Raw genomic sequence first — 113572 nt, 5'->3', positions numbered from 1 at the left:
GAGCCGGGCGGCCTGCTCGCTGTTGAGGGGATGGTCGGGTTCGTCGCCGCGGGCGAGGTGACACATCACCGCGCGGACGGTGACCGCTCCCTCGGCGTGCGCCTTCGCGAGCTTCTCGGCGAAGTCGTCCCATTCGTCGACGGCGACGCCGCTCCGGTTGAGGCCGGTGTCCACCTTGGCCGTCACGCTCGCCTCGACACCGGTGGCCCGGGCGGCGGCGACCACCGCGTCGAGCTGCGCGGCGGAAGACAGGGCGATCTCGATGCGATCGGTGACGGCACCCGAGAAGTCCGCCCCCGGTGTGTGCAGCCAGGCGGTGATCGGCGCGTCGATCCCGGCGGCGCGCAGTGCGCGCGCCTCGGTGATGTGCGCGACGCCCAGCTCGGCGGCACCCGCGGCGATCGCGGCCTTCGCGACCGGCACGGCGCCGTGGCCGTAGGCGTCGGCTTTCACGACCGCCATCACGGCAGCGTTCGAAGCAGTACGCAACACATCGAGGTTGTGCGCGATGGCGCCGAGGTCGACGGTCGCGGTCAGGGCAGCGGAAGTCATCGCCGACCATTCTCCCAGATCGTCACCACCGATTTGTGCGCGGCGACCCGCGGAACGCCATGACCAGCCATTTCACCCGGCCGTGTATGAGTAATCACACCGATGCGGCCGTCGCGGGGACGCGGTTGGCTGAACGACAGATGCAGCTCACCTCTTCAGAAAGCGGCCATGTACGCCACCATGAATCCCGTGTCCGGTCACCCCGACCCCGGTTTCCCCGATGACTTCGTCCCCGTGGACCCGCTCGTGTACGGCCCCGCCGATCCCGCTCTCCCCGCCGGCCGCACCCCCGGCATGCGCGAATCGGTGACGGCCTGGGTGTCGAACGGCCTCGCCTGGGTCTCCCTGTTCACCAGCGCGGTCCTGTTCTTCGTCGCGATCCTCGAGGCGCTGGGTGAGAACGACGCGGACGGCTGGGTGTTCGCGGCGATGGTCCTGTACGTGGTGGGCGTCGTCGCGACCGTCGGCGCGGTGGTCGGGCTGCTCGTCTCGTTTGTCAGACGTCTCGGCGCCGACGAGCTGCACCGGGCGGGGCCGATCGTCGATCTGGTGCTGCTCTCGATCGTCACGCTGATCAGCGTGGCGGGGTCGGCGTCTCCGCTGCTGTTCTTCCTGTAGCGAACTCGCGGATCGCCGGGCGCAGCGCGGCGAGCAGCGCGGACGCACCGATGGGGGCTCCCCGGCTCGCCAGCAGCGCGGCGTGGGCGTGGACGCGAGCCGCCCAGGCACCCGCCTCCTGAGGTGACCGGCCGGCGGCGAGCAGCGAGCCGGCGATCCCGGCGAGCACGTCGCCGGCGCCCGCGGTCGCGGCCCAGGACGATCCGGCGTCGTTGCCGGCGACCCTTCCCGACGGATCGGCGACCAGCGTGATCCGGCCCTTCAACAACACCGTGACACCCCACCGGGCGGCGAGGTCGGCGACCGCGGACACCCGATCGGCTCCCACCTCGGACCCGGTCAACCGCGCGAACTCACCCGCATGCGGGGTCAGGAGCGTCGGTGCCGCGCGACCGGCGACGAGTCCGGGTTCGTTCGAGACGATGGTGAGCGCATCGGCATCGACGAGGACCGGTAGATCGGAGTCGAGAACGGTACGCAGCAGCGCCGTCGCGGCGGCGTCGGTACCCATGCCCGGGCCCACCACCCACGCCTGGACCCGGCCGGCGTCGGCGAGGTCCGGCGCGGCGACCACCTCGGGGAAGTGCGACACCACCTCGGCGTGCGCCGAACCGACGTACCGGGTCATACCCGAGGTCGCGGTGACCGCGGCCCCGGAGGCCAGGATCGCCGCACCCGGGTAGCGGTGTGAGCCGGCGATGACCCCGACCACGCCCTGGGTGTACTTGTCGTCCGCGGGACCCGGTACGGGCCAGTCGATCTCGGCGTCGGAGTACGAGATGAGCTGTCGCACAGCTGGTTCGACGGGATCGCCGATGCCGATGTCGATGACGACCACCCGGCCGCACCGCGGTGCCGCGAGGAGGTGTGCGCGACGAGGGAAGCCGAAGGTGACGGTGACATCGGCACGGACCGACGGGGTGTGCACCTCGCCGGTGTCGGCGTCGACGCCGGACGGCAGATCGACTGCGACGACAATTGTCTCGGGATCGAGGCCGGCGAAGACCGCCGCGGCGGCGGGCCGCAACGGTCCCCGGCCACCGATGCCGACGACCCCGTCGATGACGGCGTCGAGCCCGGCGGGCAACGCGTCGTCGACACGACCGCCGGCCGCCCGGAACGCCCGCAGCCCGGCCGGGTGCGCCTTGTCGGCGGCGAGCAGCACAGCGTGAGCAGCCACTCCGCGACGGGCGAGTTCGGCGGCGGCGAAGAGGGCGTCACCACCGTTGTCGCCGGCGCCGACGACGACACCCACGGACCGGCCGTAACAACCGCCGGTCCGGTTCAGCTCGCCGACGACGGCCTGCGCGACCCCATGCGCGGCACGGCGCATCAGCGTCCCGTTGGCCAGCAGGTCTCCCGACGCCCGCTCGGCGTCGCGGACCTCGTCGGCGGTCAGGTACCGGGTCGGCATGGGTGCCGGTCTATTCGACGGTCACCGATTTGGCCAGGTTGCGCGGTTTGTCGACGTCGTAACCGCGGGCCTGGGCGACGCTCGCGGCGAACACCTGCAGCGGCACCGTGGAGACCAGCGGCTGCAGGAGCGTCGGCGTCTTCGGGATCGGGATGAATTCGTCGGCGACCGCGCGGGCGGCCGCGTCGTCGGCTTCGGCGATGACGATCGTGCGCGCACCGCGGGCCTGGATCTCGCGGATGTTGCTGACCATCTTCGAATGCAGCACCGCGCGACCCTCCGGGGACGGCATCACGGTGATGACCGGCAGGCCGTCCTCGATGAGAGCGATGGGGCCGTGCTTGAGTTCACCGGCGGCAAAGCCCTCGGCATGCATGTACGCGAGCTCCTTGAGCTTCAATGCACCTTCGAGTGCCACCGGGTAGCCGACGTGGCGACCGATGAACAGCACCGTGTTGTGGTGGGACAGCGACTGGGCGAGCTCGCGGACGGGCTCCATGGTCCCGAGAACCTCGGCGACCGAATCGGCCATGGCCTCGATGGCGGCGAACTCGCGGGCCACCTCGTCGGCGTACTTGGTGCCGCGCGCCTGTGCGAGAGCCAGACCGACCAGGTACGCCGCGACGATCTGCGCGAGGAAGCACTTGGTCGACGCGACGCCGATCTCCGGACCGGCGTGGGTGTAGAGCACCGCGTCGGATTCGCGCGGGATCTGCGCACCGTTGGTGTTGCAGATGGCCAGCACGCGGGCCTTCTGGTCCTTGGCGTGCCGGACGGCCTCGAGGGTGTCGGCGGTCTCGCCCGACTGGGAGATCGCCACGACCAGCGTCGACCGGTCGAGGACCGGGTCGCGGTAGCGGAACTCGCTGGCCAGCTCGATCTCGACCGGCAGCCGCGTCCAGTGCTCGATCGCGTACTTCGCCAGCAGACCGGCGTGGTACGCCGTGCCGCAGGCGACGACGAAGACCTTGTCGACGTCGCGCAGGTCGTCGTCGGTCAGCCGCTGCTCGTCGAGCACGATGCGCCCGTTCTGCAGGTGACCGAGCAGGGTGTCGGCGATCGCGCGCGGCTGCTCGGCGATCTCCTTCAGCATGAAGAAGTCGTAGCCGCCCTTCTCGGCCGCGGCGAGATCCCAGTCGATGTGGAACGGCTTGCCCGCGCGCTCGTTCCGGTCGAAGTCGGTGATCGTGTAGGTGTCGGCGGTGATGACGACGACCTCGTCCTGGCCCAGCTCGACGGCTTCGCGGGTGTGCTCGATGAACGCGGTCACGTCGGACCCGACGAACATCTCCCCCTGACCGACGCCCACCACGAGCGGGGTCGACCGGCGGGCGGCGACGATGGTGTCCGGATGGTCGGCGTGGGTGAACACGAGGGTGAACGCACCTTCGAGCCGCCGCAGCCCCGCGTAGGCACTCGCGACGAAGTCACCGGCGGTGGGACCGAAGGTGTAGTACTTCGAGACCAGGTGGACGGCGGTCTCGGTGTCGGTCTCCGACCCGAACTCGACGCCGTCCTGCTCCAGCTCGGCCCGCAGCTCAGCGTAGTTCTCGATGATGCCGTTGTGGACGACCGCGATCTTGCCGTCATCGCTGGCATGCGGATGCGCGTTGCGGTCGGTCGGCTTGCCGTGCGTGGCCCACCGCGTGTGGCCCATGCCCGTGGTCCCCGACAGCGACTCGCGGCCGACGGTCGCGATCTGCTTCTCCAGGTTCTCCATCCGGAGGGCCTTTTTCTGGATCGCGGTGTTACCGGCGCCGTCGAGGATGGCGACGCCGGCCGAGTCGTACCCGCGGTACTCCATCCGTCGCAAAGCCTCGACGACGATGTCCAGGGCATCGCGCCGCCCCACGTATCCGACGATTCCACACATAGCTAGTCAGCGTACCTGCGTGCTGACGGAACGACGCGCCCGCGCGGGGGAACGACGCGCCCGCGCGCTGACGAACGACGTGCCACCGTGCGGGGCGTCACTCCAGGGTCTTGGGGACCACGACATTCGGTGCCGCGGCGGGTACCGGAGACGCTGCTCGACGACGCTTGCGTTCCTTGGCGCCGAGCAGTTTGGCGATGCGGTCCTGCACCTCCGGCGGGTCGTCGAGGTCGACGGCCGGCACTTTGCCGAGAACGGTGTCGGGGTCGGAGAACGCCTGGTACTCGGCGTCCTGCGTGAGCGTGTGCAGCAGGAAACCGGTGGTCAGAGCACGCACGGCGGTGTGCGTCTTCTTGTCCGCGCCGTTGCTCCCCCACAGCGCACCGATCGTCCGGTGCTCGACGAGGCCGCGCGACGTCGCGCCGGGCGGCGTGCGCAGCACCACACGACGCTCGTCGTCCGAGGTGTGGTCGGCGCCGTACGCCTGGGCGAGCGGGAGTGCGTTGCCGTCGATCGTGTCGAGTTCGCCGATCGCGGAGACGATGAGACCGGGTGCGCTGACGCTACGTGCGGCGGGCAGGAGTCCGGCGGTGGTCGGCGCCGGGAACAGCGCGGCCACTCCTCGGACCTCCGGCTGCGGCTGACCGTGCAGGATGCCCTCCGACGCGGCGATGATCGCCGCCGACGCCCCGAACCCGTGACCGGCGAAACCCACCTTGGCCGGGTCGACGGTGATCTCACCGAAGCCCAGCCGGACCCGCGTCACGATCGACAGCGCCGAGCGCAGCTGAGCGGCCATCGCATCGTCGGAGACCAGTACGCCCCGCTGACCGGCCGGGATCGCCACCACGATGCCCCACGAGGCCAGGTGGTGGCACAGGTCGCGGTAGCGGCTCGGCGAGGACAGCCAGCCGTGGCCGAAGGCGATGGCGGGCAGTCGTTCCCCGCTCGCGGGGGTGAACACCTCACCGCGTGTACCGACGATCCCGAGATCGCCGCGCAGGACTCGGTGCGGCCCCCGACGGCCGAGCGCGGCCATCAGCTTCGCGGGCGGCTGCGATGGTTTCGAACGCTTCTTGCCTGGCACAGCAGACAGCCTATGCGTTCGGTGGCGGCAGATGCGGACTGGCGTCGGCCATGTCGGCGGGCAGCATGATGCCGGGCAGCGCATCGGCGGCGTCGGCCTCGTGCTCGAGTTGGGCACGCAGCCGGTCGGTCTCCGATTGCGCGGCGGTGCGCCGGTGTTCGGTCATCGCGAGGTCGAGATCTCGCTGAGCAGCGGAGAAACGGTGCGAGGCGTCGGCGACCTCGGCGGTGGCCGAGCGCGCGAGCGCCTCGATCTGGTCGGCGAGGCTCACTGGTCACCTGCCAGGGCCAGGTCACCCGCGGACCGCTCGGGCGTCGCGGCGGTGTCGGGATCGGTCGATGGGGTGCTGCCGCCGCGGGTGTCGGCGACGACGTGGGTCGGGGTCGGCGTTCCCCCGCCGGGACCGGCCGCCGGCCTCCCCTCGACGGCACCGGCTGCTTCCACTCCGGGGACGCTCTGCGCGACTTCGGTTTCCACGGCCGGCGAACCGCTCAGCTGGAACGGGATGTCTTGCTGCTCCTGTTCCTCCTGCTGCTCCCCGGATTCCGGCGCCGCCCGCACCGTCTCGGTCGGCACGGCAGGCGGCTCGGCCGGAACCGGTAGCGGACGGGCCGACTCGACCGGATAGGGGTCGTCGTCGATCCCGTCGAGGGACCGGTTGAGGATGTCGAGGATCCCGGCGATCCCGCGCAGCGTTGCGTCGACCGAGGTGGTGAACAGCTCGACACGCGACCGGATGTCCTCGACCGCGACGTCGAGCGGGACAAGCCCGGTCAACACGGCCTGAGGTAGCTCGGCCGGCGGTGTTCCCGCGGCGCTCGGCGCCGACAGCCGGGCGATCGCGAGGTAGAAGGTGCGGAGCAACCGGTCGATCCCCGATGCGGCCGCGGAGGTGGCGTCGGTGACGGTGTGCAGAAGGTAGAGGTCGGATTCCGCGCGCCGCTGATGGTCGACGACCGCGCCGATCGCGAGTGACGCGGACCTGCCGTGCCAGCCGTCGAGCCGAACCCGCTGTTCGGGCAGGTGATGCAGCTGTTCGGCGACGGCTCGGTGGGCTGAGACCAGAACCCGGCTGTCCGCCGACAGCGCGGTGATGTCGAAGTCGTCCACCGCTCGGAGGCCGGCACGGACCGAGGCGTCGTCGGGGACGGGTACGCCCATCAGCCGCCCGGCCGCGAGCAGCCCGGTCAGCGCCGCGGCGCCGTCCTGCGCGTCCGTCCGCAACGCGGTCAGGGAATCCTGGCCCCTCCTCATTGCGCGGCCACCCCGGAACCCGGTGTCGGACGCGCGATCTCGCTCGCGGCCCGCGCGTCACCGTCGGCCATGGCGATCGCGGAGTCGCGCAGGTTCTGCGCGAGCACGGCCGCGGCCTGCGACTGCGTCCGGAGGCGGGCGGACAGCGTGGCGCTCATCTCGGCGTAGGTCGCGGCGGACGGCCCCAGCGACGACGCCGCGCCGGGGCCGGCATCGGTGCGCGCCCACCGGCCGAAGTCGTGCGCGGCGAGGTCGTCGGCGACGGCGTTGAGGACCAACGACGAACGCCGGTAGTAGACCGAGACCGCGGACACCTGCTCGACGTCCATCGCGATCCGGTTCGGCTCGACGCCGCCCATCTGCTCACCCCCGTTCATCCCCTGCCCCCGATCCTCCCGGTCGCGGACGATGCCTGATCGTACCCATCCGGAGTGCCGTCGTCCCGGCCCGGCGACCTGCCAACTTGGACGCGCACGAGCCGATCTCGGTTCCATCCTTCCGGTAACCGGGATCGGCGTCCTTGGGATTTCCGACAACGACCCGGTCGGCGACACCTTCCCGTCGTCACATTCTTCACCGAGAGTGACACCGACCACACCGTCGGTGAAAGGACCATGCAATGAGTACGTCGGACGTCAACTTCGGACTCTGGTACGACTTCCGCAATCCGCCCGGGAACTCGCGCGGTTTCGGCGACTTCTACCGCGCAACACTCGACCAGATCACCTGGGCGGAGTCGATCGGGATCGACTCGGTCTGGCTGACCGAGCACCACTTCATGGAGGACGGTTACACGCCGTCGCCGTTCCTGCTCGCCTCCGCGATCGGCGATCGGACGACGACGATGAAGATCGGCACCAACCTCGTCGTGTCGCCGTTGCACAACCCCATCCGCCTCGCCGAGGACTCGGCCACGCTGTCCCTGCTGACCGGGGGACGATTCTCGCTCGGTGTCGGGCAGGGATACTGGGAACCGGAGTTCGAGGCTTTCGGACGGCGCCTGATCAACCGGCCGAGCCTGCTCGAGGAAGGCGTGGAGATCGTGCGTCGCTGCTGGTCCGGATCGGCCGAACCGTTCGACGGCAAACGCCTGCGCAAGCCCGCCCTGCCCGTCACTCCCACCCCGGAGACGACGCCCGACCTCCTGGTCGGTGCAATGGCCGACCCGGCCATCGAACGGGCCGCCCGCATCGGCGACGGCTTCCTCAGCACCCAGAACGCGCACCACGCTTCGTACCTGGACGCGCTCGAACGACTCGGCCGGTCCCGTGACGAGGGCCGGATCTTCGCCGGGCAGTGGACGATCATCGCCGACGATCCCGAACGGGAATGGTCGCGTATCGGCACCCACGCGCTCTACCAGATCAACAAGTACATCGAGATGGGCGCGTTCGGTCCCATCCCGCAGTTCACCGACCCCGGCCAGCTCGTCGACGCCGGCTCGTTCACCCTCTGGGAGCCGGCCACCGCCGTCGACGAGCTCACCGCGTTGCTGACCGCCACCCCGCAGATCGAGGACGTGCACTTCTGGGCGCAGCTGCCCGGTGAGTCCATCGACAGCGGCAGCGCTCGCATCGAGCTCCTCGCCGGCAAGGTCGTTCCGGAGGTCCGGGCCCGTCTGGCCGCGCGATCGTCCGTGGAGGTCCCTGCATGAACCACGGTCCGTCGGCCCACCCGCTGCTGATCACCGACTTCCTGTACCGGGCACGAGACATGTTCGCCGACAAGGAGATCGTCGATCACGTCGACGGCGCCGAGGTCCTCCGGTACACGTACCGGGACTATGCCGACCGGGTCCTGCGGCTCGCGTCGGCCCTCGTCGCGAGCGGCATCCGGCCGGGCGACCGGGTCGGCACGCTGGCCTGGAACCATCGGCGGCACCTGGAGCTGTACCTCGCGGTGCCGCTCGCCGGAGCGGTGCTGCACACGATCAACATCCGGCTCTCCCCCGACGAGATCGCCTACATCGTCGACCACGCCGACGATGCGATGATCTTCGCCGATCCCTCGCTGGATCACCTGCTGTCCACCGCCCGCGAACGCCGTCCGGGCATGCCGGTGATCCCGATCGACACCGACGACCAGGGCGCGCCGACGGGAACGACTCTCGACTCGATGGTCGCCTCGGCGGAAGCGATCGCGGCACCGGTCGCCCGCGCGGACGACGATCTGGCCGTCCTCTGCTACACGTCGGGTACGACGGGAGCGCCGAAGGGCGTTGGATATTCCCACAAGTCCCTGTACCTGCACACCATGGCGGCCTGCCTGGCCGACGGGCACGCGATCTCCGAACGCGACCGCGCCCTGCTGGTGGTCCCGATGTTCCACGCCAACGCGTGGGGAGTCCCGTTCGCGGCCTTGATGTCCGGGGCGTCGCAGATCCTGCCCGGACCACATCCCACACCCGCGCAGATCGCCGGCATCATCGCCGCCGAGCGGGTGACCTACACCGGGATGGTGCCGACGGTGGCGGTGGACCTGCTCGCCCACGCCCAGACCGCGGGTACCGACCTGAGCAGTCTCCGCGCGCTGGTCCTGGGCGGTTCGACGCCGACCCTCGGCCTGATCCGCGACCTCGAGGCACTCGGCATCCCGGTGTTCCAGGGCTGGGGCATGACCGAGATCTCGCCGATGGCGACGTTCTCCCGTCCCCCGGCATCCACCGACGACGACCCGGAACGCCGCTGGGCGTACATCCGGAAACAGGGGCGGCTCCTGCCGGGTCTGCAGTGGAAACTCGTCGACGAGGACGGCCGGGTCATGCCCCACGACGGGATCAGTCGCGGCGAGATCCTGATCCGTGGCCCGTGGGTCGCCACCGGCTACTACCGTGCCGATCATCCGGACAAGTTCGACGACGGCTGGTTGCGCACAGGCGACATCGGCGTCGTCGACGAACACGGTTACCTGACGATCGTCGACCGCACCAAGGACCTCATCAAGTCCGGTGGCGAGTGGATCAGCTCTGTCGCGCTGGAGGAGGCGCTGATCGAACACCCCGCCGTCCATCAGGCAGCGGTGGTCTCCGTTCCGCATCCGCGCTGGCAGGAGCGTCCTGTCGCGTACGTCGTCGGCGACGAGGGCCTCGACGTGGAGGCGGTGAAGGCCGAGCTCGCCGACCGCGTCCCGCGCTGGTGGGTGCCCGAATTGATCGTCGCCGTCGATGCCCTCCCGCGGACCAGCGTCGGAAAACTCGACAAACGGCGACTCCGCGAACAGGCGGCCGGTACACCCGACTTGTGGGAACCCACAACCGCCGCGGATTCTCCCGTTCCCGTGACGCACGCCGATTCCTAACGTCGACAGTGTGAAGTTCAGCCTGTTCTACGTGTTGGAGAGTCCGGACCGGGACTTTCGGCGGGCCTACGACGAGATGCTCTCGCAGGTCGAGATCGCCGAGCGTCTCGGCTTCGACGGGGTCTGGCTCGCCGAACACCACGGCAGCGCCTACGGTTCGATGCCGTCGCCGCAGGTCGCGGCGGCGGCCATCGCGGCCCGCACCTCCCGGATGCGCATCGGTATCGCGGTCAGCAATCTGACGCTCGCCTGGCCGGTCCGGATCGCCGAGGACTTCGCGATGGTCGACGTGATCTCCGGCGGCCGGCTCGACTTCGGTGTCGGACGCGGCTACCAGCCCCACGAGTTCCGTGCGATGGGTGTCGCCGACAAGCAGGACGTCAGCCGTGAGGTCTTCGACGAGGCGTTCCAGATCGTCACCGGACTGTGGACCAAAGCGGTCGGCGAGCCGTACACGTTCCACGGCAGGCACTTCCACATCGACAGCGTGGACTGCCGGCCGGCACCACTCCAGCAGCCGACGCCTCCGATCTATGTGGCGTCGATCAGCCCCGAGACGTTCGACCTGGTCGCCGACCACGGACACAACATGCTCGTGACGCCGACGCTGATGACCCTGCCCGAGCTGAACGGCTTCGTCGTCAACGCCAAGCGCACGCTGATGCACCGCGGCCGCGATCCCCTCTCCCTCGACTTCCCGATGAACTGGCAGATCCATCTCGCCGAGGACGACGAGCAGGCCGTCCGCCGGGCCCGGCCGAGTCTCGAGTGGTACTTCGACAACGTCATGTCCGCCGTGCCGCAGGGTGCCGCGACCCCGGCGGGCTACGAGCGCTACGCGGCCTTGGCGGAGGCCGCGGCCGAGGGCGCGATGTCGCTGACCGGCCTGCGCGAGGGCGGCATCTGTTACGTCGGCGACCCCGACGGACTCATCCGCGAGATCGAGATCCTGCGCGAGGAAACGGGTCTCGACCATCTCATCTGCTGGATGCGGTTCGGCGGGATGCCCCACGACGACGTCGTGCGGTCGATGGAGCTCCTCGCCGAGCACGTCATCCCGCGTTTCGCCGACGCCCCACCACTCGTCCCCCGTGCCCTTCGGCACGAGGAACCCACCCAGACCGACAAATATTTCGAAATCGAGTTCGACGATGAAGGAGAAGTCCATGAGCTATCTCGCGGTTGAGAACGATCGCCGGATCTACTTCGAGCACCACCGCGGGGACGCGCGTCCCATCGTGCTGATCCACGGCTGGGGCGCCAACACCCGCTGCTGGGACACCACCGCCCCCGCGCTCAAGGCCGCGGGTCACGAGGTCGTGCTCGTCGATCTGCGCGCATGTGGCCGCTCCGACAAGGACTTCGAAGACGTCTCGATCGCGGCCCTGGCCGAGGACATGGTCAAGGTGGTCGAGCATCTCGGCCTGACCTCTCCCGTCATCAACGGTTGGTCTCTCGGCGGAGCCGTCGCCACGGCCGCCGCGGCGTCCCTCGGCTCGCGTGCCGGCGGCCTGGTCCTGACCGGTGGTGCGTCGCCGCGCTACACCGCGACCGACGACTGGCCCTACGGCGGCTCCGCCGAAGACGTCGAGGGAGTCCTCGCCGGTGCCGCCGCCAACCGCGCCGACACCTTCCGCGGCGTGGCCGGCGCGGTGTGCGCGACTCCTCCGAGTTCCGATGTCCTGGATTGGATCTGGGGGATGTTCCTGGAGATGGGTCCGGCCGGGGACGACTCGCTGCGTGACCTCGCCCGTACCGACCTGCGCAAGGAGCTGGGCGGACTCGACATCCCGATCCTGCTCCTGCACGGCCGGGACGACGCCTTCGTCCCGTTCGCCGGGGCCGAGGCCGTCCTCGAACTCAACTCCCGTGCTCGTCTCGTCCCGTTCGACGCCTGCGGTCATGCCCCGTTCCTCGAGGACCGGGACCGCTACCTCGCCGAACTGACCGGTTTCCTGAAGTCATGAGCGCCCAACCCCGGGTCTGGATCGTCACCGGCGGGTCGCGCGGCATCGGCCGGGCCGTCGTCGAGACCCTCACGGCCCGAGGCGATTCCGTCGTTTCCCTGGCGCGCGGCGTGGCGACCACGCCGTTCACCAGGCCGACACAGGTCCTGGAGCTGAAGACCGACATCACCGACTCCTCGTCGGTGGCCCGCGCACTGGCCACCGTCAAGGAGGAGTACGGCGGCGCCCACGGCCTGATCAACGTCGCCGGCGTGCACCGCGGTGGACGGGTCGACGATCTGAGTCGCGAGGACTGGGATCTTGTGCTGACCACCAACCTCACCGGCGCCTTCGAGATGTGCAAGGCCACGGTCCCGATCCTCGAACCGGGTTCGTCGATCGTGAATGTCGGTGCGGTGGTCGGCTTTCGGGGATTCCCGGGCGACGTCGCCTACGGCTCGGCGAAGGCCGGTCTCAGCGGTCTGACGCAGGTCCTCGCCGCGGAACTCGCCCCGCGCGACATCCGGGTCAACCTGGTCATCCCCGGTTTTGTGGATACCGACATGACCTCCGGACTCAGCGACCGGGCTCGGGCACGCATCGTCTCGTCCATCCCCGCCGGGCGGACCGGCCGGCCGGAGGAGATCGCGCAGGTCATCGTCGATGTCGCACTGTCCACCTACATGTACGGCGCGATCGTGCCCGTCGACGGTGGACTGATGAACACCTTCAGCGGCGGCGGCCGGTGACGTGGGGCCGGGCCGCCTCGGCCCGGTTGTGACAACCCACAAGAGGCGCGAAACACGAGGGTGACTCACGCCACACCAACCCATAACGTCGTTGTTGCACACAGTTTCTCGCCTTCCTCGGAGGGTGACGGTCAGAAGGAGGCCAATCGGTGTCAACCAGTACAGCGAGCGTCAGCACGGAGCAGCAGAACAAGGCTCTGGTCGCGGAGTTCATGGAGGTGTTCTCCCGCGGCGACGTGGACGCCATCCTGTCCTTCCTGGCGCCGACGGCCACCTGGTGGGTGGGCGGAGAGATCGACGGTATCTCCGGAACCAAGAACAAAGAGGAATTCGGCGCAATGCTGGCCGGCCTCTCCGCCACCACCAAGACCGGCGCCATCGCGCTCACCCCGCTCGCCTTCACCGCCGAGGGAGAACGCGTGGCGGTCGAGACCGAGTCGTACTCGGAGATGAACAACGGCAAGGTCTACAACAACCTCTACCACTTCGTCTTCGTGGTCCGCGACGGAAAGATCCACGAGGTCAAGGAGTTCCTGGACACCGAGCACACCCGCGCGGTCTTCCTCGGCTGAGAACTCCTCCTCGGAGTTCCCAACACCCCCGTCCCCTGATTCTCCAATCCCCTCAATCTCCAACCCAACTGAACCAAGGAGTCAATGCAATGGATGTCGGCGTACTTCTCGTCTTCCAGAACTACCACGAGAACGTGAGCGACGAAGAGGTCTTCCTGCGCGACCTCGAGCTCGGCGTACTGGCCGAGAAGGCCGGTTTCGACTCGGTCTGGTCGGCGGAGCACCACTTCGACGACTACTCGATGTGCCCGGACAACTTCGCGATCCTGTCCTACCTCGCCGGCCGCACCTCGAAGGTCAAGCTCGGCATCGGCGCTACCATCCTGCCGTGGAACGATCCGCTGCGCGTCGTGGAGAAGGCCATCATGCTGGACCAGATGTCCGGTGGCCGTGTGCTTCTCGGCATGGGCCGCGGCCTGGCGAAGATGGAGTACGAGGCCTTCGGCATCCCGATGGACGAGGCCCGCCCGCGCTTCAACGAAGCCGCCGAGATGGTGCTGCGCGGCCTCCGCACGGGCGTCGTGTCCGGCGACGGCCCGATGTACCCGCAGAAGGAGATCGCGCTGCGACCGGCCCCGAACCCGAACACCTCATGGGACGGTCGGCTTTTCGCCGCGGCGATGTCGCCCGACTCGGTTCCGGTGGTCGCCGACCTCGGCGTCCAGATGATGACCTTCATGCAGTTCCCGTTCGAGCAGCACGCCGAGGCCATCAACGGCTGGAAGCAGATGTTCCGCGACGCCCAGGGCGTCGAGCCCGGCCCGCCGGTCATCCAGGACTTCGTCATCTGTCACGAGGACGAAGAGGAAGCCCGCCGACTGGCCTACGAGCACATCAACCGCTACTTCCTGTCGGTCATCAAGCACTACGACTTCGCCGGCAAGCACTGGCGTGAGACCAAGGGCTACGAGACCTACCAGGCGGGTGCGGACATGATCCGCGAGGCCGGCATGGAGGCCGCGGCCGATGCCTACGTCGAGGCGAACATCTACGGCACGCCCGAACAGTGTGTCGAGAAGTACGCCTACCGCCACGAGCTCATCGGCGACTTCCTCCCCAACGCGGCCTTCGCCTTCGGCGGTCTGCCCTTCGACGAGGCCGAGAAGAGCCTGAAGCTCTTCGGCGAGAAGGTCGTCCCCGAGGTCCACAAGATGAAGGCCAAGGCGCCCGCGGCGGTCTGATCCGCCGAACGACATCGCTGCGGCGCCGGCCCCTTCCCCGGCGCCGCAGCGACTCCAACCCCCAGATCATGCAGGAGGATCGGTGAACGAAACCGTTCTCGACCAGGTGGCCCTCGAGTTCCGTGAGGTCATGGCCAAGGTCTGCACGCCCGTCGCGGTCATCACGGCCTTCGACGACCAGCGACCGCACGGCACCACGGTCAGCGCGTTCACGTCGCTGTCGATGGGACCGCCGATGATCCTGGTCTCCCTCGACCGCGGCTCCGACCTCCTCGCGATCATCCGCCGCACCGGACGATTCGGTGTGAACGTGCTCGCCCACGATCAGGCCGACGTCGCGATGCGGTTCGCCCGCAAGGGCGCCGACAAGTTCGACGGGGTCGATTGGTCGGACTCCGCGCAGCTCCCCCGCCTCGACGGTGCCGCAGGCTGGCTGGGCTGCACCACCGCATCCCTGGTCGACGGCGGCGATCATGTTGTCGCACTGGGCAACATCGTCGAGACCGGCGTCACCTCCACCGCACCCCTCACCTACCACGACCGGGTGTTCGGCACCCACCGAGCATTCGAGGTCGCCCGATGAACACGACGCCCCTCCCCCAGGATCCCGACGCCCCGACGCCCATCGCGACGGAGGCGTCGACCCAGGCCGTCGCCCGCGCGGTCGCGGCCGTTGCCGCAGGCGGTTTCGTCGTCGTGGTCGACGACGACGACCGCGAGAACGAGGGCGACCTCATCTGCTCGGCGTCGTCGATCACCGACGAACAGATGGCGTTCCTGATCCGCCACACCACCGGCATCATCTGTGCCCCCATGACCGCCGACCGAGCCCGCCGGCTCGAGCTGCCGCAGATGGTCGAGGACAACCGGGACGCGCACGGCACCGCCTTCACCGTCACCGTGGACCACAAGGACGCCGGCACCGGGGTCTCCGCGCACGACCGAGCCCTGACCGTCCGGGCCCTCGCCTCCGACGGCACCGCGGCCGGCGAACTGCGTCGCCCCGGACACGTCTTCCCGCTGCAGGCGCGTGACGGCGGGGTCCTCACCCGCGCCGGTCACACCGAGGCCGCCGTCGACCTGGTCACCCTGGCCGGTGCCGGCGAGGTCGGGGTCATCGGTGAGATCATCGCCGACGACGGGTCGATGCGGCGTGGCGACGACCTCCTCGCGTTCGCCGAACATCACGGACTGCCCGTGCTGCGGATCGCCGACCTCGTGGCCCACCGGACCGCCGCCGGTTCGTTCGTCCACCAGATGGCCACCGCCGCGATGCCGACCCTGTTCGGCGACTTCCGCGCGGTCGCCTACCGCTCGGACATCGACGACACCGAACACCTCGCCCTCGTCATGGGCGACGTGGCCGCCGCCGGGGCCACCGCCGAGGGCGCGCTGGTCCGCGTGCACAGCGAATGCCTGACCGGCGACATCGTCGGGTCGCTGCGCTGCGACTGCGGAGCGCAACTCGAGCAGGCGCTGTCGGCCATCGCGGCGGAGGGCTGCGGAGCGGTCGTCTACCTGCGCGGACACGAGGGCCGCGGGATCGGACTCGGTCACAAGATCCGCGCCTATGCACTCCAGGAGCAGGGCCTCGACACCGTCGACGCCAACACCGCACTCGGACTCCCGGTGGATTCGCGCACCTACGGCACCGGCGCCGCGATCCTGAAAGACCTGGGCATCCGCCGCGTCCGCCTGATCACCAACAACCCCGCGAAGTACGGCGGACTCGGTGGCCACGACCTCGACATCGTCGGGCGCGTCGGCCTGCCGACCGTCTCCACCCCCCACAACGTCCGGTACCTCCGCACCAAGAAGGAGCGGATGGGCCACGTGCTGTCGGGCGACACCGTCGTGCGAGAGGCGCCGACCGGGACGACAGGTGCATGAATCACCTCACACGACATTGCTACTGTGAGGTTCATCATGATCTGTCGGTGAGGAGGCCGTGCCGATGACATCCATCGCGGAGCGAGGAGTCGATACCGGTCTCGACTCCGAGGGCGGGTCGGCACGTGCCACCGGCCGCGAACGCGATGTCATCGCGGCCTTCGCCGAGATCACCACCGAGGCCATCACCGACACCAAGCTCGAGGATCTCCTCAGCCTGGTGGGCCAGAAGCTCTGCGCACTCCTCGGCGTCACCCGCTGCTCGGTGTACCTGCGGCACGCCAACGGCAGCTATCGCGGTGCGGCGGGCTTCTGCGAGGACGCCGGCGACATCACCGAGGCCGTGAAGAGGCAGATCTCCGGCTTCGACGGCGACCTCTTCAGCCAGGAGGTCATCAACACCCGCGCGCCCGTCGTCATCGCCGACGCCCTCAACGACCCGCGTCCCCACCGCCGGACGATGACGCACTGGGACGTCCGCGCGATGCTCGGCGTCCCGCTCACCTTCGACGGCGCGGTGATCGGGCTGATCTTCGTCGACAGCCGCGGCCGCGAACACGAGTTCACCCCCGAGGACATCGAGGTGGCCGAACTGTTCGCCCGCCTCTCTGCCCTGTTCATCAGCCAGGCGATGCTCAACACCCGCCTGCGTGGTCAGGCCGCCGAGATCGCGCGCAACAACGCCACCCTGGCCTACCTCGCCGACGTCCACCACCGCCTGACCAGCGCGGTGCTCGAGGGCGCCAACATCCACCGCGTCGTCGAACTCCTGTCGGAGCTGTCGGCCAAGCCTGTGGTTCTCTACAACAACTCGTTCGACGTGCTCGCCTGGGCCGCGCCGGAGGCGCTCAAGCTGACCGCTCCCCCGGTGATGAGCGAGAAGGTGCGGGCCACCACCTCGGTGCGCCAGGCTCTCGCCGAACTGTCCGTCAGTACCCCGTCGGCGATCGTCCCCGCGCAGCTCGCGGTCGGGCTCGGTCGCCGGCATCTCATGTGCCGCCTGGTGATCGAGGGCAGGCAGACCGGTTTCCTCGGCATTGTCGAGGTGGGCCGCAGCCTCGAGGCCCTCGACGCGAACATCGCCGAACGCGGCGCGACCGTCCTGGCGCTGCAGATGCTCTCCGAGCGCCGGCAGATCGAGACCGAGGGTCAGGCGCGCGACGACTATCTGTCGGACCTGCTGCGCAACAGCCGCGACAAGGAACACCTGGTCCGGCGTGGCCCGCAGTTCGGCATCGACCTCACCAATCCCCATGTCCTGGTTCGGTTCACCGTGGACGACGCGACCGACCGGCTGACCGCGTCGGCGATCCAGTCGCTGGTCACCCGTACCTTCGCCTCGGTCATGTCCATCTCGCCGCCGCCGGCCGTCCGGCTGCCCGGGGCGGTCATCGTGATGGTCCGCCTGGAGTCCGACGACCTCGACGAGGTCGGGAGCGTCCGCGACCACGTGTCGACGATCCGCGAGCGGCTCTCCGGTGACCTCTCTCTCGGCGCGACCCTCATCTCCGGGATCTGCCGTACCCCCGCCGACTATCCGCACGCCCATCGCGACCTTCGCGAGATGGGTTCGGTGGCAAAGTCGTTCGGGTGGGACGAGCGGGTGATGACGCTCGACGAGCTCGGCCTGTTCCGGGTGATCGTGTCCAGCGGTCACGTCAAGGAGGCCCTGCACTTCGCGCACTCCTTCGTCGCACCCGTCCGACAACACGACGACGGCACGCTCCTCGCCACGTGGCGGGCCTTCGTGGCCGCCGACGGCAAGGTCCAGGCCACCGCGACGGCACTGGACGTCCACGAGAACACCATCCGGTACCGCCTCGGACGGATCAAGGAGATCGCACGACGCGATCCGACGTCGCTGGACTGCCTGCTGTCGGCGAAGATGGCCTTCCAGGTTCTCGACCTCGCAGGTCAGTGACCTGCGAGGACACCCATTGGAGATTCCTCCAACGGGCTCGCACGACGACGGTTCTCCCCGGGGCGGACACGCCATAGGTTCATCTCATGGCCCGCAGCACGATCCCCGACCGCCCCGCCCCCGATCAGATCCGGGTCGACACCGAGGAGATCCCGGTGGACACCGCGGCACTCGCGGTGTGGATGGACGACGAGGGCCTGCCCGGTGGGGACGGCATCGACCTCCGGCCGCTGCACGGCGGGACCCAGAACATCATGGTGATCGTCAGCCGCGGCGGACGGGACTACGTGCTCCGGCGCGGTCCCCGACACCTGCGCCCGCAATCGAACGCCGCGATCGCACGCGAGATGACGCTGCTGTCCGCGCTGAGCTCCACCGACGTCGCACACCCCCGGTTCGTCGCCGGCACCACCGACACCGACGTTCTGGGGGCCACCTTCTTCCTGATGGAGCCCGTGCAGGGGTTCAACGCGGCCGACAGCCTGCCGGCCGCCTACGCCGCGACCGCCGAGGGACGCGAGGCGATGGGTTACGCCCTCGTCGACGCGCTCGCCGGGCTGGCGGCCGTCGACCACTCCGCCATCGGCCTCGACGACTTCGGCAAACCGGACGGCTTCCTCGAACGGCAGGTGCCGCGGTGGCTCGCCGAACACGAACGGTACGCCGCCACACCGGGATACCCGGGCGGGACGTTCCCCGACCTCGACCGGATCGCCGGCTGGCTCGACGACCACCGCCCCGCTGATTTCCGGCCCGGTCTGCTGCACGGCGACTACCACGTGGCCAACGTCCTCTACGATCACCGCACCCCCGACGTCGCGGCCATCGTCGACTGGGAGATGGCGACGGTCGGCGACCCACTGCTCGATCTCGGTGTGTTGCTGGCCATCTGGCCCGATGACCCGCGGCAGCCGGACCTCTACGAGAGCGCGCTCGGCCAGGCCGGCGATCTACCGAACCGATCCGCGGTCATCGCCCGCTATGCCGAGCGCTCCGAGAGGAACCTCGACGCGCTCGACTGGTACACCGTTCTCGCGAGTTTCAAGCTCGGCATCATCCTCGAGGGCACCTATGCCCGCTCCTGCGACGGCAAGGCACCCCGCAAGGTCGGCGAGCGACTGCATCGCTACGCCGACGGCCTCTTCGTGCGCGCCCGCGAGATCATCGCCGGCTCCTGACACAGCCTCTCCCCCGGATCGAACCACGATCCCCTTCTCGTCAGACCCCCACAGAAACGGAGCACACCACCATGGCCTGGGATTTCTCCACGGAACCCGACTTCCAGAAGAAGCTCGACTGGATGAAGGACTTCGTCCGCACCGAGGTCTTCCCGCTCGAGACCCTCGACCTCGACTGGGACCAGCTGCGCAAGGCGATCGCCCCGCTGCAGGAAGAGGTCAAGGCCAACGACCTGTGGGCCGCCCACCTCGATCCCGAACTCGGCGGACAGGGATACGGCCAGGTGAAGCTCGGCCTGATGCAGGAGATCCTGGGTTCCACCCCGTACGGACCGCTTGTGTTCGGTTGCCAGGCACCGGATTCCGGGAACTGCGAGATCCTTGCCGCGGTCGGCACCGACGAGCAGCGGAAGCGGTGGCTCGAGCCGCTGCTCGCCGGCGAGTACTACTCGTCGTTCGCGCTGACCGAACCCGACAACGCCGGCGCCGATCCCACCAACCTCACGACCACCGCGGTCCGGGACGGGGACGAGTGGGTTCTCAACGGCCACAAGTGGTTCATCAGCAACGCGGCCACCGCCGACTTCATGATCGTCGTCGCTGTCACCGATCCCGACGCCGAACGCCACCGTCGCACATCGCAGTTCATCATCCCCATCGACGCCCCGGGTCTCGACGTGGTCCGCGACATCGGTTCGGTCGAGAACCCCCGCCCGCGCCCGTACACCTACGGCTCGCACTGCGAGGTCGTGTTGCGCGATGTCCGGGTCGACGACTCGGCACTGCTGGGCAACCGGGGCGACGGCTTCCTGATCGCGCAGAAGCGCCTGGGCCCCGGCCGAATTCACCACTGCATGCGCTGGATCGGCCAGGCGAGCCGCGCCTTCGACATGATGTGCGAACGCGCCACCTACCGGTACGCCCACGGATCGGTCCTCGCCGACAAGCAGACGGTCCGCAACTTCATCGCCGACTCCGCGGCCGAGATCCAGGCCCTGCGACTCATGACTCTGCACGCGGCCTGGCGCATCGACGAGGAGGGCACGGCGGCCGCCCGCAAGGACATCGCGCTCATCAAGTTCTTCGGCGCCAAGATCCTGCACGACGTCATCGACCGCGCGCTCCAGGTGCACGGCTCACTCGGGTACAGCGCGGACCTGCCGCTGGAGTCGATGTACCGGGCCGCCCGCGCCGCCCGCCTCTACGACGGCCCCGACGAGGTCCACCGCGACAGCGTCGCCCGCCAGTATCTGAAGGGGTACTCGCGGCCGGCCGACGACCGCCCCACCGAGCACATCCCCACCCGCCGCGCGGCCGCACAGCGTCGGTTCGCCGACCTCCTTGCCGAGCAGCCCTGACACCAGCCGCATTCACCCGTCCCGTCCCCTCACCAGAAAGCGAACACACATGTCTCTCAACGGAAAAACCGCGATCGTCACCGGCGCGGCACAGGGCATCGGTCAGGCCACCGCCATCCGCCTCGCAGCCGACGGCGCCCACGTCGTCGCCGCCGACATCCAGGACTGTGAGGTCACCCTCAAGGAGATCGCCGAAGCGGGCGGCTCCGCAGAAGCGATTCGTCTTGACGTCCGCGTAGCCGATGACTGGTCGGCCGCCGTGGAGCAGATCACCGCCTCCCGCGGGTCGATCGACTGCCTGGCCAACGTCGCCGGCGTCGTCAACATGATCAGCGAGGACACCGTCGTCGGCCTCACCGAGGAAGCGTGGGATCACGTCGTCGGCACCGACCTCAAGGGTGTGTGGCTCGGCATGCGGGCGGTCATCCCGGGCATGATCGCGGGCGGCGGCGGCCGCATCGTGAACATCTCGTCGATGGCCGCGCTGCGGGGTCTGCCGAACCTGGCGTCGTACTCGGCGGCCAAGGGCGGCGTCGTGGGTCTCACCAAGCAGGCGGCCTACGAGTACGGACCGCAGAACATCCTGATCAACGCCATTGCGCCGGGCACCATCGACACCCCGATCCTGGCCGACATCACCGAGGAGATGCGGCAGGCGAATGCCAACGCCCACATCGTGCGTCGGCTCGGCCGTCCGTCGGAGATCGCGTCGATGGTCGCCTACCTCATGCGTGAGGGCGACTTCCTGACCGGCGAGATCTACCCGGTCGACGGCGGCTGGGCCGCCAAGGGGAACTTCTGAGAGGAGATCTCAGGCGCGCAGTTCGATGCCGTGAGCCGTCACGGCATCGAGCAGCGCGGTCGGGCGATCGGCCGACGGCACGTCGTGCACCAACGCGAAGGAACATCCGAGCGTACGGGCACCGCCGTCGGCCTTGTCGCTGTCCCCGACCATCAGCACGTCGCCGGCCGGCACACCGATCGGGTCGAGTGCGGCGCGGAAGATGCGCGGGTCGGGTTTGATCGCGCCGACCTCATAGGAGAGCGCGTAGGCGTCGACGAGGTGGTCGATGCCGTGCAGCGCAAGGACTTTGCGCAGATCGAAGGCGATGTTGCTGACGATGCCGATCGGGATCCCGGCGCCGGCCAGGCGCGTCAGCACCTCGACGGTGTCGGCGAAGGGCACCCACGAGTCCGGGTCGAGGACCCGGTCGTAGAGCGCGTTGGCGTGACCGGCATTGCTCAAGCCGACCGTACGCAGCAGGGCAAGATACCCGACCCGATGCAGTTCCGGGTCGAGATCCCTTCGCTCCCAGGCAGTTCGGTCGTCGCCCTCGACACCTTCGGGCAGGCCGACCGGCGCAACCATCCGGCGGATGATGTCTGCCTGGCGTTCCGGGGTGAACGACTCACCGGCGTCGTCGAGGAGATCGACGAACCAGTCGTCGCGCGCCTCGAAGCGGAACAGGGTGCCGGAGAAGTCGAAGAGGACCGCCCGCGCCGTGTTCGTCTCACCCGGGGTCATGCGCCGGCAGCCGCGACGACGTCGGCGAGGCCACGGGCGACCGCGCCCGCCTGCTCCGCCGTGCCGGCCTCCACCATGACGCGAACAAGTTGCTCGGTTCCCGAGGGACGCAACAGAACCCGACCGGAGTCTCCCAGTTCGGCCTCGGCGTCGACCACCGCCTGCTTGACCGTCTGCGACTCCGCGACCGCATGCTTGTCGGCGACGCGGACGTTGATGAGCTCCTGCGGCAGCACCGTCACGATGCCGGCGAGGTCGGCCAGACGCGACGACGTGGCCGCCATGCGGGCCATGATCATCAGGCCGGTGAGGATGCCGTCACCGGTGGTTCCCGAACCCGGGACCACGATGTGGCCGGACTGCTCGCCACCGAGGGAATACCCGCCACGACGCAGTTCCTCGACCACATAGCGGTCGCCGACAGCGGTCGTGCGCACCGTGATCCCCGCCTCGCGCATCGCGATGTGCAGACCGAGGTTGCTCATCACGGTGGCGACGAGGACGTTCTCGTGCAGACGCCCCTTGTCGGCGAGCGACGTCGCCAGGATCGCCATGATGGCGTCGCCGTCGACGATCTGACCGGTGGAATCCACTGCCAGACAACGGTCGGCGTCGCCGTCGTGCGCGAGACCGAGATCGGCGCCGTGCTCGAGGACGGCCGCCTGCAGCTTGTCCATGTGGGTCGAACCGCAGTCGGCGTTGATGTTCAGACCGTCGGGATCGGCGTGGATCGTGATGACGTTGGCACCTGCGTCGGCGTAGGCCAGCGGCGCGAGTTGCGACGCGGCACCGTGTGCGCAGTCGACGACCACCGTCAGACCGTCGAGACGCTCGTCGATGGCCTGCGCCAGGTGACGGCGGTAGCGGTCCCCGGCGTCCGGTGCATCGAGGACGCGACCGACCGCGGCACCGATGGGCCGGACGAAATCGTCGTCCATCGCCGCTTCGATGCGGTCCTCGATCTCGTCGTCGAGCTTGTGCCCGCCGGCGGAGAAGAACTTGATGCCGTTGTCCGGCATGGGATTGTGCGACGCGGAGATCATCACGCCGAAGTCGGCGCGGTAGTCCGCGGTGAGGAACGCGACCGCCGGGGTGGGCACGGTGCCGACGCGGATGGCGTCGACGCCGGTCGCGGCGAGTCCCGCACACACGGCGGCTTCCAGCATCTCGCCGGAAGCACGCGGGTCACGACCCACCACCGCACGCGGACGGCGTGTGGCAACCGAATCATCCGGGCCGCTCGCTTCGCTCCCGGCGCCGGTGGAAATGTCTGAGAAAACGACCGCGGCGGCCGAGGCCAGGCGCAACGCGAGCTCGGGAGTGAGCTCGGCGTTGGCCAGGCCTCGGACGCCGTCGGTACCGAAAAGGCGTGCCAAGATCAGCGCTTGGAGTACTGCGACGCCTTGCGGGCCTTCTTCAGGCCGTACTTCTTGCGCTCGACCGCACGCGGGTCACGGGTGAGGAATCCGGCCTTCTTGAGGGCGGGACGATCATCCGGGGTGACCTCGATGAGGGCACGGGCGATGGCCAGACGCAGCGCGCCGGCCTGGCCCGAGGGGCCGCCACCGACGAGCTTGGCGAAGATGTCGAACGACTCGGTGCGCTCGACGAGAACCAGCGGAGCCTTGATCAGCTGCTGGTGCACCTTGTTGGGGAAGTACTCCTCCAAGGAGCGGCCGTTGAGCTTGAACTCACCGGTGCCCGGCATCAGGCGAACGCGGACGACGGCTTCCTTGCGGCGGCCGACGGTCTGGATCGGGCGGTCGATCACGATCGGCTCGCGGGCCTCTTCGACGGCCGGAGCGGCGTCGTAGTCATCGGCTGCAGCCTCGACGGCCTCCACTGCCTCCACGGCCTCGATGACCTCGACAGCTTCTTCGACGGCCTCGACGGCCTCGTTGATGTTCTCGTTGGTCACTGGGCCACCTGCTTGATCTCGAAGGGGACGGGGCGCTGGGCCGCGTGCGGATGATTCGGGCCTGCGTAGACCTTCAGCTTCGAGGCCATGGCGCGACCGAGCTTGTTCGAAGGCAGCATGCCCTTGATGGCCTTCTCGATGACGCGCTCGGGGAAGGTCTCGAGCAGCTCAGCGGTGGTGCGGGACTTCAGGCCACCGGGATGCCCCGAGTGGGTGTAGTTCAGCTTGCGCTCGGCCTTGTTGCTGGTCAGCGCAACCTTCTCCGCGTTGATGATGATGACGAAGTCACCACCGTCCATGTGCGGGGCGTAGGTCGGCTTGTGCTTGCCGCGGAGCAGGTTCGCGCTCTGCACGGCCAGCCGGCCGAGCACCACGTCGGTGGCGTCGATGACGTGCCACGTACGCGTGATGTCACCGGCCTTCGGGGTGTAGGTAGGCACAGTTGGTCCTCAACTCTTGTCTTTAGGGTGCTGGTCGGGCGCATGGCGGAGGTTGTTCCCGGCGACCAGTGGGGACCCGGGCCTCTTCTGCCCGTACACACGCGTGTGTGACAGGCGCCGAGCACCAGCGATCCAGGTTACGCGACCGTGCAGGTCAGGGTCAAAACGCCCACCCAGGTCACTCCACCCGTACCGAGCGAACGGCTCGCGCGCACTCGTCGTCGACCGACTCGGCGGTCGTCCCGGCCTGACATCCGATGGACACCTGCAGACCGTCGTCGACGATGACGTACCAGCGGATGGCGCTGCCCGAGGCAGGTGCCTCGCGATAGCTGATGACATCGCGTCCGGCGTACTGCGTGTCCGCGGAGAACTCCGTGACGACGTCGTCGCCCCGCTGCCCGATCCGGTTGCGGAGGCTGCTCGCGACCGATTGCGGGGTCGACCCGTCCCGCAGTTCGGTCAGCACCGCGATGATCCGCCCGCCGTCGGCCTCGGAGACGAAGACCGCGCGCCTCGTGGTCGGGTCGTCGGTGGCGTCGCTGGGCGTGTCCTGCCCGCTCTGCCGCCAGTCCCCGGGAACCGACAGCGTGGCGCGGCCGACGGCGACCTCGGAGTGCGCGGGTGCCGGGTCGTCCCGCTGCCACCAGCCGACCGCGAATGCGCCGGCCACGACCAGTACCGCCGCGGCCGCCGCACCGGCCAGCACCCGGCGACTGCGCCGCGTCGACACGCCCGCCGCCGGTTCCGCCGGATCGCCGGCCACCGGCACGGCGTCGTCCGCGGCACCGCCGGTCCGCCCGCCCAGACGGACGACGAGGTCGCGGTCCACCGGCACGACCCGGCCCGCGATCGCGTGCGCGGCGACCAGGTCGATCGCCGCCGACACCTCGACCGGGTCGTCGCCGTCGACGAAAACGGCCTCGACCGCGTCGTCGATGATCGCGAGTCCGTCGGCCTCCTGGTCCCCCTGCTCGATCAGCCCGGAGCGTTCGAGAAGCCAGCCCTCGGGGTGGCGTCGCACGATCTGTACGTCCCACGCCGCGGGCCGCGGACGGGCAGGATCGGCGGGCGGTTCCGGGATGTGGGTGGTCTCCACCACGGCACAGCGCTGCACGGTGATGTCGGCGTGGCTGCGCGCGATGAGGACCGCGCGCGGAAGAGACGTCAGCAGTGTCTCCCCCGCCCTCCCGCCGCCGACATCGGCCAGCGAGGACGCGCGTCGCGGTCCCCAGGTGCTCGGGTGCCCGACGATGAGCGGGCGATCGGGGTCGGCCGCGATCCCCAGGTCGGCGAAGGCCATCTGCCACGCCTGCCGCAGATGACGCCGACGGCCGTCGGCCACGACCGTCATCTGGTCGACGGCGTCCAGGAGCGGTCGCAGGTCGATCCCGGGATCCCGGATGCCGGTGGCGGGTTCGAAGATGCGGGGCCGGCCGTACGCGAGGTCGACGACCGTGCCACGACCCGGGTTCACCCCGCTCACGCCCGCACCTGTCTCACCCGACGCCGCTCAACGCTGGTCCTCGGCCGGTACGAGAGCGACCTGGATCATCTCCTGCGGACGCACGCGGGAGACCAGCTCACCGCGTCCGGGGACCAACCGCTGCATGCGGCTGCGACCGGCGATGAAGCCTTCGTCGCGATCCCCGCTCATGAGCAGGATGTCCGACGACAGGTCCTTCAGCCGGGCGATCACCGGGTCGAACATCGCCCGGCCGAGGCCACCGGAGCGGCGGGCCAGGATGATGTGGAATCCGATGTCCCGGGCGTGTGACGCGAACTCGATGACCGGCAACAGCGGATTTCCCGCCGAGGTGGACACCATGTCGTAGTCGTCGACGACGAGGTAGACCTCCGGCTTGCCCTCCAGCCACGAACGCTCCCGCAACTGCTGAACGGTCACGTCGTCCGGGGGCATGCAGCCCTTCAGGTACACCGCCAGCTGGTTCATCAGCGTCATCGCGTTGTCGTGCGAACTCGCATAGCCCGCGAGGTGATCACCGTCGACGATGCCGAGCATCGTGCGGCGGTAGTCGATGAACGCGATCTTCACCTGCTCCGGGGTGCCACCGGCGACGAGTCCGCGGACGATCGCTCGCAGCACGTTGGTCTTCCCGTGCTCGACGTCGGCGAAGACCATGAAGTGCGGCTGGGCGTTGAAGTCGAGGACCACCGGGGCCAGCTCCAGTTCGCCGACACCGATCGCGACCTGGTTGAGCGACAACGTGACCCCGGCCGCGGTGAGTCCGTTCTGCACCGCCGCCATCTCTATCTCGGTGCTCAGCTTGCGCACCGGCATCGCCGAACGGCCCGGATACGCGGCGGCGAGCTTCTCCGCCGAGGCCGCGACGCCGGCGGGCAGTGACTCGGCGCTGCTGACCGGGTCGAGACGCGGCAGCGCGATGAGCATGTGGAGTTCCTCGGCGGTGAGACCGCGGCCGGGACGGTTCTGCGGGACACCCGCGGCGGCGCGACGACCCATCTCGGAATCCGTCGGATCGCCGAGGCGCAGTTCGATGCGCGTGCCCAGGAGGTCGCGGACCGCCGGGCGGATCTCGGCCCACCGCGAGGCACTGACGATGACGTGGACGCCGAAAGACAGACCCTGGGAGACGATCGTGGTGATCTGCTCCTCCAGCGACTCGAGTTCGGAACGCAGGACGCTGATGCCGTCGAGCACGAAGAAGACGTCGCCGAAGCGGTCACCGGCCAGCGGATCGTCGGGGGCGAAGGTCCCGGTGGCGAACCAGTCCGCACGGCGGGCCCGGTAGTCGCGCATCGATTCGACGCCCAGGCGGGCGAACAGCATCTCACGGGCCCGGATGATCGCCCCGACCTCGGCCACCGTGCGGCGAACGGCATCCATGTCCCCACGGGACGCCACCGAACCCACATGTGGGAGTCCGGCGAGGCCGGCGAGGCTGCCGCCGCCGAAGTCCAGGCAGTAGAACTGCACCTGTTCCGGGGTGTGCGTGGCGGCCGCGGTCATGATGATCGTGCGCAGCGTCGTCGACTTTCCCGATTGCGGCCCGCCGACCACGGCGACGCTGCCGGCCGCGCCGGACAGGTCGACGACGAGCGGGTCGCGTCGCTGGTCGTAGGGGCGGTCGACCAGACCGATGGGCAGGGCCAGGTTGCCGGGGACCGCCGGTTTGGTCCAGTCCCGCGCACCCACGAGGTGTTCCACGGTCGGCGAGTTCTCGAGCGGGTCCAGCCACACGCGGTGTGCCGGCGGGCCGGCGCTCTCCATGCGGCCGATGATGGTCTGCATCAGCGTCGGCACCGACACCGAAGCGGATTCGAAGTCGGCGGGCCCGTCGGGCGCGGCGTCGAGGGCCGGGGGCTCCTCGTCGAGCAGGCTCGCCGCCTGGTCCAGCAGCGACCGCGACGAACCCTCGTCGAGCGGGACCGGCAACGCGGTGAAGACCTTGAGATTCCCCAGTCGCGGGGACCCCGGCGCCGCGGAGTCCACGGAGTCCTCGGCCACGGATGGCGAGTAGTACGGACCCGAGACGTACGAGGTGTTGAAGCGAACCGGGTCATCCGAGTCGCACTTCAGATACGCCGAGCCGGGAACGCTCGGCAGGTGGTAGGCGTCGGGGACACCGAGCACCGAACGGGACTCGTTGGCGGAGAAGGTCTTCAGACCGATGCGGTAGGACAAGTGTGAGTCGAGGCCGCGCAGCTTGCCCTCCTCGAGTCGCTGCGAGGCCAGCAGCAGGTGGATGTGCAGCGACCGGCCCAGACGGCCGATCGCGACGAACAGCTCGGCGAAATCCGGTTTCTGCGACAGCAGTTCGGAGAACTCGTCGACGACGATGAACAGCGCCGGCAGCGGATCGAGACGCACGCCCGAGGCGCGGGCGCGCTCGTAGTCGGCGACGTTGGCGTAGTTGCCCGCCGCACGCAGGACCTCTTGGCGGCGGTTCATCTCACCCGACAGCGCATCCTTCATGCGGTCGACCATCGACAGTTCCTGCTCGAGGTTGGTGATGATCGCCGCGACGTGTGGAGCGGACTCGAGTCCGAGGAACGTTGCGCCGCCCTTGAAGTCGACGAGGACGAGGTTCAGCTCGGTCGGCGAATGCGTCGCCAGCATGGCGAGGACAAGCGTTCGCAGGAACTCGGACTTGCCCGAGCCGGTCGCACCGATGCACAGGCCATGCGGTCCCATGCCGCCGTGGGCGCTCTCCTTGATGTCGAGTTCGACGGGCGCGCCGCTCGGTGTGTAGCCGATCGGCACCCGCAGACGTTCGCGGCCGGTGCGCCCGCGCCAGGCGGTGGCCGGGTCGAATCGGGCGGCGTCGTCGATGCCGAGAAGTGCGGGCAGGCCCGGATCGGTGGACGTCGCCTCGGATTCCAGGTTCGCCAGGGTCGCCGCGGTCGCCAGGCGGTACCGGGCCATGCGGCGGGCGATCGCCTCCGCCTCGGCGATGGTCAGCGAGTCCATGTCGGCGAATTCCTCGACGCCCGCGGCACTTCGGGCCGACACCTTGCCGCCGCGCACCACGAGCTGCAGGCCGCGCCGGACCGCGAGACCGTCCGGCGGTGCGGTCAGGTCGAGGACCGTGACACCCTCCATGCCGGCCGAGCTGAGGACGCGTTCGTCGCCGGCGACGTAGCCGTCGTCGATGATGACGACCAGGTGGGCACGATTCCCGCTCGGCGGGGCGGACCGGCTGAACCGGCCGCGTTCGAGAAGGTCCGCGGCCAGTGCGTTCTCGAGATCGGCGAGCGTCGGATAGATCATCCGCATCGGGCCGATCCCGTCGCGCAGCGTCGGATGACCTACGTGCGGAAGCCATTTCGCCCAGTCCCAGGCCTCGCCGGCCGGGTCGCCGGTGACGATGCCGATGTGCAGATGGTCGGGACCGTGGAAGGCGCACAGCTCGACGATCATCGAGCGGACGAGTTCGCGGGTCTCCTGCCGCGCGCCCTCGATGTTGATCGCCGGGAAGCCGCGCAGCGAGATCGACCGGGGCAGGCTGTAGACCGCCGAATGGGTGCGCACGAACCGTCGCAGAGCGACCATCGACACCGGTTCGATGTCCTCGAGCGGGCCGGTCTCCGGCGGCATCAGACGGGTGGCCAGGCGCTGGACGCCGACTCCCACACGCACATGGGCGAAATCGTTGTCGGCGGGACGCCGCTCCCACATGCGCCGGCTGCCGACGACGTCGAGCAGTGCGTGCGGGTCGGGATGACTCCACGTGCGTGCGGCGCGCTGGTTCTCGACGGTGTCGAAGACCTGGCCGCGCAACTGCCCGAGGTAGCGGAAGTAGTCCTTGCGTTCCTCGTTGAGTTCCGCGGCACGCTTGCCGCCGCTGCGCCCGCCGGCGGCGAACATGCCGAACATCGACATGAGCATCATCAGCGGGAACATCATGAACAGCGGGTTGGTCAGGATGTTGCGGCCACCGGTGACCATCATCAGCGCGATCATGCCGACGACGGCGACGATCATCACCACCGGCAGCAGCTTCATGAGCAGGTTGCCGGGTACCACGCGAGGGACGTCGGGCGGCGCCTGGATGTTGACCTCGCCCCCGGGCATGCGCGGCGGCGTGATGCGTGGCCGACGCACGAACCCCTCAGTGGTCGTGACCACTCGATCCCCCTGACACCCTCGAGCTGTGTATCCCCGGGCGGGCGAACCCGCTGAAGTTGGCTATGTTAGCTGCTGAACCCTGGGGGAGGATTGACCTGTATGTCACCTGTGGACGGATTCGCACCGGGATACCCGACGACCACCGCGGACGGCACCGCCGGTGACCGGTCACGCTCGGACACCGCGATCGAGCCGCAACTCGTACGCGTGTCGGTGCTGGGCGGCAACACCCAGCTCGACGTCGGCCTACCCGCCGGCATCCCGATCGCCGGTCTCATCGGTGACCTCGTCGCGCAGATCGAGTCGCGCAACCCAACCCGGCACGACCCGGACGACCCCGACGCCGATTCGCGCGGCCGCGGCCGTCCGCACGACCGGCAGAACCGCTGGACCCTGGCGCTCGTCGGGCAGGAACCGCTGCCCCTGCACCGCTCGCTGTCGGAATCGGGGATCCGCGACGGCGACCTGCTCCTGCTGACCTCGACCCGCACCGATGAGTCGCCGGTCCTCTTCGACGACGTGGTCGATGCCGTTGCGCGGCTGAACGAATCACAGTTCGTGGGTTGGACCGCGACGTCGGCGCGATACGTGGGACACGCGCTGGCCCTCGTCGCGGCGGTCGTTGCCGCGGCGGGGCTGGCCGCGAGCCGGATCGACAGCGGCGCGCTGTGGCTCTCGGGATTGTCCGGCCTCGCCGTGATCGGTCTCGTGACCGCGGCAACGATCGTCGCGCGCTACTACCGTGATCAGCTCAGCTCGACGATCCTGTCGGTCTGTGCGGCGCCGATGGCGTTCGTGACCGGCATGATCCTCACGCCCGGTTCCTACGGTGCCGCGCATCTGACACTCGGATTCGCCCTCACCCTGGTCACCGCCGTCATCACCTACCGGATGACCGCGGTCGGCGCGACCGCACACAGCGCGGTGACCGGCGCCGCTGTCCTCGGTGCACTCGGATGCGGTGCGCGTCTGCTCCTCGACGCCGACACCTCCGATGTCGCGGCCGTGATGGCGGCGGTGGGACTCCTGCTGATCGGACTGTCCCCCCGACTGACGATCCTGCTCGCCAAACTGCCGCTGCCGCCGGTGCCGACCGCGGGAGCTGCCATCGACATCAAGGACATCGAGCCGCAGCCGTCCATCGAAGGCATCGGCGCGATCGGGGCCACGGCACTGCCGAAGGCCGATGCGCTGGAACGACGCTCGTACATCGCCAACGCGTACCTGACGGGCATCGTCGGCGGCCTCACCGCCATCGTGGCGATCTCGGCGGTGCTCACCGCCGCTCCCCTCGCCGGCTTCGAGTGGAAGAGCGCCGCCTACGCCGCGATCATCGGCGTGGTCCTCTGTCTGCGCGGTCGCTCCCACAGCGACCTCTTCCAGGCGGCGATCCTCATCATCGGCGGCTCGCTCGTGGTGCTCACCCTGCTGGCGGGCCTGGCGTTCGGGGACGGCCGGTGGCCGATCATCTCCTTCGCGCTGGGCGGCGTCGTCCTCGTCGCCGCGCTCGTCTTCGGAGTCGTTGCGCCGCACCAGGATTTCTCCCCGGTAATGCGCCGCTGGGCGGAGATCGGCGAGTACATCCTCGTCGCGCTCATCGTCCCGCTGCTGCTGTGGTTGCTCGACCTGTACCGGATCGTCCGGGAGATCTGATGTCCCGGACGACGACCCGGGCTGCGGCGCCCGTCGCGCTGGCGCTGACCGCGACCCTGCTCGGGTTGACCTCCTCCCCCGCCGCCGCGGTGACCCCGCCGCGCGTCGACGCGTCGGCGCTGATCCGGTCGGCCCCGGTGGCACCGCCGGAACCGACCGAGCAGAGCCATCTCTGCAACACCGCGACCCTCACCCGCAGCACCGCGAATCCGACTGCTGCACAGTCGATGATGAACCTCGAGGAGGCCTGGCGCTTCAGTCGCGGCGCCGGGCAGCGGGTGGCCGTCATCGACACCGGCGTCACCCCGCACCCACGTCTGGGACGCGTCACCGCCGGCGGCGACTACGTCTCCGGCGGCAGCGGACTCGAGGACTGCGACGCCCACGGCACGCTGGTCGCCGGGATCATCGCCGCGCGGCCGAGCAGCTCCGACGCCTTCGCCGGGGTCGCGCCCGCGGCGTCGATCATCGCAATCCGCCAGTCCAGCAGTGCGTTCAAGGCCAAGAACAATCGTCGCGGCGACGATGCCGCACCGTCCGTCGGCTCCGGTTTCGGGTCCGTCCGCACGCTCGCCCACGCGATAGTCCGCGCCGTCGACCTGCGGGCCACGGTGATCAACATCTCCGAGGTGGCCTGCGCTTCGTCGGCGGCCAAGGTCGACGACCGCGCTCTCGGGGCGGCGATCCGGTACGCCTACGACCGTGACGTCGTCGTGGTGGCGGCGGCCGGCAACGTCACCCGGGACGGCGCCTGCCGTTCACAGAATCCGGCGCCCGCAGCCGGCAATCCTGACGACTGGAGTTCGGTCTCGACCGTCGCGAGTCCCGCGTGGTACTCACCCTACGTCCTGACCGTCGGCGCGGTCGACGCCGCCAGTGGCAGACCGAGCGAGTTCAGTCTGCACGGGCCGTGGGTCGGGGTGGCCGCGCCGGGCACCGACATCGTGAGCCTCGACAGCGCGAGGGGGTCGAACCGGCTGGTGTCGGCGCAGACAGCCGAGGAGGGTCCGCTGCCGCTGATCGGGACGAGCTTCGCCGCGCCCTACGTCGCCGGCACCGCGGCGCTCGTTCGGGCACGGTTCCCCGGACTGAGCGCTCGCGAGGTGATGGATCGCATCACCTCGACCGCCCACTCCCCGGGCACCGGGCACGACCAGCGGATCGGCCACGGCGTCGTCGACCCGGTCGCGGCCCTCACCGCGGAGCTGTCCGCCGAGGAACAGGCCAGGCAGCAATCGGCCCCGATCGCCGCGCCCGCACCGCCGACGCCGCCGGATCACACCGCCCGCAACATCGCCATCGCCGGAGCGGGGATCAGCGCCGCGGTCATCGCGGCTGTCCTGGCCGTCGCTCTTCCCCACCGTCGGGTGCGCAAGCTCGATCCCGACGAGTTCTGATCGGGGAGGTTCTCAGCCGGATGTCCGCGCGGGACGCAGCTCGCGCGGCAGCGCGAAGGTGAGGGTCTCGTTGGCCGTGTTGACGGTCTCCACCGTGTCGTAGCCGCGCTCGGCGAGGTAGTCGAGCACGCCGCGGACGAGGACCTCGGGCACCGATGCACCGGAGGTGACGCCGACGGTGTTCACACCCTCGAGCCAGGTGTCGTCGATCTCACGGGCATAGTCGACCAGATGACCTGCCTTGGCACCGGCCTGCAGGGCGACCTCGACCAGGCGAACCGAGTTCGACGAGTTCTGCGAACCGACCACGATGACGAGATCGCACTCGGGCGCCATCGCCTTCACGGCGACCTGACGGTTCTGGGTGGCGTAGCAGATGTCGTCGCTGGGCGGATCGTTGAGCAGCGGGAACTTCTCCCGCAGGCGACGCACCGTCTCCATGGTCTCGTCGACCGACAGCGTCGTCTGCGACAGCCAGACCAGCTTGGACTCGTCGCGCACGGTCACCGAGTCGACGCTGTCCGGGCCGTCGACGAGCTGGATGTGCTGGGGGGCCTCACCGGCCGTCCCCTCGACCTCTTCGTGGCCCTCGTGACCGATCAGCAGGATGTCGTAGTCGTCCCGCGCGAATCGCTTGGCCTCCTGGTGCACCTTCGTCACCAGCGGGCAGGTCGCGTCGATGGTCCTCAGATTCCGTTCCGCGGCGGACGCATGGACCTGCGGCGACACGCCATGGGCCGAGAACACGACGATCGCACCCTCGGGCACCTCGTCGGTCTCCCCCACGAAGATCGCCCCGCGGTCGGCAAGGGTCTCGACCACGTGCCGGTTGTGCACGATCTCCTTGCGGACGTAGACGGGAGCGCCGTGCTTGTCAAGGGCGCGCTCGACCGTCTCCACCGCGCGGTCGACACCCGCGCAGTAACCGCGGGGTTCGGCGAGCAGGACACGCTTCGTCTCAGACATGTCTCCAGGGTACGGGTTACAGACGAGTGCCCTTTGATGGCAGAGTGTTGGCATGGATCGCGCACCCTACCCGGCCCGTATCGCCGCAGGTCTGATCGTCACCGCCCTCGAGGAGACGCGCAAGCTTCCCGCGCTGCTCGTCACCCTCCCGATGACAGCGGTCAGCCAGACCCTGCAGGCAGGTATGCGGGCGCAGCAGAACATCGCCGAACTCGCCATCAAGGGCGACGCCGCCCTGGGGATGCTGTTCGACAAGCCCAGCGAGCAGCCCGCGTGGGCCCGCTTCGACGAGGACGACGAGACCCCGGAACCCGGCGCCGACGCCCACGCCGGTGACGTACCGATCGAGAAGCCCACCAGCATCGTCGACGAGGTCGAGGCCGCCGCCGACGGCAACGATCCGGGGGACCAGCCCGGCGAGGCCGTGACGTCCACCAAGCCCGCAAAAGTGACCAAAGCCACCAGGACCGGCGGTGCCACCAAGACCACCGAGGTCGACGCGGAGGCCTCCGACGCCGACCTGGCCGCGCCGCCGCGCGCCGACGCCGGTCGTTTCGCGCTGTACAGCTCGGCACCCGAGGACGTCGTGGACGCCGCCGAGAAGAAGCCGGCGACGCGTGCGGACAAGCCGAAGAACGGGGCGGCACCCGAGATCGTCGTCCTCATCGACTACGACACGCTGACCCTGGCACAGCTGCGTGCACGTCTGCGGACGGTCGACACCGACGACCTCGAGAGCCTCGTCGACTACGAGAAGGCCAACCGTGGCCGCGCGCCGTTCGTGACGATGCTGGAGAACCGGATCGCCTCGCAGAACAAGCGCTCCACCGAGGCGTGACCGGGACCTCGCCGAACTCGGCCGAGAATCCGTGGCCGGTACGCACGGTCAACACCAAGATCGCCGACTGGATTCACCGGTTGGGCCAGATCTGGGTGGAGGGTCAGGTCACCCAGATCAGCCGGCGCCCCGGTACCCGCACGGCGTTCCTCACTCTGCGGGACCCGGCTGCCGACATCTCCATCTCGGTGACATGCAGCCCGGACCTGTTGTCGCGCACCGAGGTTCCGCTGACCGACGGCAGTCACGTCGTCGTACTGGGCCGGCCGAGCTACTACACCGGCCGGGGCACGGTGTCGCTGCGGGTCAGCGACATCCGTGCGGTCGGCGTCGGTGAACTGCTCCTGCGGATCGAACGCCTCCGGCAGTTGCTGGCCGCCGAGGGCCTGTTCGACGCCCGGCTCAAACGTCCGCTGCCGTTCCTCCCGCGCTCGATCGGATTGATCAGCGGGCGGGCCAGCGCCGCGCAGCGTGACGTGGTCAGCGTCGCCACCGACCGGTGGTCGGCGGTCCGCTTCGACGTCCGTGAGGCACCCGTCCAGGGGCCCACGGCGGTGGCGCGCATCCTCACCCATCTCGCGGACCTCGACGCGCATCCCGACGTCGAGGTCATCATCATCGCGCGCGGCGGCGGCAGCGTCGAGGATCTGCTGCCGTTCTCCGACGAGGCATTGCTGCGCGCGGTGTCCCGGTGTCGCACACCGGTGGTCAGCGCGATCGGGCACGAGCCAGACAACCCGCTGCTCGATCTCGTCGCCGATCTGCGTGCGGCGACTCCGACCGACGCCGCCAAACGAGTGGTTCCCGACGTCGAGGCCGAACTCGCCGGGATCGACGAACTGCGCCGGCGCAGCGCACAGGCGTTACGCAACTGGGTGCGTCGCGAGACCGGGGTCATCGACGGACTCCGACGACGCCCGGTTCTGGCCCGGCCCGGTGTGATCGTCGACCAGGAGTCCGTGAACGTAGCCGAGCTGCTGCGCGCGCTGCGGCGCGACGTCCTGCGTCATGTCGACACCGAGGACCGCCGCCACGAGCATCTGGCCGCCCGGCTGTCGACGCTGGGCCCGGCGCAGACCCTCGCTCGCGGTTACGCCGTGGTGCAGCGCACCGACACCGACGTGACCCACGTGGTCAGCACGCTCGACGATCTGCCCGCGGGCGCCGAATTGCGTATCCGGGTCGCCGACGGCGCGGCGCGGGCCACCGTCACCGCGACCGAGGCACACACCTCCACTTCCCCTGACGACGAAGGAGATTCGTGAGCACCGACAGTGACGACACCGGCGAGGAGTACACGCCGGTTGCCGAACTCGGCTACGAGGAGGCGCGCGACGAGCTCGCCGACATCGTCGGCACGCTCGAGCACGGCGGCCTCGATCTCGACACCTCGCTGGCCCTGTGGGAGCGGGGCGAGGCGCTCGCGACGCGCTGCGAGGAACACCTCCGCGGGGCGCGTGAACGCATCGAAACCGTGATCGCGCAGAAGAATTCGGCCGATCCGGACGACAACGAGTAGGTCACCCGAATCCGAGTAGTGCCTGCCGGTCGATGGTGGTCGCGTGGAATCGACCCTCCGCGGCGCGATGACCGACGACCAGCAGCGATTCCCGCCGGTCGGCCGGCGAGTCGACGCGCGCACACGGCACGCTGATCACCCGACCGCCGGTCGTCGCAGCGGCCGCACCGGCCCCGTACGCCGGGACCACGATCACGAGCAGCGCGACGAGAACCGCGACGAGAACGAGCCGTGCCCACACGACCGACAGCCATGCGTCGGCGTGGGCAGACAGCGACGAGGCCGGTGTCCACATGTACCTGTGCCAGATTCTCGCGGACATGAGCGCCTCCCGAACCAGACGCTATGACCGGACGCAGGAGATCTCGCGAGTAGTCGGCTACTCGATCACGCGACTCTCGCCCTCGCAACTGCAAACCGCCCCTGGACAGCACCCTGTGCAGAAGCGCCGACGACATATCGTCGTCGGAGACTCTCTGGAGGGTGCTCTTGGGGGGCGGTTCTCAGCGGCGCTTTCCGCGGGCGGTTCTCCGCGCTCAGGCGTCGAGCGGCTGCTGCGTCGCCACCGACGCCGCGATCGTCTCGATGTCGGCGTCGGGTCCGCGGGACAGCACGCCCACGCGCACGTTGCCGAAATCGGTGATCCAGAACTTCTTGCCCTCGGCGGTCTCGTAGGTCACCCATTGCCGGCCGCCCGCCTCGCGGGTGCCGGTTGCACCGACGTCGCCGTAGTCGGTCCCGCTGCCACCGAGGTACGGCACCAGCAGGTCCTCCGACGCGTCGGTCTGGCTCAGCTGCACGTAGGCCTTACTCGCGCTGAGCCAGCCGACCGTGCTGACCCGGTGTCCCTCGATCGCGTCCGACGAGCCGGAGTTCGGCTTCCATCCCTCCGGTGTCGGCGGGCGGCGGATCGGGAACGGCATCTGTCGGGCGTCGGCGTCCAATGCGGTGACCACGTCGAACGCGGGCACCTTGCTGTCCGCCGGGTCCTGGTTCAGTCCGACCGAGCAATTCCCCGACGCGATCGCCACCAACGCGATGAGCGCGAGCAGCGGCACCAACGACCAGAACATGTCCTTGCCGTTGATGAGAATGCGCGGTTTGTCTGCCATGAGGCCGAGTATCCCACCACCAGGGTCAGTCACCGAACGGCCGGTGTGACATGCAAGGATGATCCCTGAGATCACCGCCACACCCACGGATCCCAAGGGCTGCGCCCCACTGGGATCCGGGCCACACCTGAGGAGCCGAAGCCGATGACAGCCAGCAGCCACCAAGCACCCGATCGCAACCTCGCGATGGAACTGGTCCGCGTGACCGAGTCGGCTGCACTCGCTGCCGGCCGGTGGGTTGGTCGCGGCGACAAGAACGGCGGCGACGGCGCGGCGGTCGACGCGATGCGTCAGCTCCTTTCGACGGTGTCGATGCGCGGCGTCGTCGTGATCGGCGAGGGCGAGAAGGACGAGGCGCCGATGCTGTACAACGGCGAGGAGGTCGGCAACGGCGAGGGCCCCGACTGCGACGTCGCGGTCGACCCCATCGACGGCACCACCCTGATGGCCGAGGGCCGGCCCAACTCGATCTCGGTGATCGCGGTCAGCGAGCGCGGCACCATGTACGACCCTTCGGCCGTCTTCTACATGGACAAGATCGCCGTCGGTCCCGACGCCAAGGGCGCCATCAACATCAACGAGTCGGTCGAGTGGAACATCAACTCGGTCGCCAAGGCCAAGGGCATCGACGTGGCCGACCTGACCGTCATCGTCCTCGATCGCCCCCGTCACGCCGACCTCATCGGCGAGATCCGCCAGGCCGGCGCCAAGATCCGCCTCATCTCCGACGGCGACGTGGCCGGAGCGGTCGCGGCCGCCGACGACTACTCGACCGTCGACATGCTCATGGGCGTCGGCGGCACCCCCGAGGGCATCATCACCGCCGTGGCGATGAAGTGCATGGGCGGCGAGATCCAGGGCAAGCTGTGGCCGCGCAACGACGAGGAGCGCCAGAAGGCCATCGACGCCGGCCACGACCTCGACCGCGTCCTCACCAACGACATCCTGGTGAGCGGCGAGAACTCCTTCTTCTGCGCGACCGGCGTGACCAACGGCGACATGCTGCGCGGCGTCACCTACCGCCCCAACGGTGCGACGACCCGTTCGCTGGTCATGCGCTCCAAGTCGGGCACCGTCCGCCGCATCGAGGCCGTCCACAAGCCGGCGAAGCTGCGCGAGTACGCCCGCATCAATCTCTGACACCTTCGTCTCAGACCCAGCACCGGCCCCGCGTCGGGGAGCCGTGACCGTGATCCACCTCACGAGTCCGGTCACCTCTGACGTGGGGCCGTTCTGCTGGGGCGATACGATCCGGTGCGTGAGTAAACCAGCCTCAGCCCCCGAGTTTCTCTACTCTGATCTGCTCCCCGTCGGCGCCGACGAGACCCCTTACCGGCTCATCACCACCGAAGGCGTCTCGACGTTCGAAGCCGGCGGACAGACCTTCCTCAAGGTGGAGCCGGAGGCGATCCGCAAGCTCACCGCCGAGGCGATGCACGACATCAGCCACTACCTGCGTCCGGCTCATCTCGCGCAGCTCCGCAGGATCATCGACGACCCGGACGCGTCGGGCAACGACCGCTTCGTGGCGCTCGACCTGCTCAAGAACGTCAACATCTCCGCAGGCGGCGTGCTGCCGATGTGCCAGGACACCGGCACCGCGATCGTGATGGGCAAGAAGAGCGAGGGCGTGCTGACCGGCACCGACGACGCCGAGGCGATCTCGAAGGGTGTCTACGACGCCTATACCCAACTCAACCTGCGCTACTCGCAGCTCGCTCCGCTGACCACGTACGAGGAGAAGAACACGGGAACCAACCTCCCGGCCCAGGTGGAGATCTACGCCACCGAACAGGGACCCAAGGGCCCGGAGTACAAGTTCCTGTTCATGGCCAAGGGTGGCGGTTCGGCCAACAAGTCCTTCCTGTTCCAGGAGACCAAGGCCATCCTGAACCCGAAGTCGATCCTGAAGTTCCTCGACGAGAAGATCCGCTCGCTGGGCACCGCGGCCTGCCCGCCGTACCACCTCGCCGTCGTGATCGGTGGCACCTCAGCCGAATTCGCACTCAAGACCGCGAAATACGCCTCGGCGCACTACCTCGACAACCTGCCGACGCAGGGTTCGATGTCGGCGCACGGCTTCCGCGACCTCGAACTCGAGGACGAGGTCTTCACACTGACCCAGTCCTTCGGTATCGGCGCCCAGTTCGGCGGCAAGTACTTCTGCCACGACGTCCGCGTGGTCCGCCTGCCGCGCCACGGCGCGTCGTGCCCGGTGGCCATCGCGGTCTCGTGCTCGGCCGACCGTCAGGCTCTCGGCAAGATCACCGCCGACGGCGTGTTCCTCGAGCAGCTCGAGACCGACCCGGCCAAGTACATGCCGGCTGCCGGTGTGGCCGAGGACATCTCGGGCGGCGAGGTGGTCGAGGTCGACCTGAACCGCCCGATGTCGGAGATCCTGGCCCAGCTGTCGCAGTACCCGGTGAAGACGCGCCTGTCGCTGACCGGCCCGCTGGTGGTGGCCCGCGACATCGCCCACGCCAAGATCAAGGAACGCCTCGACGCCGGCGAGCCGATGCCCGATTACCTGCGCGACCATCCCGTCTACTACGCCGGTCCGGCCAAGACGCCCGAGGGCATGGCGTCGGGTTCGTTCGGCCCCACGACCGCCGGCCGCATGGACTCCTACGTCGAGCAGTTCCAGGCCGCGGGCGGCTCCATGGTCATGCTCGCCAAGGGCAACCGATCCAAGCAGGTCACCGAGGCGTGCAACTCGCACGGCGGCTTCTACCTGGGCTCGATCGGCGGCCCGGCGGCCCGTCTGGCGCTCGACTGCATCAAGAGCCAGGAGATTATCGAGTACCCCGAACTGGGTATGGAAGCGGTGTGGAAGATCGAGGTCGAGAATTTCCCGGCCTTCATCGTTGTTGACGACAAGGGCAACGACTTTTTCACCGACCCGAGCGGGTCCGTCAACGTCCCGCTGAGCGGCATAAGGATTCGATCGAAGGAGTAGAACACCTATGACCCAGGCACAGGGCAAGCAGGAATTCCGCACCGAGCACGACACGATGGGCGAGGTGCAGGTCCCCATCGATGCTCTGTGGCGCGCCCAGACCCAGCGCGCGGTGGAGAACTTCCCCATCAGCCACCGCCCGCTGGAACGGACGCAGATCCGCGCGATGGGCCTGTTGAAGGCGGCCTGTGCCACGGTCAACTCCGATCTCGGACTGCTCGACGCGGAGCGGGCCGACGCGATCATCGCGGCGGCCACCGAGATCGCCGACGGCAAACACGACGACCAGTTCCCGATCGACGTCTTCCAGACCGGATCGGGCACGAGTTCGAACATGAACACCAACGAGGTCATCGCGTCGATCGCGAAGGCCAACGGCGTCGACGTGCACCCCAACGATCACGTCAACATGTCGCAGTCGTCGAACGACACCTTCCCCACCGCCACCCATGTCGCGGCGACCGAGGCGGTCGTCACCGATCTCGTCCCGGCACTCGAGCATCTCCGGAAGTCCCTGGCGGACAAAGCGACCGAGTGGCGTGACGTCGTCAAGAGCGGCCGCACCCACCTGATGGACGCGGTGCCGGTGACCCTGGGTCAGGAATTCGCCGGATACGCACGGCAGGTCGAGGCGGGCATCGAGCGCGTCACCGCGACCCTCCCGCGTGTCGGCGAACTGCCCATCGGCGGCACCGCGGTCGGCACCGGGCTCAACGCCCCGGCCGGGTTCGGCACCAAGGTGGTCGCCGAACTCGTCCGCCGCACCGGCGTCGAGGAACTCTCCCTCGCCAAGGACAACTTCGAGGCGCAGGCCGCCCGCGACGGCCTCGTCGAACTGTCCGGGCAGCTGAAGACGATCGCGGTATCGCTCACCAAGATCGCCAACGACGTCCGGTGGATGGGCTCGGGACCGCTGACCGGCCTGGGCGAGATCCTGCTCCCCGACCTCCAGCCGGGCAGCTCGATCATGCCGGGCAAGGTCAATCCCGTTCTGCCCGAAGCGGTCACGCAGGTCGCCGCGCAGGTCGTCGGCAACGACGCGGCGGTCACCTGGGGCGGCGGCAACGGCGCCTTCGAGCTCAACGTCTACATCCCGATGATGGCCCGTAACGTGCTCGAGTCACTCAAGTTGCTGGCCAACGTGTCCCGGCTGTTCGCCGACCGCTGCATCTCCGGGTTGGAGGCCAACGTCGATCGCCTCCGCACCCTCGCCGAGAGCTCCCCGTCGATCGTCACACCGCTGAACAGCGCGATCGGCTACGAGGAGGCCGCCGCGGTCGCCAAGCAGGCGCTCAAGGAGGGCAAGACGATCCGGCAGACCGTCATCGATCGCGGCCTCGTGGGCGACAAGCTCAGCGAGGAGGAACTCGACGCACGTCTCGATGTGCTCAAGATGGCCAACCTCGACCGGGAACGCTGAGTACCGTCTGGTCATGACCTCACCGGAGCCCTTCCCCACGGACTGGCAGACAGCGCTCGTCCTCGTCGCCCATCCCGACGACCCGGAGTACGGCATGGCCGCCGCGGTCGCGCGCTGGACCGGCGAGGGCAAGCGTGTGGTCTACGCGCTCGCCTCCAGCGGCGAACGCGGGATCGAGGGCATGACACCGGCGGAATGCGGCCCACTCCGGGAAGCCGAACAGCGTGCGTCGGCGAAGATCGTCGGGGTCGACGAGGTGGAGTTCTGGGGTTTCCCCGACAGCGACATCCGCAACACCCCCGAACTGCGCGCGAAGATCACCGAGACCGTCGAACGCATTGCGCCGCAGGTCATCCTGTCGCTCTACGGCGGACCGGAGTGGGCGCCCGGCCAACCGAACCAGCGCGACCACATGGAGTTCGCCGCGGCGGTGCTCGACGCCTACGACGCCTTGACGGCCCATTCCGGCGAGGTTCCGGCGTGGCTGTTCGAGAACGGGCCGGCGGCAACCCATGCGGTCGACGTCGACGCGCAGTTCGAAGTGGCCGTCCGGTCCCTCGCCGCGCACGACCGCTACCTGTCGGTCCTCGACCCGGATACGCCCGTCCTCGATCAGGCCCGCGCCCAGATCGACCGGGCGACCGCGCCACGGGACGACGTACGGGTCGCCGGGTTCGAGCTCAAGCGAACCCGCTGACCGGCCCGGACACCAGCAGGGTCCCGAGGTTGGCCCTGTCGACTTGTGACCTTGGGCCCTCCCGGAAACGCCGTCGACACGAGAAGGTAGGGGGGTCAGTCTCTCGAACGCCCGGGAGAGTCCCCTCCGAGACAGTCGGGAGGTGACCGGTCATCACGCTCACCGGTGTGCTCGTCGTTTTCCTCGCAGCCTTCGCGGTCTGCGCGCTCGTCGGCCTGTCCATCTGGCTCATCGTGCTCTTCGGCCTCCTTTCAGGAGTGCAGGCCGTGGCATGGGTGACCGAACGGACCTCGGCCTGGCGACTGCCGGCCGAACCGGGCACCGGTCCGTGAACCGTCCTCACCCGGCAGCGCTGTCTCCCTAGAGCGGTACCGCCCACCGCACGGACAGGCCGCGGCCCGAATCGGGTGTGTTCAGGGCGAATGCCCCGCCCAACTGTTTCGCGCGGTGTCGGAGGTTCTTCAGCCCACTGGGCGTGACGTCCTCGGGCAGCCCGACTCCATCATCGGTGACCTCGACGGCCAGCTCGTCGCCGACCGAGATCGCCACCGTCACCGTCGTCGCGTGGGCATACCGGACCGCGTTGCTCAGGGCCTCACGCACCACCGCGACCACTTGGTCGGCGAGGCGCGGCTCGACGATCGACAGCGGGCCCGCCATCCGCACATGGGTCTGTATGGGCAGGTCGTCGATCTGCTGGTCGATCGTCTCCTGCACCCGCTGACGGAGCCGGGTGGTCTCGGTTTCCTCCGCCTGCAGGTCGAAGATCGTCGAACGCACGTCCTGCACGATGTCCTGCAGATTGTTGATGGACCGCGTCAGCCGCGCGCGGATCTCGGACGACTGGGTGCGTTGGAGCGTCGCCTGCAGGGTGAGCCCCTCGGCGAAGATCCGCTGGATCACGTGGTCGTGCAGGTCACGGGCGATCCGTTCACGATCCTCCAGGACCCGCATCTCGTGGGCCTGGTTCGTCGCGCTGGCCAGCTGCAGCGCCAGGGCCCCCTGGTCGGCGAAGTTCGCGCTCAGGCTCAGCAGGTCCTCCGCGAACCCGTCGCGCCCTTTGGACCGCACGGCGATCAGCACGCCGCGGGTCGATTCCGCCGTACGCAGCGGCGCCACCATCACCGGGCCGTGCTGCGTGGACGAATCCCCGGAGATGTCGTACTCGAGCTCCTCGCGAAGGACCGGCCGACGTCGAACGAAGGCGTCGCCCGAGGTCGACCCCTTGATCGGCACCGTTCGTCCGCGGAAGACCTCGGCGTCGACCCCTTCGGCGACCGTGACGACGAGTTCCTCTACCGATTCCGCCGGCATCTCGTGGTCGTGGGGTTCGGCAATGCAGACCAGATCGGCGTCGGCCAGCGTGAGGACCTTGCGGGCGATCGATTCGAGGACGTCCTGCTGATCGGCCCCGGTCAACAGCTCCGCGATCACGTCGCGATTCGCCTCGATCCAGGCGAGCTGGGTCTGCGCCTGTTCGTACAGCCGGGCGTTCTCGATCGCGATACCTGCCGCCGACGCCAGTGCCTGGATGACGAGTTCGTCGTCCTCGGTGAACAGGGCACCGTTCTTCTTCTCCGTGAGGTACAGGTTTCCGAAGATCTCGTCGCGCACCCGGATCGGGGCGCCCAGGAAGCTCGTCATCGGCGGGTGGTTCGGCGGGAATCCCACCGACGCGGGATGCTCGGACAGGTCGGTGAGCCGTAACACCCGGGGGTCGTCGATGAGCTGCCCCAGCACGCCGCGGCCTGTCGGCAGGTGCCCTATCTCGGCACGGACGTCCTCGCCGATGCCCTGCGCCAGAAAGGCCGACAGGTCGTGTCCGCTGCCGAGGACGCCGACCGCCCCGTACTCGGCGTCGACCAATCGTGTGCCCGCAGACACGATGGCCTCGAGCGTGGTTTCCAGATCGAGATCGGAACTGACCATCAGCATGGCCTCGAGCAGACCGTCGATGCGGTCACGAACATCGGCGATCTGCGTTATCCGGTCGCGGACCTCATCAAGGAGCTCACGTAATCGCATCTGCGACAACTCATTCTGCACCTCAAAAGACCCCACACCGCGTTCCCGGGATTCGCGGACCATATTTCGAATGATATACCCTCCGCTTCGTTGAGTATTGGGTTGACCAATTCTCGCCAGATAGTCTGAAAGCCCTCGAATCATCCTCCCCGCAAAGCAATTCGGATTTCCGTGACCTCGTTTTCCTCGTTGAATCGGACATTTCGGGTATAGGTGGAAATCCGCCAGTCCGGGCAATCCGGGTGAAACACGTCGGGGGTCGACCTACAATTCGTCTCACGGCACCTGCGCCGGAGGGAGGTGTGGCCGATGTTCTCGGTTTTCCTCGTCGATGACCACGAGATCGTCCGGCGGGGTCTCGTCGAACTCCTGGACCACGATGACAACGTCCGGGTCGTCGGCGAGGCCGCGACCTGCGCGCAGGCCCTCGCCCGCATACCGACCGTGCAACCGGACGTCGCGGTCCTCGACGTCCGCCTACCCGACGGCAACGGGATCGAACTGTGCCGCGACTTGCTCAGCCGAGTCGACGGGTTGCGCTGCCTGATCCTGACCTCGATGACCGACGACGAGGCCATGATGGACGCGATCCTCGCCGGCGCCAGCGGGTACGTCATCAAGGACATCACCGGCATGGAACTCGCCCGCGCCATCACCGATGTCGGCGCCGGACGGTCGTTGCTCGACAACCGCGCGGCCGCAGCCCTGATGGACCGGTTGCGCACCCAACGCGAGAAAGAGGAAAAGCCCGGCGACGGATTGAGCGAGCAGGAGAGCACCCTGCTCGCCCTCCTCGGCGAGGGCCTGACCAATCGGCAGATCGCCGCCCGGATGCATCTCGCGGAGAAGACCGTGAAGAACTACGTGTCCCGGCTGCTGGGCAAACTCGGCATGGAGCGCCGTACGCAGGCGGCGGTGTACGCCACCAAAGCGGCGCGACGGGGTCACGCGCACTGAGTCGAGGCTCGCGAGTGATTCGCGTACCATATCCCGCGGGTTAGAGCACGACACGTGTCATTGGTCCCCATCCAACGGGACTCTTTACCCGGTGACTCACCCCTCGCCGGGGCATCTACTGGATTACACGGGCGATGCCGGCACCCCGGCACCCGATGCGTGGACCTCCAGGGGGACTGCCGTGTGACCGCATCCAGATTCACCGACGGACCTGTCGTCGTCGGCGTCGACGGGTCTGCCACCGCCCGCGCCGCCGCCCGCTGGGCCGCGCGCGACGCCGCCCTCCATCGGTCGGAGATCGAGATGATCGCGTCGGCGAATCTCTCGGCGGACGATCCGTACGTCCTCGAACCGCTACGAGCCCGATGCGAACGCGCCCTGGCGGAGGCACGCCGCGTCGCCGAGGACTCGAGCGACTCAACCGACCCGCTGAAGATCACGACCCAGGTCGTCGACTCCCCGCCGGTCACCGCCCTGCTCGAGGCATCGGATCGAGCCCGACTGCTCGTAGTCGGCAACCGCGGGCACATGGCCGGTCACCGCGTGGCCCTCGGCACGATCACCACCGCACTCGCCGAGCACTGCAGATGTCCGCTGACGGTCGTCCGGGACTCCACGTCGAACTGGTCCCAGGCGAGCATCGCGGTCGGCACCGACGGCTCCCCGGGCGGTCGAGTCGCCGTCGACGCCGCGTTCGCCGCGGCCGACCTGCGCGGCGTCCCGGTCACCGTCGTCCACGCCTGGTGCGACACCGATGTCGCCGACATGTCCGTGCCGTGCACGATGTCCGAGTGGCCGAGCCGCCGCAGCCGCGCCGACGCCTGGCTCGACGCCGAACTCGACGAGGTGCGCCGCCGATATCCGCAGGTCACCGTCCGCTGTGCCGTGACCAGGGACCGCCCTGCCCGCGCCTTGCTCGACCACGCCCAGGCTGCGCAACTGCTCGTCGTGGGCGCGCGCGGTCGCGGCGGTTTCGCGGCCATGAGACTGGGCTCGACGAGCCTCTCGGTCCTGCGTTCGGCCCGAGGCCCGGTGATGGTGGTACCCCGCGACCGCTGACCTGCACTCGGTCCGCCGAACCATGTGCCATTCGGCCCTATGAGATCTACGTCACACCCGGTGACACTGAGGTGGTCGCTCGTCCGAGTCCGCCGACGAACCGACGGGACCGATTCGACACAGCGAGCACCAGAGGTCCACCGCCATGACAGTCATATCTCCGCTGTTCGCCGAAACCGAGGGTTCGGCCGACCGGAACTGCGACAGCTGCGGGCGCAGCTTCGTCCTACGACGACCACTCGCCGAGCCCGATCGGGATCAGTGGGCCAGGGTCAACGGCTGGCACATCGGGGTCGAGGAGACCTTCTGCCCCGCCTGCCGGCACGCTCGCTCCGAGATCAGCGACCCGTGAACTGCCCGAACAGGGCGGGAACCGCACCGACCAGCTGCGAGAGCAGTCCGGTCAGCATGTCGGCGGCCGGCACGTCGGGAGTCGACGGCGTGGCACCCGGAGTTGTCTGAGGGGTTGCTCCGGGCGCCTCGCCGGTCGGCGCACCCTGATTGACGCCGATCGTGATCTTCGGGCTCTTCGCGGGGTCGAGCCAGACGAGGATCTTCTTCATCAGCTCGCGCTCGATGGCGACGCAGCCCAGCGTCGGCTGGTCGTTGGTCACATGCAGGAACATCGCCGTCGCCTTGCCGGGCGTGCGCTGCGGATTGTGCGCGATGTTGACCGCGTAGTCGTAGACGGGACCCGAGTTGTACAGGTTCTCGCTGTCACCACCGGGACTCTGGGGCTGACGCACGTGGGTGTTGTAGGTCGGCGACTTGGGATCGGAATCCCACCAGTCCTGCGTATCGACCTTGAGGTAAGGCATCTTGGTGCCCGGATTCTCCTGGCGACCGAAGGCCTGGTCGAGCGGGAACGTTCCCTCCGGGGTGCGGGGCACGTTGTCCTGCGGCTCGCCCATCCCCAGGGAGCCGAGGAATGCCTTGGTCGGGCCGAGACCGGGGACCGGCTTCCAACTGCCGTCGTTCCCCTTCTCGAAGGCCGTGAGCGTGGCGGTGGTGTCCGACGCCTTGGGCGCGGTCACGACGATCATCTGACCGGTCGGGCCCCCGGCGCCCCCGACGCCGCCGGGCGCATCCGCGGAACCGTTGTCGCCCGACAGTTGGTTGAGCACCTCGTCGAGCAGTGGGATGCCGAGGCCCTCCCCCATTCCCGGCAGCGACGGGCTGCCCGGGGTGGTCGGTGGCGTGATCGGTGTCGTCGTCTCCGGATCGGCGAGGGCCTGACCCGCACCACCAGCGCACGCGGCCAGCACCGCAATCACCAATAGTCCCAGCAGTCTCATTCGCCTCATCAGTAACTTCAGCACCACAACAGTGTGACAGCGCGCAAGACCCCGTAAGTCACGTGATGGTCACGGTGCAGTGAGGATCGGATCAAGCGCTCCGACCCGCCCGACTGTCCGCGACCGCCGGATCACCCGTCGATTGTCGAAGGAAAATCGGAAATGATCCATTGTTCGACGCGCAGGACAACGGCCCGAAAATGCGTTGACGCGTTGCGGGCACGCAGAATTCACCGACCTTTTCTTTGCGGAAACGAAACATAATCGTTAGCGTCGGTAACGGCGTTGATCGAGCAGCGACCTCGCCGAACGGAAAGTCACCGACAAAGGAGAGAAATGGGTTCCCTCGAGAACATCGAAGTCCTCACCGCACTCGTCGACCTGCTCAACGCGCTCAGCGACCTCGGCGGCACCGCCGCCTGACCCGACCCCTGAGACCGGCCCACCACCGAGAAATCCGTTGCGAGAGCAGCAGACTCAGCAGTGGGCCACCGTGACGGAAGGCCGCGACGATTCACTCCCCTCAGCGAATCGTCGCGGCCTTCCTCCTCTGAACACTCGCTACGCTCCCGGCGCGGACACACCCCGCCCGCTCGCTACGCTCCCGGCGCGGACACACCCCGCCCGCTCGCTACGCTCCCGGCGCGGAAGGCCCGAACTCCTCCAACATCTCCGTCACCAACGCCGCGATCGGCGACCGCTCGCTGCGGGTGAGCGTGATGTGCGCGAAGAGCGGATGCCCCTTCAGCTTCTCGATGACCGCGGCGACGCCGTCGTGCCGGCCGACGCGGAGGTTGTCGCGCTGAGCGACATCGTGGGTCAGCACCACACGCGAACCCGAGCCCAGGCGCGACAGCACCGTCAGCAGGACGTTACGTTCCAGCGACTGCGCCTCGTCGACGATCACGAACGAGTCGTGCAACGACCGGCCGCGGATGTGCGTCAGCGGCAACACCTCCAGCATCCCGCGGCTCAACACCTCCTCGATGACCTCCGGTGAGGCGAGCCCCTCGAGGGTGTCGAACACCGCCTGCGCCCACGGGCCCATCTTCTCGGCCTCACCTCCGGGGAGGTAACCGAGCTGCTGGCCGCCGACCGCGTACAGCGGCCGGAAGACGACCACCTTGCGCTGGGTCCGTCGTTCGAGAACCGCCTCGAGGCCCGCACACAGCGCCAGCGCCGACTTGCCGGTGCCCGCCTTGCCGCCGAGCGAGACGATGCCGACGCTGTCGTCGAGCAGCAGGTCCAGGGCGACCCGCTGCTCCGCGGAACGGCCGTGCAGGCCAAAGGCCTCACGATCTCCCCGCACCAGTTGCACACGCTTCTCCGCGTTGACGCGTCCGAGGGCGCTCGACGACGGACTGAGCAGACGAATGCCGGTGTGACAGGGCAACTCCCTCGCCTCGTCCAGGTCGATGGCGCCGTCGGCGAACAGTGCGTCGATCGCCGAGGTCTCGACGTCGAGTTCGGTCATCCCCGACCAGCCGGAGACGACGACGTCCTGCGCGTGGTACTCGTCGGCGGCCAGACCGACCGCGCCGGCCTTCACACGCAGCGGGGTGTCCTTGGACACCAGGGTCACGTCCTTGCCCTCGGCACGAAGGTTGAGGGCACAGGCCAGAATCCGGGAATCGTTGCTGTCGGTGCGGAAACCGGCCGGCAGGACGGCCGGATCGGTGTGGTTGAGCTCCACCTGGAGGGTGCCGCCCTCCTCGCCGATCTCGATCGGTAGGTCGAGCCGACCGTGCGCGAGCCGCAGGTCGTCGAGCATGCGCAACGCCTCACGTGCGAACCAGCCGAGCTCGTGGTGGTGGCGTTTGCCCTCGAGTTCGCTGATGACCACCAGTGGCAACACCACTGAGTGCTCCGCGAAGCGCATGACCGCCCAGGGGTCGGACAGCAGCACGGAAGTATCGAGGACGTAGGTGCGTGTGGTCACGTGGAGCTCCTACGTTCGTGCGGCGCCCGCACAAACCTGTTCTCGCCGTTGACCGGCCGGGTCGAAGTCCGTTGCCCTCGGCGTCAGCCGAGGTGGACGAGGACCGGGGCCGGTCCCCTCGCGCTGCTGGTGCAATACACGAATCGAACCTCCCGGACGAACCGCTTCCCCGCGGTCCGTACCGTCAACGTACGCGCAGACCTCGCCGGCGGCGCGCCGGAGTCAGGTGTGTCGGCGTGAATTTCGCGTTAACCGCAGTATCGTCTGACCCAGGGACGCAAACGGCGCCACCAGGACATTTGTCGTCCTGATGGCGCCGTGCGCGCGTGTAGGGAAAGTGTCCCGGTGTCTAGCCGCGGGCGCGGGAGAGGATGCGCTGACGCGCCGCCTCGGCCTCGTCGCCCAGACCCTCGATGGAGTCGAGCTTGACCGCATCGGCGAGGGTCGCGGCGATCTCGCGCCACGTGTCCTCGTTCTCGTAGTCGGCCAGGAGCGCCCGCTCCGCATCGAAATCATCGATGTCGTGGCCGATCGCCTCGGCCCGACCCAGCGCCAGGGCCGAGTCGATCGCGATGACGGTGGCGTCCTGATCGGCGATGATGCCGGCGTTGAGGAACGCACCGAAGGTGTTGGCCTGCTGCTGGTCGTCGGCGGCGATCTTGGTGAGGATCTGCTCCAGGACGTCGTCGGCGGCGATCGCGCTGAGTCGCTTGATGAAGCTGACGCACTGGTTCTCGTGCACCGCCATCAGTGCGAGCACATCGAGCGGTCCGAGCGGGTCGACCTGCTCGGGGGTCTGCCGGTAACCCTTGGTGACGTGGACGAGTCGCCGGTTCTCGGCATCCACCGGATCGATCGCGCGGCGCACGACGAGGTAGTCGCGCAGGACGATCGAGTGCCGGTTGTCCTCCGCGGTCCAGACACCGATCAGCTGACGCCACTCGGAGAAGGCCGGGAAGTGCTTCGCCAGCACGCGGTGGTACGACGGCAGGTTGTCCTTGGTGAGGAGCAGAGCCAGCAGCCCGGCACGCGCCTCGTCCGACAGTGTCGCCTGCGACGGGTCGTAGTCGTCGCCGCCGAGGAAGGCGAAGTTGCGTCCCTCGTCCCACGGCACCCAGTCGTGCGGGTTCCACGGAGTGGCGGCCGACTGGTGGTCTTCCGCGATCTCGGGAAGAGCCTTCTCGAGCGCGATGATCAGGTCGTCTTCAGTGAGTGCGTTCATCGCTGCAAGGATACGGACGCCGCTCGGCGCGGGGCAATTCAGGTCACATCCGAGCGGTCGGCCACGGCTCAGATGCGGCTCATCAGTCCCCACTCCTCGAGTCCCTCGTACAGCGGGAAGTCGAGGGCGAGCTTGGAGACCCGGCCACGCAGGGCCGAGACGTCCGCCGACGAACCTGCGGCGAGCGCCGTCGCGATGATGTCGGCGACCTCGGTGAACTCCTCGTCGCCGAAGCCACGGGTGGCCAGCGCGGGGGTGCCGATGCGCAGACCCGAGGTGACCATCGGCGGACGCGGGTCGAACGGCACCGCGTTCCGGTTGACCGTGATCCCGACCTGGTGGAGCAGATCCTCGGCCTGCTGGCCGTCGAGGTCGCTGTTGCGCAGGTCGACGAGCACGAGGTGGACGTCGGTGCCGCCGGTCAGGACCGAGACGCCGGCTTTGGCGACGTCCTCACCGTTGAGGCGTTCGGCGAGGATGCTCGCGCCCGACAGGGTGCGGCGCTGCCGCTCGGCGAACTCCTCGGTACCGGCGATCTTGAGCGCGACGGCCTTGCCGGCGATCGCGTGCATGAGCGGTCCGCCCTGCTGGCCGGGGAACACGGCCGAGTTGAGCTTCTTGGCCCACTCCTGCTTGGCGAGGATGATGCCGGAGCGGGGTCCGCCGAGGGTCTTGTGCACGGTCGAGCTGACGACGTCGGCATGCGGCACCGGCGACGGGTGCAGGCCCGCGGCGACGAGCCCGGCGAAGTGCGCCATGTCGACCCACAGGTGTGCGCCCACCTCGTCGGCGATCGAGCGGAACGCCTCGAAGTCGAGGGTCCGCGGGTAGGCCGACCAGCCGGCGACGATGACCTTCGGCTTCACGTCGAGGGCGATCTTGCGCACCTCGTCCATGTCGATCCGGAAGTCTTCCTTGCTCACGCCGTAGAAGGCGTTCTCGTAGAGCTTGCCGGAGAAGTTCAGGCGCATGCCGTGCGTGAGGTGACCGCCGTGGGCGAGATCGAGACCGAGCATGGTCTCCCCCGGCTCCATCAGCGCCTGCAACACGGCCGCGTTGGCCTGCGCGCCCGAATGCGGCTGGACGTTGGCGAAGTCGGCGCCGAACAGTTCCTTGGCGCGATTGCGGGCAATGTCCTCGACCACGTCGACGTACTCGCAGCCGCCGTAGTAACGACGTCCCGGGTAACCCTCGGCGTACTTGTTGGTGAGCACGCTGCCTTGCGCCTGCAGCACCGCGCGCGGCACGAAGTTCTCCGAGGCGATCATCTCGAGAGTGTCCCGCTGACGGCTGAGTTCGCCGTTCATGGCGGCGGCGACGTCGGGGTCGAGCTCCGCCAGGGACATCGAGTTCACGGATGACGAGTTCGCGGTCATGGCGACAAGTCTAGGGACCTGCGCCGCGATCCCCTAACCCGCTACCAGCTCACGGCGCAGGCTCGCCGGGATGAGCGGTTCGTCGAGCAGCCGTCCGAAGGCCGCGGCACGGTCGTCCGCGGCGTCGAGCCAACTCTCGAGCAGTCGGTAACCCTCGACGTAGGTGCTGATGTACGCCCGCCACAGCGGCGAGGTGAGGAAGCGCAGCATCTGCCGGGCACGCTCGGGCGGTGCGAGCAACCACGTCTGGAGGAAGTCGGCGACGGTGTCGGCGTCGGCGTGCTGGTCGTGCAGCATCAGGGCCGCGTCCTGACGGACGGTGAGGAGCCCGGAGGTCGCCCGTCCCACCCGCGTCGCCCGGTCGGCGTCGAAGCGCAGGCCGAGGTCGGCGTAGATCTCCTGCGCCCAGCCGCCCCACTCCTTGCCCATGATGGCGGTCAGGGCATGGTCCGCGAGCCCTTCGGCCATCAGGCATTGCGGGGTGTTGACGAGGAAGATCGACTGCTCGTGCTGCCCGGCGCCCACGAGCAGTTGTTCCTTGCGGCAGTGCTCGGTGTGGTGGCCGGGGTAGGCCTCGTGGGCGATCAGGTGTGGGAGCGACGACATGTACTGCGTCAGATCGGCGTTGATCGCGACCCGCGACCAGTAGTCGCCGAGGTAGTAGTTGAACCCCGACCACGGCTTGTCGGTGACGACCTCGAAGTCGACGATCTCGTTGTCCGGCAACGGATACTGCGCGCGGACACGTTCGCGAAGGGCACCACTGAACGCCCGGACGCATTCGTCGACCTTGTCGGCGGGGATCTCGTCGGCCCGACGATGAGCGGCGTAGGCGTCGCGGAGATCCTCGCCGCTGGCATCGGCGATACCGAGTGCGTCGGCGAGTTCGGTGTGGGCCTGCCGGTAGCGGTCGGGGTCGGCGAGGGCGATGTCGACGTCGAAGTAGGCGTTGACCTCGTCGACGAAGGAGATGTCGTCGCCGGCGAACTTGCGGGCCGAGCACTCGAGCGCCCGCAGGTGGGACCCGATGAACTCCGCCCGGTCCGCGGGGAGATCACCGGGGAGGTCGGCGCGCAGGGCCCGCGCCTGTGCGGCCAGGTGCGCCGGGTCGGGTGCGGGTCCGTTGGCGATCTCGGCGCGCAGTGCCGGGTCGCCGGTGAACGCGTCGACGAAACCTTCTTCGAGCCGATCGAACGCCAACCCCAGCCGCAGGTAGTCGGTGACGAGGTCGGGGGTCGCGTGATCGGCCGGCATACCGGGCACGTTACCGCGAGCGGACGCACCGCGCGGACCCACCGCGTCGCGGCGAGAGGTGGGCCCTAAGCTGTTACGCATGACGACCCGGGCAGCCGCGCTCACCATGACCCCGGAGCTGCGCTGATGGCTCGCAATGCCAGTGATCGGGACCCCAGTCTGTACCTGGAACTCGACCGCCGGCAGTGGCGCGAACTGCGTGAGTCGATGCCCCTCGTGCTGAACGAGGACGAGCTCGCCGAACTCGTGGGTCTCGGTGAGCAGATCGACCTCGAGGAGGTCGCCGACGTCTACCTGCCCCTCTCGCGTCTGATCCATCTGCAAGTCGCTGCGCGCCAACGACTCTTTGCGGCCACCTCGACCTTCCTCGGCGAGCGTCAGGTCAACCGGCAGGTCCCGTTCGTCATCGGTATCGCCGGCAGTGTCGCAGTCGGCAAGTCGACGACGGCTCGCGTGCTCGCGGCGTTGCTCGCCCGGTGGGAGTCGCATCCGAAGGTCGACCTGATCACCACCGACGGCTTCCTGTTGCCGACGGCGGAGATGCAGCGTCGAGGGATCTTGCATCGCAAGGGTTTTCCCGAGTCGTATGACCGGCGTGCGCTGCTCCGGTTCGTGACCGAGGTGAAGTCGGGTGCGCGCGAGGTGGCCGCGCCGGTCTACTCGCACCTCGCCTACGACATCGTGCCGAGCGTCTATCACTATGTGCGGCAACCCGACATCCTCATCCTCGAGGGATTGAACGTCCTGCAGACCGGCCCGACGCTGATGGTGTCGGATCTCTTCGACTTCTCGATCTACGTCGACGCCAAGATCGAGGACATCGAGGAGTGGTACATCTCCCGGTTCCTGCAGATGCGGACCACGTCGTTCGCCAACCCGGACTCCCACTTCCACGCCTACGCCTCGCTCACCGACGAGCAGGCCACGGCCGCGGCGCGGGACCTGTGGACCTCGATCAACCGGCCGAACCTCATCGAGAACATCCTGCCCACCCGCCCGCGGGCCTCGCTGGTGCTCCGCAAGGACGTCGACCACGCCATCAACCGGGTACGCCTGCGCAAACTGTGAGCATCAGGCCGACGTGACCATCATGTCGGTGTGAGCATCAGGTCCACCAGTTCCGCGCTGTGGCGTCCGGCGGACGCGCGGTCCTCCTCGGAGTAGGACAGGTGCAGCGCCCCGATGCCCATCGCGAAGATCCAGTTGGACCGGACCGACGCGGTCTTCGGATCCATTCCATGGTCGAGGAGACACCGGCGCACCGCTTCTCGCGCACGACGATCGGACGTCCGGATACTCGCCTCGGCATTCGGATCCGAGCGTGCCCATTCCCGCATCGCCCGTTCGATCATCCAGTGCCTCGGGCTCGTCAGTTGGGCGATCAAGCCCAGCAGGCGGTCGCGCGGCGGTAGGTCGGCCAGGGCCGCGAAGTTCTGGTGTTCCTCGTCGTTCCACTCGCCCCACCGTGCGACCAGCGCCGAACGATAGGCCGCGATGTCCTTGAAGTGCCAGTAGAAACTGCCCTTGGTGACTCCCATGCGTTTGCAGACGGTGTCGATCTTGATCTGCTTGAATCCGTCCTCGGCCAGGATCGCGTACCCGAGCTCGATCCAGTCGTCGGCCGACAGGTGGCCGCCGCCACCCTCCTGCGCTCGCCCCATTCCCTCACCCTAACCGCGGTTCTGGCCCGAACCAGACACCCCATACTTTTTTGTATGTTACGTTCCGATCCGTGGACACCCCGACATCCGGCACGGTGCTGATCACCGACGAATTCATCGCCTCCCTGGCCGAGCGCGCGGGCCGGGCGGAGGAACTTCGGCAACTGCCCGCCGAGACCATCCGCGACGCGACCGACTCCGGCCTCTTGGATCTGTTGATCCCCAGTAGGTTCGGCGGACTCGAGGCACCCTTCCCCGAGATCCTCGACCATGTCCGGCGGCTGGCCCACGGCTGCACGTCGAGCGCCTGGACGCTGGGCTTCTATACGTTGCACGGCTGGATCACCGCACTGTTCAGCGAGGCGGCGCAGGAGGAGGCGTTCGCCGACCGCCCGTACCTCGCACCGGCACCTCTGGCACCGACCGGCACCGCGGAGCCGCGGGATGGCGGTTTCTCCGTGTCCGGGCGCTGGTCCTGGGCGACCGGCATCATGGAGGCCAACTGGGTGATGGTGGGTGCCATCGTCACCGGCGACCGACCCGACGCCGTCCTCGCGCTCCTGCCGATCGACGACGCGCGGGTGGAGGACGTCTGGCACACCGACGGCATGCGGGCGACCGGGTCCAACGACGTGGTCGTCGAGAACGCCTTCGTACCGGCGCACCGCACCGTCCGAGTTCGAGATCTCTACGCGGGCAGGACACCTGGCGCGACCCTGCACGACAACTACTCGTATCGCTGGCCGATGGTCCCCGCTCTCGCCCTGCTTGCCGCGATGCCCGCCCTGGGCACGGCCGAGCGGGTCGCCGACCTGTACGCCGCACGACTCTCCGAACGGGTCCTCGCCTACCAGATGGTCAAGCAGAAGGACAAGCCAGCAGCGCGGATTCGCCTGGGCGACGCGCGAATCCGGCTACAGGCTCTTCGGGGCCTGCTTGCGCAGACCACGGCGACCATCGACGAAATCCTCGCTGCCGGAGGGACGGTCGACATCCGCACGCGTGCGCAGGCGCGTCTCGCCGCGGCCCGGATCGTGAACGAATCGAGAGCGGTGATCGGCACCCTGCTCGAGGCATCGGGCGCAAGCGTGCATTTCCTCGACCACCCGATGCAGCGTGCGCGCCGAGACGTCGACGTCCTGTCCGGCCACGTCGTCTTCGATTACGACGAGATCCGGGAGATCGCCGCTTCTCTCGAGATCGGCATGGAGATCTCGCCGTTCGCAATGGTGTAACGCGGCTGATGCGCGTAGCGCAGGATGATGAGCCCACTGCCGGATGAGGTGAGAGGAGCGCCGCGGACACCCGCCGGCGACAACCAGCGGTCAGCCGGCGGCCTGCGACACACGCCGTTCGTCCAGGCCCGCGGGGTACCCACCGGCAACGGCGATCCGGTTCCAGGCGTTGATCATCACGATCGCCGCGACCAGCTGGCCGGTGGTGGCCGCGTCGAAACATGTTCGTACATCGTCGAACACCGCGTCGTCGACACCACCCTCGCCGAGTCGCGTGAGTTGTTCCGCGAGCGCGAGGACCGCCCGCTCCCGTGACGAGAACAGCGACCCCGCCTCACGCCACGTGGCGAGCATCAGCAGCTTGTGCGGGTCGATCTGTGCGGCCAGCGCGTCCCCGGCATGCATGTGCAGGCAGTACGCACAACCGTTCAGCTGCGACACCCGCATCGAGATCAGCTCGCCGATCTCGACGTCGACACCCGCCGACGACGCCCGCTGCAGCGCGACGAGCGCCTTGTAGACGGCGGGATTGTCCTGCGGGATCCACATGCGTGTCGACGGGCGCGGGCGCACGCTCATCTCGCACTACCCGCGTGCGCGCCGGAACGCTGGGCGAGCCATTGTTCGAGCGTGGTCGGGGTGATCACGTCCGGATTCGCGGGCACGAGTCCCCCGCCTCGGATCGCCGATCCGCCTACGGCCGCCCCGATGATCCAGCGCGGCGATCCTCGCTGCGCCGCAACGGCTTTCGCCACGTCGACGAGGTTCATCTCGGCGGGCCCGGCGACCTCGATCTTGCGAACACCGCCGGCGTCGGCGGTCACCGGACCCGCCGTGGCGGTGTCCGCGACCACCTTCGCCACGTCCTCGGCGGCCGCGGGGCGACACCGCATCTTCGGCACGATCGCGACGGGACCGACAGCCATTCGTCCCATCATCTGTTCGGCGAGTTCGAACCACTGCACCGACGCCAGGATGGTCAGCGTCGCCGGGTCGACGACATCGCGGTAGGCGGCTTCCTGAGCCGCCTTGCCCTGGTAGTAACCGAATTTCGCGTTCACCGTCGGATCGTCCGCGTTGACGATCGAGACGCAGACGACGTGCCCGACCGCGGCTGCGGTCGCCGCTCGCCCGATGTTGCGCGCCGTCGTCCGGAAGAAGTCGACGGCCTTCTTCGCGCTCAGCGTCTCGACACTGAGGCAGTCGACCACGACATCGGCACCGGACATCGCCCGGGCCAGCCCCTCCCCGGTGTAGGCGTCGACCCCGGCGCCTCGGTTCGCCCGCACCACCTCGTTGCCGCGCTCGGCGAGCAGGTCCGCCACCCGGCTCCCCAGTACCCCGCTTGCCCCGATCACCACGATCTTCATCTCGCCCCTCCTCACCGACATCGTCGGCCTCTTGTCTGTTCTTCGGTTTCAGGACTTAGGCTAGTGCGGGATTAGCACAAGAAAGTGGTCCAATCCGATGGAAGAAAACAGGGTCAATCCGAGCGCGACCGCCACCGACCCGTGGGCGGAGGTGGCTGCGCGCCTCGGCGCCGATCTGTTTCTCGACCTGCAACCGGACCCGGGGGCCAGCGCACGCGGTCGCGGCGCGACGCTGCGCCGAACGCTCACGGAGGCCCTGCGATCGGCCATCCTTGACGGCCGCCTGCCCGCCGGAACCGCACTGCCGCCGTACCGTTCGCTGGCCGCCGACCTCGGCCTCGCCCGCGGCACGGTGTCGGCCGTGTATCAGGAGTTGATCGCGGAGGGTTGGCTGACCGCCCGCCAGGGTTCCGCCACACGCGTGGCCGACGGCGCGGCACATCCCGAGACCGCGAGCAACCGGAAAGCCGATGAACGCCCCTCGACGCCTTCGCCTTTCCGCTTCCCGCACGACTTCTCGCTCGGACAACCATGCGCGGGAATGTTCCCGCGAACCGACTGGATTCGCGCAACCCGTCGGGTTCTCACCGGTGCCGGGGACGAGGTGTTTGCACCGACCCACCCTCAGGGCCGGGCCGAACTGCGTCGCGCCCTCAGCGGGTACCTGAGCCGGACGCGCGGCGTCCGGACCACCGCCGACCTGATCGTGCTCGGCACCGCGGTCCAGTCCGCATTGGAACTGTTGTCACGCACTGTCTTCGGCGACGTCCTCGCCGTCGAGGGTCACGGCCTGCCCTTCCATTGGCAGGCAGTCGTACGGGGCGGCACCAGAGTGGTCCCGATCGCCGTCGACGACGAGGGGATGGTGATCGACGACCTCGAACGCAGTGGCGCCGCGGCGGTCCTGCTGTCCCCGAGCCACCAGTTCCCGACCGGGGTCCCACTGTCCCCGGCGCGACGCATGCAGGTGATCGAGTGGGCTCGGCGCACCGGCGCGGTCATCGTCGAGGACGACTACGACGGCGAGTTCCGCTACGACCGCGACCCGGTCGGTGCACTGCAGGCACTCGGCCCGGATGTGGTGATCCACGCCGGTTCGATGTCCAAGAGCCTCTCCCCCGCCGTGCGCGCCGGGTGGCTCGCACTGCCACCTCATCTGATGGATGTCGTGATGAACGCCAAGGGAGTACGAGAAGGCGACGCGAGCATCGTCGACCAGCTGATCCTCGCCGACCTGATCGACTCCGGCGCGTACGACCGACACATCCGCCGCAGCCGGCAGGTGTATCGACAGCGCCGCGACGCACTCGTCGAGGCCGTCACCGCGTGCGGTCTGGGTCTACCCGGCATCGCCGCCGGACTGCATGCCGTCATACCCGTCGACCACGCGGACGAGGGTGCACTCGTTCACGAAGCGTTCAGGCGAGGGATCGGGCTCGTCGGACTGTCGCTGTTCCGTCACCCGGACGCCGACCCCCTGCCGCACGGCGGTCTGGTCGTCGGGTTCGGTACGCCTGCGGCGTCGACCTTCACCGCCGACCTGCAGGCCCTTCGCGACCTACTTGCCGAATCGCCTGCTGCGCGCCGAGTAGTCCCGTAGCGCGCGCAGGAAGTCGACCCGGCGGAACTCCGGCCAGTACGCGTCGGTGAACCAGATCTCCGAGTAGGCGCTCTGCCACAGCAAGAATCCCGACAGCCGCTGTTCTCCGGAGGTCCGGATCACGAGGTCGGGATCGGGCTGCCCCTTGGTGTAGAGGTTGGCGTCGATCGCCTCGACGGTGACCGCCTCGATCATCTCCTCGGCAGTGGCGCCGGCGGCACGCTTCTCGTCGAGCAACGCCCGCACCGCGTCGACGATCTCCTGCCGTCCGCCGTACCCGACGGCGACGTTGACGTTCATGCCGTCTCGTTCGCTGGTGCGCTCGGCCGCGACCCGCAGGCGCCCGGCGACGGCCTCGGGCAGGGCGTCGAGGGTGCCGACGATGCGGATGCACCAGTCGCCGTCGGGCGAGGAGATCTCGTCGACGATGTCGGGCACGATCTCGAGCAGAGCGTCGAGCTCGTCCGACGAGCGGTTCAGGTTCTCGGTGGAGAGGAGATAGATGGTGACGGCCTCGATGCCCAGGCCCGCGCACCAGCCGAGCATGTCGGCGATGCGCTGGGCACCCACGCGGTGTCCGTGACTGACGTCGTCGAATCCCGCCTCGCGCGCCCAGCGACGATTGCCGTCGCAGATGATCGCGACATGCCGCGGTAGGCGCTGGGTGTCGAGGAGTTGGATGAGTCGACGTTCGTAGATGGTGAGAGCTGGACGGCGCACCCGATCCGGCAGCAGCTTCATCCTTCGCGGCCTCGTGTCACGTGGGACACCTTACGCGCCGCGATGCGAGCAGAATGACCCCGCCGACCTCCGCGAGCCTCCCTACAGTCGAGTAACTTACGGTACCGTAGGTTTGTGAACACACTGTCGAGCCCGCCCCCGGACGTGGCCGATCGACCACGCCTGCGCGGCGTGATCCACCACTACTCCGCCTATGTGGCAGCGGTCGCCGGTCTCGCGCTGGTCATCGGGGCCGCGATCCTCGACGGCGCCGTCGCCGCGCTGACGTGTGGGATCTATGCGATCACCGTCGTCGGACTCTTCACCGTCAGCGCCACCTATCACCGCATCCCGTGGAAGACGGCGCGTGCCCGCATCCGGATGAAGCGAGCCGACCACGCGATGATCTTTCTCTTCATCGCCGGCACTTACACACCGTTCTGCGCCCTCGGCCTGCCGTCGCCGGTGAGCTGGTGGGTGCTCGGCATCGTGTGGGCGGGTGCGCTCGGCGGCTCGCTGCTGAAGATCCTCTGGCCGGGCGCCCCGCGCTGGCTGGGCGTCACGCTCTATATCCTGCTCGGCTGGGTCATCGTCGTGGTCGCCCCGGCGCTGGTCGAACAGACCGGCTACCTGATCATGATCCTGCTGGCCCTCGGCGGCGTCCTCTACAGCGTCGGCGGAGTCCTGTACGCGGTGCGCTGGCCCAACCCGTGGCCGCGAACCTTCGGTCACCACGAGGTCTTCCACCTCTGCACCGCGGTCGCCGCACTACTCCACTACGCCGCCGCCTGGCTGGTCGTCGCGGGGTAGTATCCGCTCGCCGACCCGCACCGAGGGTTCACATGTGCATCGGCGGCATCATGCCCATACCGTGCATCCACATCGTCATGTGGTGACACATCTGCATCATCTGGTCCATCATCTCGGTTCGCCTCCCTCCACCACTCCGCGACCCCAACCCCGCGGCCCCCCTTCGTAATCCCACCCCGGATCGGCGCCCGGCGGTAGGGCCGACCGTCGTCCCCCTGAGGGACCAGGTACCCACCGCCGCCTGTGCCGCGCACACAAACCCTTCTTCACCCGAACATCATGTGCCCGATTCCTGCCGGTGCCGTGGAGGTCAGCCGTGGGTGATCGGGTGGGGCCGTGACGAGAACTGATCGTGGTCCGTCCGGTGCCGCACTACGGGTGGACCCCGACCTCACTCTTCGTAGCGGCGCCACCCGTCGACGATTCCTCACCGCAACAGGACTGGTGACGGGACTCGCGTTCACCCCCGGGCTTCTCGGCGCCACCCCACCTGCGACCCCCACCCCGGGGTCGTCCGGATCATTGTTCGCGCTCGGCGTCGCCTCCGGCGATCCCCTGCCGGACGGCATCGTGTTGTGGACGCGACTGGCGCGCAACCCATTCGCCCCAGGAGGAGGGATGGGTTCACGTCCGGTCCGCGTCGACTGGGAGATCGCGACAAACGCATCGATGACGCGTGTCGTGCGCCGGGGGACCGCCCACGCGACGCCGGAATGGGGCCACAGCATCCACGTCGATGTGCGCGGACTCGCCCCGGCCGCCGACCACTTCTACCGCTTCCGGGCACTCGGCGAGATCTCGCCGATCGGCCGGACCCGCACCGCGCCGGCCCCGACCGCCCGGCCGGGTGCGCTGTCGATCGCCGTGGCGTCGTGCCAGAACTGGGCTGACGGCTACTACCACGCTTTCGCCGACATGGCGGCGCACGCACCGGATCTGGTGCTGCACCTCGGCGACTACATCTACGAGAAGCCGATCCCGCTCGACGCCCGCCGCGGCGCGACCCGGCCGGCATCGGCGACCCACGAGGCAGTCGGCCTCGACGACTATCGGGAGCGGTACGCGCTCTACAAGTCCGACCCTGACCTGCAACAGGCCCACGCGATGTCGCCGTTCGTGATCTCCTTCGACGACCATGAGGTCGACAACAACTGGGCCGCAACGATTCCCGAGGATGAGACCACCATGTCGCAGTTCGCTCTCCGGCGCGCCAGTGCATTGCGGGCATGGTGGGAGAACACCCCGGTGCGGACCACCGCACGACCCGACGGCACCGTCATCCGCGCTCATCGGCGTCTCGCCTTCGGCGACCTCGCGGAGATCAACGTCCTCGACACCCGCAGCCACCGCGACGATCAGGCCAACGGGGACAACGACTCCCCGCAGAACGCCCGCACCGCGGATCCGTCCCGGACGATCCTCGGTGACGCGCAGGAACGCTGGCTACTCGACGGCCTGGCGTCGAGTAACGCCCGATGGGATGTCCTCGCCCAGCAGGTCCCGATGGCCGACCTCGCGCGCGGCGGGTCGCGGGCGGTCAGCATGGACGGGTGGAGCGGCTACGAGGCATCGCGACGACGCGTCCTAGACGGGGCGGCACGCCGCGGCGTACACAACCTCGTCTCCCTCGCCGGCGACATCCACCGGAGTGTCGTCGCCGACCTACGGGCCGACTACGTCGACGACTCCCCCACCCGCGGAATCGAACTCGCCACGACGTCGATCACCTCCGGCGGCGACGGCGAGGACAGCGACGACGGCGACCGCGCATTGAAGGCCGCCTCGCCGCACGTGCGGTTCGGCAACTCCCAGCGCGGCTACCTGCTCAATCGCGTGTACCGCGACCGCTGGGAGGCCGAGTTCCGCGTGGCGCCATCGGTGCGGTCACCACGCGGCTCATTGCGACGACGCGCCGTCGTCACGATTCCCGACGCCTCTCCCGAAGTCGACGTAGGCCAATCCGCTCCCTGAGTAGCCCCGGAGCTTGCGGAGGGGCGTATCGAAGGGTCAGGCGCGCGCGAGCGCGTCGAGGACGGTGGCGCTGGCCTCCCAGCCCATGCACTTGTCGGTGACGGACTTGCCGTAGACCAGCGGGGTGGCGTCGGTCGACTGCGCGCCGGGCTCGAGGAAGCTCTCCAGCATGACGCCGCTGATGTTCGACGCCTCGCCGGCCTCGCGAGTGGCACGCAGGATCGCCGCGATCTCGGTCGCGACCTCCGCCTGGCGGATGTGGTCCTTACCGGAGTTGGCGTGCGAGCAGTCGATCATCACGCGTGCGGGCAGACCGGCCTTGTCCAGGGCCGCAGCCGCAGACGCGATCGACTCGGCGTCGAAGTTGGGTCCGCGGGTGCCGCCACGCAGGATGATGTGGCAGTCCTCGTTGCCCGCGGTCTCGACGACCGCGCCGTTGCCGAAGTCGTCGACTCCGAAGAAGACATGTTCAGCCGCAGCGGCTTTCACACCGTCGATGGCGACCTGGACGTTTCCGTCGGTGCCGTTCTTGAAGCCGATCGGCATCGACAGGCCCGACGCGAGCTGGCGGTGCACCTGCGACTCGGTGGTGCGGGCGCCGATGGCGCCCCACGCGACGGCGTCGGCGATGTACTGCGGGCTGGTCGGTTCGAGGAACTCACAGCCGACGGGCAGTCCGAGGTCGATGATGTCGAGCAGCAACGACCGGGCGGTCCGCAGACCGCGCTCGACGTCGAAGGTGTTGTCCATGCCGGGGTCGTTGATCAGACCCTTCCACCCGACCGTGGTGCGCGGCTTCTCGAAGTAGACCCGCATGACGATCTTCAGACGATCGGCGTAGGCCTCGGCCAGCGGCGCCAGACGCCGTGCGTAGTCGATCGCGGCGATCGGATCGTGCACCGAGCACGGTCCGGCGATCACGAGAAGACGGTCGTCGCGGCCGGCGAGGATGTCGGCGATCTCGTCACGGTCGCGGGCAACGGCGAGCGCACGACGCGCGGTCAGGGGCAGTTCGGCGCGGACGGTGTCGGGAGACGGGATCGGACGGAAGGACTTGATCCGACGATCAGAGGTCGATTCGGCCTTGTCTGCCGTACGCGTGGAATCCGGGAGAGTGGTCACGGTGTGTGCCTTTCGAGGTCATGCCCTGTCGGTGGTCCAACCGGGGCACGCCTAGTGGTGGAGCCCCGCTCAAAACGACAAGAGCAGCGACCGTAGGGTCGCTGCTCGGGCTCCGGGTGTTACGTGCGCGCGCTTGGTCAGCGCTTCATCGTGGCCCCACCCGGAGCCTCGATAAAGCGCCAATATGCGCGCACGGTGCTGATCACGGCGACAACACTAACACAACGCGGTCTACGGGTGACCGCGGTCTATCAGTTCACTGAGGACGATGATCGACTCGGACTTGTCCACCGGACCGGCGGCACGGATGCGTTCGAGTGCCTGCTCGAGGTGGCGCACGTCGCGGGCCCGCACCCGCAGGATGGCGTCGGCCTGACCCGAGATGGTCGCCGCGCTGACCACCTCCGGGATCGGTTCCCACGACGCCTTGAGCTCGTCCGGCGAGATGTTGCCGCGGCAGTACACCTGCACATAGGCCTCGGTCGTCCACTGCATCGCGTGCGGATCGACGATGGCGGTGAATCCCCGGATCACCCCGTCGTCGAGTAGACGGTCGACCCGACGCTTGACCGCGGGGGCGGAGAGCCCGACCTCGTCACCGATCTGGGCATAGGTCGCGCGGGCGTCACGGGTGAGGCAGGCGATCACCTTCTCATCCAGATCGTCGAGCGTACGCAATGGATGACCACTCCCCTCTAGTGCTGTGACGTTTTGTTGCACTCATACGCAATCCACGGCGATTGTTTGCATAGATTGCCGACGATACGCTCGATTCATGACGCTGACGAGCCCGGGTATCGCCGCGCCCCCGGTACGCCAGGCGCGGCCAAGGACCTACGCGATGACCCCGCCCGTGCACTTCACGGTGTCCTATGCGATCAATCCCTGGATGGACACCTCGGTTCCGGTGGACACCGACCGGGCCCTCGCCCAATGGCACACCCTGCGATCGGTGTACGAACCCTCGAACTTGTCGACCCGCGGTTCTACCACCTCGACACCGCGCTGGGCGTCCTCGACGACCGCACGATCGCCTACCACCCCGCCGCATTCTCCGCACGCTCACGCCGACTGCGCGACGAGCTGTTCCCCGACGCCATCATCGCCACCGACGCCGACGCGGCCGTGCTCGGCCTCAACCTGGTCTCCGACGGACTCGACGTCGTGATGACCGATCGCGCACCGCATCTCGAGGCAGAGCTGCGCGAGGCCGGGTTCCGGCCGGTGACCGTCGATCTCTCCGAGTTGCTCAAGGGCGGCGGCAGGGTCAAGTGCTGCACATTGGAACTCCAGGAGATACGCTCATGTCCGACACGCTCATCCCCCACGGTGTGACATCTTCTGCAGGTTCCACGACCGACGCCGAACCGCATGTGGCACACAACTACTCCCCGATCCCGGTCACCGCTGCGACCGCCGAGGGTGTGTGGATCACCGACGTCGACGGCAAGCGCCACCTCGACTGTCTGGGCGCGTACTCGGCGGTCAACTTCGGACATCGCCATCCGCGGATCGTCGCCGCGGCACTCGAACAGATCGAACGGGTCACCCTCACCAGTCGTGCGTTCCGTTCGGATCGTCTCGAACCGTTCTGCGCCGCACTCGCGGAACTGTGCGGCAAGGAGATGGTGCTGCCGATGAACACCGGCGCCGAGGCCGTCGAGTCTGCGATCAAGGTCGCCCGAAAGTGGGGTTACGACGTCAAGGGCGTCCCCGACGGCCGCGCGACGGTCGTCGTCGCCGGCGGTAATTTCCACGGCCGCACCACGACGATCATCTCGTTCAGCGACGACCCTGATGCTCGCGCCGGATTCGGTCCGTACACACCGGGTTTCGTCCGTGTCCCGTACGGCGACGTCGAGGCGATCGCTGCCGCGATCGACGAGACGACCGTCGGCATCCTGCTCGAACCCATCCAGGGCGAGGCCGGGATCATCGTCCCGCCCGATGACTACCTCCCGCGGGTACGTGCTCTGTGTACCGACAACGACGTCCTGCTGATCGCCGACGAGATCCAATCGGGCCTGGGTCGCACGGGACGTACCTTCGCCGTCGAACACTGGGGCGTCGTACCCGATGTCTACCTGCTCGGCAAGGCGCTCGGTGGCGGGATCGTACCGGTCAGCGCGGTGGTGGCGAACCGCGATGTCCTCGGCGTCCTCCACCCCGGACAGCACGGCTCGACCTTCGGCGGGAACCCCCTCGCCGCGGCGATCGGCCACACCGTCGTCGACATGCTCGCCGACGGCACCTGGCAGGAACGCGCCACCGACCTCGGCGACCACTTACACACGCGGCTGAGGGAGTTCGTCGGCCGCGGCATCGTCGCGACCCGCGGTCTGGGACTCTGGGCTGGTATCGATCTCGATCCGGTGCTCGGCACCGGCAAGGACTTCTGCCTCCGCCTCGCCGAGCACGGCGTCCTGGCCAAGGACACCCATGGATCGACGCTTCGGCTCGCGCCTCCCCTCGTCATCACCGTTCAGGAGATCGACTGGGCGATCGAACGATTCGCCGAATCGCTGGACGAGCTGCGATCCCGGTCAGTGTGATACGCGCTCACGGTCGCGGTTGAGCCACCAGGTCGACGTCGACAGGACCGTGGCGAAGGCGCACCACGCCGGGTAGGCGGCGAGCGCGGCCCCGGCCGGCGGATTCACGGCCGCGGTACGCCGGGCCAGGTCGGCGCTGCTGACCGTGAGGGCCGCGGCGGCCACCGACGCGGTACCCAGCGCCCCTCTGCCGAAGTAGATCCAGCTCCACGCCCCGTTGAGAGCGAGATTGGCACCGAGCGCGGCGAGGTACGCCTGCTTCTCTTCTCGGGCCGGCGACTCGCCCAAACCGTCGATCGCGGTGGCGGAGGTGACCGCGATGTCGGCATAGAGGGCGGTCCAGGCCACCGGGAACACCCAGGTCGGCGGCACGAACGACGGCTTCTTCAGCCGCGGATACCAGGTCTCGACAGCGGGTTTGGTCACCACGCTGCCGATGGCACCGGCTGCGGCGGTGGCGAGCGAGGTCCCGATCAGAGTGGAGATGCGCATACTCATCAATACCCGTCCGGACGGATCCGACACCTGCGTGGTCTGCCGGCCTCACCCCAGCTGCGCGACGAGCGATTCCTCGTCCGTGACCGGCAGCCCGCAGACCGTTCCCCGGCACACGTAGGCGGCGTCGCGTCCGTCGATCGGGCCCCGCGCGACGAGCAGCGGGTGTGAATCCTGTTCGCCGGCAACGACGACCGCTCCGCCGGGGACGTGCGACCACGCCGCCCGGGTCAGCGCATGGTTCGACGCCGACCCTTCTGCCACGGCTATCTGCACCGGCCCGGCGACCCGCGCCGACATCACCGACATCCAGTGCCCGGCCGATCGCGGCAGCTTGGCGACGATCACCGATGCGCGGGACAGACTGTGCTCCAGCAGTTCTGCATAACCGACCGCCTTGGCCGGGTCGGCGAGCATGGATGCGGTGAGCAGCGCCTCGGCCATGAGCGACGCCCCCGCCGGGGTGGCACCGTCGATCGGATCACGGGGCCGGGCGATGAGCCCTTCACCGGTGGCGTCGAACCAGGCGCCGGGCGCCTCCTGATCCGCGAACAGTTCGATCGCGGTGTCGAGCACTCCCGCTCCCGCTCCCAAAAACCGGGTTTCACCGGTGACCTGGAACAGCGTCAGCAGAGCCGTGCTCAGCGTCGCGTGGTCGTCGAGCCCGCCGTCGGTCTCGCCCACGTGTCCGCCGAGCGAGGAACGACGGAGCCGCCCACCGACCAGGTGGTTGCTCAGCAACTCGTCGGCGCAACGAACTCCCTCGTCGACGTAGCCGGTGTCACCCAGCCCGGCACCGGCCTCGGCGAGTGCGGTGCTCGTCATGGCATTCCACGCGGTGACGACCTTGTCGTCGCGGGTGGGCTGGACACGCCTACCCCGCGCCTCGAGGAGCGCGGCACACACGGCAGCGAAGCGCTCGCGGTCGTCCGGGTCGGTCGGGAGCTGCAGCGTCGAGCGACCGTGTTCGAAGGTGCCCCGCTCGGTCACGACGAACAGCTCGGCGGCCCAGCGTCCGGTCTCCGGTCCGAGGACCTCGGCGAGTTCGTCCGGCGTCCACACGTAGGTGGACCCCTCCACGCCGTCGGCATCGGCGTCGAGAGACGAGGCGAATCCGCCCGGCACCCGCAGGTCCCGCCGGAGGAACGTGACCGTCTCCTCGACGACGCGGCGTGCCAACGGATCTCCGGTCCGCCGTGCCAGATGTGCGTAGGCCCGCAGCAGTTGCGCGTTGTCGTAGAGCATCTTCTCGAAGTGGGGTACCACCCAGCCGGCGTCGACCGAGTACCGGGCGAAACCACCGGCGAGCTGGTCGTAGATGCCGCCCCGGCCCATCGCGTCCATGGTTCGGGCGGCGGTCTCGATCGCAGCGGTGTCGCCGGTGCGTTCGGTGTGCCGGATCAGCGCTTCGAGGAGCGCCGAGGGCGGGAATTTGGGTGCGCCGCCGAATCCGCCGAATTCACGATCCTCGTCGTCGAGCACGGTGCGGACGCCGTGCGCGAGCAGTCGGTCGTCGACGGCGACGGTGCCCGCCGGCAACGGGGAGGTGTTCACCACGATGTGCTCGCGCACCTTCGCGGCGGTGTCGTCGAGGTCGGCGCGACGCTGCGTCCACGCCTCGGTGACCGCGGTCAGCACCTGACGGAAGGAGGGGATCTGCCCGCGCGGCCGCGGCGGGTAGTAGGTGCCGGTGTAGAACGGGTCGCCGTCCGGGGTGAGGAAGCAGGTCATGGGCCAACCACCCTGCCCGGTCATCGCGACGGTGGCGCTCATGTAGATGGCGTCGATGTCGGGACGTTCCTCCCGATCGACCTTGATGCAGACGAAGTCGCGGTTCATCTGGGCCGCGGTCGCGTCGTCCTCGAAGGACTCGTGCGCCATCACGTGACACCAGTGACAGGCCGCGTAGCCGACCGACAGCAGCACTGGCACGTCGCGTTCGCGTGCCAGGTTCAACGCGGCGTCGGACCACTCCTGCCAGTGGACCGGATTGTCGGCGTGCTGCCGGAGATATGGGCTCGTCGCCGAGCCCAGCATGTTCGACGAACCGTCAGGTGTCCGCCGGGCGTCGCTCATCGGTCCCGGTCGTGCTCGTCGCGTCCTGGCTTCCGGGTGCAGCGTCGTCGGTGGCAGCGATCGGCCCCGATGGGTCGGTGCCCTCGTCGAAGGCCTGATCCGCCTCGGGGTGCTCGGTGTCGAAGGACTCCGGCAGTTTCTTGAGCTGACGACTCATCGACCAGATCAGGAACGCGGTCCCGACCAGCAGCAACAGGATCACCAGGAGCCCGAGCGGGGACGACTTGCCGAATTCCGGTCCCTGCGGCTCCTCGGCCGCGACGACCATCACGGTGTTGACGATGTCGATGTTCATCACGTCTCGATTCCGGTGAACAGATCGGTTTCGGGGAGGGCGGTCTTCACGCGGGTCTTGGCCAGCTCGAACTCCTCGGTCGGCCACAGTCGCTGCTGCCATTCCAACGGTACGGCGAAGAACATGCCGTTGGGATCGATCTGCGTCGCATGCGCGCGCAGTGCGTCGTCACGCTGTGGGAAGTACTTGGCGCACTCGATCTGGGTGGTCACCCGACCCATCAGGTCACCTCGGCTCGGGTCCCACTTGCTGAGCCACTCGGTGAACGGGCTCTCCTGGCCGTGGCACTCGAACTCGTCGGAGAAGAGCACCATCCGGTCGCGGATGAAACCGTGTGTGTAGTAGAGCTTCGACACCATCCACGGCTCACCGGTTCCCGGGAACGCGTCGGGGTCGCCGGACTGGTCGTAGGCCGCGACCGACACCTCGTGGCACCGGATGTGATCCGGATGCGGGTATCCGCCGTGCTCGTCGTAGGTGATCATCACGTGCGGGCGGAACTCACGGACCAGTCGGACGAGGGACTCGGTGGCCTCCTCCAGCGGGACTGTCGCGAACGAGCCCTCCGGCAGCGGCGGCAGCGGGTCCCCTTCGGGGAGTCCGGAGTCGACGAAGCCAAGCCAGGTCTGCTTCACGCCGAGAGCCTCGGCGGCCCGGGCCATCTCCTCGCGGCGGACCTCGGTCATACGTTCTTTGATGCCGGGACGGTCCATCGCCGGGTTCAGGATGTCGCCGCGCTCGCCACCTGTCAGGGTGACGACGAGCACCTCGTTGCCTTCGGCCGCATACTTGGCGGTCGTGGCCGCACCCTTGCTCGACTCATCGTCGGGGTGCGCGTGGACCGCCATCAGACGGAACACACCCGGCTGCGGGTCGTCGGCGTGGGATTCGGTCACAGTTCCTCACCTTCGGATCGCTACTGCTCCCATGGTAGGTATTGACGCGTGAACAGTTCGGATGGGGGCGCCGCGGAGCGCCCTCGCAGCGGCCCGCGCGCGACCTACCCGGAGGATTCCGCGTCCGCACAGACCCGTCGGCGCTGGTTTCGCGCCCTGTCGATACTCGTAGTCGTGGCCGGCGTCACGCTGGCGGCGATCGGTTACAGCAAGTTCGGCACCGCCGATGTCTCCGGCGAGGCGACCGGTTACGAGATCCTCGACGACAACACCGTCGCCGTGCAGTTCACCGTCGACCGCTCCGACCCGGGCAAGCCCGCGGCCTGTGTGGTGCGCGGACGATCGAAGGACGGCAGCGAGACCGGTCGTCGCGAGATCCTGATCCCGGCCGGCTCCGTCGAACGGATCGGCGTCCGCACCGAGGTCACCACCTCCAAGCCTCCGGTCATCGGTGAGGTCTTCGGCTGCACCGTCGACGTGCCCGCCTACCTCCAGCCCGAGTCGTGAGCACGCGGCAGACCGCACCGGGCGACGCCGCCGCACCCCGCGCCGCGTTCGCCTCCATCGGCAGCCGCCATTTCCCGCTCCTCGTCGCACTGTTCGTCGGTGTGATGCTGATCAGCAACGTCACCGGCACCAAGGGTGTCGTGCTGTTCGACGACTGGCTCAACCTCGACCTGGGGCCCATACACATGCAGGGCCTGGTCACCGACGGTGCCTTCTTCCTGTTCCCGCTCGCCTATGTCCTGGGCGATGTGATCAGCGAGGTGTACGGCTTCCGCGCGATGCGCCGCACGATCCTGGCGGGCTTCGCCGTGCTCATCCTGGCCTCGCTGTGCTTCTGGCTGACCATTCATCTACCCGCCGCCGATTTCTACGAAGGCCAGGAGGCTTTCGCAACCGTCGCCGGCGTCGTTCCGCAATTCCTGCTCGCCGGACTTGCCGGATATGTGGTGGGCGAATTCCTGAATTCATTCGTGTTGGTCAAAATGAAAGAGCGCGCCGGTGAGCGCCATCTCTGGGCACGCCTTCTGGGATCGACCATCGTCGGCGAATTCGCGGACACCCTCGTCTTCTGTTCGATCGCGGCAACCGCCCTCGGTATCTCCACCTGGGGAGATTTCGTCAACTACACGATTGTCGGATTTGTCTGGAAGACCCTGGTGGAGATCGTCATCATGCCGGTGACGTATTTCGTTGTGGGATGGTTGAAACGAGCCGAACCCACCTATCAGGAAGCACTCGACGCGGCAACGGCTGGAACAACGGATGTGCCATAGGTCTCATCGGCTGGTACGATGATCGGATACACGGCTCCGCGAGGGGTCGTGTTGCTGCATTTATAGCAGTCCATATGCCGCGCGGTGAAAGAGTCGCATCGCGGCGCGGACAACACGAAGGAGTGACCGATGACCGACACCCAGGTGACCTGGTTGACCCAAGAGTCGCACGATCGCCTCAAGAGCGAACTCGACTCATTGATCGCCAATCGTCCGGTCATTGCTGCCGAGATCAATGAGCGACGCGAAGAGGGCGACCTCAAGGAGAACGGTGGCTACCACGCCGCCCGCGAAGAGCAGGGCCAGCAGGAAGCGCGCATTCGCCAGCTGCAGGAACTGCTGAACAACGCGAAGGTCGGCGAGGCCCCGACCCAGTCCGGCGTCGCACTTCCCGGTTCCGTCGTCACCGTCTACTACGACGGCGACGAGAAGGACACCGAGACCTTCCTCATCGCGACCCGCGAAGAAGGCGCCTCGGGCGGCAAGCTCGAGACCTACTCACCCAGCTCGCCCCTGGGTTCGGCCCTCATCGACGCCAAGGTCGGCGAGACCCGCGAGTACTCCGTCCCCAGCGGCGCGACCGTCAAGGTGACCCTCGTCAGCGCGGAGCCGTACCACGGCTGATCCAGACCACGAAGCGAGCCCGGGACGACGGTTGTCCCGGGCTCGCTTCGTCTGATGAACCTCAACCCGACCGGCAGACGTCGATCGACGTCTGCCGGTCGGGACTGAGGTTCGTCGGTCCGTGTCAGAGCGGACGGATCCGCTAGCTGTGGTCAGCTCCGTAAACCGCCTGCTGATAGGTGAATCCCTCGAACTCCAACTGTTCGATCAGTCCCTGCCTGGAGAACGGGGAATACTCGCGGTACTGACGGGCCGACTTTGCTGCCTGTACATACCAATTCACCTCGCCATCGGCCTCGAGCTGATCGACGGCGGCCGACGAGTCCGAGTACGAGAAGCCCTCGAACTCCAGCTGGTCGACCAGCCCCGACTTCGAGAAACTGGTGTACTCGAGGTATTCCCTCGCCTTCGCGACCGCGTTCGACTTCTCCGACACGAGCTTGATCGCGGGAGCCTGCACGCTCGGCGATGCCTGTGAGGAGACGTTCGTGCCGAAGCCGGCCACGACCCCGATCATCATCACGAACGCCGCCAGGACGCCTGCCGCCCACGGCCATCTCTTCTTCTGGGGGTTGCTCATCGTTCTTCCTTCTCTGCTCACGGTTCTGGGAAGCTGAACCGCGTCTGAGAGAAAGGTGTCACGGGGGTACGACAAAAACGTTGGCGCACAGTGTCATCCGATCAGATGATTCCGGTCAGGCCGCTGCGAACGCATCCAGCCACGGACGAAGCAGCCCCACCAGCTCGCCACGCTCGAGCGTCGCCCACGTCCAACGCACGACCATGATCCCTTGCGCTCGAAGGGCGTCCTCGCGTCGCTTCTCGCGGATCAGCGCGTCGCGCGGAGTCTCCCCCGGACGCAGCAACCGTCCGTACTTCTGCAGGCCGTCGAACTCGCCGACAAGCTCTCCCTCCCAATCGAAATCGGCACGCGCAGGTCCATCGCTCGTCTGGAACGTGTGCTGCAGACGCGGAATCGGCAGCCCGGCTGCGATCATCTGGGCACGACTCCACGATTCGCCGACGCTCTCCGACGCGGCGTCGGCGAGTGCGAGCGCCCGGCGTGCGGTGCCCACCCCACGCCATCGTCCGCGTGATTCGAGGATGGTCGTCATCGTTGCCAGGTCGGCTTTGAGCGCGAGTGCGCGGTCGAAGACGACCAGAGCTCGCTCGAAGTCGCCGTTCATCGCTATATCGACGGCAGAGCGCTCGAGTGTCGTGACCCGGACGCCGTCGACGTCGGTGATGTCGCCGGGCGACAGCGGGCCGGCATGGACGACGCGATGTCCGCGCACGAATCCGCCACGCTCGCGTGTCTTGGTGAGATGGACGAGCTCACGCTCGGGGTGCAGCTGGGACAGTCTGTGGACGGCTGCCGCAGAGTCGTGGCTCAGCGTCGACGTGTCTCCATCTCGTGCCGACGTCGCAACGGCAATCGACTTCAGGCGATACAGCTCGTCGTCGGCGGTGTCGGATTGAAGGTCCGGGTTCGCCACGGCGCAGACACCGGGAGCGAGCCGCACGAGTTCGCCGCGCCGCACGGCCGCCGTGACGACGTCGTCGGAAATGCCCAGCCTGAGGGTTGCTTCGCGTCGGATGAGTCCGTGCCGGTCGGTCGGGAAAGCAGTCATATCTCTTGGACGCAGCACAGCCGCAATCGGTTCACTCGTATTCGCCGAGCGGCCGGGGCGCCGACCGGCGAACCTCGACTCGGCAGGCAGACCTCGATCGAAGTCTGTGAGTCGAGCTGAGGTTCGCCGGTCCCATCGCGGAAGCGCCTGTGGGACCGGCTCGTCGATGCTTCAATGGGCCCCATGGGACGTTCCTATTCGCTGGAGACCTTCGACCTCGACTTCTTCGACGACGCACCGGTGCGTCACGTGATCGACGTCCGGCTGCCGGTCACGCCGCAGCGCGCGTGGGCGGAGTTCACCCGTCAGAACACCCTGGACTGGTGTCGCGCGATCAAGAAGATCGAGTTCACCTCTCCCCCGCCCTACGGAGCCGGCGCGACTCGGAAGGCGGTGCTCGGCCCGGGCTACGTGACGCTTGAAGAGGACTTCTTCCACTGGACCGAGGAACCCGAAGCGGGCAGTTTTCACAACGCATTCCGGGTCAGGAGCGCCAATGTGCCGGGTATCCGACGATTCGGCGAGGCCACCCAGATCGACCCCGCCGACGTCGGCTGCCGCCTCCGGTGGACCTTCGCTCTCGAGCTGCCCACCGACTCCAAGATAGTCACCGCTTTCTCGGGTCCGGCGTCGTCGACCGTGTACAAGACCATCGAGGCGGACACACTCAAGCACTTCGCGAATCTCTTACCTGCTACCTAGACGCCGCTGCCAGGATCACGCAGCGGAGACGATTGAGGTGTGACGATCGATCGTCTCGACCCTCAGCGATGAGAACCGATCAACGTCGAGCTCACCGACGAGACCTGCCAAGAGCTGTACTGGCAACTGACTGCGCCGCAGCCTGGAATCAACGGATGTGAGCGGCAGGGTCACCGTTCCGGCGTCGACGACAGACAATCCGTTCAACCCACGCTCAGCCGAACGCCGGAACGCTCGATGTCTCGTCAGAACGTGAATCACGAGGACGCCGAACTCGTGATCCAACTCGAGCTCATCGTATTCGTCATTCAAATCGTCGTAGTACTCACACATTTCGGCGTCCGTTGCCTCGCGCCGAAGCCAGAGGAGTCCATCGATGGAGACCTCGCGTTGTCGGAGCCCGAGATGGACGTCCCCAGCCTGACATCGACCGACGGACGATTCGAAGAGTGCAAGTCCACCTTGCTTGGCCCTGTTCCGCCCGAACATGAAGACCAGATCATCGAAGTCATAGCAGTCGAGTAGCCCTTCGACGACGTCCAGTGCGGAGTCGGTCACCCATGCGAGCGGCATCGATGCAACCTCACGCCGTGCGCGAAAGGAATTGAGAGTCAACGCATAGACCTCCTCCGAGGTCTTCCGTAGATGAGCCCACCGCTTGAGGTTCGCCAACAGTTCGTCGACGGACAATTTCTTCAGATCCGCTTCGGTGACAGCGCTGACGCCCGACGACCAGAAGACTGCACAGGTGACCGCTCCGTCCACAAACTGACGGTCACACCTCCCGCAGAAAACCTGCCTCGCTCAACGCGCGACGGACGTCGTGCTGATGGTCGGGGCCGCGAGTCTCGACGCTGACCGTCACCTGCACCTCGCCGAGGTAGAGGTCGTCGGCGACGCGTGAGTGCACGATGTCGATGACGCTGACGCCGAGATCGCGGAGCAGCTCCAGTAGTGCGAGGAGCCCGCCCGGGCGGTCGGAGACGGTGGCGGTGAAGGTCAGGAACCGGCCGGCCGCGGTGAGGCCGTGGGTCGTGACGTGGCGCAACAGCAGGGGGTCGATGTTGCCGCCGGACAATACGACACAGACCTTGCCCGACAGGTCGAGGGTTCCGCCGACCGCGGCGGCAACGCCTGCCGCGCCGGCGGGTTCGACGACCATCTTCGCGCGCTCGAGCATCAGCAGCAGCGCCGTGCTGAGTTCTTCTTCGCTGACCGTGACCACCTGGTCGACATACTCGGTGACGTGCGCGAACGGGACATCTCCCGGTCGGGCCACGGCGATGCCGTCGGCCATGGTGTTCATCGATGCCGCAGGCACCGGACGGGTGGCAGCGAGGGAGGTCGGCCAGGCGGCGGCCTGCGCCGCCTGCACACCGATGACGCGGACGTCCGGCCTCGACGCCTGTACCGCCGCCGCGACTCCGGCGAGCAGACCGCCGCCACCGAGCGGTACGACGATGGTGGTCACGTCGGGCATCTGCTCGAGGATCTCGATCCCGACGGTCGCCTGACCGGCGACGATGTCGGGGTGGTCGAACGGATGGATCAGCACCGCACCGGTCTGATCGGCGTACCGCTGGGCTTCGACGAGTGCGTCGTCGACGGTCTCACCTGCCAGGACCACTTCGGCGCCATAGGCTTTCGTCGCCGCGATCTTCGGCAACGACGCGCCGGTCGGCATGTACACCCGTGCAGAGATCCCCAGCTCGGTCGCCGACCACGCGACCCCCTGCGCGTGGTTCCCCGCACTCGCCGCGACGACGCCGCGCCCCCGTTCGTCGGCCGTCAGCCGGGAGATCCGCAGGTAGGCACCCCGCGGCTTGAACGAACCGGTTCGCTGCAGGTTCTCGGCCTTCAGCCAGACGTCGGCGCCGCTTCGCTCGGACAGCACACGGGACGCGATCAGCGGCGTCCGCCGGACCACGCCGGAGAGTTCTGCGGTCGCCTTCTCGATGTCGGCAGATGTCAGCAGCATGGGGTCAGTATCTACCGATGCCGTTCGATACCACCGTCGCTCAGCGCAGCGCGTTCTCCAGGTCGCCCAGGATGTCGTCGATGTCCTCGATACCCACCGACAGGCGGACCAGGTTGGCGGGGACCTCCAGCAGCGAACCGGCCGTCGACGCATGGGTCATCGCGCCGGGGTGTTCGATCAGCGACTCGATGCCGCCCAGCGACTCGGCGAGCGTGAACACCTCGGTGCGGGCGCAGAACTGCTTGGCCTCTTCGATGCCGCCCTTGACCAGGACCGACACCATGCCGCCGTAGCGCTTCATCTGCTTCGCGGCGACCTCGTGACCCGGATGGTTCTCGAGTCCCGGGTACAGGACGGCCTCGATCTTGTCGTGCGAGTTCAGGAACTCAACGACCTTCTCGGCGTTGTCGCAGTGGCGGTCCATGCGGACGGCGAGCGTCTTGGCGCCGCGCATCGTCAGGTAGCCGTCGAACGGTCCGGGAACAGCACCCGCGCCGTTCTGCAGGAACGCGAAGGCCTCGTCGAGCTCTTCGCTGTCGGTGACCAGCGCGCCGCCCACGACGTCGGAGTGGCCGCCGAGGTACTTGGTGGTCGAGTGCAGGACGACGTCAGCACCCAGCGTCAGCGGCTGCTGCAGGTAGGGCGAGGCAAAGGTGTTGTCCACCACGAGCTTCGCACCGGCCTCGTGCGCGATGGAGGCGATCGTCTCGATGTCGCCGACGTTCAGCAGCGGGTTGGTGGGCGTCTCGGTCCAGACCAGCTTGGTCTCCGGACGGATCGCGTCGCGCACCGCGGCGACGTCGGACACCGGCGCCACCGAGTAGGTGATGCCCCACTGGGTGAACACCTTGTCGATGAGACGGAAGGTGCCGCCATAGGCGTCGTTGGGGATCACCAGGTGGTCGCCCGGACGCAGCGTCGAACGCAGCAGGCAGTCGGTGGCGGCCATGCCGGAGGCGAAGGCGCGACCGTAGGTTCCATGCTCGAGTGCGGCGAGGTTGGCCTCCAGCGCACGTCGCGTCGGGTTACCGGTGCGGGCGTACTCGAACCCGTCGCGGAGTCCGCCGACACCATCCTGGGCGAAGGTCGAGCTGGCGTAGATCGGCACGTTCACCGCGCCGGTCTGGGGATCCGGGTCGTATCCGGCGTGGATGGCGCGGGTCGAGAAACCCTGCCAGCGAACCGAATCCGCGGCGCTGCGTCGTTCACTCACAGTGTGGTGCTCCTATCCGACGATCGGGTGGCTCGAGACGAACGCGAGCAGGTCGTGGCGCGTGATCACGCCGATGGGCTTGCCGTCCTCGACGACCATCAAGGCGTCGCTGTCACCGAGTGCCTTGGTGGCGGCACTGACCGGCTCACCGGAACCGATGAGCGGGAACGGATCTCCCATGTGCGCCGAGACCGGATCGGCCAGGCTGGCGCGACCCTCGAAGACGGCGCTGAGCAGATCGCGTTCGGTGACCGCACCGGCGACCTCGCCGGCCATGACCGGCGGTTCGGCGCCGACGACCGGCATCTGCGACACCCCGTACTCGCGGAGGATCTCGATGGCGTCGCGCAGCGTCTCCTGCGGATGTGTGTGGACGAGATCGGGCAGGGCGCCGGTCTTGCCGCGCAGCACGTCGCCGACCAGCGACTCCTTGGTGTTGGCGTCCAGCGGCGTGCGGAGGAAGCCGTAGCTGCTCATCCACTCGTCATTGAAGATCTTGGCCATGTAGCCGCGTCCGCCGTCCGGGAGCAGGACGACGACGACGGCGTCGGGGCCCTCACGCTCGGCGACCTGGAGGGCGGCCACGACCGCCATCCCGCAGGAACCACCGACGAGAAGTCCTTCTTCGCGGGCGAGGCGACGGGTCATGTCGAACGAGTCGGCATCGGAGACGGCGATGATCTCGTCCGGGATGCTCGGGTCGTAGGCGGCCGGCCAGAAGTCCTCACCGACACCCTCGACGAGGTACGGGCGTCCGGTCCCGCCGGAGTACACCGAACCCTCGGGGTCGACTCCGACGACCTTCACCGCACCGTTGGAGACCTCCTTGAGGTAACGCCCGGTGCCGGTGATGGTGCCTCCGGTTCCGACGCCGGCCACGAAGTGGGTGACCTTGCCGTCGGTGTCGGCCCAGATCTCCGGACCGGTGGTCTCGTAGTGACTCTGCGGGCCGGCGGGGTTCGCGTACTGGTTGGGCTTCCATCCGCCCTCGATCTCGCGCACGAGGCGATCCGACACGCTGTAGTAGCTGTCGGGGTGCTCCGGCGGCACAGCGGTCGGGCACACGACGACCTCGGCACCGTAGGCGCGCAGCACGTTGCGCTTGTCCTCGCCCACCTTGTCCGGGCAGACGAACACGCACTTGTAGCCGCGCTGCTGCGCGACGAGCGCGAGGCCGACACCGGTGTTGCCGGACGTCGGCTCGATGATGGTGCCGCCGGGCTTGAGTTCGCCGGAGGCCTCCGCGGCGTCGATCATCCGGACCGCGATGCGATCCTTGCTGCTCCCACCCGGATTGAGGTACTCCACCTTGGCCGCGACCAGCCCCGATCCGGGCGAGGTGACAGAGTTCAGCTTGACCAGAGGGGTGTTGCCCACCAGGTCCACAACGTGATTGGCGATGCGCATGTCTCCATGGTCCCAGAACCGTCGTCGCCCCCATCACTCGGCCGTCGTCAACCCGCGGGTCCCTCTGCCACCCTGCCGTTCCCTCTAGACTGGCGGCCGTGTCCGGTTTGAGTCGTAGGGTCGGTACCGACAGCCGGTTCTGGGGTCGGGTCGCCCGCGACGTCGGGGCCACGGCGGCAGCCACCGCGGCTGGAGCAGGCGCCGGCTGGGCGGTGTGGAACTACCTCATCGGCCAGGCCGCGACCGCCCGCACGGTGATCCCCCACCGCACCGACAACGCACCCGACGGCGACGGCGTCTACCACCCGGACGGCCGGGTCACGCGCTACACCCGCGACACCCCGATCGACCTGTTCCTGACCGTCTTCGGCGATTCCACCGCGGCCGGGCTCGGCGTCGACACCGCCGACGAGACACCCGGCGTCCAGGTCGCTCGGCGCGTCGCGGCCGAGACCGGCAGGACGGTCCGCTACGCCAACAAGGCCATCGTCGGTGCGACGTCGAAGGGTCTGGCCGCCCAGATCGACGCGATGTTCATCGCGCGCGAACGACCGGACGTCGCGATCATCCTGATCGGCGCGAACGATGTGACCTCCCGCAACGGCATCCGTGCGTCAGCCCGTCGGCTCGGTGACGCCGTGCGCCTGCTCGTCGGCGGCGGCGCGAAGGTCGTCGTCGGCACCTGTCCCGACTTCGGGGTGATCACGGCCATCCCCCAACCGTTGCGAACCGTGTTGCGGCAGTGGGGCCTTCGACTCGCAGCCCTGCAGCGCTCGGCGGTCCGCGCCGCAGGTGGACACCCGGTTCCGCTCGCCGATCTGATGGCCAAGGAATTCCGGGCCCAACACGATTTCATGCTGTCGCCGGATCAGTACCACCCGTCGGCGGCGGGGTATGCGCTCGCCGCCGAGATCCTGCTGCCGCCGGTCCTCGACGCCATCGGCGAATGGGGCTCGGCCCCACTGCCCGAGCCCCCGGAGGAATCTCCCGCCGTGGAGGAGACGCGAGTGGCCACCGGGCTCCGCCGCCTGCTCAAGCAGGTGTGATCTCCCACCCAATGCGACCAAGCATCTGCTTGGTTGGGTAGCGTGAGCGCATGGCTGAAGCAGTTATCGTATCCACCGCCCGCTCCCCGATCGGCCGCGCCGCCAAGGGATCCCTCAAAGACGTCCGTCCCGACGAACTGTCCCGTCAGATGGTCGAAGCGGCCCTCGCGAAGGTGCCCGAACTCGACCCGGCTGACATCGAGGACATCCACTGGGGCATCGGCCAGCCCGGCGGACAGGGCGGTTACAACATTGCCCGCGTGATCGCCGTCGAACTCGGTTACGACCACGTCCCCGGCGTGACGGTCAACCGTTACTGCTCGTCGTCGCTGCAGACCACCCGCATGGCGCTGCACGCCATCAAGGCGGGAGAGGCCGACGTCATCATCTCCGGCGGCGTCGAGAGCGTGTCGAGCTTCGGCGTCTCCGGCGGTGCCGACGGCGCCCCGAACTCCAAGAACCCGCTGTTCGACGACGCGATGGCGCGCACCGAACTCTCCGCCGCCGGCGACGCCGGAATCTGGCACGACCCCCGCCAGGACGGACTCATCCCGGACGTCTACATCGCGATGGGCCAGACCGCCGAGAACGTCGCCACCTTCACCGGCATCTCGCGTGAGGACCAGGACCGCTGGGGCGTCCTCAGCCAGAACCGTGCGGAGGAGGCCATCAAGTCCGGCTTCTTCGAGCGCGAGATCGACCCGGTCACCCTGCCCGACGGTACGCAGGTCACCACCGACGACGGCCCGCGCGCCGGTACGACGTACGAGAAGATCTCGCAGCTGAAGCCCGTCTTCCGCCCCGACGGCACCATCACCGCGGGTAACGCCTGCCCGCTCAACGACGGCGCCGCCGCACTGGTCATCATGAGCGACACCAAGGCCAAGGAGCTGGGCCTGACCCCGCTCGCCCGGGTCGTCGCCACCGCCGCCACCGGCCTGTCGCCGGAGATCATGGGCCTGGGCCCGATCGAGGCGATCCGCAAGGTGCTCAAGGTCTCCGGGATGTCGCTGTCCGACATCGACCTCGTGGAGATCAACGAGGCCTTCGCCGTCCAGGTGCTCGGCTCGGCGAACGAGCTCGGCATCGACCACGACAAGCTGAACGTGTCGGGCGGCGCCATCGCCCTCGGCCACCCGTTCGGTATGACCGGCGCGCGGATCACCACGACCCTGCTCAACAACCTCCGCACCCACGACAAGACCTTCGGCATCGAGTCGATGTGTGTCGGCGGCGGTCAGGGTATGGCCATGGTGCTCGAGCGCCTCAGCTGACGCGAGTCTCGACTCCTTCTTCGACGCCCCTCGCCGCGTTCGGTCCCAGGATCGCAACGCTGCGGGGGGTTGTTCGTCGGTAGATCGCCCACGCGATGACCGTGACGCCGACGATGTAGATCTCCGCCGGGATCGCCCACGCGTTGTTCGTCGCGTGGTTGTCGTGGAGGTAGTACTGCGAGATGTGGCCGGCGAGGTCGCCGCCGTAGCTGATGGCCAGCGCCCAGACCGCGGCGTCGAGCCATCCGCCGCGGTTGCGGACCCGGAAGGTCAGCACGCACAGCAGCCCGATCGCGATGTCGTTCCAGCCGAGTTCCCATTGGAACATGCCGGGAACGTAGTCGGGTCCGATGTCCTTGGCGAGCTCCGCAGCGTTGGGGCCGACATGGCCGACGCCGGCGAGGACGCCGAAGACGCCGCCGGGTACGAGAATCCACAGCAGCACCAGTTCTGCCACGCGGCCGGTGGTGCGTCTCCGCGCCGACCGGTCCACCAGTATGTGCACGATCGCGCCGACGACCATCAGCGCCAACTGAAACAGGAACCAGACCATGCTCGATGGTCGGCATGTTTCCGGTTCGCCGAGGTGCGCTTGACGACGATTTCCCCCGCTCAGATGACAACGAACCCCGCACTCGAGAGTGCGGGGTTCGTCGTCGGGTCCGGTGCGGCCGTCGCCGCGTCGGGAACTAGTCCGAGTTGAAGTAGCTCAGCAGACGCAGGATCTCGACGTACAGCCAGACCAGGGTGACGGTCAGACCGAGGGCGACGCCCCAGGCGGCGCGGTCGGGTGCGCCGGCGCGGATCAGGCGATCCGCCGAGTCGAAGTCGAGCAGGAAGCTGAACGCCGCCAGCGCGATGCAGACCAGCGAGAAGATGATCGCGATCGGGCCGCCGTCGCGCAGGATGCCGGCCTCACCGGTGAACAGGCCGATGACCAGGTTGCCCAGCATCAGCACGAGCACGCCGATCATGCCGGCGAACAGCATGCGGGTGAAGCGCGGCGTGACGCGGATGGCGCCGATCTTGTAGACGAACAGCATGCCGAAGAACACGCCGAACGTACCGAGGACCGCCTGCCCGATCAGGGCTCCGGCCGAGATGTCACCGCCGACGACCAGGTTCGCGAAGACGAACGAGATCGAACCGACGAACAGACCCTCGAATGCCGCGTAGGCGAGCACGATGGCCGGGTTGTCCTGCTTGCGACCGAAGGTCGCCACCAGGACGAGGACGAGGCCGCCGATCGCGCCGACCATCATCAGCGGCAGCGCGAGGCTCGTCTGAGCGGCCTCGGTGGCCCGGCTGGAGATGCCGAAGTAGGTCGCGATCGCGACAACCGTGAGGACACCCAGGGTGATCGCGGTCTTGGTGACCACGTCGTCGATCGTGAGCTGGCGGGTGGCCGACGGTGCCTGCGGGCTGTACGGATCAGTGGCCTGACCGTATTTGTTCATCGAGACGCCGGCGCCGGCCATGCCGGCCCCGAATCCCGCGTACCCGGATTGATTGTCGCGGACCACACCGCGCATCACCGGATTGCTGCTCTCTCGCACGAAGCGCTCCTTAATCGGTACGGATGTATACCGTCTCAACGTCGGGTCATTCCTGTGAGTTCCCTGACGGGATCACAAGACGACCGTGTCGAATGCGACTTTACCGGCTCTTGACCATTCTGTCGTTCACGACCGCTCCCCGTCCTGCCGGGAACGGAGCGTCATCAGCCAGGACCGAGCGGTTTCGGAGTCCCGAGTTCCTGCGTTCACGGTCATCACCGCACGTCCCAGGCACACGGCCTTCAGCATCGACTCGGCCCGCTCGAACTGGTCTCCCCAGCCCAGGCCGGGCTTGGCGAGCATCAGCGAGGCGATGCCATGCGCGGCGGCCCAGAGTTCGAGGACGACGTCCTTCACCTCGTCGTGGTCGAACATGCCCTCGTCGGCGAGCTCGGTCACCGTGTCCACGAACCGCGTGTAGGCGCTGGCGGTCAGCACCTGGTCGACCTTGGAGGGATGTGCGGCGTCGGCGGGCTTCCCAAAGGCGACCCGGTAGAGCACCGGGGTCGCGACGGCGAATCGGATGTAGGCGAGCCCGAGTTGCAGCGCACGGTCCAACGGGTCGGTGATGTCCTCGGTGGCGGCGTCGAGCTGGGCGTCGAGTCGCTCGAAGTATCGGGCGCACACGGCGTCGAGCAACGCGCCCTTGTCGGCGAAGTGCAGGTAGATCGACGGCGGGGTCACCCCGACGCGAGTGGCGACCGCCCGGATCGACATGGCGGTGTCGTCTCCGTGCTCGACCAGGAGGTCACCCGCGGCCTCGATGATCTCCTCGGCGAGGATCTCACCTGCCCCGCGAGGCGACCTCGCCCGTCTGCGTGTCGTCACTGTTCTCCTGCGCTCGATCCTTCTCCTGAGTCCGGTACCGACGGGATGTGTCGTCCCCCGGGAGGTCTTCGGCAACTTCCTCGGACAACCCGAAGCGGTCGTGGAGCTTCCGCAGCGGGGGCGGCGCCCACCAGTTGGCGCGTCCGACGAGGCGCATGAATGCCGGCACCAGGAACATCCTGACCAGGGTCGCGTCCATCACCACGGCCAGCGCCAGCCCCACTCCGAACATACGCATGAACGACACCTGGGAGGCCGCGATCGCGGCGAAGACGATACTCATCAACAGGGCCGCCGCGGTGATCACCCGGCCGGTACGCGCGAGGCCTAACGCGACCGCGTGGTCGTTCGCCCCGCGGGTGCGGTCGGATTTCAGCCATTCCTCTCGCACGCGTCCGAGCAGGAACATCTCGTAGTCCATGGACAGACCGAACGCCACGCAGAACAGCAGGACAGGCACGGTCGCGTTGAGTGTCCCGGTCGCCGTCGTGCCCAGGCCGTCGAGGTGACCCTCCTGGAAGAACCAGACCATCGCACCGAAGGTCGCCGACAACGAGAGGATGTTGAGCGCCAGTGCCTTCAGTGGGAGGACAACGCTGCCGGTGAAGAGGAACAGCAGCACGAATGTGGCGACGGCGATGATGGCCAGCACCCAGGGCGTGTGGGCGAAGATCGAACTGACGGTGTCATCGGTGGTCGCCGCCAGACCGGTGAACAGGGTGTCGGTTCTCTCGGGTGCGGGTACCGCACGCAACGCGTCGAGCTGAGCCATGCCTGCATCGCTCGTCGGGTCGCGATCGGTGGACACGTTGACGACGTGCACGTCGCCGCGGCTCTCGTCGGGACTGCCGGGCGCGAGCGGCTCGCCGCGGACGAAGGTCCCCGCCGACGAACCGGCCGAGTTGACGTCGTCGACCTGCGACAGCGCTCTCGTGTACGCGGCGAGCGATTCCGGCCCCGCCGGCCCCTGCACGACAATGGTGATGGCCGAGGAGAGGTCGTCCTCGTAGTCGTCGCGGATCTCCTGCTGGATGGCGTGCGAACTGGCGGACTCCGGGAGCACGCGGTCGTCGGGGAAGCCCATCCGGAGTGAGAGGAACGGTGCGCCGAGGACCAGCAGGAAGATGGTGACCACCGCGGCGACCGGCAATGCATGGCGCAGCACCCACTGGACGAGGCGGTACCACCTGGTGTCCTCCGGCTCGCGCGGCTGCGGCGGCGGCAGACGCAGCAGCCGACGCACGGGTTTCCGTGCGTCGAGAGCGTCGATCCGATCCCCGAGGACCATCAGCACGGCCGGGGTGATGATGAGCGCGGAGAACGCCGCCACGGCCACGACTCCCAGGCCGGCGAAGGCGAAGGAACGCAGGAAGTACTGCGGGAACAACACCAGCGCACTGAGCGAGAGCGCCACGGTCACGGCCGAGAACGCCACGGTCCGACCGGCGGTCGCGAGAGTACGGACGATCGCGTCGGGACGTTCGAGTCCCCGGTCGACCTCCTCCCGGTAGCGCGTGAGCAGCAGCAACGTGTAGTCGATGGCCAACGCGAGACCCAGTGCGGTGGTCAGGTTCAGCGCGAACACCGAGACGTCGGTGACCGATCCGATCGCCCGCAGCAGCGCGAACGTCAGGATGATCGAGATGATCCCGATGCCGACGGGCAGGGCCGCCGCGATCAGTCCGCCGAACACGAAGATCAGCACGAGGAAGGTGATGGGGATGGCGATCGCCTCGGCCATCAACAGGTCGGACGAGGTCTGCTCGTTGACCTGGGAGTAGACGAGCGCCTGGCCGCCGACCCGGATCGAGAACCCGTCGCGTTCCCCGGTGAACTCCTCTTCGATCTGCGCGGCCCGGGCGGGGGCCAGGTCCTCGCCGCCCTCGAGGGCGGCGATGATCAGCGTCGACGTCCGGTCGCGGCTGACCAGCGCGGAGTCGAGGGCCGGGTCGGCCCAGACCGACAGGATCTGGTCTTGCACATGCTCGTTCGCATCGAGTTCACGGATAATGTTGTCGGCCAGGGCTTTCGCGGTCGGGTCGCGCGAGATGTCCACGCCGTCGGGACCGTCGAGTTTGAGGACGACCTGGATACCGCCGCGGTTGAACGTCTCGGCGAGCACCTTGTCGGCTCTCGCGGATTCGGCGTTCGGAGCGCTGTAGCCACCGGCCAGGAGATGTTCGGCGGCGGTCGCACCGTACGCGCCGCACACCACGATCAGCACGAAGGCGCCGAGCAGCACCCTCCTCGGCATCGCGATGATCAGCCGTGTCGATCGAACCACCGTGCGTCCCCCTCGCCTCGGTCGACTTACGGCGTTAAGTTATCAGCAGTAAGTTAGCGGGTCAACGGCGTTTCCCGGCGTGAACTTCCATCCCGAGCCCGCGACGCACGGTGCGGAGCTCGCGTTCGATGACGGCGGACTCCGAGCCGAGCAGCCCGGTCGTACGGATGATCTCCCGCAACCGGATCGCCGGGCGCGCGACGTCGACGAGGTGATGCAGCGGCGAACGACGTAAGCCCATCCGCCGCGCAACCGAGCGTTCCACCCACCGCGTCGAGATGGCGGAGAACGACGATCGGAGAACGGGACCGGTCACCGCATCGAGCGCGGAGACCAGGATCGAGGGCACCGGGATCGGCGCGGCACCGTGTACGACGCCGGGCAGGTCGTAGCCCTCGTGCAGCAATGCCTTGATGAGCACCTTCGACGAGTCGTCGGGCTGGAGTTCGAATTCGGCGGCCACCCGGAACAGGTCGGCTGCCTCGGCGTGGCTGGCCGGGAGCAGGTCGTCGTCGACGCCGATGACCCAACCGATCCACCGCCACAGATGCGTGATCGCCTCGCGTTCGGCGCTGCTGTAGTGGATACCGAAGTCACGTGCGACCAGCAGCGGCAGCGCGAGGAAACCGCAGGAGATGGTCATGACCGAATACGTCTGGTTGATCGGTACGCCCCACTCGGCTTCATCCCAGCCCGGCGCACCCTCGTCATGTGGGTGGCGAAGGACATCTCGGATGTAGGCGTGAAGCAACCGAATGCGCAGTGTCCCAACCCAACCCGGGTTCCCTGGAAGCATCGCGCCCGGTGTGGTGGCCTCGGCGACCCAGCGCGCGGTCGACTGCCCCCGATCGCGGGTTCCCAACCCGAGGCGCCCGGTCGCGACCAACGGCCGGACGAAGCCCTGCGCCTTGTATCCGTAGATCAGCGATTGGTAGAGCGTCGACGACTGAAGCGTGCCGAATCGCCACCACGCACGGGCCCCCGACGCCGCGAATGCCGCGTCGAACCAGGGTGGCGGGGCGCTCGTCACCTGCAGCAGGCGACGCATCGACGCCAGCATCTCGATCCGGTCGGGATCACCCGCCTCCGAATCCGCATGGGACTCCAGGAGATCGACGAGTGTCGAGAACGACATGCCCCGTTCGCGGGCCTCGACGACCACCGCGTCGGCAAGCGGATCGCCCTGCAACAGGCCGACCTCCAGACGGTCGACGAGTTCGGGATGCCGCGTGCGGACAGCCTCCCAGTTCCGTGCGCCGGTCACCGCTGCCGCGTCCATCCTCCGATGATCACCCGCTCAGGTGAGCGGGTCAAGGAAAGACGGGTCGAGGAACAAGCAGGTCACGGAGCCTGACTATGCTCACTCCGAAGCCCCCATAGCCCAAATGGCAGAGGCAGCCGACTTAAAATCGGCACAGTGTCGGTTCGAGTCCGACTGGGGGCACCGGGTTGTCGAACTCAGCGCGAGGTGCCGAGGTCCTCCGGCAGCGCCTCGGCGATCAGGCGAGCCATGGCCTCATTCCCCTTGAGGTTCTGGTGGAATCCGAGGTAGATGCTGGTCGGCACGAAGCCCTCGAACCACTTGTCCCCGGAGCAGGCGTCATGCCCGACGACCCGGTTCTGGATGTCGACGAAGACGGCGCCGTGACGTCCGGACACCTTCTCCAGAATCGTGTTGTACCGGGCCAGGAAGCCGTTCCGGATGAACCTGATGTCGGCGTCGCTTGCCGGGTTGGCCGGATAGCATCCGCGGTCGCCGAAGTACCCGCCCTGTCCGATCACAGCGATGACCGCCTTGGGCGCCCGCTTCCGGACGGCCTCGAGCGACGAGTCGACCGAGGCCTCGAGCGCGCGCAGCCCGTCGTTGATCCCGGTGACGTAGAAGGGATTGGTCCGGCAGCGCGAGTCCATGCCCTGGATCGGCGCGATACACCAGCGCGAGAGGTTGCCCCAGTTGGCGTCGTTGGCGCCGATCGAGATCGTGATCAGGTCCGTGTCGGGACGCACCGCCTCGATCTGCGGTGGATGGAATCCGTCGAACCGCAGCTGCGGCGCCGTGGTGATGTTCTCCCCGCGGGCGCCGACACAGGCCACCGTGCGGAACGACGTCGCAGCGATGGTCTTCGCGAGCAGGTTCGGGTAGGCCGTCTCCGACCGTGAGCATCCCTGGAACTGGGTGAGCGTGGTCGGGCTGGCCGCCCGCGAATCACCCAGGGCGACGTAGCTGAGCGACCTCCGCTCCCCGGCCGACGGAGCGGCGAGCGCCGGAGCGGCACCGAGCCCCACGACGACGGACATGGCAATCGCAGCGGTAACCACACGGGTCACGATGATGCGTGCAGCAGATGACCGGGAAGATCGCATGGTCGAATTCAACCAGTAGCCTCGGCTCCCGGCTCGATGTCATCCGTTCCGACGACGCACCGGCCGATAGACGAATCGGCCCACCTGTGCATACGCCATCCGCTCGCTTAGTCGTGAACTCAGCCTGCGTGCTCCGTTGAACACGTGGGCGTCCTTGCCGACCACCGCGCGCACCCAGCCGGCGAGCGCGGCGTCGATGATCAGGCGTGCAGCCTTTTCCGGGGCCATCGCGAAGTTCTTCGCCAGGGCTTCGGGGGTGCCGAGGGCCTTGGAGGTGTTGCGGACGAGGTCGGTCCAGATGGTTCCGGGGAGGACCGTGGTGGCGGTGACCTTCGATTTCTTCCCCCGCAGATCCTGTGCGAGGCCGTATCCGAAGAACGCAACCGCCGCCTTGCTGGCTCCGTAGAACGCCGCGCCCGGGAACGGTGCGAGCCCGGACAGGCTCGACGTGATGAGGACCAGTCCACCGTCGGGACGCTGTTCCAGATGCGGCAGGAAGGCCCGGGTGAGCCACACGGTGCCGTAGTAGTTGACACGCATGAGCAGGTCGATGCGGTCGTCGTCGACCTCGGCGATGGGTTGGGTGTCCTGCGGGATGCCGGCCATGTTGAACAGTCCGTCGACCTGCTCGACGTCAGCGAGCACGACCTCCGGAAACCGTTGCACCGCTTCGCGATCACTGATGTCCAGCTTGTGCCCGTGGAACCGGGAGTCGCCCACCAGCCGTCCGGTCTCCGCGAGACCGACCTCGTTGATGTCCGCGCCGACCACCCTCGCACCGCGGGAGATCAGTTCCAGTGCGACGCACCGGCCGATACCGTTGCCCGCACCGGTCACCACGAAGACCTTGCCCGTCAGTCCCTTGCCGTCGACGTCCACGCATCCTCCTCGACCGAGCCGATGCGGGAACCCTAGCAAGCGCTTGGTTGCCCTGTCTGTCCGGTGGTCGTACACGTAAGCCGCCCGGGTCAGCGGCGGGGTGATGCTGCGGTGGTGATGTACTCGGGGACATGTCCACCCGGGTTCTGGCCGTCGACTCCCCAGCCGCCGACGCTGTAGCCGCCGATTCCTCGGCCGCGCTGCTCACCCTCGGCATCTCGCTCTACTCGATCGCGATTCTCGTGTGCCTCGGCGTCGCGATCAACGCCGCACGGTTCCGTCGCCGTCGGCTTGCGATCACCATGGCGTGGGTGGTCGGCGTGCTGACGGTCGCGGGCGTGATCATCGCGATCCTCAGCAGCGTGCACGGAGGTTAGCCCGAACGCCGCCCCGGCGGCCTGATCCAGCGTGAGCCCCACCACTCCCGGCGTCGAGTGAGAGAACACACTCAATTTTGCACACGTCTGCAAGTTTGCATGGCTCTGCAACTTCCGTACCGTGGAGGAGTGCACCCGTCAGGACTCCGTGAGGCGAAGAAGGCCGCAACGCGTAAGGCGCTCGCCCGTGCCGTGCTCCGCCTGTCGACGCGCGACGGGATCGACCACGTGACCATCGACGCGGTCGCCGCGGAGGCGAACGTCTCGGTCCGCACCTTCCACAACTACTTCGCGGCAAAGAAGACGCCCTCCTCCACCTTGTGGACCTCCTACTGGATTCGGTCATCGAGCGGATTGAAGCCCGGCCGGCCGAGGAGAGCTTCTGGTGTTCGGTCCGGACCGCGGTGACCGAGACCGCCACCTCACTCGACGTCGGCGAGCCGGCCGAGATCGTTGCATTGCTGAGGCTTCTCGACACCGACCCGGCCCTGACCGCCCGATCCCGCGACATGGACCTCGACCAGACGGTCGAATCCCGGCTCACGCTGCTCTACGCCCGCCGCGGCCAGCGGACCGATGCGATGTATCCCCACCTGGTCGTCCACACCGCAATCACCGCCGCGCGAGTCGCCCTCGAGTTCTTCGTGGCTCGCGGCCGACCCGACCTGCCTACCGTGCTCGAGTCCGCCTTCGACCAGATGTCGGCGGGTCTGGAGCATTCCATTCCGCTCATGAGCCGCCCGGCCGACGCATCCCACAAGGAGCCCTGACGTGGCAACACACCTGTACCGACTCGGACGCTGGACGTACGAGAATCGCCTCAAGACGATCACGATCTGGGTTCTCGTCCTCATCGGATTGGGTGTCGGCGCAACACTGCTGGCCAAACCCACGTCCGAATCGTTCTCCATCCCGGGCATCCCGTCGGAGAAGGCGCAGGACCTGATGGTCGAGCGCTTCCCCGACGAACCCTCGTTCGGCTCGGACGTCGGCGTCACCTATGTGGTTCGCGCACCCCAGGGATCGACGCTCACCGAGCCCCGGTACCAGCAGGCGATCGACGACATGGTCGCCGACCTCAAGAACGTCGACGGGGTGTCGAGTCCCGACTCGATCGTCAATCCGTTCGTCTCCTACGGCACCGAACAGTCCCCCGGTCGACTCCGGGAACTGTCCCAGGCCTTCCAGGAGCAGACCTTCGGCAAGAGTGCCGCCGAGGCGGCGGCCGATGCCCAGGCGACCTCACCCATCAACTCCTCGGCCACCGTCGCGCAGTTCGGTACGTCCTTCGCCGTGGAGGCGTCGTCGGACATCACCGAGAGGTCCCGCGAGCAGATGGACGCCGTCGCGGAGGACGGGCGAGCCGCTGGACTCACCGTCGAGATGAAGGGCACTGCCACACAGCAATTCGAGCTCGGTATCACCTCCGAACTCATCGGGATCGGGGTCGGCGCACTGATCCTGATCCTCACCTTCGCCTCACTCGTCGCGTGGGGCATGCCGATCATCACCGCGATCGTGGGCGTGGCGATCGGCATGCTCGGCATCCAGATGGGCACGCACTTCTTCGATCTGAGCAAAGAGACCCCAATCCTCGCCACGATGATCGGACTCGCCGTCGGCATCGACTACGCCTTGTTCATCGTGTCGCGGTATCGCCACGAGGTCCATCGATCGTCGAACCGAGCTGACGCGGCCGGGCGGGCCGTCGGCACCGCAGGCTCGGCTGTCGTGTTCGCGGGTAGCACCGTCGTGATCGCGCTCGCGGCGCTGGCGATCGTCAACATCCCGTTCCTCACCGCGATGGGTGTCGCGGCGGCGGCCACCGTGATCGTCGCGGTGCTGGTGGCCCTGACCTTGCTACCAGCGATTCTCGGCCTGTTCGGCGGCAAGGCCTTCGGCGGGCGACTCCCTCGCCTCAACGCGCCCGATGTGGAACCGCACGAGGCCGAGCGCGTGCACAACGGCCAGCGCTGGGTCCAGCGCATCGTCGCCCATCCGCGCGCCGTCACCGCTGCGATCGTCGGCATCCTCGTCGTACTCGCGGTCCCGATGACCGGCCTCAAGCTGGCTCTGCCCAACGACGGGACCGCCGAGCCGTCGACGACACAGCGACAGGCGTACGACATGGTCGCCGACGGCTACGGGCCCGGGTTCAACGGCCCGCTCGTCGTCGTCGCCGATGGGCGCGGTATCGAGGACACGGGTGACCGGCTCCGCACGTTCGGCACCCTCGTCGACGACTTCGCCCAGATCGAAGGGGTGGAGATCGCGCAGATCGGCGCCGGCGGACTGAACGAGGCCCGCGACACCGCGAAGATCACCATCATCCCCTCAACCGCCCCGTCGGACGAGGCCACCCCGCAACTCGTCCAGACCCTGCGCGACATGGAGCCCCGCGTCGCCGCGGCCACCGGCATCTCGTACGGCGTGACCGGTCAGACCGCGATCGAGCTCGACATCTCCGACCGGTTGTCCGACTCGCTCATCCCCTACCTGCTGGTCGTGGTGGGGCTGGCGTTCATCCTGTTGATCATCGTGTTCCGGTCGATCCTGGTGCCCTTGACCGCCGCGCTCGGATTCCTGCTCAGCGTTGCCGCCACTTTCGGTGTCACGGTTGCGCTGTTCACCGACGGAGCCCTGGGCATCGTCGGGAATCCCCAGCCGGTGGTGTCATTCCTGCCGATCATGCTGGTGGGCATCGTGTTCGGACTCGCGATGGACTACCAGGTGTTCCTCGTGACGCGGATGCGGGAGGCCTACGTCCACGGCGCCGATGCGAAAACCGCCGTCGTCGAGGGTTACCGACACAGCGCTCGCGTGGTGGCCGCCGCTGCAGCGATCATGATCTCCGTGTTCGCGGCGTTCATGTTGCAGGACATGGCCTTCATCAAGGTGATGGGCTTCGCGCTGGCCGCGGCGGTGTTCTTCGACGCCTTCGTCGTCCGCATGACACTCATGCCCGCGGTGCTCACGGTGCTCGGCGACAAGGCATGGTGGCTGCCGCGGTGGCTCGACCGCATCCTGCCCGACGTCGACATCGAAGGAGAGAAACTCCGGCTCGACGACTCGGGCCCGTCGACCGACACCGCCCCGGATGCGGCGGTCCGCACCGGGCCCTGACGGCGGCGTCGGTCAGGCGACCTCGAACTCGCCCAGTTTCGACCACTCGTCCCCGTCAATGGTGGTGTTGATGACGTCCGGGGTCCGCTGCAGGTACTTGGGCAGCTCCTGCTGCGCCTGCTTGAAGTGCGGCGAGGTCACATGCGCCTCGGCCGCGTCGTCGTCGAATGCCTCGACCAGCACGTAGGTGTGCGGGTCGTCCAGCGAACGCGACCAGTCGAACCACTTGTTGCCCGGTTCGGCGCGCGTCGCCTCGGTGAACTCGCGCGACAGCTCCGGCCATTCGTCCGCATACTCGGGCTTGATGGGCCATTTCACGACGATGAGAATCATGCCTCGACCTTAGTCCCCGACCTCGGGACGAACTGTCGCAAAATGCGACTGGGACGGCTGTCCCAAAATGTCCCACCCGTCGACCTCTTCCGGCTACCGGAATCGCGAGACCTCCGCCGCCTCAAGGCATAGAGTGTGAAATCGACAACAAATGTCCTCACATCAGTGCGACAACGGAGGCGATATGCCGGACATCACCAAGTTCTACATCGACGGCCGGTGGGTGGAACCCGCCGAGCTCAACGTCATCGACGTGATCAACCCGGCCACGGAGAAGGCCGCCGGCCAGGTCGCGATCGGAAGCGCTGCCGATGTCGACGCCGCCGTGGAAGCCGCCCGTCGCGCCTTCGAGACCTGGGGCCAGACCACCGTCGAGGAGCGACTCGAGGTCATCAACCGGATCATCGCCGAGTACCAGAACCGCATGGGCGATCTCGCCGCCGCGGTCACCGAGGAGATGGGCTCCCCCGTCGGCCTCACCAACGCCGCGCAGGTTCCGATCGGCCTCGGCCACCTGATGACCGCCGCCGCCCAGCTACCCGGCTTCTCCTTCAGCGAGGACCGCGGCGGACACCGCATCGTCAAGGAGCCGATCGGCGTCTGCGGTTTCATCACGCCGTGGAACTGGCCGCTGAACCAGGTCATGTGCAAGGTCGCCCCGGCCCTGGCCACCGGCTGCACCATGGTGCTCAAGCCCTCCGAGGTGGCACCGTTCTCTGCCGCCATCGTGGCCGAGATCTTCGACGCCGCAGGCGTTCCCGCCGGTGTGTTCAACCTCGTCAACGGTGACGGACCGGGCGTCGGCGCCGCGCTGGCCGCCCACCCCGACATCGACATGATCTCGTTCACCGGGTCCACCCGTGCGGGCATCGAGGTAGCCAAGACCGCGGCCCCGTCGGTCAAGCGCGTCGCCCAGGAGCTCGGCGGCAAGAGCCCGAACATCATCCTCGACGACGAGGACTTCGCGAAGAACGTCGCCGGCGGCATCGCGGCGATGATGATGAACTCCGGCCAGTCGTGCAACGCCCCGAGCCGCATGCTCGTGCCGTCCTCCCGTCTCGACGAGGTCGCCGAGATCGCCAAGTCGGTCGAGCCGAACATCACCGTCGGCGATCCGACGACCGATGTGCAGCTCGGCCCGGTGGTCTCCGAGGCACAGTTCGAGAAGATCCAGGGCCTCATCGAGCGTGCGATCGCCGACGGCGCCACCCCGGTCATCGGCGGCGCGGGACGCCCGGAAGGTCTCGAGACCGGCTACTACGTGAAGCCGACGGTGTTCACCAACGTCACCAACGACATGGAGATCGCCCGCACCGAGGTCTTCGGTCCGGTCCTCGTCGTCATCGCCTACGACTCGATCGACGAGGCGATCAAGATCGGCAACGACACCGAATACGGCCTCGCCGGTTACGTCTCCGGCAAGGACATCGACGAGGTCCGCCGCATCGGTTCGCGCATCCGCGCGGGTTCGATCGGTCTCAACGGTGCCACGGTCGACCCGGTCGCACCATTCGGTGGCTACAAGAAGAGTGGCAACGGCCGCGAATGGGGCGACTACGCCTTCGACGAGTTCCTCGAGGTCAAGTCGCTACTCGGCTACGGCGCCTGACGCCACATCCTCTCTCAGGTCCGGCGGGCACATCCACATGTGCCCGCCGGTTTCCGTCTGTCGGTGCCGCGTCCGTCGGTGCTCAGACCGGGTCCTCGGCGCGGAAGTCGTTGCGCTCCACGACCCAGGACACCGCCATCCCGGCGACGAGCCCCCAGAAGGCCGAACCGATGTTCAGGACCGTCAGGTCCGACACCGAGACCAGGAAGGTCAACAGCGCGCCCATCGTGAACCGAGAGCCGAATGCCCCGCGGAACGCTCCCTGCAGCGCACCGAGGAGCGCCAGACCGCCAACCGTCGCGATGAACGCGGCCGGCATCGCCTGCATGAGCGTGACGAACACCGGCGCGAACACACCGATCACGATCGCGAGAACACCGAAGGTCAGTGCCGCGATGTACTGACGGTCGCGACGGCCGCCCGCCACCAGCAAGGCATTGGTGGGGCCGGTCAGGCACGACGAGATGGCCCCGACAGACGCCGCGAGTGCCGACCACAACCCGCTCGCCACGGTGATCACGTTGACCGGCGGACGGTGTCCGGCGCCGCGCAGCACCGCGACCCCTTGTCCGTTCTGTACGACGATCACGGTGATGGCGAGCGGCACCACCAGTTCCATCGCTGCCCGGACGGTGAACTCCGGGACCGTGAAGACCGGCACCGCCACGATCGACGACGCCGGGGTGTCGATGTGAAAGGACCCGGTCGCGACGACCGCGATGGCACCCACCACGAACGCGCCGATGATCGGCGGGACCCGCCGGCTCACCGTCTGATGGCACTGGAGCGCGAAGAAGGCCACCACGATCGGTACCGCGACCCAGGGGTCGGTCCCGACCGCGCCCACGACGTCGAGGCCGAACTGCAGGAACACTCCGGCGACCATGCCCATCACGATGGGCATCGGTATCGCCGACATCGCCTGTCGCACACGCCCGGTCAGACCCACCAGGACGATCAGCAGGCCGGTCAGGAGAAACGCACCGACGACCTCTGCCCACCTCAGGTGCGCCGAAGCCGAACCGACGAGCACCGTGCCGGGGATCGTCCACGCGAACCCCAGCGGCATCTGATACACCCAGCTGGCAACCACCGTCAGGATGCCGTTGAGCACGAAGACCCCGAAGATCCACGACGACAGCTGCGCTGTGGTGAGATCGCCCGCCGCACCCGCCGCGAGGATCACCGCCACCGGTCCCGACGCGGCAAAGATCAGTCCGATCAGGCCGTTCGCCAGGTAGGTCCCGCCGGCATCGCGCAGCATCGACGACGGGCTCGGCCGGGTACCGGTGGGCCGCTCGAAGCCGGTTGCGTACATGTGGGCGAGGCTAGCTCCGTATCCGGCGAGGACAAGGACACAGATTCCCGGGATTGATCGCGTGTGTTTATCGCACGACGCCCACGCGTCGCAGGCGCCGTGAGTACGATCGGCCTTCATGCTGATCCCCACCCACCCCGACTCGACCACCGTCCTCGACGTCGAGGTGACCGGCACCGGCGAGCCGCTTCTGCTCATCGCGGGCATGTCCGCACACCGGGAGATGTGGACCGCCGAACTCCTCGACCGACTGACCCCGCATTTCCAGGTCGCCGTCTACGACCATCGCGGCATCGGCGGGAGCAGCCGCGCGGAGGGTTCGTTCACCATCGCCGACCTCGCCGACGACGCGCGTGGTGTCCTCGACGGCCTCGGCTGGGACACCGCGCACGTCCTGGGCACGTCGATGGGCGGCATGATCGCCCAAGAGCTGACCCTCGGCCACGCCGACCGTGTGCGCAGCCTGGTCCTCGGCTGCACCACCGCGGGCGGTCCGGGCGCGATCGGCACCTCAGGCGCGCTGCGCCTGGTCGAGGCCATCGCCTCCCGCGACGCCGCGCGCGTCGCCCGCACCGCGTTCGAGGTCAACCTGTCCCCCGGATTCTGTTCCGATGACGGCGCATTCGAGAAGTTCACGAAGTTCTCCACACTGCGCAAGGTGCCGTCGGCGGTGGTCGCTGCCCAGGCAGCGGCCTGTGCGGGCCACGACACCCGCGATCGGCTGGCCGCCATCGACGTCCCCACGACCGTCATCCACGGCGACGTCGACGACGTCATCGGCGTCGCCGAGGGCGAACGGCTCGCCGCGGCCATCCCCGACGCCTCCCTCGAAAGGTGGGCCGGCGTCGGGCACATGTTCTGGTGGGAACGCCCCGAGCAGACGGCCGAGGTCGCCATCCGAACAGCGAAGGCAGCAGGCTGAACAGAGCCGGCGTAACGCCGGTCGGGTCGTCGAACGACATTCTTGACATCGGCACCGACGCGATCTTCGGGTGGCCACGTATGTCAGGAGCTCTATGTCGCACTCATCCCAGGCCAGCCCTTCCGAGGCCCCCGGTTCCGAGGCCCCCAGCCCGAAGCCCCGTCGTCTCTCGCCGCGCCGGCGGGTGTTGACCGGTATCTCGGTCGTCGCCATCCTCACGCTCGGCCTGTTCGGGGCGAGCACGCTGTTCGACTCGTCGAACACCGCCAGCGCCCTGCGCGGGCATCCGGAGAAGTTGCGCCCGGGCTGCACCTGGGACTCCTCCGGATATTTCGTGCAGAACTGCAAGGTGTGGTCGGAATCCCAGCAACGTCACGTGATCGTCCAGATCCGCGCCTCCAGCGGCAGCGACAGCGGCGTCTACCTGCTCGACGGCATGCGCGCCAGCGAGACCCGCTCGGCGTGGACCACCGACGTCCAGGCCGCCCGTGTCTACGACGCCAAGGCCGACACAACGCTGGTCATGCCGGTCGGCGGCGCGTCGTCGTTCTACACCGACTGGGACGGTGGCGCAGGCAGCAACAACACCATCATCAAGCAGGAGACCTTCCTGACCTCCGAGCTCCCCGCGTACCTGGAGGAGCAATTCGGCGTCGCCCGCAACAACAACGCGATCGTCGGATTGTCGATGTCGGGCGGCCCCGCGGTGACGCTCGCCGAGCGGCACCCCGAGCAGTTCAAGGTCGTCCAGGCGATGTCGGGTTACTACCAGACCGACAACCCGATCGGCGCCCTCGGCGTCTTCGCGACGCAGAGCCTGGTGTCGAACTACGTCAGCGGCATCGTCAACATGTGGGGCAAGCCGGGCGGCACCCGCTGGACCGACAACGACCCGTCGAAGAACGTCGGCAAGCTCGCGGAGAACGGTCAGGTGCTGGTCATCTCGTCGGGCAACGGTTTCCTCACCCCGTCCGAGCTGGCGAAGCTCGCCCCGCAGGATCAGATCTCGGCGATCGCGCTGGAGATCCTGTCGGCGGTGTCGACCGTGCTGATGCAGCTGCAGGCCAAGCAGTCCGGCGCGTCGGTGATCTCGCTGCCCAACTACGGCGGCCACACCTGGGAGAACTGGGGTCGTGCTCTCGGCGACGGCAAGGGTCACGTCCTCGAGGCGCTGCGCAACAACCCGCCGGTCACCGCGAAGACGACGGTCGTGTCGGCATCGGGCAGCCCTGATCCCGAGGCCCCCGCGAAGGTCACGATGGCCGTGAAACAGGCCGCCGCGGCCTCCCCCGCCCTCGACGCCACTGTCCTGGCCGCACTGGAGTCGACCGACGCCTCCTCCCCGTCGTCGGAGACCTCGTCGTCGGAATCGGCCGGCCCGTCCGACGCCTCGGAGTCGGCTGCACCGTCGAGCGATGACGTGTCGGCATCCGTACCCGCCGCACCCGAGTCGGCAGCGGCCGAATCCGCCGCCCCTGCAGAGCAATCCGCCGCGACGACGACGGACCCCTCCGCACCGGAGCCCGCGCCGTCGGCTCCGCCGGTCTCGGAGCAGCCCGCGTCGTCGACGACGACCACGACACCGGTTCGGTAAGCCGGCTCCGTTGAGGGAGTCAGCACTAGGTATCGCTGAGCGATACCTATTGCTGACCCATCTGTCGGCCCTCGTCGCCACCGCGCACAGCGGATAGGTTTACGAGGTGAACTCCGCCGATCTGGCCGACCTCGTCGGCACCGACACCATCGCCGTGGTGATCGCCTCCGGGCTCATCCTGGTCTGGGGTCTGGCACTGGGTGTGTGGAAGTACCACGGGATCCGCACGTCGCCCGAACACACCGCGCACGTCTACGTCGACATCGCTCATCGGGCGGCGCTGATGTACTCGTTTGCGACCCTCGTCCTCGCGGCCCTCGTCGAGCTGAGTGCGTTTGGACCGGTGGTCAACCTGGTGGCCGCCGCGGTGCCGATCGTGTTCTTCGTCGCCGCGATCGCCGCGTACTGCATCCACGGCGCACTGCGCGACACCACGAATCAGTTCGAGAAACCGATGCCGGGGACGTATCTGTTCATGCTCGCGCTGATCGTCGGCGAGATCGGCGGCGTGCTGGTGCTTCTCGCCGGCGTCGCTGTCCGCCTGACCTGACCGGCGGCTGCGTTACGACGCTGCGGGCGAGTGCCGCTCCAGCCAGCTCACGACCTCGCCGAGGACCACGTCCTGCTCGGGTTCGTTGAAGATCTCGTGGAACAGGTCGTCGTAGATGACCAGCGTCTTGTCCTCCGAACCCGCGAGCCGCTCGACGAGTTCGCTGCCCTTCGGGTCGGTGAGGGCGTCGGCGCCGCCATGCATCACGAGCACCGGCAGCTGCAGTGACGGCAGGCGCTCCGGGAACGACTGCATCGTGGCGATCATCGCCCCGCCCAGCCCGGCCGGAATCTTTCCGCGCGAGACGAGCGGATCGGCGTCGTAGTCCGCGACGACGGCCGGGTCACGGGAGATGCTCGACGAACTCAACGCAGTGGTCGGCAACCCCGGCGCGATCCGCCCGAGCACCGGCGCGACCTTCACCGCCAGCGGAGACAGGTCATCCCCGGGCAGCACCGCCGCGCCCGAGAGGATGAGACCGTCGAGCTTCTCCTGATGGTCGAGTGCATAGTCGAGCGCGATACAGCCGCCCATGCTGTGCCCGATGAGGAACGTCGGGAGCGCATCGTCGGAGACGTGAGCGATGACGGTGTCGAGGTCGTCGGTGAACTCGGCGAAGCGGCGCAGGCGCATCCGCTTTCCGCCGGAGCGTCCGTGCCCGATGTGGTCGGGGATCGCCACCAGATAGCCCGCGTCGACGAGGCGCTGGGCCACGTGGCCGTACCGTCGGCCGTGTTCGGCGAGCCCGTGGGCGATCACCACGACGCCGCGCGGATCGCCCTCGGGCCGGTGCACGTCGTAGACGATGTTCTGGCCGTGCGGTCCGCGGAAACTGTGCTCTTGCGGTGTCATTCCCTGCTCTCTCGTTTCCTGCTCTGGCGCCCTGCTCACACGAACGCGGATCAGTGGAGGCCCAGCCGCGCCGCGACCGACTTGCCCGCGGACTCGAGCACTCCGAGCGGACGAAGCGCGGCCTCGCCGATCCCCACCAGCACCTCGACCCGGGCGACGACCCGCTCGAGCCGCGCCACGACATCGGACATCCGGCCGACGGTGGTGTCCACCTTGTCGAGTGTTCCCGACATCCGTACGAGAGTCGCATCCAGCTTCTCGATCGTCGCGTCGAGATTCCCCATGGTCGGGCCGAGGCCCTCCAGGGTCTCGCCCATGTCGGCGAGAATCCCCTCCAGCTGCTCGACCGTCACGTCGGCATTGAATGCGGCCTGCGCCAGCTTCTTGATGCGTTGACGCTCGGGCGGCTTCGATGACGAGGTGTCGACCATGGGCTGGATTATCGCCCACCGGTCGCCCACCGGGAGAGCGAACGCGTGAGGAATAGTCCGGCGCCCTCGACGGTTGAGGCACACAGAGTTGCTCAAATTTGAGTGACTCACGAACGAAGGAGCACCTCATGCCTGCCGTCTCCGCCGACACCTTGACTCTGGCGCGCCTGTCCTCGCCCGGGGTCGACGCCATCGAACGACCCGTCCGCTCGGTCACGCGCGGACCGCGCGGATACGAAGGAGAAGGGTTCCCGGTGGTGCGCGCCTTCGCCGGCGTCTCCGCCGCCGACCTCGATCCCTTCATCCACATGGACCAGATGGGTGAGGTCGACTACGAACCCGGCGAACCGCGGGGCACCTCCTGGCACCCGCATCGCGGCTTCGAGACCGTGACCTACATGATCGACGGCCGGTTCGCCCACCAGGACTCCGCCGGGGGCGGCGGCCTCATCGAAGACGGTGCGACGCAATGGATGACGGCCGGGTCCGGCATCCTGCACATCGAGACCCCACCGGCCGAGCTGGTCGAGTCGGGCGGGCTGTTCCACGGCATCCAGCTGTGGGTGAACCTGCCCGCCAAGGACAAGTTCCTCCCGCCCAACTACCAGAATCTCGAGGGCGGTCAGGTGGGCCTGGTGACCTCCCCGGACGCCGGGTCGCTGATCCGGATCATCGCCGGCGAGATCGACGGCCACCGCGGGCCGGGATCGACCCACACACCTATCACCCTGGCCCACGCCACGGTGCAACCGGGTGCAGGGGTGTCGATTCCGTGGAATCCCGAGTTCAACGCGCTGGTCTACGTGCTGTCCGGGCGTGGGCGGGTCGGCGCGGAGGGTCCTCCCATCGAACAGGGGTCGCTCGCGGTGCTCGGCAAGGGTGACCGGATCACCGTGGCCGCCGACGGTTCGCAGGACAGCAACCGTCCCGCGCTGGAGGTCCTGCTGCTCGGCGGCCGGCCGATCCGCGAGCGTGTGTTCCAGTACGGTCCGTTCGTCATGAACACCAAGCAGCAACTCGTCGAGGCGATCGAGGACTATCAAGCCGGCCGACTTGGTGTCATCCCCCCGGATGCGCTGATGCCGCACACCGTTCGCTGATCCATGGCCCGACACTCCCCCGCCGGGTCCGACGATCTGCAGGCCGCGTGGCGCGTCTTCATCGAGACCGCCGCGCGGCTGCAGACCATGCTCGACGACGACCTGCGTGCCACCGCCGGGATGAGTCTCGCCGACTACAGCATGCTGCTCATCCTGCACGAGAGCGAGGGCGGCCGACTGCGGATGCGAGACCTGTCTTACCGCATGGTGTTCTCCACGTCGCGTCTGTCCTACCAGGTCGACGCGATGGTCAAACGTGGTTGGCTGCAGCGCGAACGCGCCGCCGAGGACCGGCGTGGTAGTTACGCGGTGCTCACCGAGGCCGGGCGTGCCGCTTTCCGCGAAGCCGCCCACGACCACGGTCGGTGCGTCGACGACCTGTTCTTCACCGCACTCCGCCCCTCGGACGGACGCGAACTGCGTGCGGTGATGGAAAGACTCGCCGCGCATCTCGACGCCACCCACCCGAGAAACCAGGAGACCTGATGTCGCTCACCATCATCCGTGCCACCGAGCGCCATCACTGGCGCAACGAGTGGCTCGAGTCCTGGCAGTCTTTCCCGGCGACGGGCAACTTCGACCTCGCCGCGAACGCCCACGGAGTCCTGCTCGTGCACAACGACGATCGGGTCGACGCGGGCGAGGGACTCGACCGCCACCAGCACCGTGACGCCGAGATCGTCACGTGGGTCCTCGACGGAGCACTGCGCCACCGCGATTCCACGGGCAACGACGGCATTCTGAAACCCGGCGTGGTACAACGCATGACGGCCGGCCGCGGGATCGCCCACAGCGAGGGCAACGCGACCGGACGCCTGAACGGCACCGACCTGCGTGTGGTCCAGATGTGGGTAGCGCCGGACGAGGCGGGCCTGGCACCCGGGTACGCCGAGGCCGACGTCACCGACGCACTGGCGAGCGGCGAACTCGTGGTCGTCGTCTCCGGACTGTCCCGCCACGCGACGACGGCACCGGTCACGATCAACAACTCCGCCGCCGCCCTGCATGTGGCGCGGATGCCCGCCGGCAAGACGGTGACGCTGCCCGCCGCACCCTACGGTCACCTGTACGTTGCACGAGGGAGCGTCGACGTCGACGGCCACACCCTCGGCGAGGGTGATGCCGTGCGCACGAGAAAGGCCGGCGAGATCTTGCTGAACAGCCCCGGCGGAGCCGAGATCCTGTTCTGGGAGATGCACGCCGGCGTCGCCTGAGCCCGCTGCCGGGTCAACCGCCGAGCTGCGGTGCCACCTTCGACGCGACGAGGTCGAGATGGTCGAGGTCGTCGAGATCCAGTGTCTGGAGATACATCCGGGTGATACCGAGTTCGCGATAGCTCTCGATCTTGGCCGCAACCTCGTCCGGTGTGCCCGCGGCGCCGTTCTCGCGCAGTTCGTCCGGCTCCCGGCCGATCGCCTCGGCGCGACTGCGGAACTCGGCTTCGGTGCTGCCGCAACACAAGACGAGTGCTCCCGAGTATGTCATGGTCTCGGGGCGACGCCCCGCCGCGGCGCAGGCTGCCCGCACGTTGCCGATCAGCTCGCCGGCGACGTCGACGGGCTGGAACACCACGTTGAACTCGTCGGCGAACCGCGCCGCCAACGCCGGGGTGCGCTTCTTGCCGCTGCCACCGACGATGATCGGCGGGCGCGGGTTCTGCACCGGCTTCGGGAGTGCCGGCGAGTTGGTGAGCCGGAAATGCTCACCGCGGTAATCGAACTGACTACCCTCGGGCGTACCCCACAGCCCGGTGATGATCTCGAAGCTCTCCTCCAGACGATCGAACCGTTCCTTGATCGACGGGAACGGGATGCCGTAGGCCTCGTGTTCGGGCTCGTACCAGCCGGCGCCGAGCCCGAGTTCGATTCGGCCGCCGCTCATCTGGTCGACGTTGGCGACCGCGATCGCGAACGGGCCCGGAAGACGGAAGGTGGCCGACGAGACCAACGTGCCCAGACGGATGCGCGAGGTCTCACGCGCGAGACCTGCCAGCGTGATCCACGCGTCGGACGGGCCCGGCAACCCGTCGCCACCCATGCCGCTGTAGTGGTCGGAGCGGAAGAAGGCGTCGTAACCGAGATCCTCGGTCGCCTTCGCCACGGCGAGCAGCTGGTCGTAGGTCGCACCTTGTTGGGGTTCGGTGTAGATTCGCAGTTGCACGGTTTCAACTTACGCGCAGTGGGCACTCACCTCGTGGACGAGTTCCCCGGCCGCCCATCCGGCCCCGTGGCGAATCCGAATCGCATGTGTACGACACCCAACCCGGTACTCGCCGGGTACTCGACAAAGGAGTCCGAAAATGAAGACAGTTGCGCGTACAGCCCTCGGTTTCGTCGTCGCGGCGGCAGGTGCCACCGCAGTATCGCTCGCCGCCGCCCCGTCGGCGGGTGCGGCACCGTCGGTGTGTCCGGCCCTGCCCGGTCAGAGCTCCTCCACGACCTCCTGTAGCGCCGAGTCCGGCCCCAACGGTCTCGCACTCGCCATCACCGACAACGGCGGTAAGGCCAGCTCCACCGCGAACAACTTCGCCGGCCCCGCAGCCATCGCCCTGGGCCCCGGTGCCACCGTCACCATGACCGGTGAGCGCGGTGGTCTGGCCATCGGTATCGCCGGACCCGGCGCCGAGGTCGTCGTCGACGGCAAGAACGGCCCGACCTGCAAGGGCGGCCCCGCATTCGCCGGTGACTTCCAGACCTTCAAGGGCTGCATGTCCTGATCCTTCGCGCCTGACGGGTGCGAACGGGGCGACCGGCCTGGAGCCCTAGGGTCGGCCTGCCTCTCTATCCGGTACGGCGTGTCAGCCGAACAGCCCGCGCAGATATGCGGCCTGTCCGATGTGTTGCGCGTCGTCGTCGACGACGCTGACCAACCGGACGCCGAGCGTCACCGGCGGGTCCCAGTTGGTGTCGACGATCCGGTCCAGATCCGAATCGGTCAGCGCCGCAATGTAGTCCACGCTGACGGCGTGCGTGGCGTCGTAATAGTCGCGGAGCAGGCCCGCATCGTCGACGACCACCCGGGCCACCTCATCGGTCGAATGGCCATACCCGGTGTCGGCCGGCGAGAACGGCAGATCGAATCGCTCGGCCCAGCCGGCGCTCACCCACACCTCGTCGGCGCCGGCGACGTCGGCGACCTGCGCATCCTGAACGCGTGTCAGATGCCAGACCAACCAGGCGATCGTGTTGGCACCCGACGCCGGGGCCCGGTTCAAGACCTCGGGTTCCAGGCCGCTGAGCACTGCGTGAACATTCTCGGAGACGCGACCGAGACCGTCGATTAGCACATCTGTGGCACGCATGCGGCAATTTTAGTTCGCCGTGCGCGCAAAGATGGCGGGTCCGCACATCCGTCAGCATCATTCTTCCGGTGTCTGAACAGAACCAGCCTGCCGTGACCCCCGACAACGGCACGCGCTCCACCCGCAAGATCCGCTTCAACGCGTTCGACATGAATTGCGTTGCGCACCAGTCCCCCGGCCTGTGGCGCCATCCGAGCGACCGGTCGTGGAACTACAACACCATCGACTACTGGGTCGATCTCGCCCGCTTGTTGGAGACCGGCGGCTTCGACGGCCTGTTCATCGCCGACGTCCTCGGGACTTACGACGTCCTGTCCGGCACCGACGAGGCTGCGATCCGACAGGGCTCCCAGATCCCCGTCAACGACCCGCTGCTGCTGGTCTCGGCGATGGCACACGCGACCAAGAACCTCGGCTTCGGCGTCACCACCGCAACCGGTTTCGAGCACCCCTACCCGTTCGCGCGCCGCATGTCGACGCTCGACCACCTGACCCGTGGTCGCGTCGGGTGGAACGTCGTGACCGGTTACCTGCCGTCGGGTGCACGCAACATGGGCGACGACGACCAGCTCGCACACGACGACCGCTACGACCACGCCGACGAGTACCTGACCGTGCTCTACAAGCTCTGGGAGGGTTCGTGGGAACGCGACGCCGTGCGTCGCGACCGTGAGGCGGGCATCTTCGCCGACCCGGCCAAGGTGCACCACATCGGACACGAGGGCAAGCACTTCAAGGTCCCGGGCATCCATCTGTCCGAACCGTCGCCGCAGGGCTCCCCGGTCATCTACCAGGCCGGCGCGTCGCCGCGCGGACGCCGGTTCGCGGCGGAGAACGCCGAGGCCATCTTCGTCGCCGCTCCCACCAAGGCCATCCCGCGCGACGTCGTGAGCAAGATCCGCGAGGAACTCGTCCTCGCCGGTCGAGACCCCTACGACGCCAAGATCTACGCACTGCTCACCATCATCACCGACTCGACGCCCGAGGCCGCGCGCGCGAAAGCCGCCGAGTACCAGTCCTATGCGAGCGAAGGGGGCGCGCTGGTGTTCATGTCCGGTTGGATGGGCATCGCCCCCGAGCTACAACATCGACGAGCCGATCGGCAACGTGGAGAGCAACGCCATCCAGTCGGCGGTCGCCGCGTTCCAGCAGGCCTCGGAGAGCGGCGAGGAGTGGCGCGTCCGCGACATCGCGGCCTGGGGCGGCATCGGCGGTATGGGCCCCGTCCTGATCGGCTCGGGCGACGAGGTCGCCGAGCAGCTGCAGGACTGGGTGGCCGAGACCGACGTCGACGGCTTCAACGTCGCGTACGCCGTCACCCCGGGTTCCTTCGAGGACATCGTCACCCACGTGATCCCCGCCCTCGAGCGCCGCGGCGTCTACGACCGTGAGTACGTCCCGGGCACATTGCGCCACAAGCTCTTCGGTCGTGGCGACCACCTGCCCGAGAACCACCGCGGTTCGACCTACCGGGTCGGCGGCGTGAACTCGACGGTCGACGACTCGATCCGTGAGCGCAACCGCCTCGCCGCCGCCGGAACGAAGTGATCGGGACCGCACGATGATCGAAGTCGTTGGACTCACCAAGGTTTTCGGGGTCGGCTCGCCGACCCCGACCACTGTTCTCGACGAAGTGGACTTCACCGTCGACTCCGGCGAGATCTTCGCCGTGGTCGGCCCGTCCGGCGCGGGCAAGAGCACGCTCGCGCGCTGCCTCAACCTCCTGGAGCGCCCCACGTCGGGCAAGGTCGTCGTCAACGGTGAGGACCTCACCGCCCTCGGCACCTCCGGACTGCGCGACGCCCGGCGCCGGATCGGCACGGTCTTCCAGTCGGCGAGCCTCCTCTCGCGACGGACCGCCGCCCAGAACGTCGCCCTGCCGCTGGAATACCTCGGCGCCACCAAGGCTTCCACCAGGTCACGGGTCGCCGACCTGCTCGACCTGGTGGGCCTGGCCGACAAGGCCGACCTGTACCCCCACCAGCTCTCGGGCGGGCAGCGTCAGCGTGTGGGCATCGCACGTGCTCTGGCGCTGAAGCCGTCGGTGCTGCTGTCGGACGAGGCCACCTCCGGACTCGACCCGGCCGCCACCGACACCTTCCTCCGGCTGCTGACCGAGGTTCGGGACGAGTTGGGCCTCGCGGTCGTCTTCATCACGCATGAGATGGACACCATCGTGCGGGTCGCCGACACCGTCGGCCGACTCGACCACGGCCGGATCGTCGAGCACGGACGCCTCGAAGAGCTCGTGCTGGACCCGGATTCTGTTCTCGGACGGGCACTCCGGCCCCGTGGCCCAAGCGCGTCCACGTCCAGTGACCAGACCGCGGTCAACGTCGTCTACAACTCGACGACCGTGCCCGCCGACTGGCTCACCCGTCTCGGCGGAAGCCTGGGCGTCCCGATCTCGGTCCTCGGAGCCAACGTCCAGACCATCGACGGCACCGCCTTCGGCGATCTCACCGTCTCCGTACCGGCCGGCCATGCGTCCGCATTCGTCGGTGCGGCAAGCGAACTCGGCCTCGCCGCGCGCGTCGCGGAATCATCCGCACCGGGTACCGATCCCGTCGGCGGTCTCGAGAACCGGGCCGACAGCGACGCGCTCGAGAAGAAGAATGCGGAGGTGGCAGCATGAGCACGATCAACCTGGCGGCCATCACCGTGCCGCTCGACGAGATTCCCGATCTGCTGTGGCCGGCGTTCATCGACACCGTCCTCATGGTCAGCATCGTGATGGGCGTCGTCCTCGTCGTCGGCGTCCCGCTCGGTGCGCTGGTCCACAACCTCGCTCCCGGTGGACTTTTCGAGAACCGCGCGCTGCACACGCCGCTGTCGTGGATCATCAGCATCGGCCGCTCGTTGCCGTTCCTGGTGCTGATGACGGCGATCATCCCGTTCACCCGACTCGTCACGGGCACCAACATCGGCATCGCCGCGGCGGTGGTCCCGATGTCGATCGCCGGCATCGCCTTCTTCACCCGCATCGTGGAGAACTCGCTGCGGTCGGTGCCTGCGTCGACCATCGACGTCGCCCGGGCCTCTGGCGGTTCGAATGCCCAGATCATCTGGAAGGCACAGGTTCCCGAGGCGCTGCCGAGCATCGTCGGCGGCCTGACCATCAACACCATCGCGATGATCGAGTACTCGACCATCGCCGGCACGATCGGCGCCGGCGGCCTCGGCTACGTGGCGGTCACCTACGGCTACCAACGCTTCGACCAGGGCGCCATGGTCGCCACGATCATCGTCCTGGTGATCACCGTGGCGCTCATTCAGCTGGCCGGCGACGCACTCGCTCGCAGTCTCAACCCGGTGACCGCCAAGCGCGTCAACCACTGACCCCGGGCCTCTCCCGATCACCGCACGTACCACCCTCGCATCACCTCCACCACACACGTGAAAGGTCCAACCATGTCTCACGACACCGGCTCCGCCACCGGCGTGTCGGGCACGTCGCCCGAAACACCACCTCCTGCAGTCAATTCCGACATCGAGATCTCCAAGCGGCGTCGCTGGCCGCTGATCGCCGGCGCCCTGGTCGTCGTCGCCGTGCTGGGCGGGGTGCTCGGCTGGCGCTTCCTCGGCTCGGATGAGGCCTCCCCCAACGAGACCCCGGGTGCGACACTGACCGTCGTCACCGCCGAGGGCAACGCCGCCGAGCAGGCCCTCGTCGAGTTCATCGCCGAGGAGGTCGCCCCCAAGTACGACATCAAGGTCGCGTTCAAGGGCCTCGCCGACTCGACGACCCTCAACCGGGCGGTCAGCGACGGTGAGGTCGCCGGAACCATCTACCAGCACAAGCTGTGGCTGTCGCAGGTCCTCGAGGCCAACCCCGACTTCAAGGAAATCGCCGCCACCCCGGTCTTCCGTTGGGGCTTCGGCATCTGGTCGGACAAGTACAAGAACCCGCAGGACCTCCCGCAGAACGCGAAGGTCTCGCTCTACTCCGATCCCGCTAACGAGGCGCAGGGCCTCTGGCTGCTGGAGCGCGCCGGCCTGATCACCCTCAAGCCCGGCATCGACAAGTGGAAGGCGACCCAGAAGGACATCGCCACCAATCCGCGAAACCTGCAGTTCGTGCTGCTCGACTTCGCTGCCCAGTCACGGTCGCTGGCCGACCTCGACGCCACCGTCGGCTACACCGAGTACTACCTGGCCGCGAACATCCCGATCGAGAAGCAGATCTACGCTCCCCCGGCCCCCGACGAGTTCGCCGGACAGCTCACCATCGGCACCGAGTGGGAGAACACCGACAACATCAAGAACCTCGTCGCCGCGTTCCAAGATCCCGCGGTGCAGGAGTTCCTGGCCACCGATCCGCAGGTGAAGAACATCCTCCTGCCGCTGTAGGCCACGATCTGTGACGCGTTTCCCCACAGGTACGCCGGGCGCCCGGGTCGCATACCGCGATCCGGGCGCTTGCGCATAGGCTCACCGGCGTGGAGCGCAAACATCACGGTCACCCGCATTCGCTGACCGACATCTCCCACATGCTGTCCCCGTTCGCCCGGTGGCTGGTCATCGGGACGCTGGCCGTCACCGCGGTGGCCGTGACCATCGGCATGATCGTCCTGTGGCCGTCGGATTCCGAGCATCCGGTGCCCACCCAGTTCCGGTCGGCCGACGGCGGGTCGATCCAGACGGTCAACGGCGAGGTCGTCGATCAGTTCCGCGCCAACTGCCTGAACCCGGCGGCGGGCTCGGTCCTCGAGACCGCCGACATCCCCATCAACCCGGTCGCCGGCGGTCCCTGCATCCTCAATGCGGTGCGCTTCGACTCCGGTGAGGTCGAGGGCCGGTACACAGTGCTGGAGATCCCGACGAAGGGTGCGCAGTCCGGCGCCGAACCGGGACGGGACGGCGCGCCCGTACCGGGATCGGTCGACGAGCCCCAGGCCGGACAGCCGACACTGCACGTCGGTGACGCGATCCGCCTCTCCACGGTGCCCGGCCCAGAGGGCAACCGGTACACCTTCTTCGACTTCCAGCGCGGCACCGCCACGATCATCTGGGCGATCCTGTTCATCGCGGCCATCGTGCTGGTCGCGGCGTGGCGCGGTTTCCGATCGATCATCGGCCTCGCTTTCGCCTTCATCGTCCTCGGCGGGTTCACCCTGCCGGCCATCCTCGACGGCTCGTCTCCGGTCGCGGTGGCAGTGGTGTCGTCGGCGGTGATCCTGTTCGTCGTGCTCTATCTCGCGCACGGCGTCAGCCTCCGCACGAGTTCGGCCCTACTCGGCACGCTGGTCTCGCTGCTGATGGCCGGTCTGCTGAGCTGGCTGGCGATCGAGACGATGAACCTGACCGGCCTGTCGGGCGACCAGACCACCAACCTGCAGGTCTATCAGGGCAACATCTCGGTCAGCGGCCTCCTGCTGGCCGGGTTCATCATCGGAACCCTCGGTGTCCTCAACGACGTCACCATCACGCAGGCGTCCGCGGCCTTCGAGTTGGCCGCCGCCGGTGAGCCGACCCGACTCGCGACGTTCAGGGCCGCGATGCGCGTCGGCCGCGATCACATCGCGAGCACCGTCTACACACTGGTGTTCGCCTACGCCGGCAGCGCCCTGCCGCTGATGCTGCTCTTCTCGGTGGCCCAGCAGCCGCTCGGCGGGCTGCTCACCACCGACGTGGTGGCCGTCGAGCTGGCCCGGTCCTTCGTCGGCGGCATCGCGATCGCCCTGTCGGTTCCGCTGACCACCGCGATCGCCGCAGCCCTCTGCCGGCCCGCGGGCGCACCGTCATCCGCGCCTGCGCATGCGGCGAGCTGAGCTCCGACCGCTCAGCAGCGTCCCTTGGGCAGCTCGGCCAGGTTCTTGCCGAGCCAGTTGCCCAGTCGGGTGAGCATCTTGGTGCCGTCGGTGAACGATCCGCTGCGCGGGATCGCCGCCATCGACACCGCGACCTGACCGTCGACCGTGCTGATGACGCCGAGCTGACGCACCAGATGAGCGCCGGACTTCGACGTGGCCGGTCCCCAGCCGCCCTTCACCGCGGTCACCGCCCCCTTGTTCCGTCCGACCTTGGCAATGCCCCATTGCTGGTTCGGGGCGACGTCACTCATCAGGCGGATGATGTTCTCGCTGCCGGGGAGACACGGCAGGTGCGCACCGAACAGTGCCTGATCGCGCAGGGCCCACGAGGTGTATCCCGGGAACGACGCCGGGGTGTCGACCTCCGACGAGACGTGCGTCCGGGTGTCGTGTCCTTCGCGCAGCACCGCGGTCACGGCATCCACGGAGGCATGACCACCACCGAGCACACCCCACAGCTCACCCGCGGCGTCGTTGTCGGAGAAGGTGATCGCCTTGTCCTCCATCATCGCGACGGCCGGCCCGCGCTTGCGTTGGGCCGCCAGCGAGACCGGCACCTTCAACGTCGACCACGCCCGCCCCGTCTTGAGTGATCCCAGCGAGATGACCTGGTCGCCGCCGACCGGCGCGATCGCGACGCCGAGCTGCCCGGGGAGCGACTTCTTCATCGACTTCTGGAGTGCGGCGTAGCTCTTGGCCAGCTTCTTCTCGACCGGTACCGGCGGGGTGAACCAGGACGCGAACGGCTCGGGCAGCGGCGGCAGCGCCGGGAGTGGGACAGCGTTCGCACTCCCCGCGACGACGACGGACATCAACAGGGCAGCGACGACCAGCGCACACCGAGTCACAACTTTCACAATATTCTCCTGAGTCACTCTAGACACATGAGAATACGAGCCCCGTGGGTCGGGTGACCAGCTTGTATACCCAATCGGGACCTTGTTGCGACCGACGCCACGCCTGCGTCGTCGTGCAATCCGGCCTCCGGCGGCGCACTGGTGTCACCCGGCCGATCGCATACGGACACCGTCGGAGCCGGTGACTACCCTGGTCACCATGCCATCGCTGACCAAGGGCCAGAACGGCCCGCTGTCGACCTCCCAGATCGTCGTCACCGTCGACCTCGCGACCGCCGCGGACGTCTCGGCCCTGCTGGTGACCGACCGTGGCGTCGTACGCAGTGACGACGACTTCGTGTTCTACAACCAGCCGACCGGCCCCGGGGTCTCGCTGCAACCAGCGCCCAACGGACCGGCGCGACTGCACATCTCGACCAACCAGATCCCGGCGGACATCGACGCGGTCCGGGCCGTGATCACCCTCGACGACACGACGTCCACATTCGGCAGGTTCGCACCCCCGGTCGCCCGAGTCACCGACGCCGGCGGCCGCGAACTCTTCGACTTCACCGTCACCGGCCTCACCACCGAGTCCGTCGTCATCGCGTTGGAGGTGTACCGACGCAACCAGGACTGGAAGGTGCGGGCAGTCGGGCAGGGTTATGCCGGCGGGTTCGCCGACCTGGTGCGCGACCACGGCGTCAGCGTCGACGAGGAGCCCACGCCGGCACCGGCACCGGCCCAGACCGCACCGGCTTACTCGAAGCCATCGACCCCGACGCCACCGGCTGCGCCGGCCGCCCCGACGCCGCCCCCTCCCCCGGCACGCCCCTCGGAGATCAACCTCAGCAAGGACCGGCCGGTCAGCCTGACCAAGGGCCAGAAGGTGACTTTGCGCAAGGAGGGTGGCGTCCAGCTCACCAACATCCAGATGGGACTCGGATGGGACCCGGTGCGCGGCGGTCTCCGCGGGGGTTCGATCGACCTCGACGCCTCGGTGCTGATGTTCTCCGGCGGCAAGTGCGTCGAGACGGTCTACTACGGCCACCTCAACAGCAAAGACCGATCGATCCTGCATTCCGGTGACAACCTCACCGGGGCCGGCGACGGCGACGACGAGGTCATTCGCGTTGCACTGCAGTCGGTTCCGCCGCACATCGACGCATTGATGTTCATCGTCACGTCCTACCGCGGGCACACCTTCGAGAAGATCGACAACGCGTACTGCCGACTCGTCGACGAGACCACATCCGCCGAACTCGCCCGGTACACGCTCAAGGGCGGCATGCCGTTCACCGCGATCGCGATGGCGGTCATCAGCCGGGACGGCGCCGAGTGGAAGCTCCGCGCCATCGGTGACGGCTTCAACGCCAAGACACCGAAGAAGGCGCTGCCCCACGTGGGGCAATACCTGTAGGCGTCAGATCACGCCGTGCAACGGCGGATCCTCCCCGCGGAGAAGCCAGCGACCG

At 68.1% G+C, this 113572-nt stretch carries 110 protein-coding genes, 1 tRNA gene and 1 pseudogene (2 of these 112 only partly in view); 59 read left to right on the top strand and 53 right to left on the bottom strand.

Features of this window, described 5'->3' with window-relative positions:
* Window positions 1–552 carry the 5' portion of an alanine racemase gene (gene alr, locus PWF70_RS07915; RefSeq protein ID WP_035750551.1) on the bottom strand. The gene continues 606 nt to the left of window position 1, outside the view, so only the first 552 of its 1158 coding nucleotides appear in the window; the start codon lies at window positions 550–552; its stop codon lies off the left edge, out of view.
* A gap of 168 nt (window positions 553–720) precedes the next feature.
* Between alr and PWF70_RS07910 the strand changes: the two genes are divergently transcribed.
* Window positions 721–1170, top strand: coding sequence for a hypothetical protein (locus PWF70_RS07910; RefSeq protein WP_006360711.1), 450 nt, complete (start codon window positions 721–723; stop codon window positions 1168–1170).
* Here PWF70_RS07910 and PWF70_RS07905 read toward each other — a convergent pair.
* The 6 genes from PWF70_RS07905 to PWF70_RS07880 all read right to left on the bottom strand — a co-directional run bounded on the left by PWF70_RS07905 (window position 1127) and on the right by PWF70_RS07880 (window position 7157).
* Window positions 1127–2584, bottom strand: coding sequence for a bifunctional ADP-dependent NAD(P)H-hydrate dehydratase/NAD(P)H-hydrate epimerase (locus tag PWF70_RS07905; RefSeq protein ID WP_035750547.1), 1458 nt, complete (start codon window positions 2582–2584; stop codon window positions 1127–1129). The two genes, PWF70_RS07910 and PWF70_RS07905, sit on opposite strands and share 44 nt — an antisense overlap.
* Window positions 2585–2594: 10 nt before the next feature.
* Window positions 2595–4457, bottom strand: coding sequence for a glutamine--fructose-6-phosphate transaminase (isomerizing) (gene glmS, locus PWF70_RS07900; RefSeq protein WP_006357761.1), 1863 nt, complete (start codon window positions 4455–4457; stop codon window positions 2595–2597).
* Window positions 4458–4554: 97 nt separating this feature from the next.
* The gene (locus PWF70_RS07895) at window positions 4555–5544 is read right to left on the bottom strand and encodes a dienelactone hydrolase family protein (RefSeq protein ID WP_006357760.1); all 990 of its coding nucleotides are present in this window, start codon (window positions 5542–5544) and stop codon (window positions 4555–4557) included.
* Window positions 5545–5554: 10 nt separating this feature from the next.
* A complete protein-coding gene (locus PWF70_RS07890) occupies window positions 5555–5815 on the bottom strand; it encodes a hypothetical protein (protein ID WP_006357759.1) in 261 nt (86 codons plus the stop codon).
* Window positions 5812–6798: a hypothetical protein gene (locus PWF70_RS07885; RefSeq protein ID WP_006357758.1), complete on the bottom strand. Its 987-nt coding sequence runs from the start codon at window positions 6796–6798 to the stop codon at window positions 5812–5814. Before PWF70_RS07885 ends, PWF70_RS07890 begins: the two co-directional genes overlap by 4 nt.
* Window positions 6795–7157, bottom strand: coding sequence for a hypothetical protein (locus tag PWF70_RS07880; protein WP_006357757.1), 363 nt, complete (start codon window positions 7155–7157; stop codon window positions 6795–6797). The genes PWF70_RS07885 and PWF70_RS07880 overlap by 4 nt, the downstream gene beginning before the upstream one ends.
* A 260-nt stretch (window positions 7158–7417) precedes the next feature.
* Here PWF70_RS07880 and PWF70_RS07875 point away from each other — a divergent pair, with 260 nt between their 5' ends.
* The 13 genes from PWF70_RS07875 to PWF70_RS07815 all read left to right on the top strand — a co-directional run bounded on the left by PWF70_RS07875 (window position 7418) and on the right by PWF70_RS07815 (window position 21692).
* Window positions 7418–8452 (top strand): LLM class flavin-dependent oxidoreductase, encoded by a 1035-nt coding sequence (locus PWF70_RS07875; protein ID WP_006357756.1) that lies wholly within the window; start codon window positions 7418–7420, stop codon window positions 8450–8452.
* The gene (locus PWF70_RS07870; protein ID WP_006357755.1) at window positions 8449–10095 is read left to right on the top strand and encodes a long-chain fatty acid--CoA ligase; all 1647 of its coding nucleotides are present in this window, start codon (window positions 8449–8451) and stop codon (window positions 10093–10095) included. The genes PWF70_RS07875 and PWF70_RS07870 overlap by 4 nt, the downstream gene beginning before the upstream one ends.
* 10 nt (window positions 10096–10105) lie before the next feature.
* Window positions 10106–11281 (top strand): LLM class flavin-dependent oxidoreductase, encoded by a 1176-nt coding sequence (locus PWF70_RS07865; protein ID WP_006357754.1) that lies wholly within the window; start codon window positions 10106–10108, stop codon window positions 11279–11281.
* Window positions 11262–12062 carry an alpha/beta fold hydrolase gene (locus PWF70_RS07860; RefSeq protein WP_035750542.1) on the top strand — a complete coding sequence of 267 codons (801 nt, stop codon included), beginning with the start codon at window positions 11262–11264 and terminating at the stop codon, window positions 12060–12062. Before PWF70_RS07865 ends, PWF70_RS07860 begins: the two co-directional genes overlap by 20 nt.
* On the top strand, window positions 12059–12790 hold the full coding sequence (locus tag PWF70_RS07855) for an SDR family NAD(P)-dependent oxidoreductase (RefSeq protein WP_006357752.1): 732 nt from the start codon (window positions 12059–12061) through the stop codon (window positions 12788–12790). Before PWF70_RS07860 ends, PWF70_RS07855 begins: the two co-directional genes overlap by 4 nt.
* Before the next feature lie 149 nt (window positions 12791–12939).
* Entirely contained in the window at window positions 12940–13362 is a 423-nt protein-coding gene (locus tag PWF70_RS07850) for a nuclear transport factor 2 family protein (RefSeq protein ID WP_005195822.1), read from the top strand.
* Between the two features lie 89 nt (window positions 13363–13451).
* Complete coding sequence (locus PWF70_RS07845) at window positions 13452–14543, top strand: LLM class flavin-dependent oxidoreductase (RefSeq protein WP_006357751.1); 1092 nt, start codon at window positions 13452–13454, stop codon at window positions 14541–14543.
* 82 nt (window positions 14544–14625) lie between these two features.
* Entirely contained in the window at window positions 14626–15126 is a 501-nt protein-coding gene (locus PWF70_RS07840) for a flavin reductase family protein (protein WP_006357750.1), read from the top strand.
* Window positions 15123–16433: a bifunctional 3,4-dihydroxy-2-butanone-4-phosphate synthase/GTP cyclohydrolase II gene (locus PWF70_RS07835; protein WP_006357749.1), complete on the top strand. Its 1311-nt coding sequence runs from the start codon at window positions 15123–15125 to the stop codon at window positions 16431–16433. Before PWF70_RS07840 ends, PWF70_RS07835 begins: the two co-directional genes overlap by 4 nt.
* Window positions 16434–16497: 64 nt before the next feature.
* Complete coding sequence (locus PWF70_RS07830) at window positions 16498–18354, top strand: GAF domain-containing protein (protein WP_035750539.1); 1857 nt, start codon at window positions 16498–16500, stop codon at window positions 18352–18354.
* Window positions 18355–18440: 86 nt separating this feature from the next.
* Window positions 18441–19532, top strand: coding sequence for a phosphotransferase family protein (locus tag PWF70_RS07825; protein ID WP_006357747.1), 1092 nt, complete (start codon window positions 18441–18443; stop codon window positions 19530–19532).
* A 71-nt stretch (window positions 19533–19603) separates the two neighbouring features.
* The gene (locus PWF70_RS07820) at window positions 19604–20890 is read left to right on the top strand and encodes an acyl-CoA dehydrogenase family protein (RefSeq protein ID WP_006357746.1); all 1287 of its coding nucleotides are present in this window, start codon (window positions 19604–19606) and stop codon (window positions 20888–20890) included.
* Window positions 20891–20939: 49 nt separating this feature from the next.
* Entirely contained in the window at window positions 20940–21692 is a 753-nt protein-coding gene (locus tag PWF70_RS07815; RefSeq protein ID WP_006357745.1) for an SDR family NAD(P)-dependent oxidoreductase, read from the top strand.
* Window positions 21693–21701: 9 nt separating this feature from the next.
* Here PWF70_RS07815 and PWF70_RS07810 read toward each other — a convergent pair whose 3' ends face one another.
* The 6 genes from PWF70_RS07810 to PWF70_RS07785 all read right to left on the bottom strand — a co-directional run bounded on the left by PWF70_RS07810 (window position 21702) and on the right by PWF70_RS07785 (window position 30384).
* Entirely contained in the window at window positions 21702–22415 is a 714-nt protein-coding gene (locus tag PWF70_RS07810) for an HAD family hydrolase (RefSeq protein ID WP_006357744.1), read from the bottom strand.
* Complete coding sequence (glmM, locus tag PWF70_RS07805; RefSeq protein ID WP_006357743.1) at window positions 22412–23791, bottom strand: phosphoglucosamine mutase; 1380 nt, start codon at window positions 23789–23791, stop codon at window positions 22412–22414. Before glmM ends, PWF70_RS07810 begins: the two co-directional genes overlap by 4 nt.
* 2 nt (window positions 23792–23793) lie before the next feature.
* Window positions 23794–24333: a 30S ribosomal protein S9 gene (gene rpsI / locus PWF70_RS07800; RefSeq protein ID WP_006357742.1), complete on the bottom strand. Its 540-nt coding sequence runs from the start codon at window positions 24331–24333 to the stop codon at window positions 23794–23796.
* A complete protein-coding gene (rplM, locus tag PWF70_RS07795; protein WP_035750536.1) occupies window positions 24330–24773 on the bottom strand; it encodes a 50S ribosomal protein L13 in 444 nt (147 codons plus the stop codon). The genes rpsI and rplM overlap by 4 nt, the downstream gene beginning before the upstream one ends.
* 178 nt (window positions 24774–24951) lie before the next feature.
* On the bottom strand, window positions 24952–26259 hold the full coding sequence (locus PWF70_RS07790) for a type VII secretion-associated protein (protein WP_035750533.1): 1308 nt from the start codon (window positions 26257–26259) through the stop codon (window positions 24952–24954).
* A 27-nt stretch (window positions 26260–26286) separates the two neighbouring features.
* Entirely contained in the window at window positions 26287–30384 is a 4098-nt protein-coding gene (locus PWF70_RS07785; protein WP_035750530.1) for a type VII secretion protein EccC, read from the bottom strand.
* Between the two features lie 99 nt (window positions 30385–30483).
* Between PWF70_RS07785 and eccD the strand changes: the two genes are divergently transcribed.
* Together eccD and mycP are read left to right on the top strand one after the other, a co-directional pair.
* Window positions 30484–32037 carry a type VII secretion integral membrane protein EccD gene (eccD, locus tag PWF70_RS07780; protein ID WP_035750527.1) on the top strand — a complete coding sequence of 518 codons (1554 nt, stop codon included), beginning with the start codon at window positions 30484–30486 and terminating at the stop codon, window positions 32035–32037.
* The gene (gene mycP / locus PWF70_RS07775) at window positions 32037–33434 is read left to right on the top strand and encodes a type VII secretion-associated serine protease mycosin (protein WP_006357737.1); all 1398 of its coding nucleotides are present in this window, start codon (window positions 32037–32039) and stop codon (window positions 33432–33434) included. The genes eccD and mycP overlap by 1 nt, the downstream gene beginning before the upstream one ends.
* 12 nt (window positions 33435–33446) lie before the next feature.
* Here mycP and PWF70_RS07770 read toward each other — a convergent pair whose 3' ends face one another.
* A complete protein-coding gene (locus PWF70_RS07770; protein WP_035750524.1) occupies window positions 33447–34400 on the bottom strand; it encodes a 4-hydroxy-3-methylbut-2-enyl diphosphate reductase in 954 nt (317 codons plus the stop codon).
* A 52-nt stretch (window positions 34401–34452) separates the two neighbouring features.
* Between PWF70_RS07770 and PWF70_RS07765 the strand changes: the two genes are divergently transcribed.
* From PWF70_RS07765 to PWF70_RS07755, 3 genes are read left to right on the top strand one after another with little or no spacing between them, the layout of a single operon-like run.
* A complete protein-coding gene (locus tag PWF70_RS07765) occupies window positions 34453–35238 on the top strand; it encodes a lipid droplet-associated protein (protein ID WP_006357735.1) in 786 nt (261 codons plus the stop codon).
* Window positions 35235–36503 (top strand): exodeoxyribonuclease VII large subunit, encoded by a 1269-nt coding sequence (gene xseA, locus PWF70_RS07760; RefSeq protein WP_006357734.1) that lies wholly within the window; start codon window positions 35235–35237, stop codon window positions 36501–36503. Before PWF70_RS07765 ends, xseA begins: the two co-directional genes overlap by 4 nt.
* On the top strand, window positions 36500–36757 hold the full coding sequence (locus PWF70_RS07755) for an exodeoxyribonuclease VII small subunit (protein WP_006357733.1): 258 nt from the start codon (window positions 36500–36502) through the stop codon (window positions 36755–36757). Before xseA ends, PWF70_RS07755 begins: the two co-directional genes overlap by 4 nt.
* A gap of 1 nt (window position 36758) precedes the next feature.
* On the opposite strand, the gene PWF70_RS07750 is transcribed toward PWF70_RS07755, so the two are convergent.
* Together PWF70_RS07750 and PWF70_RS07745 are read right to left on the bottom strand one after the other, a co-directional pair.
* Window positions 36759–37079: a hypothetical protein gene (locus PWF70_RS07750; protein WP_006357732.1), complete on the bottom strand. Its 321-nt coding sequence runs from the start codon at window positions 37077–37079 to the stop codon at window positions 36759–36761.
* 214 nt (window positions 37080–37293) lie between these two features.
* Entirely contained in the window at window positions 37294–37869 is a 576-nt protein-coding gene (locus PWF70_RS07745; protein WP_006357731.1) for a DUF4245 domain-containing protein, read from the bottom strand.
* 144 nt (window positions 37870–38013) lie between these two features.
* Here PWF70_RS07745 and glpX point away from each other — a divergent pair, with 144 nt between their 5' ends.
* The 5 genes from glpX to PWF70_RS07720 all read left to right on the top strand — a co-directional run bounded on the left by glpX (window position 38014) and on the right by PWF70_RS07720 (window position 43274).
* Window positions 38014–39009, top strand: a complete 996-nt coding sequence (gene glpX / locus PWF70_RS07740; RefSeq protein WP_006357730.1) for a class II fructose-bisphosphatase — start codon at window positions 38014–38016, stop codon at window positions 39007–39009.
* Window positions 39010–39127: 118 nt separating this feature from the next.
* The gene (locus tag PWF70_RS07735) at window positions 39128–40825 is read left to right on the top strand and encodes a fumarate hydratase (protein ID WP_006357729.1); all 1698 of its coding nucleotides are present in this window, start codon (window positions 39128–39130) and stop codon (window positions 40823–40825) included.
* Window positions 40826–40832: 7 nt separating this feature from the next.
* On the top strand, window positions 40833–42245 hold the full coding sequence (locus tag PWF70_RS07730; protein WP_006357728.1) for a class II fumarate hydratase: 1413 nt from the start codon (window positions 40833–40835) through the stop codon (window positions 42243–42245).
* Window positions 42246–42258: 13 nt separating this feature from the next.
* Window positions 42259–42942 carry a PIG-L deacetylase family protein gene (locus tag PWF70_RS07725; RefSeq protein WP_006357727.1) on the top strand — a complete coding sequence of 228 codons (684 nt, stop codon included), beginning with the start codon at window positions 42259–42261 and terminating at the stop codon, window positions 42940–42942.
* A gap of 167 nt (window positions 42943–43109) precedes the next feature.
* The gene (locus tag PWF70_RS07720; protein WP_006357726.1) at window positions 43110–43274 is read left to right on the top strand and encodes a hypothetical protein; all 165 of its coding nucleotides are present in this window, start codon (window positions 43110–43112) and stop codon (window positions 43272–43274) included.
* A gap of 28 nt (window positions 43275–43302) precedes the next feature.
* Here the strand turns inward: PWF70_RS07720 and PWF70_RS07715 are convergent, their stop codons facing one another.
* Entirely contained in the window at window positions 43303–45030 is a 1728-nt protein-coding gene (locus PWF70_RS07715; RefSeq protein ID WP_006357725.1) for a GAF domain-containing sensor histidine kinase, read from the bottom strand.
* 246 nt (window positions 45031–45276) lie between these two features.
* On the opposite strand from PWF70_RS07715, the gene PWF70_RS07710 reads away from it, so the two are divergent.
* From PWF70_RS07710 to PWF70_RS07700, 3 genes are all read left to right on the top strand, one after another.
* The gene (locus tag PWF70_RS07710) at window positions 45277–45924 is read left to right on the top strand and encodes a response regulator (RefSeq protein WP_006357724.1); all 648 of its coding nucleotides are present in this window, start codon (window positions 45277–45279) and stop codon (window positions 45922–45924) included.
* A gap of 183 nt (window positions 45925–46107) precedes the next feature.
* The gene (locus PWF70_RS07705; protein ID WP_035750519.1) at window positions 46108–46983 is read left to right on the top strand and encodes a universal stress protein; all 876 of its coding nucleotides are present in this window, start codon (window positions 46108–46110) and stop codon (window positions 46981–46983) included.
* Window positions 46984–47128: 145 nt separating this feature from the next.
* Window positions 47129–47335, top strand: coding sequence for a hypothetical protein (locus PWF70_RS07700; RefSeq protein ID WP_035750516.1), 207 nt, complete (start codon window positions 47129–47131; stop codon window positions 47333–47335).
* Here the strand turns inward: PWF70_RS07700 and PWF70_RS07695 are convergent.
* The 5 genes from PWF70_RS07695 to PWF70_RS07675 all read right to left on the bottom strand — a co-directional run bounded on the left by PWF70_RS07695 (window position 47322) and on the right by PWF70_RS07675 (window position 54069).
* Window positions 47322–48278, bottom strand: a complete 957-nt coding sequence (locus PWF70_RS07695; RefSeq protein ID WP_035750513.1) for a L,D-transpeptidase family protein — start codon at window positions 48276–48278, stop codon at window positions 47322–47324. The two genes, PWF70_RS07700 and PWF70_RS07695, sit on opposite strands and share 14 nt — an antisense overlap.
* 631 nt (window positions 48279–48909) lie before the next feature.
* The gene (gene phoH2, locus PWF70_RS07690; RefSeq protein ID WP_006357721.1) at window positions 48910–50217 is read right to left on the bottom strand and encodes an RNA 5'-3' helicase PhoH2; all 1308 of its coding nucleotides are present in this window, start codon (window positions 50215–50217) and stop codon (window positions 48910–48912) included.
* 349 nt (window positions 50218–50566) lie between these two features.
* The gene (locus tag PWF70_RS07685) at window positions 50567–51439 is read right to left on the bottom strand and encodes an acyl-ACP desaturase (protein ID WP_006357720.1); all 873 of its coding nucleotides are present in this window, start codon (window positions 51437–51439) and stop codon (window positions 50567–50569) included.
* Window positions 51440–51507: 68 nt separating this feature from the next.
* A complete protein-coding gene (gene glyA, locus PWF70_RS07680) occupies window positions 51508–52815 on the bottom strand; it encodes a serine hydroxymethyltransferase (RefSeq protein ID WP_035750511.1) in 1308 nt (435 codons plus the stop codon).
* Between the two features lie 33 nt (window positions 52816–52848).
* Window positions 52849–54069 (bottom strand): hypothetical protein, encoded by a 1221-nt coding sequence (locus tag PWF70_RS07675; protein WP_006357719.1) that lies wholly within the window; start codon window positions 54067–54069, stop codon window positions 52849–52851.
* Window positions 54070–54195: 126 nt separating this feature from the next.
* On the opposite strand from PWF70_RS07675, the gene coaA reads away from it, so the two are divergent.
* Window positions 54196–55137, top strand: a complete 942-nt coding sequence (gene coaA / locus PWF70_RS07670; RefSeq protein WP_006357718.1) for a type I pantothenate kinase — start codon at window positions 54196–54198, stop codon at window positions 55135–55137.
* Window positions 55138–55157: 20 nt separating this feature from the next.
* Here coaA and PWF70_RS07665 read toward each other — a convergent pair whose 3' ends face one another.
* Complete coding sequence (locus PWF70_RS07665; protein ID WP_006357717.1) at window positions 55158–55730, bottom strand: TetR/AcrR family transcriptional regulator; 573 nt, start codon at window positions 55728–55730, stop codon at window positions 55158–55160.
* A 71-nt stretch (window positions 55731–55801) separates the two neighbouring features.
* Here PWF70_RS07665 and PWF70_RS07660 point away from each other — a divergent pair, with 71 nt between their 5' ends.
* Window positions 55802–56965, top strand: coding sequence for an acyl-CoA dehydrogenase family protein (locus PWF70_RS07660; protein ID WP_006357716.1), 1164 nt, complete (start codon window positions 55802–55804; stop codon window positions 56963–56965).
* A gap of 90 nt (window positions 56966–57055) precedes the next feature.
* Here PWF70_RS07660 and PWF70_RS07655 read toward each other — a convergent pair whose 3' ends face one another.
* Together PWF70_RS07655 and PWF70_RS07650 are read right to left on the bottom strand one after the other, a co-directional pair.
* Complete coding sequence (locus PWF70_RS07655) at window positions 57056–57544, bottom strand: carboxymuconolactone decarboxylase family protein (RefSeq protein WP_006357715.1); 489 nt, start codon at window positions 57542–57544, stop codon at window positions 57056–57058.
* Window positions 57541–58335 carry an SDR family oxidoreductase gene (locus tag PWF70_RS07650; protein WP_006357714.1) on the bottom strand — a complete coding sequence of 265 codons (795 nt, stop codon included), beginning with the start codon at window positions 58333–58335 and terminating at the stop codon, window positions 57541–57543. Before PWF70_RS07650 ends, PWF70_RS07655 begins: the two co-directional genes overlap by 4 nt.
* A 97-nt stretch (window positions 58336–58432) precedes the next feature.
* On the opposite strand from PWF70_RS07650, the gene pdxR reads away from it, so the two are divergent.
* A complete protein-coding gene (gene pdxR / locus PWF70_RS07645; RefSeq protein WP_006357713.1) occupies window positions 58433–59935 on the top strand; it encodes a MocR-like pyridoxine biosynthesis transcription factor PdxR in 1503 nt (500 codons plus the stop codon).
* Here the strand turns inward: pdxR and PWF70_RS07640 are convergent.
* Complete coding sequence (locus PWF70_RS07640) at window positions 59894–60676, bottom strand: isoprenyl transferase (RefSeq protein WP_006357712.1); 783 nt, start codon at window positions 60674–60676, stop codon at window positions 59894–59896. The two genes, pdxR and PWF70_RS07640, sit on opposite strands and share 42 nt — an antisense overlap.
* A 114-nt stretch (window positions 60677–60790) precedes the next feature.
* Between PWF70_RS07640 and trhA the strand changes: the two genes are divergently transcribed.
* Window positions 60791–61465, top strand: a complete 675-nt coding sequence (gene trhA, locus PWF70_RS07635; RefSeq protein WP_006357711.1) for a PAQR family membrane homeostasis protein TrhA — start codon at window positions 60791–60793, stop codon at window positions 61463–61465.
* 336 nt (window positions 61466–61801) lie between these two features.
* On the top strand, window positions 61802–63436 hold the full coding sequence (locus PWF70_RS07630) for an alkaline phosphatase D family protein (protein ID WP_035750507.1): 1635 nt from the start codon (window positions 61802–61804) through the stop codon (window positions 63434–63436).
* 36 nt (window positions 63437–63472) lie between these two features.
* Here PWF70_RS07630 and PWF70_RS07625 read toward each other — a convergent pair whose 3' ends face one another.
* Window positions 63473–64558: a 3-deoxy-7-phosphoheptulonate synthase gene (locus PWF70_RS07625; protein WP_006357709.1), complete on the bottom strand. Its 1086-nt coding sequence runs from the start codon at window positions 64556–64558 to the stop codon at window positions 63473–63475.
* A gap of 231 nt (window positions 64559–64789) precedes the next feature.
* Window positions 64790–65236, bottom strand: coding sequence for an Lrp/AsnC family transcriptional regulator (locus tag PWF70_RS07620; RefSeq protein WP_006357708.1), 447 nt, complete (start codon window positions 65234–65236; stop codon window positions 64790–64792).
* Window positions 65237–65491: 255 nt separating this feature from the next.
* On the opposite strand from PWF70_RS07620, the gene PWF70_RS07615 reads away from it, so the two are divergent.
* Together PWF70_RS07615 and rocD are read left to right on the top strand one after the other, a co-directional pair.
* Window positions 65492–65893 carry a hypothetical protein gene (locus PWF70_RS07615; RefSeq protein ID WP_006357707.1) on the top strand — a complete coding sequence of 134 codons (402 nt, stop codon included), beginning with the start codon at window positions 65492–65494 and terminating at the stop codon, window positions 65891–65893.
* A complete protein-coding gene (gene rocD / locus PWF70_RS07610) occupies window positions 65863–67110 on the top strand; it encodes an ornithine--oxo-acid transaminase (RefSeq protein WP_042375967.1) in 1248 nt (415 codons plus the stop codon). Before PWF70_RS07615 ends, rocD begins: the two co-directional genes overlap by 31 nt.
* Here rocD and PWF70_RS07605 read toward each other — a convergent pair.
* The 4 genes from PWF70_RS07605 to mca are packed head-to-tail and all read right to left on the bottom strand — an operon-like array spanning window position 67102 to window position 70872.
* Window positions 67102–67602: a TspO/MBR family protein gene (locus tag PWF70_RS07605; protein ID WP_006357705.1), complete on the bottom strand. Its 501-nt coding sequence runs from the start codon at window positions 67600–67602 to the stop codon at window positions 67102–67104. The genes rocD and PWF70_RS07605 overlap by 9 nt on opposite strands.
* A 51-nt stretch (window positions 67603–67653) precedes the next feature.
* Window positions 67654–69642, bottom strand: a complete 1989-nt coding sequence (locus PWF70_RS07600; RefSeq protein WP_006357704.1) for a thioredoxin domain-containing protein — start codon at window positions 69640–69642, stop codon at window positions 67654–67656.
* A 13-nt stretch (window positions 69643–69655) separates the two neighbouring features.
* The gene (locus tag PWF70_RS07595; protein ID WP_006357703.1) at window positions 69656–69976 is read right to left on the bottom strand and encodes a hypothetical protein; all 321 of its coding nucleotides are present in this window, start codon (window positions 69974–69976) and stop codon (window positions 69656–69658) included.
* Window positions 69976–70872 carry a mycothiol conjugate amidase Mca gene (gene mca, locus PWF70_RS07590; protein ID WP_006357702.1) on the bottom strand — a complete coding sequence of 299 codons (897 nt, stop codon included), beginning with the start codon at window positions 70870–70872 and terminating at the stop codon, window positions 69976–69978. Before mca ends, PWF70_RS07595 begins: the two co-directional genes overlap by 1 nt.
* A 48-nt stretch (window positions 70873–70920) precedes the next feature.
* On the opposite strand from mca, the gene PWF70_RS07585 reads away from it, so the two are divergent.
* From PWF70_RS07585 to greA, 3 genes are all read left to right on the top strand, one after another.
* A complete protein-coding gene (locus PWF70_RS07585) occupies window positions 70921–71379 on the top strand; it encodes a DUF4307 domain-containing protein (RefSeq protein ID WP_006357701.1) in 459 nt (152 codons plus the stop codon).
* Complete coding sequence (locus PWF70_RS07580) at window positions 71376–72152, top strand: queuosine precursor transporter (RefSeq protein WP_006357700.1); 777 nt, start codon at window positions 71376–71378, stop codon at window positions 72150–72152. Before PWF70_RS07585 ends, PWF70_RS07580 begins: the two co-directional genes overlap by 4 nt.
* A gap of 129 nt (window positions 72153–72281) precedes the next feature.
* Window positions 72282–72776 (top strand): transcription elongation factor GreA, encoded by a 495-nt coding sequence (gene greA, locus PWF70_RS07575; protein ID WP_005195705.1) that lies wholly within the window; start codon window positions 72282–72284, stop codon window positions 72774–72776.
* A gap of 142 nt (window positions 72777–72918) precedes the next feature.
* On the opposite strand, the gene PWF70_RS07570 is transcribed toward greA, so the two are convergent.
* Together PWF70_RS07570 and PWF70_RS07565 are read right to left on the bottom strand one after the other, a co-directional pair.
* The gene (locus PWF70_RS07570) at window positions 72919–73356 is read right to left on the bottom strand and encodes an Ltp family lipoprotein (protein ID WP_035750500.1); all 438 of its coding nucleotides are present in this window, start codon (window positions 73354–73356) and stop codon (window positions 72919–72921) included.
* A 115-nt stretch (window positions 73357–73471) separates the two neighbouring features.
* A complete protein-coding gene (locus tag PWF70_RS07565) occupies window positions 73472–74407 on the bottom strand; it encodes a type IV toxin-antitoxin system AbiEi family antitoxin domain-containing protein (protein WP_035750498.1) in 936 nt (311 codons plus the stop codon).
* 183 nt (window positions 74408–74590) lie between these two features.
* Here PWF70_RS07565 and PWF70_RS07560 point away from each other — a divergent pair, with 183 nt between their 5' ends.
* Entirely contained in the window at window positions 74591–75109 is a 519-nt protein-coding gene (locus PWF70_RS07560; protein ID WP_035750495.1) for an SRPBCC family protein, read from the top strand.
* A gap of 15 nt (window positions 75110–75124) precedes the next feature.
* Here PWF70_RS07560 and PWF70_RS07555 read toward each other — a convergent pair whose 3' ends face one another.
* The 4 genes from PWF70_RS07555 to PWF70_RS07540 are packed head-to-tail and all read right to left on the bottom strand — an operon-like array spanning window position 75125 to window position 79707.
* The gene (locus PWF70_RS07555; RefSeq protein ID WP_035750492.1) at window positions 75125–75874 is read right to left on the bottom strand and encodes a hypothetical protein; all 750 of its coding nucleotides are present in this window, start codon (window positions 75872–75874) and stop codon (window positions 75125–75127) included.
* 10 nt (window positions 75875–75884) lie between these two features.
* Entirely contained in the window at window positions 75885–77087 is a 1203-nt protein-coding gene (ilvA, locus tag PWF70_RS07550) for a threonine ammonia-lyase (RefSeq protein ID WP_286352917.1), read from the bottom strand.
* Between the two features lie 40 nt (window positions 77088–77127).
* Window positions 77128–78300: a cystathionine gamma-synthase gene (locus PWF70_RS07545; RefSeq protein WP_279940575.1), complete on the bottom strand. Its 1173-nt coding sequence runs from the start codon at window positions 78298–78300 to the stop codon at window positions 77128–77130.
* Between the two features lie 12 nt (window positions 78301–78312).
* The gene (locus PWF70_RS07540; protein WP_042375963.1) at window positions 78313–79707 is read right to left on the bottom strand and encodes a cystathionine beta-synthase; all 1395 of its coding nucleotides are present in this window, start codon (window positions 79705–79707) and stop codon (window positions 78313–78315) included.
* Window positions 79708–79805: 98 nt separating this feature from the next.
* Here PWF70_RS07540 and PWF70_RS07535 point away from each other — a divergent pair, with 98 nt between their 5' ends.
* Together PWF70_RS07535 and PWF70_RS07530 are read left to right on the top strand one after the other, a co-directional pair.
* A complete protein-coding gene (locus PWF70_RS07535) occupies window positions 79806–80753 on the top strand; it encodes an SGNH/GDSL hydrolase family protein (protein ID WP_286352916.1) in 948 nt (315 codons plus the stop codon).
* A 50-nt stretch (window positions 80754–80803) separates the two neighbouring features.
* The gene (locus PWF70_RS07530; protein ID WP_006357692.1) at window positions 80804–82027 is read left to right on the top strand and encodes an acetyl-CoA C-acetyltransferase; all 1224 of its coding nucleotides are present in this window, start codon (window positions 80804–80806) and stop codon (window positions 82025–82027) included.
* On the opposite strand, the gene PWF70_RS07525 is transcribed toward PWF70_RS07530, so the two are convergent.
* The 5 genes from PWF70_RS07525 to PWF70_RS07505 all read right to left on the bottom strand — a co-directional run bounded on the left by PWF70_RS07525 (window position 82020) and on the right by PWF70_RS07505 (window position 87974).
* Window positions 82020–82580: a DUF6790 family protein gene (locus PWF70_RS07525; protein ID WP_006357691.1), complete on the bottom strand. Its 561-nt coding sequence runs from the start codon at window positions 82578–82580 to the stop codon at window positions 82020–82022. The two genes, PWF70_RS07530 and PWF70_RS07525, sit on opposite strands and share 8 nt — an antisense overlap.
* 136 nt (window positions 82581–82716) lie before the next feature.
* Window positions 82717–83583 (bottom strand): Bax inhibitor-1/YccA family protein, encoded by an 867-nt coding sequence (locus PWF70_RS07520; protein WP_006357690.1) that lies wholly within the window; start codon window positions 83581–83583, stop codon window positions 82717–82719.
* Between the two features lie 126 nt (window positions 83584–83709).
* Window positions 83710–84411, bottom strand: a complete 702-nt coding sequence (locus PWF70_RS07515) for a TetR/AcrR family transcriptional regulator (RefSeq protein WP_035750487.1) — start codon at window positions 84409–84411, stop codon at window positions 83710–83712.
* On the bottom strand, window positions 84368–86695 hold the full coding sequence (locus PWF70_RS07510) for an MMPL family transporter (RefSeq protein WP_035750484.1): 2328 nt from the start codon (window positions 86693–86695) through the stop codon (window positions 84368–84370). The genes PWF70_RS07515 and PWF70_RS07510 overlap by 44 nt, the downstream gene beginning before the upstream one ends.
* Window positions 86696–86756: 61 nt before the next feature.
* The gene (locus PWF70_RS07505; protein ID WP_042375960.1) at window positions 86757–87974 is read right to left on the bottom strand and encodes an oxygenase MpaB family protein; all 1218 of its coding nucleotides are present in this window, start codon (window positions 87972–87974) and stop codon (window positions 86757–86759) included.
* A 91-nt stretch (window positions 87975–88065) separates the two neighbouring features.
* On the opposite strand from PWF70_RS07505, the gene PWF70_RS07500 reads away from it, so the two are divergent.
* Window positions 88066–88139: transfer RNA gene (locus PWF70_RS07500), tRNA-Leu, on the top strand.
* A 14-nt stretch (window positions 88140–88153) separates the two neighbouring features.
* Here PWF70_RS07500 and PWF70_RS07495 read toward each other — a convergent pair.
* Window positions 88154–89059, bottom strand: coding sequence for an SGNH/GDSL hydrolase family protein (locus tag PWF70_RS07495; RefSeq protein ID WP_127963452.1), 906 nt, complete (start codon window positions 89057–89059; stop codon window positions 88154–88156).
* 39 nt (window positions 89060–89098) lie between these two features.
* A complete protein-coding gene (locus PWF70_RS07490; RefSeq protein ID WP_006357685.1) occupies window positions 89099–89938 on the bottom strand; it encodes an SDR family NAD(P)-dependent oxidoreductase in 840 nt (279 codons plus the stop codon).
* A gap of 131 nt (window positions 89939–90069) precedes the next feature.
* Here PWF70_RS07490 and PWF70_RS07485 point away from each other — a divergent pair, with 131 nt between their 5' ends.
* The 4 genes from PWF70_RS07485 (at window position 90070) to PWF70_RS07475 (ending at window position 93438) form a co-directional block, all read left to right on the top strand.
* The gene (locus tag PWF70_RS07485) at window positions 90070–90315 is read left to right on the top strand and encodes a hypothetical protein (RefSeq protein WP_006357684.1); all 246 of its coding nucleotides are present in this window, start codon (window positions 90070–90072) and stop codon (window positions 90313–90315) included.
* 129 nt (window positions 90316–90444) lie between these two features.
* Window positions 90445–90723, top strand: a complete 279-nt coding sequence (locus PWF70_RS24120) for a TetR/AcrR family transcriptional regulator (protein ID WP_006357683.1) — start codon at window positions 90445–90447, stop codon at window positions 90721–90723.
* On the top strand, window positions 90720–91085 hold the full coding sequence (locus PWF70_RS24115; protein WP_006357682.1) for an acyl-CoA-like ligand-binding transcription factor: 366 nt from the start codon (window positions 90720–90722) through the stop codon (window positions 91083–91085). Before PWF70_RS24120 ends, PWF70_RS24115 begins: the two co-directional genes overlap by 4 nt.
* Before the next feature lies 1 nt (window position 91086).
* On the top strand, window positions 91087–93438 hold the full coding sequence (locus PWF70_RS07475; RefSeq protein ID WP_035750480.1) for an MMPL family transporter: 2352 nt from the start codon (window positions 91087–91089) through the stop codon (window positions 93436–93438).
* Between the two features lie 12 nt (window positions 93439–93450).
* Here PWF70_RS07475 and PWF70_RS07470 read toward each other — a convergent pair whose 3' ends face one another.
* Window positions 93451–93771: a putative quinol monooxygenase gene (locus PWF70_RS07470; protein ID WP_006357680.1), complete on the bottom strand. Its 321-nt coding sequence runs from the start codon at window positions 93769–93771 to the stop codon at window positions 93451–93453.
* A 184-nt stretch (window positions 93772–93955) separates the two neighbouring features.
* Between PWF70_RS07470 and PWF70_RS07465 the strand changes: the two genes are divergently transcribed.
* Window positions 93956–95380, top strand: coding sequence for an aldehyde dehydrogenase family protein (locus tag PWF70_RS07465; protein WP_006357679.1), 1425 nt, complete (start codon window positions 93956–93958; stop codon window positions 95378–95380).
* A gap of 82 nt (window positions 95381–95462) precedes the next feature.
* Here PWF70_RS07465 and PWF70_RS07460 read toward each other — a convergent pair whose 3' ends face one another.
* The gene (locus PWF70_RS07460; protein WP_006357678.1) at window positions 95463–96698 is read right to left on the bottom strand and encodes a benzoate/H(+) symporter BenE family transporter; all 1236 of its coding nucleotides are present in this window, start codon (window positions 96696–96698) and stop codon (window positions 95463–95465) included.
* A gap of 118 nt (window positions 96699–96816) precedes the next feature.
* Here PWF70_RS07460 and PWF70_RS07455 point away from each other — a divergent pair, with 118 nt between their 5' ends.
* From PWF70_RS07455 to PWF70_RS07445, 3 genes are all read left to right on the top strand, one after another.
* A complete protein-coding gene (locus PWF70_RS07455) occupies window positions 96817–97620 on the top strand; it encodes an alpha/beta fold hydrolase (RefSeq protein ID WP_006357677.1) in 804 nt (267 codons plus the stop codon).
* A gap of 94 nt (window positions 97621–97714) precedes the next feature.
* Window positions 97715–99214: an alpha/beta hydrolase gene (locus PWF70_RS07450; RefSeq protein ID WP_035750474.1), complete on the top strand. Its 1500-nt coding sequence runs from the start codon at window positions 97715–97717 to the stop codon at window positions 99212–99214.
* Between the two features lie 106 nt (window positions 99215–99320).
* Complete coding sequence (locus PWF70_RS07445) at window positions 99321–99764, top strand: hypothetical protein (RefSeq protein ID WP_035750471.1); 444 nt, start codon at window positions 99321–99323, stop codon at window positions 99762–99764.
* Window positions 99765–99776: 12 nt separating this feature from the next.
* On the opposite strand, the gene PWF70_RS07440 is transcribed toward PWF70_RS07445, so the two are convergent.
* Window positions 99777–100616, bottom strand: a complete 840-nt coding sequence (locus tag PWF70_RS07440) for an alpha/beta hydrolase (protein WP_035750468.1) — start codon at window positions 100614–100616, stop codon at window positions 99777–99779.
* A gap of 50 nt (window positions 100617–100666) precedes the next feature.
* On the bottom strand, window positions 100667–101047 hold the full coding sequence (locus tag PWF70_RS07435) for a hypothetical protein (RefSeq protein WP_005195626.1): 381 nt from the start codon (window positions 101045–101047) through the stop codon (window positions 100667–100669).
* A 128-nt stretch (window positions 101048–101175) separates the two neighbouring features.
* On the opposite strand from PWF70_RS07435, the gene PWF70_RS07430 reads away from it, so the two are divergent.
* Genes PWF70_RS07430 through PWF70_RS07420 form a run of 3 tightly spaced genes read left to right on the top strand, consistent with a single transcriptional unit; the run spans window position 101176 to window position 103361 of the window.
* Window positions 101176–102147: a pirin family protein gene (locus PWF70_RS07430; RefSeq protein WP_035750462.1), complete on the top strand. Its 972-nt coding sequence runs from the start codon at window positions 101176–101178 to the stop codon at window positions 102145–102147.
* Between the two features lie 3 nt (window positions 102148–102150).
* The gene (locus PWF70_RS07425; RefSeq protein ID WP_035750459.1) at window positions 102151–102633 is read left to right on the top strand and encodes a MarR family winged helix-turn-helix transcriptional regulator; all 483 of its coding nucleotides are present in this window, start codon (window positions 102151–102153) and stop codon (window positions 102631–102633) included.
* Window positions 102633–103361, top strand: a complete 729-nt coding sequence (locus tag PWF70_RS07420; protein ID WP_035750457.1) for a pirin family protein — start codon at window positions 102633–102635, stop codon at window positions 103359–103361. The genes PWF70_RS07425 and PWF70_RS07420 overlap by 1 nt, the downstream gene beginning before the upstream one ends.
* Window positions 103362–103374: 13 nt before the next feature.
* Here the strand turns inward: PWF70_RS07420 and PWF70_RS07415 are convergent, their stop codons facing one another.
* On the bottom strand, window positions 103375–104307 hold the full coding sequence (locus PWF70_RS07415; RefSeq protein ID WP_035750455.1) for an LLM class F420-dependent oxidoreductase: 933 nt from the start codon (window positions 104305–104307) through the stop codon (window positions 103375–103377).
* 139 nt (window positions 104308–104446) lie between these two features.
* On the opposite strand from PWF70_RS07415, the gene PWF70_RS07410 reads away from it, so the two are divergent.
* Window positions 104447–104863: a DUF6764 family protein gene (locus tag PWF70_RS07410; RefSeq protein WP_035750453.1), complete on the top strand. Its 417-nt coding sequence runs from the start codon at window positions 104447–104449 to the stop codon at window positions 104861–104863.
* A gap of 81 nt (window positions 104864–104944) precedes the next feature.
* On the opposite strand, the gene PWF70_RS07405 is transcribed toward PWF70_RS07410, so the two are convergent.
* Window positions 104945–105448 carry a mycothiol transferase gene (locus tag PWF70_RS07405; protein ID WP_035750450.1) on the bottom strand — a complete coding sequence of 168 codons (504 nt, stop codon included), beginning with the start codon at window positions 105446–105448 and terminating at the stop codon, window positions 104945–104947.
* Between the two features lie 149 nt (window positions 105449–105597).
* On the opposite strand from PWF70_RS07405, the pseudogene PWF70_RS07400 reads away from it, so the two are divergent.
* From PWF70_RS07400 to PWF70_RS07380, 5 genes and pseudogenes are all read left to right on the top strand, one after another.
* Window positions 105598–106996 (top strand): annotated as a pseudogene (locus PWF70_RS07400) (LLM class flavin-dependent oxidoreductase).
* 13 nt (window positions 106997–107009) lie between these two features.
* Window positions 107010–108083, top strand: coding sequence for a methionine ABC transporter ATP-binding protein (locus PWF70_RS07395; RefSeq protein ID WP_035750890.1), 1074 nt, complete (start codon window positions 107010–107012; stop codon window positions 108081–108083).
* Window positions 108080–108787 carry a methionine ABC transporter permease gene (locus PWF70_RS07390; RefSeq protein WP_035750448.1) on the top strand — a complete coding sequence of 236 codons (708 nt, stop codon included), beginning with the start codon at window positions 108080–108082 and terminating at the stop codon, window positions 108785–108787. Before PWF70_RS07395 ends, PWF70_RS07390 begins: the two co-directional genes overlap by 4 nt.
* 72 nt (window positions 108788–108859) lie before the next feature.
* Complete coding sequence (locus PWF70_RS07385) at window positions 108860–109798, top strand: MetQ/NlpA family ABC transporter substrate-binding protein (protein WP_035750446.1); 939 nt, start codon at window positions 108860–108862, stop codon at window positions 109796–109798.
* A gap of 89 nt (window positions 109799–109887) precedes the next feature.
* Window positions 109888–111219, top strand: coding sequence for a YibE/F family protein (locus PWF70_RS07380; RefSeq protein ID WP_035750444.1), 1332 nt, complete (start codon window positions 109888–109890; stop codon window positions 111217–111219).
* 11 nt (window positions 111220–111230) lie between these two features.
* Here the strand turns inward: PWF70_RS07380 and PWF70_RS07375 are convergent, their stop codons facing one another.
* Window positions 111231–112073: a hypothetical protein gene (locus PWF70_RS07375; RefSeq protein ID WP_286352976.1), complete on the bottom strand. Its 843-nt coding sequence runs from the start codon at window positions 112071–112073 to the stop codon at window positions 111231–111233.
* A 244-nt stretch (window positions 112074–112317) separates the two neighbouring features.
* Between PWF70_RS07375 and PWF70_RS07370 the strand changes: the two genes are divergently transcribed.
* Entirely contained in the window at window positions 112318–113517 is a 1200-nt protein-coding gene (locus PWF70_RS07370) for a TerD family protein (RefSeq protein ID WP_035750885.1), read from the top strand.
* A 3-nt stretch (window positions 113518–113520) separates the two neighbouring features.
* Here PWF70_RS07370 and PWF70_RS07365 read toward each other — a convergent pair whose 3' ends face one another.
* Window positions 113521–113572, bottom strand: the 3' portion of a protein-coding gene (locus tag PWF70_RS07365; RefSeq protein ID WP_280088652.1) for an SfnB family sulfur acquisition oxidoreductase. The gene runs 1196 nt beyond the window's last position; the window shows 52 of its 1248 coding nt (coding positions 1197–1248); its start codon lies off the right edge, out of view — the gene reads right to left on this strand; the stop codon is at window positions 113521–113523.

The organism is Gordonia sp. Swx-4 (genome assembly GCF_030316175.1).
GTDB lineage: Bacteria > Actinomycetota > Actinomycetes > Mycobacteriales > Mycobacteriaceae > Gordonia > Gordonia alkanivorans.
Note: the sequence above shows the minus strand (reverse complement) of the source record. Positions and strands in the feature narration are given on the sequence as shown.

Excerpts from the sequence above, each read along its gene's own strand:
- PWF70_RS07450 (WP_035750474.1), top strand. The coding sequence starts at position 97,715 with ATGTCGCACTCATCCCAGGCCAGCCCTTCCGAGGCCCCCGGTTCCGAG.
- PWF70_RS07695 (WP_035750513.1), bottom strand. The coding sequence starts at position 48,278 with ATGAGACTGCTGGGACTATTGGTGATTGCGGTGCTGGCCGCGTGCGCT.
- PWF70_RS07565 (WP_035750498.1), bottom strand. The coding sequence starts at position 74,407 with ATGACTGCTTTCCCGACCGACCGGCACGGACTCATCCGACGCGAAGCA.
- PWF70_RS07860 (WP_035750542.1), top strand. The coding sequence starts at position 11,262 with ATGAGCTATCTCGCGGTTGAGAACGATCGCCGGATCTACTTCGAGCAC.
- PWF70_RS07910 (WP_006360711.1), top strand. The coding sequence starts at position 721 with ATGTACGCCACCATGAATCCCGTGTCCGGTCACCCCGACCCCGGTTTC.
- pdxR (WP_006357713.1), top strand. The coding sequence starts at position 58,433 with ATGGAAGAAAACAGGGTCAATCCGAGCGCGACCGCCACCGACCCGTGG.
- PWF70_RS07855 (WP_006357752.1), top strand. The coding sequence starts at position 12,059 with ATGAGCGCCCAACCCCGGGTCTGGATCGTCACCGGCGGGTCGCGCGGC.
- PWF70_RS07420 (WP_035750457.1), top strand. The coding sequence starts at position 102,633 with ATGTCGCTCACCATCATCCGTGCCACCGAGCGCCATCACTGGCGCAAC.
- PWF70_RS07435 (WP_005195626.1), bottom strand. The coding sequence starts at position 101,047 with ATGGTCGACACCTCGTCATCGAAGCCGCCCGAGCGTCAACGCATCAAG.
- PWF70_RS07385 (WP_035750446.1), top strand. The coding sequence starts at position 108,860 with ATGTCTCACGACACCGGCTCCGCCACCGGCGTGTCGGGCACGTCGCCC.
- glmS (WP_006357761.1), bottom strand. The coding sequence starts at position 4,457 with ATGTGTGGAATCGTCGGATACGTGGGGCGGCGCGATGCCCTGGACATC.
- PWF70_RS07465 (WP_006357679.1), top strand. The coding sequence starts at position 93,956 with ATGCCGGACATCACCAAGTTCTACATCGACGGCCGGTGGGTGGAACCC.
- PWF70_RS07765 (WP_006357735.1), top strand. The coding sequence starts at position 34,453 with ATGGATCGCGCACCCTACCCGGCCCGTATCGCCGCAGGTCTGATCGTC.
- PWF70_RS07600 (WP_006357704.1), bottom strand. The coding sequence starts at position 69,642 with ATGCTGGGCTCGGCGACGAGCCCATATCTCCGGCAGCACGCCGACAAT.
- PWF70_RS07810 (WP_006357744.1), bottom strand. The coding sequence starts at position 22,415 with ATGACCCCGGGTGAGACGAACACGGCGCGGGCGGTCCTCTTCGACTTC.
- PWF70_RS07570 (WP_035750500.1), bottom strand. The coding sequence starts at position 73,356 with ATGAGCAACCCCCAGAAGAAGAGATGGCCGTGGGCGGCAGGCGTCCTG.
- ilvA (WP_286352917.1), bottom strand. The coding sequence starts at position 77,087 with ATGCTGCTGACATCTGCCGACATCGAGAAGGCGACCGCAGAACTCTCC.
- PWF70_RS07820 (WP_006357746.1), top strand. The coding sequence starts at position 19,604 with ATGGCCTGGGATTTCTCCACGGAACCCGACTTCCAGAAGAAGCTCGAC.
- PWF70_RS07615 (WP_006357707.1), top strand. The coding sequence starts at position 65,492 with ATGGCACACCCTGCGATCGGTGTACGAACCCTCGAACTTGTCGACCCG.
- glyA (WP_035750511.1), bottom strand. The coding sequence starts at position 52,815 with ATGACCGCGAACTCGTCATCCGTGAACTCGATGTCCCTGGCGGAGCTC.
- mycP (WP_006357737.1), top strand. The coding sequence starts at position 32,037 with ATGTCCCGGACGACGACCCGGGCTGCGGCGCCCGTCGCGCTGGCGCTG.
- eccD (WP_035750527.1), top strand. The coding sequence starts at position 30,484 with ATGTCACCTGTGGACGGATTCGCACCGGGATACCCGACGACCACCGCG.
- PWF70_RS07410 (WP_035750453.1), top strand. The coding sequence starts at position 104,447 with ATGAAGACAGTTGCGCGTACAGCCCTCGGTTTCGTCGTCGCGGCGGCA.
- PWF70_RS07665 (WP_006357717.1), bottom strand. The coding sequence starts at position 55,730 with ATGGGGCGAGCGCAGGAGGGTGGCGGCGGCCACCTGTCGGCCGACGAC.
- PWF70_RS07885 (WP_006357758.1), bottom strand. The coding sequence starts at position 6,798 with ATGAGGAGGGGCCAGGATTCCCTGACCGCGTTGCGGACGGACGCGCAG.
- greA (WP_005195705.1), top strand. The coding sequence starts at position 72,282 with ATGACCGACACCCAGGTGACCTGGTTGACCCAAGAGTCGCACGATCGC.
- PWF70_RS07655 (WP_006357715.1), bottom strand. The coding sequence starts at position 57,544 with ATGAGCGTGCGCCCGCGCCCGTCGACACGCATGTGGATCCCGCAGGAC.
- PWF70_RS07710 (WP_006357724.1), top strand. The coding sequence starts at position 45,277 with ATGTTCTCGGTTTTCCTCGTCGATGACCACGAGATCGTCCGGCGGGGT.
- PWF70_RS07700 (WP_035750516.1), top strand. The coding sequence starts at position 47,129 with ATGACAGTCATATCTCCGCTGTTCGCCGAAACCGAGGGTTCGGCCGAC.
- PWF70_RS07770 (WP_035750524.1), bottom strand. The coding sequence starts at position 34,400 with ATGTCTGAGACGAAGCGTGTCCTGCTCGCCGAACCCCGCGGTTACTGC.
- PWF70_RS07485 (WP_006357684.1), top strand. The coding sequence starts at position 90,070 with ATGTCCACCCGGGTTCTGGCCGTCGACTCCCCAGCCGCCGACGCTGTA.
- PWF70_RS07905 (WP_035750547.1), bottom strand. The coding sequence starts at position 2,584 with ATGCCGACCCGGTACCTGACCGCCGACGAGGTCCGCGACGCCGAGCGG.
- PWF70_RS07460 (WP_006357678.1), bottom strand. The coding sequence starts at position 96,698 with ATGTACGCAACCGGCTTCGAGCGGCCCACCGGTACCCGGCCGAGCCCG.
- PWF70_RS07525 (WP_006357691.1), bottom strand. The coding sequence starts at position 82,580 with ATGGTCTGGTTCCTGTTTCAGTTGGCGCTGATGGTCGTCGGCGCGATC.
- PWF70_RS07825 (WP_006357747.1), top strand. The coding sequence starts at position 18,441 with ATGGCCCGCAGCACGATCCCCGACCGCCCCGCCCCCGATCAGATCCGG.
- PWF70_RS07640 (WP_006357712.1), bottom strand. The coding sequence starts at position 60,676 with ATGAAGCTGCTGCCGGATCGGGTGCGCCGTCCAGCTCTCACCATCTAC.
- PWF70_RS07370 (WP_035750885.1), top strand. The coding sequence starts at position 112,318 with ATGCCATCGCTGACCAAGGGCCAGAACGGCCCGCTGTCGACCTCCCAG.
- PWF70_RS07455 (WP_006357677.1), top strand. The coding sequence starts at position 96,817 with ATGCTGATCCCCACCCACCCCGACTCGACCACCGTCCTCGACGTCGAG.
- PWF70_RS07395 (WP_035750890.1), top strand. The coding sequence starts at position 107,010 with ATGATCGAAGTCGTTGGACTCACCAAGGTTTTCGGGGTCGGCTCGCCG.
- PWF70_RS07750 (WP_006357732.1), bottom strand. The coding sequence starts at position 37,079 with ATGTCCGCGAGAATCTGGCACAGGTACATGTGGACACCGGCCTCGTCG.
- PWF70_RS07835 (WP_006357749.1), top strand. The coding sequence starts at position 15,123 with ATGAACACGACGCCCCTCCCCCAGGATCCCGACGCCCCGACGCCCATC.
- PWF70_RS07845 (WP_006357751.1), top strand. The coding sequence starts at position 13,452 with ATGGATGTCGGCGTACTTCTCGTCTTCCAGAACTACCACGAGAACGTG.
- PWF70_RS07560 (WP_035750495.1), top strand. The coding sequence starts at position 74,591 with ATGGGACGTTCCTATTCGCTGGAGACCTTCGACCTCGACTTCTTCGAC.
- PWF70_RS07605 (WP_006357705.1), bottom strand. The coding sequence starts at position 67,602 with ATGCGCATCTCCACTCTGATCGGGACCTCGCTCGCCACCGCCGCAGCC.
- PWF70_RS07880 (WP_006357757.1), bottom strand. The coding sequence starts at position 7,157 with ATGGGCGGCGTCGAGCCGAACCGGATCGCGATGGACGTCGAGCAGGTG.
- PWF70_RS07540 (WP_042375963.1), bottom strand. The coding sequence starts at position 79,707 with ATGCGCATCGCCAATCACGTTGTGGACCTGGTGGGCAACACCCCTCTG.
- PWF70_RS07595 (WP_006357703.1), bottom strand. The coding sequence starts at position 69,976 with ATGAACATCGACATCGTCAACACCGTGATGGTCGTCGCGGCCGAGGAG.
- PWF70_RS07430 (WP_035750462.1), top strand. The coding sequence starts at position 101,176 with ATGCCTGCCGTCTCCGCCGACACCTTGACTCTGGCGCGCCTGTCCTCG.
- PWF70_RS07830 (WP_035750539.1), top strand. The coding sequence starts at position 16,498 with ATGACATCCATCGCGGAGCGAGGAGTCGATACCGGTCTCGACTCCGAG.
- PWF70_RS07390 (WP_035750448.1), top strand. The coding sequence starts at position 108,080 with ATGAGCACGATCAACCTGGCGGCCATCACCGTGCCGCTCGACGAGATT.
- PWF70_RS07870 (WP_006357755.1), top strand. The coding sequence starts at position 8,449 with ATGAACCACGGTCCGTCGGCCCACCCGCTGCTGATCACCGACTTCCTG.
- PWF70_RS07425 (WP_035750459.1), top strand. The coding sequence starts at position 102,151 with ATGGCCCGACACTCCCCCGCCGGGTCCGACGATCTGCAGGCCGCGTGG.
- PWF70_RS07725 (WP_006357727.1), top strand. The coding sequence starts at position 42,259 with ATGACCTCACCGGAGCCCTTCCCCACGGACTGGCAGACAGCGCTCGTC.
- PWF70_RS07375 (WP_286352976.1), bottom strand. The coding sequence starts at position 112,073 with ATGTCCGTCGTCGTCGCGGGGAGTGCGAACGCTGTCCCACTCCCGGCG.
- coaA (WP_006357718.1), top strand. The coding sequence starts at position 54,196 with ATGGCTCGCAATGCCAGTGATCGGGACCCCAGTCTGTACCTGGAACTC.
- PWF70_RS07875 (WP_006357756.1), top strand. The coding sequence starts at position 7,418 with ATGAGTACGTCGGACGTCAACTTCGGACTCTGGTACGACTTCCGCAAT.
- PWF70_RS07530 (WP_006357692.1), top strand. The coding sequence starts at position 80,804 with ATGGCTGAAGCAGTTATCGTATCCACCGCCCGCTCCCCGATCGGCCGC.
- PWF70_RS07815 (WP_006357745.1), top strand. The coding sequence starts at position 20,940 with ATGTCTCTCAACGGAAAAACCGCGATCGTCACCGGCGCGGCACAGGGC.
- PWF70_RS07650 (WP_006357714.1), bottom strand. The coding sequence starts at position 58,335 with ATGAAGATCGTGGTGATCGGGGCAAGCGGGGTACTGGGGAGCCGGGTG.
- PWF70_RS07470 (WP_006357680.1), bottom strand. The coding sequence starts at position 93,771 with ATGATTCTCATCGTCGTGAAATGGCCCATCAAGCCCGAGTATGCGGAC.
- PWF70_RS07685 (WP_006357720.1), bottom strand. The coding sequence starts at position 51,439 with ATGAACGCACTCACTGAAGACGACCTGATCATCGCGCTCGAGAAGGCT.
- PWF70_RS07730 (WP_006357728.1), top strand. The coding sequence starts at position 40,833 with ATGACCCAGGCACAGGGCAAGCAGGAATTCCGCACCGAGCACGACACG.
- PWF70_RS07405 (WP_035750450.1), bottom strand. The coding sequence starts at position 105,448 with ATGCGTGCCACAGATGTGCTAATCGACGGTCTCGGTCGCGTCTCCGAG.
- rocD (WP_042375967.1), top strand. The coding sequence starts at position 65,863 with ATGTCCGACACGCTCATCCCCCACGGTGTGACATCTTCTGCAGGTTCC.
- PWF70_RS07745 (WP_006357731.1), bottom strand. The coding sequence starts at position 37,869 with ATGGCAGACAAACCGCGCATTCTCATCAACGGCAAGGACATGTTCTGG.
- PWF70_RS07675 (WP_006357719.1), bottom strand. The coding sequence starts at position 54,069 with ATGCCGGCCGATCACGCGACCCCCGACCTCGTCACCGACTACCTGCGG.
- PWF70_RS07440 (WP_035750468.1), bottom strand. The coding sequence starts at position 100,616 with ATGACACCGCAAGAGCACAGTTTCCGCGGACCGCACGGCCAGAACATC.
- PWF70_RS07495 (WP_127963452.1), bottom strand. The coding sequence starts at position 89,059 with ATGCGATCTTCCCGGTCATCTGCTGCACGCATCATCGTGACCCGTGTG.
- PWF70_RS07715 (WP_006357725.1), bottom strand. The coding sequence starts at position 45,030 with ATGGTCCGCGAATCCCGGGAACGCGGTGTGGGGTCTTTTGAGGTGCAG.
- glpX (WP_006357730.1), top strand. The coding sequence starts at position 38,014 with ATGACAGCCAGCAGCCACCAAGCACCCGATCGCAACCTCGCGATGGAA.
- PWF70_RS07505 (WP_042375960.1), bottom strand. The coding sequence starts at position 87,974 with ATGGACGCGGCAGCGGTGACCGGCGCACGGAACTGGGAGGCTGTCCGC.